We start from the raw sequence: 113,703 nt of genomic DNA on the forward strand, positions 1-113,703 counted from the left end.
AGAAGCGTGCCAAGGTGGAGCATGTGTTTGCCGGTCTCCGTCACCTGGGCGGCAAGTTCGTGCGCACGATCGGGCAGGCACGGGCCACGGTTGGCATGACGATGATGGCCGCCTGCTACAACATGAAGCGCCTGGCGTCCTTCCTGGACCGGGGAGTGGATGCATTCTTCAAACCCAAAAGCGGCGCCTGCAAGGCACAGGTGCGCCCGCGCACGGCGAACGCATGAGTCGCTGGGGCCGAAAGGCCCCTGAGCACGGGGATCGTCCCCAGGGCAGTTGCTATCGCGCTCCCGAAGCAGGTGAATGTGTGCGGATAGCCTTGATGCTGGGCTCGGATCAGGGGTTGTGAGAGGTTCCCGATGGAGATACAGAGGATGACCGGGACGAGTGAAGTGAAGACGGGGGAGTTCACGGGCGGGACCAGGAGTTACTTCTGCAGGGACGCTATTGCCGCCTGCAGCGTGCCCTGCGCAGAGGGATCCGCCACGATCGGGTCCGGCACCACGCCGCTGCCCTGGATGCTCCGGCCGCCAGGCTGGGCTGCGGAGTGCGCCGAGGCGAAAAGTGCCAGCACGAAGGCACATGCGGAATGGAACGGTGGTGGGGTCATCTGGAATTGGAATGGCATGGCGTCGCGCTGCGCAGGATTATCCCGCGGGTTGGGCCCTGCAGGCCCGCCGCATGGCATGCCGCGCAGCCCCCCCAAAACCGCAGCTTCATCGCGATGCGCCCCGCTTTTCCCAACCGGCCGTGCGGCACCGCATGGTGCAATTGCCTGCAATGAAGCTTGTTGCAGAGCCTGTCCGGAACCAGCGCCAGGCGGCGGATACCGCCCACCGTGCCCGTGCAGGCCGATCGTTCCCATGACCTCTCCCCTCATCGAACGCCTGGCCCGCGACGACCGCCTGGACCGCATCTTCATCGGCGGCCGCTGGCGGCGGCCGGAGGGAACGTCCCGCGCCACCGTCATCGACCCTTCCACGCAGCAGCCGCTCGCGGACATCGCGCTGGGCGATGCCCGGGACGCCGCGGCCGCGATCGCCGCGGCCCGCCACGCCTTCCCGGCCTGGTCCGCGACCACGCCGCTGCAGCGTGCGGATCTGCTGGGCCGGCTGCATGCCCTGGTCCTGGAGCGTGCGGAATCGTTCGCCCAGGCGATCTCGCTCGAAATGGGATCCGCCATCGCCGTGGCGCGCGGCGCGCAGGTGCCGGTCGCCGCGGAGCACTTGCGCGTGGCCCGCGACCTCGCTGCCAGTTATCCCTTCGTCACCCATCGGGACGGCACGGCCATCGTGCGCGAGGCGATCGGCGTCTGCGGCCTGATCACGCCCTGGAACTGGCCGCTCTACCAGATCACCGCCAAGGCCGGACCGGCGCTGGCCGCGGGATGCACCGTGGTGCTCAAGCCCAGCGAGCTGTCCCCGTTCAGCGCGCTGCTCTTCGCCGAGGCGGTGCAGGACGCCGGGATTCCCGCCGGCGTGTTCAACCTCGTGGTCGGCGAAGGCCCGGAGGTGGGGGCCGCGCTGGCGTCGCATCCCGACGTGGACATGGTCTCGATCACCGGCTCCACCCGGGCCGGCGTCCTCGTGGCCCAGGCGGCCGCGCCCACGGTCAAGCGCGTGGCCCAGGAGCTGGGCGGAAAGTCCCCGAACGTCATCCTGCCGGATGCCGATCTTTCGGTGGCCGTGCCGGCCGGCGTGGCGGCGGGCATGCGCAACGTGGGCCAGTCCTGCAGCGCCCCGACGCGCATGATCGTGCCGCGCGACCGGCTGGCGGAAGTCGAGCGCCTCGCGGCCGGGGCCGTGTCGCGCATGGTCGTCGGGGATCCGCGCTCGGAGCGGACCACGCACGGCCCGGTGGCCAACCGGGCCCAGTTCCACCGCGTGCAGGAAATGATCGCCGCCGGGATCGAGGAAGGCGCGCGCCTGGTCTGCGGCGGCCCCGGCCGCCCGGCCGGCCTGGATCGCGGCTTCTACGCGCGCCCGACCATCTTCTCCGACGTGCATCCGCGGATGCGGATCGCGCAGGAGGAAATCTTCGGGCCGGTGCTCGCCATCATTCCCTGCGACACGGTCGATGAAGCCGTGGACATCGCCAACGACACGATCTACGGCCTGGGCGCCCACGTGCAGGGCGCGGATCCTGCGGCGGCGCGGGCGGTCGCTTTGCGCATCCGTGCCGGGCAGGTGCACATCAACAACCCCGCCTGGAGCCCGCACGCCCCCTTCGGCGGCTACAAGCAATCGGGCAACGGGCGCGAATACGGCGTCGAGGGGCTCCAGGAGTACCTGGAAACCAAAGCCATCCTGGGCTGGGCCGGGGAGCCGGACGCATGACCACCGCACCGCTGCCCCGGCGCCCAGCACCGTCCCTGCGTTCCGTCCCGACCGAAAAGCGAGATCCCTCCATGCAACAGCCGCTGCGCCTCATCGAAACGTCGTCCCTCCTGCCCACCAGCGCCGATGCCGTCGTGATCGGTGGCGGGATCATCGGCGTCTTCACCGCGTACTACCTGGCGCGCCGGGGCATGTCGGTCGCCCTGGTCGAGAAAGGCCTGATCGGCGCCGAACAGTCCAGCCGCAACTGGGGCTGGTGCCGGCAGCAGAACCGCGACGCACGGGAGCTGCCCATGGCCACCAAGAGCCTGGAACTCTGGGAGCAGTTCGCCGCCGAGTCCGGGGAGGACACGGGTTTCCGGCGCTGCGGCCTGTTCTACCTGAGCAACGACGAGGCCGAACTCGACCGCTGGGCCCGCTGGGGCGTCTTCGCAAAGTCCGCCGGCGTGGTCACGCACATGCTGGGCTCCGAAGAAGCCACGCGGCGCGGCAGCGCGACGGGCCGGCCCTGGAAAGGCGGCGTGCTCTCCCCCAGCGATGGCACGGCCGATCCCGCCAAGGCCGCGCCGGCCGCCGCCACCGCCTTCATGAAGCTCGGCGGCACCGTGCACCAGAACTGCGCCGCCCGGGGCATCGAGTTGCAGGGCGGGCGTGTCAGCGGCGTGGTCACCGAAGCCGGAACCATCCGGACCCGCACCGCCATCTACGCCGGGGGCGCATGGGCCTCGTCGTTCTGCCGCCAGCTGGGAATCCGTTTCCCCCAGGCGACGGTCCGCCAGTCCATCGTGCGCGTCTCGGCGGTCGCCGAGGCGCTGCCCGACACGCTGCACACGGCGGGCGTCTCCGTCACCCGCCGCAGCGACGGCAGCTATACGCTGGCCATCAGCGGGCGTGGCCGGGTGGACCCGACGCCGCAGCTGCTGCGCTTCGCGCCGCAGTTCATCCCGATGTTCGCCAAGCGCTGGCGCAACGTGTTCCCCGGCGGCCTGGAAGGCATCCGGGGGGGCCATGAAACGCTGGGCCGCTGGCGCCTCGATGCGCCGACGCCCATGGAACGCATGCGTGTGCTCGATCCCAAGGCGGATCCCGCGGCCGTGCGCGAGACCCATCTCCGGGCCGTCGCCCTGCTGCCCGCGCTGCGGGAGGCGGGCATCGCCAATGCCTGGGCCGGCTTTGTGGACAGCACGCCGGACGGCGTGCCGGGCATCGGCGAGGTGCAGGGCATCCCCGGGTTCATCCTGGCCGCCGGGTTCTCCGGCCACGGCTTCGGCATCGGCCCGGGTGCGGGCCACCTGATCGCCGACCTCGCCAGCGGCGACACACCCATCTTCGATCCCCGCCCCTACGACCCCGAACGGTTCAAGAAATCGGCGTGGGGCCAGGTCGCCGATTTCTAGGCGCGGGCAACCCGGCGCGTCAGAAGTCCACCTTCACTCCCACCTTCAGGCTGCGCCCGGGCAGCGGTGCCTTCGGGAACGCCGTGGTCGTCAGGATCGAGGTCGGGCTGTAGGCGAGCTTGTCGGTGATGTTGTCCAGGCGCGCATACCACAGCGCGGTGCTCCGGGTGGCGCCGAACTGCCATTGCGTGCGATAGCCGAGCGATGCGTTCCACAGCGTGTAGGCGCCGGTCGCGCGGGTGCCGTCGTCGGGCACGCGGTCCTGTGCGGCCAGGTAGTCGAAGCCCAGCCCTGCGCGCCAGGGGCCGCTGGCCCACAGCAGCGTGCTGCCCAGGCGCAGGGGCGCAATGCGCGGCAGCGGCTGGCCGGTGTCGCGGTTGGTGGCGCGCACGATATCGCCGCGCAACTGCAGGTCCAGCGTGGAGCCGTCGCCGAGCAGGCGGGACGACGGGGCCACCACGCCGCTCTCGCCCACCAGCCGCACGCTGCCGCTGGCCTCCAGGCCATAGAAGCGTGCGCGCATGCCCTGGTAGCGGTACTCGGGCAGCGCGCCGTCCGTGCCGGCCGGCACCACGTCGCCGTCCTCCGAGCGCAGCAGCCCGGTGGGCGTGAGGCCGATGTAGTTGGAGAACTGGCTCAGGAAGGCCGTGGCGGCGAAGCGGTTGGGGCCGCTCTTCCAGGCCGCGCCCACGTCCACGCTCGTCGCTTTTTCCAGTCCGAGGCCCGGGTCTCCCGTCTCCCAGGCGCCGGTGGCCACGTGCGGGCCGTTGGCGAACAACTCATAGTCCTTCGGCGCGCGCTGGGTGTACGACAGGTTGGACGTGAGCTGCCAGGCGGGCGTGAGGTTGAACAGTGCACCCACGGCGGCGCTGTGCGGATGGAAATCATGCTTGCCGACGGCGAAACGGTCCACGTCCGGGCTGCCGAAGGATTCGACCGTGTCCCGCTCCGCGCGGGCGCCGAAGGTCAGCTTGCCCCAGTCCATGCCCAGTTCCTCGTGCAGGAACAGCGCGGTGCTGTGGCTGCGGCTGCGCGGCGCGAAGGCCTCCTCGCCCTCGGCCGAGAAGCGCGAGGCCTCGGCCTGCAGGCCGATGACGCCCTGCAGCCGGCCGATGGGCGCGTGCTTCGCCTCCACCCGCAGGTCGTTGCCACCGTTGCGGAACGTGGTGCCGGGAGCCCCGCCCTCGTATTCGGTGTGGCGGTAGTCCGTATGGCTGGCCTGCACGCGCACGCTCTGCAGCGGGCCCGCACCGAAGCGCCACAGGCCGTCCAGCGCATAGCGGTTGGAACGCATGCCGATCGTCACGTCGTCCTCGGCCACCGTGCCGTAGTCGCTGCGGTAGGTGCTGGCCGAAAGGCCCAGGTAGCCCTGGTCGAAGAACGCGGTGCCGCCCACGGCGCCCCCGCGGGTATGGCTGGCGGAGTTGCAGATGCGCCGTGCCAGGCCGGGAGAGCCGGTCTTCTCGCAGGCCAGGTCGATGGGCACGCGCACGTCGTCCGTGTTGCGGTCGAACACGTCGGCATGCAGGGCGAAGCGGTCGTTGCCGCCTTCCACCATCGCCGCGCCCGCGCGTTCACCGTTGCCGGTGGCGGCCGAGGCCTCGGCCTTGCCGTCCACGCCGTTCAACGGCTCGCGCGGAATGCGGTTGTCGATGACGTTCACCACACCGCCCACCGCGCTGCCGCCATAGAGCAGCGCGGCCGGGCCGCGCAGCACCTCGATGCGCTCGGTGGTCAGGGCCTCGGTGGGCACGGCATGGTCGAAGCTCAGCGCCGATGCGTCGAGCGTGGCGCCGCTGTTCTGCAGCACGCGGATGCGGTCGCCGTCCAGGCCGCGGATGATGGGCCGGCTGGCGTTGGGACCGAAGTAGGTGCTGCTCACGCCCGGCAGGCCGTCCAGTGTCTGGCCGAGGGTCGATTCGGTGCGCAGGGTGAGGTCGTCGCCGGACAGCTGGGCGGCGGGCACGACCACCGTGTCGGTGCCCAGCGGGTTGCCGGTGACGGTCACCTCGGGCAGGCGTGCCCGGGGCGTGGCGGAGGAGGTGTCTGTATCGGCGGCCGTTTGCGCGCGGGCACCGGAGGCCGCCAGCAGCAGCACGGCACAGGCGAGCGGATGCAGCGCCGCGCGGCCGGAACGGCCCGGGAAGGAAAAAGCGTTGGAAGTCATGGCGGACGACGGAAGAAAGAAGAAGAAGAAGAACACGGCGCAGCGCACGCGGTGCCCGCATGCCAGTGCAGGCATGCAGGCGCCACGGCGGGCGCACAGCGAAACTTGAAAAGGAGGAATGCCGCAGCGCCCTGCCGGGTCGAGCGGCAGGGGCCCGGTCAGGCCGCGCAGGAGTGCGGCGGAGCGCGGGCCAGAAAGGCGCGCTGCGGCCTCGCGCCCACGCCCGGCGCGGGCAGGCCGTCGGGTGCCGGCGCCTCCGCAGGCATCGCTGCCGGCAGCAGGGCTGGCAGCAGGACCGCTCCGAAGAGCGACTGGTCGAGCAGGTGGCAGTCGCTGTCCGCATGGTGCGAGAACAGCGCCTCCAGCAGGCCCGCATCGTGGCCATGCGAAAGCGGGGCGAGGCGGGCACCGCCTGCCACGGCGGCGCCGGCGCCCTGCAGTGCCATGGCCGCCACCGGCCCGTGCACCACCTGGTGCACGCGACCCAGCGCCGGAGCGAGCACCAGGGCCACCGCCAGCCACATCCACAGCGCGAAGGCGCGGGCATGCATTCGCCGGGCGCCCGAAGGGTTGCGGGCGTGCATGCAGCGGCGGATCATGGCGGCGGGCAGGGTCACTTCACGGGCTCGGCGTTGACCATGCGGTAGAACAGGCCGTACTCGTCATTGCCCAGGGTCTTGAATTCGCCCTGCACCACGATGGGCTCCAGCGAGTAGGGAACGCCCACGGAGGCCTTCACCTCCACCATGCTCTCCGGCCCGCCGGGAATGCAGAACGCGCAGGTCAGCGGCACGGAAGTCAGCAGGAAATGGCGCTGCAGCGGGCGCGTGTCCATGGGCACCATGAAGCCCTGCAGGCGCTGCACCTTGCCGTCCAGCGCCTTCTGCTCCGCGTTGAAGACGGGCGCGATGCGGGTCTTCAGGGTCTTCTTGGTGAGGTTCGTCAGCGTGGACCACGGCACCACATCCTCGCGCCGCGGCAAGGGCTTGATGGGGCTCTGCGGGCTGTGGTAGCCGGGCCCCGAGCCGGCCGGAAGTCCGCCGGGGCCGGGAGGGCCGCCGAGCGGGGACGACAGCGCGGGCGCGACCGCCCCCGCGCCACCGGGGGCCGGCGAAGCCCCCTGCGCGGCCAGGGTGCCCGTGCATGCCAGGGCGCAGGCGAGGAGCGGAAGCGGGAATTTCATCGGATACACGGTGTTCGCGGGGAGATCATCGCATGCGGCACCGGACCAGGGTGCCGGCATGCTCAATGCTGGTGCTTCATTCCGCAGAATTTGCCGATGGCCAGACCCTTGCAGGCGGCCTGGAGCTCCTTCACGCACTGGTCGTGGCCCTTGCCCGCTTCCAGGCACTTGGCGGCGGCTTCATGCGCCGCGGCCATGGCGCGGTGGCGCTGGATGTCGGCCTGGATCTCCTTGTCGCCGTGCGCGTGCTCCTTGGCGTCCTGGGCATGGGCGGACAGTGCGCCCATCGCCAGCAGCGGCGCGCAGGCGAAGGCCAGGGCGGCAGATCGGAAAGTGCGGTGCATGGAAGTTCCTTTCGAACAGTGGAAAAAACAAAGGCTGGAAACGGGCCGCCGGCTTTTCAGGGCCGCCCCAGCAGCTCGCCCGCATCGACGCGGTACGCCTGCACGGCCGGCAGCAGGGCAGCCAGCACGGCCAGCGCCGCGGCGAGCGCGGGAACCGCCCACTCCCCGGGCAGCCAGACCCAGCCCGTCACCGGCATGGCATTGCGCGCGGCCAGCAGGCGCCCTACGCCTTCGGCCAGCAGGTGGCCGCAGGCCAGGCCCAGCAGCGACGCGATCAGGGCGAGCCACAGCGCCTCGCAGAGCAGCAGGCCACCCACGCGGGCCGGCGGCGCGCCCAGCATGCGCAGCATGGCGAGGTCGGTACGGCGCTCCCGCACCGCATTCCACAACGCGATGAACACGCTCAGCGCGGCCGCACCCAGCAGCACGCCGCCAAAGGCGCGCAGCACGTCCGCGCCCACCCCCAGCAGGCCCACGAGCCGGGTGATCTCCACCGCGGGCGAAGCGGCCTGCATGGGCGTGCCGCTGTTGATGGCGCGCGGCAGCGTCACCGCCGCCAGGGGACTGCGGTAGCGCACCAGGGCCAGCGTGACCTCGCGCTCCTGGCGCAGCACCTCCAGGTCGTCCGGGTCGTCGGCCTGTGCGGATTCATGCACCTTCCATACCGATTCCGTGGCGGTGAGCACCAGCCGGTCGAGCACGCAGCCGCACGGCTGCAGCACGCCCACCACCGTGTACGGATTGTCGCCATGCGCCTCCCCTCCCGGGGCCAGGCCGTGCGTGCCCACGAAGGACTGGCCCAGCAGTCCGCCGGGCCCGCTGCCGAGGGTCCGTCCGGCATCGCCGGCTGCGCGCCGCATGGCCCCTGCCACGGTGGCGCCCAGCACGGCCTCCATGGGACGGCTCCAAACGCGCCCGGCCGCCCAGGCGGCACCGTAGTGGGCGGGATACTCCGGCGTGGTCCCGACGATGCGGTAGCCGGCAAAGCTGTCGCCCAGGCTGAGCGGAATCGCCTGCGCCACCAGCGGATTGCGCTGCAGCGTCTCGAAATCCTGCAGCGCGATATTGCCGGGCGGCACGTCGATGTGGAAGACGCCCGCCAGGATCAGCTGCAGCGGGCTGCCCTTGGCGCCGACCACCAGATCGATCCCCTGGACGTCGCGCTCGAAGCCCCGGTCCACCTGCTCGGACACCAGCAATACCAGCACCACGGAGGCCAGCCCCAGCGTCAGTAGCAGCAGGTTGAGTGCCGATGCCAGCGGGCGCGACCAAAGGTAGCGCCACGACAGCCGCAGGAGCTCGCCGAATCGGACCATCGCGCTCATGGCCCGGCCTCCACGGCCTGAGCCCGTGGCAGGCGCTCCAGCGACACCATGCCGGCCCGGGGCGCGAGCGCGTCGATCGCGCGGCGGTCGTGCGTGGCAACCACCAGCGTGGCCCCGCAGCCGGCGGCACTGCCTGCCAGCAGCGCCAGCGCAGCGGCGGCGGCCTCGTCATCCAGGCTGGCGGTGGGCTCGTCGGCCAGCAGTACGCGCGGCGACAGCAGCACGGCGCGCGCCAGCGCCACCCGCTGGGCCTGGCCACCGGAGAGCTGGTGCGGATGGCGCCGGGCCAGCGCGCCGAGGTCCAGGCGGTTCAGCACCGCGGCGATCGCCCGGCCGTCCCGGGGCAGTCCGGCCGCGAAAAAGGCCAGCGCGAGGTTTTCGGAGATGGTGAGCGCAGGCGACAGGTGCAGCGCCTGCGGCAGGAAGCCGACGGTACGCGCGCGCCATGCGTCACGCCCCGCCTGGCCGGGCCGGGCCCCTGCGGCCAGATCCCGGTCCGCCACCACCAGCGTGCCGGCCGATGCCGAGCGCAGGCCAGCGGCCAGGGCCAGCCAGGTGGACTTTCCGGAGCCCGAAGGCCCGCGCAACAGCAGACAGCTGCCCTGGGGCAGGTCCACGTCGGGGAAACGCAGGGACGGGCCGCCGGAATGGGCGAATTCCAGCCCGCGCGACCGGATCATCCGCGGGTCTCCCCGGCCCCGGTGCCCGCGCATTCCGCGCACCGGCCGCGCACGGAGACATCCGCGGCCAGCTCGGCGTGGCCGGCTTCCGCCAGGGTCTGGAGCACGCGGCGCATGGCGGCGCGCAGCGGAGCCGCCCCGTCAGGGATGCGGAACTGGCGGTGGCATTCGGCACATTCGAAGCGGACACCCCAGCGCTCCCTGGAACTGCCCGCCAGCGTGTAGCGCGTCACGCGCTGTGCATCCACATGGCGATCGAGCAGCCCGGCCACGGCGAGGCGATCCAGCAGGCGATAGACCGTGACACGGTTGGCCGGCACGCCGCGCCGCTCCAGCGCCGCGACGACCTCCGTGCCCGAGCGCGCCGCCGAAGGGTCGGCCTCCATCAGCGCCAGCACCGCCCGCACGGCCCGTGTGGAGCGCAGGCCCTGCGGCAGCGCACGCTGCGCGGCGGAAGGCGATGGCGCGGACGGGTCCGTGGATGCGGCGGGAATCGGCATGGCGTGCGGCCTATTAATGCAATCGTGTTGCATTATGCATCCAGGCCGCACGCCAGCGGCCGGTGGTGGCTATCCGGGCTTGAGGTAGCGCGCGAACGTCTTGCGGAATTTCTCCACCTTGGGCCCCACGACGAAGGCGCAGTAGCCCTGCTCCGGATGGTTCAGGTAATAGTCCTGGTGGTAGTCCTCGGCCGGCCAGTACGACTCCAGCGGCTGCACTTCGGTGACGACCGGCGCGCCGAACAGCCGGTCCTGCGACATCTGCCGCACCATGGCCTCCGCCAGTTCCTGCTGCGCGGGCGTGGCGGTGTAGATGCCGCTGCGGTACTGCGTGCCCACGTCGTTGCCCTGCCGGTTGAGGGTGGTCGGGTCATGCGTGGCGAAGAAGATTTCCAGGATCTCGCGCAGTCCGATGACTTCGGGGTCGAAGGTCAGCCGCACGACTTCCGCATGGCCCGTCCTGCCCGAGCAGACCTGCTCGTAGGTCGGGTGTGGCACCTGGCCGTTGGCATAGCCGCTCTCGACATCCGTGACGCCGCGCACGCGGTCGAAGACGGCTTCGGTGCACCAGAAGCAGCCACCGCCCAGGGTGATGGTTTCAGAACCCATGGAAAAACCTCGCTGTGAAGAAAACGATACGGTAGGCGGACGGCGGCGCGGCCCCTGTGGGAATTGTCCGCGCGCCCACGTTGACGCCGCCGCGCGCCGCCGCTACATTACTAACCAGTCAGTCATTAATATGACCTCCCGCCCCACGCCCCCTCCTCCACCCTCCGCGCCACCGCCCCGGCGCGCCCGCCGCAAGGATGCGCGGCCGGGCGAGCTGCTCGAGGCAGCGCTCGACCTGTTCGTGGAGCGCGGCTACGCCGCCACCAAGGTGGATGAGGTGGCGGCGAGGGCCGGGGTTTCCAAGGGCACCCTGTTCCTGTACTTCCCGAGCAAGGAAGACCTGTTCAAGGCAGTCGTTCGCCACAACCTGGGCCGGCATTTCGCCGAATGGGACGTGGAGATCGAGCACTACCCCCACAGCACGTCCGAACTGCTGCGCTATGCCTACGATCTCTGGTGGAAGCACATCGGCGCCACCAAGGCCTCGGGCATCGCCAAACTCGTCCTGGGTGAGGCGCACAATTTTCCGGACATCGCGGCTTTCTACCGCGACGAGGTCGTGCTTCCCGGCAATCGCCTCATCCGCCGCATCCTCGAGCGCGGTTTGCAGCGGGGCGAGTTCCGCGAGCTCGATCTCGACTGCGCCGTGCACGTGGTGGCCGCGCCGCTTGTGTTCATGATGATGTGGCGCCATTCGGGCGTCTGCATGCCCGAGTCGGACGGCGTGACGCCGCAGCGCTTCATCGATGCGCAGGTGGACAACCTGCTGGCGGGCTTCTGCGTGCGCCACGGCCGGGTCGCTGCCGTGCCGCAGGCGCAGCAGCCTGCCCACGCGCCTAAAATCGGCGGTTTGTCCTGATCCCGCGCACCGGAGAAATCCCCCATGACCCTTCCCTACAACACGACCGCCGACGCCAGCGATCCCGTGACGCTGTCCCGCTACAACATGATCGAGCAGCAGATCCGCCCGTGGAACGTGCTCGACACCGATGTGCTGGACCTGCTGAACGTCGTGCGCCGCGAGGATTTCGTGCCCCCTGCCTATCGCGGCATGGCGTTCATGGACATGGAGATCCCGCTCAACCCCTCCGCCGAGGAAGCCCAGCGCCTGGGCCAGTGCATGCTGGCCCCGCGCGTGGAAGCCCGCCTGCTGCAGGACCTGCAGGTCAAGCCGACCGACCGCGTGCTGGAGATCGGCTCCGGCTCCGGCTACATGGCCGCCCTGCTCGCTCACCGCGCCGAGCATGTGGTCACGCTGGAGATCGTGCCCGACCTGGTGGAATTCGCCCGCGAGAACCTGCTGAGCGCCGGCATCGCCAACGTGACGGTGCGCCAGGGCGACGGCGCGCGCGACGCCATCCCGGACGGCCCGTTCGACGTCATCGTGCTGAGCGGCTCGGTGCATGAAGTGCCCCAGAACCTGCTCGCCCTGCTGCGCGAAGGCGGCCGCCTGGCTGCCATCACCGGCGACGAGCCCGTGATGCGTGCCACCTTCGTGCGCCGCGCGGGCGACCGCTTCGCCGCCAGCCAGCCGTGGGACACCAACGCCTCGCGCCTGCTGAACTTCCCGGAGCGTCCGCGCTTCATATTCTGAGCGGCGCGAGGGTCCCTTTCTTCTTTCCTGACACAGGACTTCCTTCCATGATCGACCACGTACGTCCCGCCCAGCTCGACGAATGGTTCTCCGTCCAGGCCGGCGGCGGCCGCCCCCTGGTGCTGGACGTGCGCGAGCCCTGGGAGCTGCAGACCGCCGCCGTGCGCGCGGCGGAGGGCGGCGGCTTCGACATCGCCACCATTCCCATGGGCGAGATCCCCGCCCGGCTCGGCGACCTGGATGCGGAGCGTCCCGTCGCCTGCCTGTGCCACCACGGCGTGCGCAGCCTGCGGGTGGCGGCTTTCCTCGAACAGCACGGATTCCAGCAGCTGGCCAACATCTCGGGCGGCATCGACGCCTGGTCGCACGAGCGCGACCCCGGGGTGCCCCGCTACTGACATCGCGGCATCGGCCATGCGCGCCCGCTCTCCAGGAGGCCGGGCGGGATGCCTGCCGCCCGAACGGTCCGACCCCCAAGCTCCATCAGCCAGGAAAGAGACGCCTGTCCGCCATGATCTCCCGACGCACGCAACTGCATTCCCGCCGCGCCGCCGGCGCACTGGCCTTCGTCCTCGCGGCGGCGGCCGGAACCGTTTCCGCGCAGAGCCTGCCGGAGCTCTACGAACTTGCGCAGGGCTACGATGCCCCGCTGCAATCGGCGCTGGCCGATGCGCAGGCCGCGGGCAGCCGCGCGGAGCAGGCACGCGCCGGCCTGCTTCCGAGCGCGGGCCTCTCGGCGGGCACGTCCTATACGCGCACCGACGTGAACCGACCGCCGCTGGATATCGGCACGCCGCAGCAGGCGGCGGGCATCACGGCCTCCCAGCCGCTGTACCGCCCCGCCAACCGCATCGCGTTCGAGCAGGGGCAGCGTGGCGCCGACATCGCCCAGGCCCGGCTCGAAGCCGCGCGCCAGGACCTGGTGGTGCGGCTGGCGCAGGCCTACTTCGACGTGCTGGCGGCCCGGGACACCTTCACCTTCCTGCGCGCCCAGAAAGCGGCGGTCTCGGAGCAGCGGGCCTCGGCGCAGCGCAATTTCGAGGTGGGCAATGCCACCATCACCGACTCGCGCGAGGCCCAGGCCCGCTTCGACCTCGTCGAAGCCCAGGAGATCGCGGCGGACAACGACCTGCGCGTGAAGCAGCTCGCGCTGGAGCAGTTGGTGGGCCGGCCGGGCGTGTCTCCCCTGCCCCTGGCGCAGCCCGTGCAACTGCCCGCCGTGGCGCCGGCCGATGCGGAAGCGTGGGTGCGGACGGCCGACGAGCTGCAGCCGCAACTGCGGCAGGCCACCATCGCGCTGGACGTGGCGCGGCTGGAAACGCGCAAGGCCGAGACCGGCCACCTGCCCACGGTGGACCTGCAGGCGGGCTATAACGTGGTCCGCAACCCCAACGGCACCACCACGCTCCCCCACATCCACTCCACCGCCCGCGCCGCCACGGTCGGCGTGCAGATGACGCTGCCGTTGTTTGCGGGCTTCGCGGTGCAGAACCGCATCCGTGAAACCCTGTCGCTGGAGGACAAGGCCCGCGCGGACCTGGAAAACGCCCGCCGCACGGTGGTGCAGGCCGTGCGCAGTGCCTTCTTCGGCGTGCAGTCCGGCCAGAGCCAGGTCCGCGCACTGGAAGCCGCGGAAGCGTCGAGCCAGAGCGCGCTGGAGGCCAACCGGCTGGGCTACCAGGTGGGCGTGCGGGTGAACATCGATGTGCTCAATGCGCAGAGCCAGCTCTACCAGACCAAGCGCGACCTGGCCCAGGCACGCTACAACGTGCTGCTGGGCACGCTCAAGCTGCGCCAGGCCGCGGGTACGCTGGCACCCGAGGATCTGCGGGCCGTGGACGCGATCACCGCGCATTGACCGCGCCGGGGTTCAGCACCTTTTCCACCGTGGCGCGCGTCTGCGCGCGAGGCTCCAGTTCCTGCAGGAACGGGTCGCCCAGCAGTTCCTCGGCCATGCTGCGGGTGTCCAGTTGCCGGCCGATCATGCGATTGATGAACCGCACCGCCGCATCCTGCCGCTGCGGCGCGAGCGCCCTCAAGGCTGGCGCGAACGGAAAGTCCTCCACGGTCCGCGATCCGGACATGCCGGCCATGCCGAGCTGGTAGTAGGGCGCCTTGAGCAGGCGCACCAGCAGCTGGGCCGCCGCATACACGTCGCTGCGGTGGTCCGCCCGCGCGGCATGCATGTCCATGTAGCCCGCGGTGCCCTGGGCCCTCGGCCCGCCGGGCTCTCCGCCCTGCCCCATGTCCAGCAGCCGGAACATGCCGCACTGCCGGTCGTACATCACGTTGTTGTGGGAGATGTCCTGGTGGACCACGCCTTCGTCGTGGAACCGCGCCAGGGCGATGAGCACGTCCGCGATCATCGTGCGCGCCATCTCCAGGTGCTCCGGCGCAGCGATGTCGCCGTCTTCCAGGGCGTACGGGGCCTCGCCGATCAGCTCGCCGGCCGGCACGCCGTCGATCCGCTCCGACAGGATGCCCAGCCGGCTCCCGATCTGGACGAGCCCGCGCACCTGCATGACCTGGGACGTTCCCCGCAGCGAGATGGCCACCTGGAACTCCTGGTGGATGCGGTCCTTGTGCGCATCGATGGCTTGCCGGAGGGCCTCGCCATCCTGCTGCGCCTGTGCATGCAGCCACGGTGGCAGTCGGTGTTCGGGATCGAGCGAGAGCATGGCCTTGAACACGAAATCCCGGCCATGGTCCTCGCCGCCCTGCATGAAATCCCTCGCCAGCCGAACGGCATACACCTCGCCGGACGCGCCGCTCCCGATGCGCTGCCATGCCGGTACGGCGGCGTCCGGCCCGTCCCAGGCCACATCGAGATCGACCCGTTCGAACCCCTGCCGCACCTCGGCCGCGCCGGGCCTCAGCGCCGCCAGGCGCGCTTCCCAGCCGGGCGGGCTGCCCATGGAATGCACCACGTGCGGGCTCAGGACGCCGGCACCGGAAGAGGCACGCAGTTCCGCCTGTATCCGGCGCTCCCGCCGCAATGCGCGGACGGGGCTCCAGCAGGCACCATCGTGCTCCCGGGCGATCGGCGTGGAGGGGTCCAGCAAGGATGCCAGCGAGGGCGGCTGGCTGCTGCCCGCACCGTGCGAGGGGCTGGCGCGCCCCACGCCGGACCACCCTCCATGATCGAGAGACGATGGCGAGCGCGGGATGACGAACGTGTTGGAGCGGCGCAGGGCATCGAGCGGCGCGAGCCGCGGTGCGCGCTCCGCCGACGGCCCGTCTCCGGACTGCCCGCGCCGGCGCGCCAGCAGCGGTACATGGGCAACGGCCTGCGTGCCGCGGGAACGCGGCGGGCCGGGCGGAGCCGCCTCCGGATTTTCGGGCCCCTCGTCGTCACGGGTCGGACGTGCTGATGGAATGGAGAGCGGAGGCAGGCCTGCCATGGTCGTGGTGGGGGGTCCTGAAGGAGGCCCCGATTGCAGCGATGGCGGCGGTGCCGCGCCCTCCCCCGCCCGAAGCGCCGCACCCGCCGCCGAAGCGGCGCCGTACCGGGCGCGTCACAACTGGTGCGCCACCAGCTTGAAATCCGGATCGTCCGGGTAGGCACGCACCTCGAAGCCCAGCCGGCGCATGAGCTTGAGCATGCTCGGGTTGCCGGCCAGCACCAGCCCCTGGATCTCGGTCAGGCCCTTGTCGCGCGCAGCCTCCATGATGCTCAGCATGAGCCGCGAACCCAATCCGCGGCCGTTGAAATCGTCGGCCACCACCAGCGCGAATTCGCAGCTGGTCTGGTCCGGATTGGTCACGTAGCGCGATACGCCCACGATGCGCTCGGTATTGCGGATCTCGCCGTCCTCGCCCACGCTGCGCTCGCGGTGCACGGCCACCAGGGCCATCTCCCGGTCGTAGTCGATCAGGGTGAAGCGCGCCAGCATGGATGCGGGCAGCTCCGCGATCTGCGATATGTAGCGGAAATACCGGCTTTCCGGCGACAGCTCCTTCACCAGCCGCTGCAGCATCTGCGCGTCGTCGGGCCGCACGGGCCGCACCAGGAACTCGCCCCCGCCGCGCATCGGCCAGAGCTGCTCGTAGCGTGCCGGATACGGCAGGATCGCCAGGTGCCCGTAGCCCTCGCTGCGTCCGGTGGCGCCCTGGGCCGTGTCGCGCACCACGATGCGCGCATCCACCGCGACCACGCCGCCGGCATCCACGATCAGGGGATTGATGTCCATCTCGCGCAGCTGCGGCAGCGCGCACACCATTTCCGATACGCGCAGCAGGGTCTGCTCCAGCGCGTCGCGGTCCACGGCGCTGGCGCCGCGCCATTCGCCCAGCGTCTCGGCCACGCGCGAACGCTCGATGAGCCTGCGCGCCAGGAACTGGTTGAGCGGCGGCAGCTCCATCGCGCGGTCGTCGATCAGCTCGATCATGGTGCCGCCCGCGCCGAAGGTGATGACCGGCCCGAAGGGGTCGTCGGTCACCAGGCCGATGCAGATTTCGCGGCCGCGCCGCGCCCGGGCCATCTTCTGCACCGTCACGCCGTTGATGCGCGCACCGGGCTGCAGGCGGGCCACCCGCTGCACCATGTCGGTATAGGCATCGCGCGCGGCAGTGCCCGAATGGATGTCCAGGGCCACGCCGCCCACGTCCGACTTGTGAGCGATGTCCGGTGAATCAATCTTCAGCGCCACGGGGAAGCCCAGCTGCGTGGCGATCATCATCGCCTCGTGCGCGCTGCGCGCGAGCAGCGTCTTGGTGACCGGTACCTGGAAGGCCGCGAGCAGCGTCTTGGACTCCATTTCGGTCAGCACATGGCGGCGCTCGGCCAGCACGCTTTCGATCATCAGGCGCGCGCCTTCGATGTCGGGCTTGGAGAGTGCCGAGAGCGGCGGCGGCGTCTGCTGCAGCAACTGCTGGTTCTGGTAGAACGAGGCGATGTTGCCGAACGCCCCCACCGCGGCTTCGGGCGTGCGGAAGTTCGGAATGGCGGCGGCGCGCAGCACCTCGCGTGCCGGCCCCACGGTGGCGTCGCCCATCCAGCACGCGAGCAGCGGCTTGCCCATGAGGCGCTTGGCATCGGCCAGCGCCTGGGCGACCTCGGTGGAATCGGTGCCCGGCTTGGGCGAGTGGATGGCCAGCACGCCGTCGATCTGGCGGTCCTTCTCGGCCGCCTCGATGGCGGCGCGGTAGTGCGCCGGTCCGGCCTCCTCCGACAGGTCGATCAGGTCGGCCAGCGAGGCCAGGGGTGGCAGCTGCGGCGCCAGCGCGCGCGCGGCGTCGGGCGACAGGCGTCCCATCTCCAGCAGGATCTCGTTCACCCAGTCGGCGGCGAGCACGCCCGGGCCGCCGCCATTGGTGATCAGGGCCAGGCGCCGGCCCACCGGCCGGTAGCGCGACGCCAGGCACTTGGCCGCGGAGAACAGCTCCACGAACGAGCGCACGCGCACCGCGCCGGCGCGGCGCAGCGCGGCGTCGAACACGTCGTCGCTGCCCACGATGGTGCCGCTGTGGGTCTGGGCCGCCTCGTTGCCGGCGGGCTTGCGGCCCGCCTTGAGCACCACCACCGGTTTGGCATTGGCGGCCGAGCGCAGCGCGCTCATGAAGCGCCGGGCGCTGCCGATGCCTTCCAGATACACCACGATGCTCTGCGTGCGCCCGTCGTTGGCGAGGAAATCCAGCACCTGGGCGATGTCCACGTCGGTGTTCGGGCCCAGCGACACCACCGTGGAAAAGCCCACGGCATTCTTGTGCGCCCAGTCGAGGATCGAGGCCGTCAGCGCGCCCGACTGGCATACCAGCGCCAGCGAGCCCTCGCGCGCCAGCGGTCCGGCCGCGCTCGCATTGAGCTGCAGGTGAGGCCGCTGCAGACCCAGCGAGTTGGGGCCGAGCAGGTGCACGCCCTCGCGGCGCGCGATCTTCTTGAGCTTCAGCGCGCCGTCGGCATCGATGCCGTGGGAAAGCACCAGCGCTGCACGGCAGCCGATGCGGCCGGCGACTTCGAGCGCGGCGGCCGTGTCCTGCGGCGCCAGTGCGATCACGGCCAGGTCGGCGCGCGTCTGCGCCAGGTCGGCCAGCGTGCCGCTGGTATGGATGTCGAGGAACTGCAGCGTGCCCGTGAAGCGCTGCGCGCGCAGCGCCTCGTGAAGGGCGCGCGCTGCGGGGGTGAGGGTCTCGGGTGTGTCCGCGCGCCCCGCCAGCACGGCGATGGAACTGGGCGCGAACAACGGGGTGAGATAGTGCTTGTCGAGCATGGCGGGCAGCGGTCCCGCGGAGAAGGCGCGGGACAAGGAACGGTCTGCCGTCGATTGTGCGCCACAGGAATCGCCGTGCGCTGCGCGGTGTCAGAACGTGTGCACGGGACCGGCGTCACGTTCCCGGGGTAACTCCGGATGGATGTCAAGGCACGGATTCTGCTTAATCGCACGCTACCGCAGAGCGCGCGGGCCATTCCGGTGCACGGTCCGGTGCGAGATGCCGATCAGCTACTCCTTTTTTGAGCCAGACCATGGGTGTGCTTGACTATTCCACATCGGAGGTCGAAGCCGAACGTCGCTTCGACTACTGGAACGACGTTGTCTGCCGGCATTGCGTCTCCGCCGCGAGCAAGATGCTCGGCCAGGGTCCCTTCGATGCCCGGCTGCAGGTGCGCTCGCTGGGGGCTGTGGACGTGAGTTCCATGGCGGCACCGTCCCACCACTGGACCCGTGCCGCCACCCACCTGCGCAGCGGCCCGGACGACGACCTGTGGCTCGCCCTCATGGCCGACGGCGAGGCGGGGATCCGGCAGCACGACCGATGCGCGGTCATGGGCCAGGGCGACATGGTGCTGTACGACGCGGCGCGGCCCTTCGGCTTCACGCTCTCCGCGCGCTCCCTGCACCTGCTGCGCCTGCCGCGCCGGGCCCTGCTGCAGCGCTGCCCGGGGGCCGAGCGGCTCACGGCGCTGGTCATCGACCCCAGCCAGCCCGCGGCCGTCCCGCTGCGCACCATGATCGAGCAGGCGGCCTCCATCGATTTCGACCGCACCCGGGCGCATGCGGGCGCCCAGGTCGGCAGCACCCTGCTGGACCTGGTCGCCGTGGCACTCGAGCTGCAGATGGGCGACGATGCGGTGCGCCCGGGCGAGCACGATCTCCATGGCCGCATCGTGACCTACATCCAGCGCCATTTCGACGATGCGGAACTGTGCCTGGACAGCCTGGCGGCCGCGCATGGCGTGTCGTCGCGCACCGTCACCCGGGCATTCGCGCGCCATGCGCACACGCCCATGGGCCTCGTCTGGCAACTGCGCCTGGAGGCCAGCCAGCGCGCCCTTGCAGAAGGACGCTCCCGCAGCGTCACGCAAGCCGCGTTCGACCATGGCTTTTCCGACGTGTCCCACTTCAGCCGTGCGTTCCGCAAGGCCTTCGGCTGTGCGCCGCACACGCTGATACGCGGCTGACCGGCCGCCACCGCGGCCGGCCACACCGCAGGCCGCTCCTCCTTTTGCCAATACACCCGGCCAGGCCTGAATGACGGGCAGGCGCCGCTGCCGCATGGCGGCATGCCAGGCCCCGTGTCCTTCCCGGACAAACGGTGCGTCCTCGCCAGTCCAGTGCTCCGGCCGCGGCGGACATACCTTAGACACATCGGCGCAGTGCGGAACCCCAGTCTGTCCGTCCGCCGATATCCACGGTAACGCAGCGAGGAGCACACAATTGGCGCACACGGAACTTCACTATCTCGAACTGCTGGAAGTCGGCAGGCAGATCCAGTCGCGAGAGCGTTCGTCGCTGGAGGTCACGCAGGCCATGCTGGAGCGCATCGGCCGCATCGATGCGAAGCTGCACAGCTACGCCACCCTGATGGCGGACCACGCGCTGCGGGATGCGCGGCAGGCCGATGTGGACATCGCAGCCCACCGCGCACGCGGGCCGCTGCACGGCGTGCCGATCGCGGTCAAGGACCTTCTCTGGACGCAGGGGGTCCCATGCGCCCATGGCATGACGATCCACAGGGACTATCGGCCCCGGGAGGACGCCACCGCCGTGCGCCGCCTGCGCGAGGCTGGCGCGGTGCTGCTGGGCAAGCTGCAGCAGACGGAAGGTGCCTTCGCCGACCACCATCCCCAGGTCGTCGCACCGCTGAATCCCTGGGGCGACACGCTGTGGCCGGGTGCTTCATCCAGCGGCTCCGGCGTGGCCACGGCGGCAGGCCTGTGCTTCGCCTCGCTGGGCACGGACACGGGCGGTTCGATTCGCTTCCCGTCGGCCGCGAACGGCGTGACCGGACTGAAGCCGACCTGGGGCCGCGTGAGCCGCCATGGTGCCTTCGAGCTGGCGGCTTCTCTCGACCATATCGGGCCTATCGCGCGCAGCGCGGCCGATGCCGCGGCGGTGCTGCAGGTCATCGCCGGCGCCGACCCGAAGGACCCTACGGCCAGCCAGGAACCCGTGCCCGACTACCTCGCGCAGATGACCCGGGGCCTGACCGGCCTGCGCGTGGGCATCGACCATGCCTGGACGCTGGACCGGGCGGACGGCCCGACGAAGGCTGTGCTGCAGTCGGTGCTGGACCTGATCGAACCGCTGGGAGGCAGCCTGCGCGAGGTGGACTTCCCCGACGCCGAGCAGGCCCTGCAGGACTGGACACCGATGTGCGCCGTGGAAACCGCCGTGGCGCACGAGGCCACCCACCCTGCTCTCGCGGCCGAATACGGTCCGGGCCTGTCGGCGGTGATCGAGATGGGCCGCCAGATCAGCGCGACCGAGTACCAGAAGCTCTGGCTGCGACGCGCCGAATTCCGCGGCCGCGTCAATGCCGTCTTCAAGGATGTGGACCTGCTGCTCATCCCGGCCACGGCGGTGGCCGGCGCCAGCATGGAGCTGATGACACGCTTCGGCACGGATGCCCAGCTCTTCTCCGACATGCTGCGCTACACCTGCCCTTTCGACTCCACGGGCCATCCCACCATCACCCTGCCCGGCGGGCGCACGCCCGGCGGTGCGCCCGTGGCCTTCCAGTTCGTCGCGCCGCACTTCGCCGAAGCGCTGCTGGTGCGCGCCGGCTGGGCCTGCCAGCGCGCCACCGACTGGCACCGGCTGCATCCGGCGCTCTGACACCCGGCGGCGCTCTTTCTTCCCTTGTGTTTCCCGAACCTGCAGGAGATATCCCATGCCCCACGATGCCCATCCCACCGTTGACACCACCACGCCGGCGCAGCGCGCCTTCGCGCTGGAGGCGGCACTGAAGAAGAAGCATCTCATTCCCGAAGGCTACATCGAAGGATTCAAGGATCTGCTGGGCCGCCAGTTCAGCCCCGCCAACGGCGCGCAGGTGGTGGCGCGCGCCTGGACCGATCCGGCCTACCGCGAACTGCTGCTGCGCGACGGCACCGCCGCCTGCGCCGAATACGGCTTCACCGGTCCGCAGGGCGAATACATCGTGGCCATCGAAGACACGCCCACGGTGAAGAACGTCATCGTCTGCAGCCTGTGCTCATGCACCAACTGGCCGGTGCTGGGCCTGCCGCCCGAGTGGTACAAGGGCTTCGAGTACCGCGCCCGCCTGGTCCGGGAGGGGCGCACGGTGCTGCGCGAACTGGGCACCGAGCTGCCCGACAACGTCACGGTGCGCGTCTGGGACACCAGCGCCGAAACGCGCTACCTCGTGCTGCCGATGCGCCCGGCAGGCACCGGGCACATGGACGAAGCGCAACTGCGCCAGCTCGTCACCAAGGACGTGCTCATCGGCGTCGCCCTGCCCCGCGTGGCCTGAGGCCGCACCCCGCTCCCCCGCAAATTCCCCCATCACACCCCCACGCTCCCACGGAGATTCGACATGGACGGCTTTCACGATCTCGGCGGCTTTCAAGGCTTCGGCAAGGTGCCGCACACCATCAACAGCCTGGACTACCAGAAGGTTTTCAAGGAAGACTGGGAACACCTGGGCTACTGCCTGCTGTTTCTCGGCGCGGCGCACCTGCAGAAGTTCAGCATCGACGAGGTGCGCCATGCCGTCGAGCGCATCGATGTGCGCCAGCACGTCGGCACGCGCTATTACGAGCGCTACGTCATCGCGGTGGCCACGCTGCTCGTGGAAACGGGTGTGCTCACGCAGCAGGAACTGGACGAGGCCCTGGGCTCGCCCTTCAAGCTCGCCAATCCGGCCCACTCCCCAGGCCGCGCGGCGTTGGCCGGGCGCGCCCCGTTCGAGGTCGGCGACCGCGTGGTGGTGCGCGGCGAATACTTCAGCGGCCACATCCGCTGCCCGGCCTACGTGCGGGGCAAGCAAGGCGTGGTCCTGCACCGCACCACGGAAAAATGGCCATTCCCCGACGCCATCGGCCACGGCGACGCCACCGCCGAGCACCAGCCCACCTACCATGTGCAATTCAGCGCCCGCGACCTCTGGGGCAGCGCTGCCGACGACGGGCTGGTGGTGGTGGATCTGTTCGAGAGCTATCTCGACAAGGTGCCTGCCGACGGCACGGCTGCGGCCCCTGCGGAGCGCCGTCCGGCAGCGCAGACCGTCGCGGCATGACGGCAGTGCTCCATGCCGCAAGGCCTGGCGAGTTGGCCGGCAGCCCGGCCACGCCGCTGCCGCCCCGGCTGCCCGTCACGGTGCTTTCGGGCTTCCTGGGTGCGGGCAAGACCACGCTCTTGCAGCACATCCTGCGCAACCGCAGCGGGCTGCGCGTGGCCGTCGTCGTCAACGACATGAGCGACGTGAACATCGACGCCGGCGACCTGCGGCGCGATGTGGCCCTGCACCGCGGCAGCGACGAGCTGGTGGAAATGACCAACGGCTGCATCTGCTGCACGCTGCGCGCCGACCTGCTGGCATCGGTGAGCACACTGGCCCGGGAAGGCCGCTTCGATTACCTGCTGATCGAATCCACCGGCATTTCCGAGCCGCTGCCGGTCGCGGAGACCTTCGCCTTCCTGGATACCGGCGGCTTCTGCCTCAGTGAACTGGCGCGGCTCGACACCCTCGCCACCGTGGTGGACGGCAGCCGGTTCCAGGCATGGCTGGCCGCGCCCGACACCGTGCCCACGGCCGGCGGCACGGCCCGGCGCCCGCTCGCCGCCCTGCTCACCGAGCAGGTGGAGTGCGCCAACGTGATCCTGGTCAGCCGCTGCGACCTGATCGGCGAGGCCGGCTTTGCCGAAGTGCGCGCCCTGCTGTCGGCCCTCAACCCCGCAGCGCGCATCGTGCCAATGGTGAACGGCCAGGTGGACCCGCGCGAACTGCTGGACACGGGGCTCTTCGATCTGCCCAGCCTCGCCCGCGCACCGGGCTGGATGCGCCGCATGGACGCGGCCGACCAGGGTGAGCCAGAGTCGGACAGCTTCAGTATTGCGTCCTGGGTGTACCGCGAGCGCGCGCCCTTCCACCCGCAACGCCTGCTGGACTGGCTCGGCCGTCCCTGGCCCCGGGGACGGCTCCTGCGCTGCAAGGGCTACTTCTGGATGGCCAGCCGGCCTGCGGAGACCGGCATGCTGGTGCAGACCGGCGGCGCGTTCCGCTGGGACTACGTCGGCCGCTGGTGGCGATTCGTGCCCCGTGACGCATGGCCGGCTGACGAGCCCCGCCTCGCCGCCGTCCTGCAGCACTGGCAGGAGCCCACGGGCGACTGCCGCCAGGAAATCGTGTTCATCGGCCAGCACCTCGATCACGACGCGCTGCGCCGCGAGCTCGACGCCTGCCTGCTCACCCCTGCCGAAATTGCTGAAGGGCTGGATACCTGGCCCCTGCTGCCCGGCGCTGCGCCCTTCGATGCCCGCGCCGGCCTGGGCGACCGCCCCGGGCCGTGAAAACCCGCCCCCAGAAGGAGTCCTCATATGGAATCAGCGATTCCCCCGCGCCTGCAATGCCCCCGCTCACTCTCTCTCGCGCCGCGTGGCGGACGACTACCAGCCGCCCTTTCCGATGTGGGTGGCACGTCCGCAGCCCGACCTGCAGCAGGTAGTGATGTCCTATTGCGGCATCCAGTACCAGGGCGAAGCGCAGAAGCCGCGCGCCCTCGCCGTGCTGCGCGAATGGGTCGCCGCCTTCGGCGCGGAAGACGGCCCCCCTGCAGCACGACCTGACACACCACGTCGATGCCCAGGGTTACGACAAACCCATCGCCGTCGGCTACTGGCGCGACCCGGCCGCCCACCGGCGCTGGATGCAGGCGCCCGCACAGGTTGACTGGTCCTTCTTCAGGGTCGCCGCCGGGCTTTCCAAACTCCGGCTCTACCATGAGGTGTCGGTCAGCGACGGCCCCAGCCAGCACTTCGAGTACATACAGTGCCACCCGGCCACCGGAATCGCGACGGCCAGCGGGCCAAATGGACTTTCGAGCGACTGCCGCAGGCCTCGGCCCGCCTCGCAGGCCATTTCCACGCGCAGGGCACGCATCTCGGGCCTGCTGCCGCGCACGCCGAACTGCTCGTCACCCTCCTGACGGATCGGCGCGGTCTATCAGCCGCTCTTCACCGCCTTCGGTCCCAAGGCCATCGAGCACCGCGTGCAGATGGCGGCGTCGAAGCTGGTGGTGACCGATGCCGCGCAGCGCCCCAAGATGGACGACGTGGCCGGCGCGCCACCCGTGCTCACCGTGGGCGGGGATTTCCGGCCGATGGCTGGATGCCTGCCCGCCCCACTTCGATCCCGTGCTGCGCAGCGGGGACGACCCGTTCCTGCTGACGTTCACCTCCGGCACCACCGGCCCGGCCAAGCCGCTGGCCGGGCCGCTCAAGGCCGTCCATCGCCTTCGTCGGCTCCATGCGCGAACCTGGCCGATCCGGGCTGGGCCTACGGCCTCTACGACGCGGTGACCGGGCCGCTGGCCGTGGGGCATGCCACCACGTTCTACGAAGGCCCCTTCACCGTGGAAAGCACCTGCCGCATCATCCGCGAGCTGGGGGCCAGCCGGGCACCCTGGCGGTGGACGTGGTGCAGTCGCCGCTCTTCTCTGGTTCGGCGGCTACGAGGGCACGGCGCGCCAGCCGTTCCTGGGTCACTATTACCTGAGCGGCGACACCGTGGAGCTCAATGACGACGGCAGCATCAGCTTCGTCGGCCACGCGGACGACGTGATCACCACCTCGGGCTACCGGGTCGGCCCGTTCGACGTGGAAAGCGCGCTCATCGAGCATCCCGCCGTCATCGAGGCTGCGGTGATCGGCAAACCCGATCCCGAGCGCACGGAACTGATCAAGGCCTTCGTCGTGCTGCATGCCGGCTTCCAGGGCGACGACATCCTGGCCGAAGCCCTGCGCCAGCATGTGCGCAAGCGGCTGTCCGCCCACGCCTACCCGCGGGAGATCGCCTTCGTCCGCGAACTGCCCAAGACACCCAGCGGAAAGATCCAGCGCTTCCTGCTGCGGCGGCAGGAGGTGGCGCAGGCACAACCCGGCTGAGCGGCCAGGCGATGGGCCCGATGGTGTCCATCGCCGTTTCCCTCTTCAGAAAACGTGCAGCAGCCGCAGGTTGATGCGCGCGTTTTCCTTGAAGCCGTTGCTCACCCTCAGGTCGCGGCCCAGGGTCACCATCAGTTGCATGGCGGGCTGGATGAAGTGACTGGCCCCGATGCTCACCTTGCGCTGGCGGACCTCGTCGTCGTTGGCCACGCCATCCACCCGCGTGGCGCCGCCCTAGGTCTGCGAGATGCCCACGAAGGCGTTGGTACCGGGCGTGAACTGGTATCTCAGATAAACCTGGCCCTGGTCGATCCGGTCCTGCTTCAGCGTGCGGCCTGTGGGACCGGAGTCGTCGTTCCTGCCATGGAACATCGAATCGAAGGTCAGATCGATGTGCCAGTGCGGGGTCAGCCCTTTCACGAAGCCGACCTGCAGGTCGAACTTCCAGCGGTTCTCGCCCAGGTTCAGCGCGCGATTGCGGTCGTAGCTGCCGGTGGGCAGATACAGGTAAGGTGAGATGCCCAGATAGGTGCTGAACTCCGGATCGTTCACCAGCCAGGCCGGCGCCGCCAGGATCACGTCGCCCACGCCGCTGGTGCGCCCCAGCGCGGCGGTGTCCCGCCCGGCATCCAGCCGGCCGAAGGGCAGCAGTACCTGCGGCGCCACGGTCAGGCCGCCCACGCTCATGTAGCGCACCAGGCGCAGGATGCCCACGTCCGAGGTCAGCCGTGCATCGATCGGCACCTGTTGGCCCTGCGCGTAGAGCCGGTCCCGCTGGGAGTGCTGGTAATAGAGAAGGCCTGCGGTCGTGCCCGCAGGTGCCGGCACATAGTCACCCGGATCGACGTCGATAGCCCACGCGGAAAGCGGCAGCAGCGCCATGGCCAGCGAGCCACCGGCCTGGTGCAGAAGTGAACGGGTTGCAGTCATGGAAGAACGGCTCCTATCGAGGAAGGTTGGCGTGCCCGCGGTGGGGCGGAAGGCGGCGGACGCACAGAGGGTGTCTGCCGCTCCAGGCCACGATAGAAATTCGGAAGCTTCCGGGCTGTGCTGGCATGGACGCACCGATGTGTCCGGTGGGACAAGGCCTGCAAATGCCCTCAGGGTGATGGGGCCGCGGCGTACGGCAGCGCAGCGGCATACCGCAGCTGCAACCGGCAGGCGTCAGTGCCCCTGCAGTTGCTGCACCACGGCCGCGGCAGTGGCCCGCGCGGCGCCCCGGTGCGCCTGGGTGAAAGCCAGTGCACGGTCCTGGGTGGCGGAGAGCGCGCCCGCGTCGTGCACCAGGGCCCTGGCGGCCGCAACGCCTTCGGCCATGTCGGCCACGCGCAGCGCGGCGCCCGCCTCGCAGGCCAGCCGCGCCGCCTCGGCGAAGTTGAAGGTGTGGGGGCCGGCGACCACGGGGCATCCGCAGGCCGCGGCCTCGATCAGGTTCTGCCCGCCCAGCGGCGCGAAGCTGCCTCCCAGCAGCGCCGCGTGCGCCAGGCCGTAATAGAGCGCCATCTCGCCCAGCGAATCGCCCAGCCACACGTCGGCGGCGCCAGGCGTGCCGGCCCAGCCGCTGCGGCTGGAGACGGTGAGACCGGCCGCCTCGATGCGCTGGCGCACCTCGGCCACGCGCTGCGGATGGCGCGGCACCACCAGCCACTGCACGCCGGCATTGGCCATGCTTTCGGTGGTGGACTGCGAGGCATGCAAGGCGTCCAGCCACATCGCTTCCTCGCCCTCGCGGCTGCTGGCCAGCAATACCACGGGGCGCGGATGGGCGTCACGCCATGCCCTGCCCTGTGCCAGCTGCGCCGCATCGGGCACCACGTCGAATTTCAGGTTGCCGAAGACGCCCTCCACCCGGGCGCCGGCCACGCGCAGGCGTTCGGCATCGGCCCCGGTCTGCGCCCAGACCGCCGACAGGCCTGCATAGGCCGGCCGTGCCAGCCAGGCCCAGCGGCGAGCGCCGGCCAGCGACTTCTCGTTGAGACGGGCATTGGCCAGCACCAGCGGAATGCCGTGCTGCCGGCAGCCCGCCACCAGATTGGGCCAGATCTCGGTTTCCATGAGCACGCCGATCGCGGGCCGGAAATGCTCCAGGAAGCGGCCGACGGCTCCGGGCGTGTCCCACGGCTGCCAGACCTGCAAGTCACCGGGCTGCAGCAGCCCGGCCCCTTCTGCACGCCCTGTGGCAGTGCCGTGGGTCAACAGCAGGCGCATGCCGGGCAATGGGGTGCGTAACTCTTTCAGCAGGATGGCCGCTGCACGGGTTTCACCCAGCGATACGGCATGGATCCAGACCAGCGGCCCGGCTGGCGAATCGCTCCTCGCTGCCGCGGCCTGGCCATAGCGCCCGAAGCGCTCCTCCACCGCATGACCGTAGCCCGGCTCGGCCACGGCGCGGCGTCGGAGCTTGCGCAGCAGCAAGGGCCGCGCGCACCACATGAGCGCGGAATAAACGGCGCGGGAGAAGCTCACGGCGCCACGCGGCACGTGGATGCGGTCCAGCCCGCCTTGGCGCGTTCCGCAATGACGAGCCAGTCTCCCGTCCCGGGAGCTTCGGCCATGCGCTGGCCTCCGGGTGCCCAGAATGCGCTGCGGCCCACGCAGTCGTAGCCTCCGGTCGGTGCGCCGTGGTTCGCCAGCAGTACCGCCATGCCGCAGCGCTGCGCGTGGCCCTGGGCGCATGTCGTGTCGTGCGCATGGCCGCCGCTGGAGATCACCATCCCCGCGGCATACAGCGCCGCCCCTGCGCGGGCAGCCGCCTCCGCATGCGATGCATGGGAGATGTCGGCGCACACCGCCATGGCCACCGGCAGGCCCTCGAAGGGGTGTACCTGCGCCTCTTCGGTGCCTGGCTCGGCGTGCACTTCCTCCCCGGGATGCAGGTGGCGCTTGCGGTAGATGTGCGTGCTGCCGTCCGGCCGGAAGATGAAGGCGCCGATCCCCGGGCGCCCCGTGCCGCCCAGGGGTGGCGCTGCAGCGCCCACCACCAGGGCCGTGCCGTGGCGGTACGCGGCCTCGCGCAGGGGCGCGAACAGCGCACCCCCGGGATGCGCGGCCCAGCCTGCGAGGCCCGGCAGGTCGTAGCCGGTGAGCGAGAGCTCGGGAAAGACCAGCAGCCGAACGCCTTCCGCGGCCGCGGCCTCGGCGAAGCGCAGGTGGTTGCCGATATTCGCTTCCGGCCCGCCGGGCAGCGACGAAACCTGGGCCGCAGCGACGCGCATCGCCGCGCTCCTCAATGCGCGGCCGCGCCCGGTGCGGCGCCGGGCTTCACGCGCTGCAGCAGCTCCAGCATGGCGGCTTCGATGCGATGCAGGGCCTCGGACGTGTGCCCCTCGAAGCGCAGCACCAGCACCGGCGTGGTGTTGCTTGCACGGATCAGGCCGAAGCCGTCCGGCCAGTCCACCCGCAACCCGTCGATGGTGCTGATGCGTGCGGTTTCGGGGAACGCGCCCTGCGCCAGCGCCTGCAGCTCGGCCGTCAGGCGGTGGGGCTCGCCCTCTTCGCAGGCCACGTTCAGCTCGGGCGTGGAATGGCTCGTGGGCAAGTCGTTGAGCACCGCGCTCGGGTCGGCATGGCGGCTCAGGATCTCGAGCAGGCGGCAGCCGGCGTAGGTGCCGTCGTCGAAGCCGAACCAGCGCTCCTTGAAGAAGATGTGGCCGCTCATCTCGCCACCCAGCGGGGAGTCGAGTTCCTTCATGCGGGCCTTGATGAGCGAGTGGCCGGTCTTGTACATCACCGCCTGCCCGCCCACGGCTTCGATGGCAGGCGCCAGGCGCTGGGTGCACTTCACGTCGAACAGGATGGGAGCGCCTGGCACGCGCGAGAGCACGTCGCGCGCGAACAGCATCATCTGGCGGTCGGGGAAGATGTTCTGCCCGTCCTTGGTGACGATGCCCAGCCGGTCGCCATCGCCGTCGAACGCCAGGCCCAGTTCGGCGTCGCTCTCCTGCAGTGCGCGGATCAGGTCGCGCAGGTTCTCGGGCTTGCTGGGGTCCGGATGGTGGTTGGGAAAGCTGCCGTCCACCTGGGAGAACAGCTCGATCACCTCGCAGCCCAGCGCACGGAAGATGCCGGGAGCGGAGGCGCCCGCGATGCCGTTGCCGCTGTCCACCACGATCTTGATGGGGCGCTCGAGCTTCACGTCGGACGTGATGCGCTGCGCGTAGGCGGCCAGCACGTCGGCCTGCCGCACCGATCCCCCGGGCTGCAGCTGCCAGCTTTCCTCTTCCATCGTACGGCGCAGGCCCTGGATCTCCTCCCCGTAGATGGCGCGGCCGGCCAGCACCATCTTGAAGCCGTTGTAGTCCTTGGGATTGTGGCTGCCCGTCACCTGGATGCCGCTCTGGCACAGGGTGTGGGCCGCGAAGTACAGCATCGGCGTGGTGACGGCGCCGACGTCGATCACTTCGATGCCGGCATCCACCAGTCCTTCGATCAGCGCGCGGGACAATGCCGGACCGGACAGCCGCCCGTCCCGGCCCACCGCCACGGTGGCCTGGCCTTCGCGGCGGGCCGCCGTGCCGAACGCGCGGCCCAGGGCGCGCGCGACATCTTCGGTCAGGGTGGTCGGCACGACGCCGCGGATATCGTAGGCCTTGAAAATGGCGGAATGAAGCTGCACGGGAAGGTTCCTTTGCTGGCAGGCCCGCGACGCGGCCGCGGCGCGGCAGGGGTTGGGCCGGTGGAGCGGATGCGGCGTGCCCCGGGTACCGGAGGCGCGCCATCTGCGGATTCGCGGGCGATTGTAGGCGTCGCGCACGCCCCCCGCAGGCAGGCCACGCGTAGGCGGAGGCCGCATCTTGGCGCCTGCCGGCCCGGGCCGCAGGCACGCCATGCACAGGTCCGGAAACGGCCAGCGCCGTACCGTCCGGCGCCTATGATGGCCTGCATGGAATCGCCCGACGCCCCCAAAGCCCCGCCCAACGCCGACGCGCTGGACGACGGCCGCTACCTGGCCCTCGCCGCGCGCGACGCGCGTTTCGACGGACGGTTCTTTACCGGGGTGACTTCCACGGGCATCTACTGCCGGCCCGTCTGCGCGGTCCGCACGCCGCGCCGCGAGAACTGCCGCTTCTTCGCGCTGGCAGCCCAGGCGGAAAACGCCGGCTTCCGGCCCTGCCTGCGCTGCCGGCCCGAACTTGCGCCGCGCGTTCCGGCCTGGTCCGTGCAGGACGCACGCAGCATCCTGGTGCGCGAAGCCCTGCGCTTTCTGGATGCGGAAGGGGCCTGGGACGCTGCCGTGGCAGGAAGCGGCGCCAGCGCTCCCATCCAGTGCCTGGCGGCACGCCTGGGCGTGAGCGACCGGCACCTGCGCCGCGTGTTCGAGGCGGCCCTCGGCATCTCGCCGCTGCAATATCTGCAGACGCGCCGGCTGCTGACGGCCAAGCAACTGCTCACCGACACCGACCTGCCCGTGACCCAGGTCGCGCTGGCCAGCGGCTTCGGCAGCGTCCGGCGCTTCAATGCTGCCTTTTCCGGGCACTACCGGCTGCAACCCACGGCGCTGCGCCGCACGGGCAGCCAGGCCGCCGCGGGCCCGGCCTCCGGAGCGGTGCGCCTGGCCTACCGGCCGCCGCTGGACATCGCGGCCCTGCTGGGCTTTTTCGCGCAGCGCCGCATCCACGGCATGGAAGCCGTGGATGCGGCCGCGGGCCTGGAACTGCGCCGCACGGCCAGGCTGCCGGACGCCGAAGGGCGCGAGTGCGTCGGCTGGCTGGCGGCACGGTTCGACAGCGGCATGGCAGGCGCGCGGAGCGGGGCGCCGAAACCGCATGTGGTCCTGAGCATATCGAGCAGCCTTCTTCCTGCCCTGCCGGGAGTCATCGCCAGGGCGCGCGGTATGCTGGACCTGGATGCGGACCCCGAGGCAATCAACGCGGTGCTGCACGGCGATTTTCCGCACGGCGACGGATTGCGCGTTCCGGGCACCTGGGACGGCTTCGAGCTGGCCGTGCGCGCCGTGCTCGGCCAGCAGGTCACGGTCGCAGCAGCCCGCACGCTGGCACAGCGCGTGGTGGAACGCTGGGGCGATCCCATCGCCACCCCCTGGCCGGATCTCTGCCGGCTGTTTCCGGCGCCTTCGGTGCTGGCGGGCTGCGACGGCGATGCGCTGGGCCGGCTCGGCATCGTGCGCCAGCGCCAATCGGCCATTCTGGCGCTGTCCCATGCGGTGGCGGAAGGCCGCCTCGCGCTGCACGCCGCGGCCGATGTGGAGGCCACCATCGCGGCGCTGCGCGCATTGCCCGGCATCGGCGACTGGACGGCGCAGTACATCGCCATGCGCGCGCTGCGGTGGCCCGACGCCTTTCCCGCAGGCGACGTCGCGCTGCACAAGGCGCTGGCAGTACAGAACGCCCCCCGGCCAGCGAAGGCCGCCGAAGAAGCCTCTCAGGCATGGCGCCCCTGGCGCAGCTACGCCGTGGTGCGTGCCTGGGCCGGAGCGGGCATGCCGGAGCCGGACGGGTCCCGCTCGCCGCCCCCCTAGCCATCCGCAGTGCGCCAGCCTGCCTCCACCCACGCTTCCGATCCCTCTCTTTCACCGACAGAGTCCCGCCATGCCGTTCGCACCCTCTTCCCAGTCCGCCCTCGTCCAGATGCGCATCTCCAGCCCGCTCGGAGACATGCGCCTTGCTGCCTCGCCCGGGGGCCTTGCGGGAATCTGGTTCGAAGGACAGCGCCACCAGCCCACCGACCACCTCGACGGCCCCGGGGCCTGGCCGCACGACCCAGCCCATCCCGTCCTGGTCGCGGCGGCCTCGCAACTGCGCGAATACCTGGAAGGACGGCGCAGCCGGTTCGACCTCCCGCTCGATCTCTCGGCCGGTACTGCCTTCCAGCGCGATGTCTGGCAGGCACTGGTGGAAATACCGCACGGCGCCGTCACCAGCTATGCGGGCCTGGCGCGCGCCCTGGGCCGTCCGCTGGCAATGCGGGCCGTGGGCGCGGCGGTCGGGCGCAATCCGGTCAGCGTGATCGTGCCGTGCCACCGGGTGCTCGGGTCGGACGGCACCCTCACCGGGTACGCCGGCGGCCTGCCGCGCAAAACCGCCCTGCTGCGGCTGGAAGGTGCGCTGCCGGACCACCTGCGCACCCTGCCCCTCTGGCAGGAATGCGACGCCACGGCCTGCAGCACCCAGGGCCTGCGCACCGGGGTGGCTGCGTGAACGCGGCAACCGGCGTGCTGCCCGCCCGCCGCTGGCTCGGCGAATTCCTGCTGCTTTCCGCGCTCTGGGGCGCCTCCTTCCTGTTCATGCGCCTGGGCGCGGCCGAATTCGGCCCGCTGCCCACGGCGGGACTGCGCGTGGCGCTGGCCTCCCTGTTCCTCTGGCCCATCCTGCTGCACCAGGGCCAGTGGCCTGCGCTGCGCCGCCACTGGAAGCCCATCCTGCTGGGCGGCGTCATCAACTCCGCCATCCCTTTCGCGCTCTATGCCTGGGCCGTGCTGCACATCACCACGGGACTGTCGTCCATCCTGAATGCCACCGTGCCGCTGTTCGGCGCGCTGGTGGCCTGGCTGTGGCTCGGCGACCGCATCGGCCGGCTGCGATGGGCCGGGCTGGCGATCGGTTTCGCGGGCGTGGCGCTGCTCGCCTGGCGCGCGCCCGCATCGATCGGCTTCAAGTCGGGCCACGCCATCTGGGCGGTCGGCGCCTGCCTGCTGGCCACCACCTGCTATGCCGTGGGTGCCAGCTACGCCCGGCGGCACCTGACCGGGCTGCCGCCGCTGGCCACGGCCACGGGCAGCCAGCTGGGCGCCGCCCTCGCGCTCGCCCTGCCCGCGCTGGGGTCCTGGCCGGCCCGGGCCCCAGGCCCCGGGGCCTGGGCCGCGGTCATCGCGATCGCCGTGCTGTGCACGGGCATTGCCTACATCCTGTACTTCCGGCTCATCGCGCACGCCGGGCCGAGCCGGGCGCTCGCCGTGACCTTCCTCGCCCCCGTGTTCGCGGTGGCCTACGGCGCCCTGTTCCTGGGCGAAACGGTTACACCGTGGATGATCGGCTGCGGCGCGGTCATCGTGTGCGGGACCATGCTCTCCACCGGACTGGTGCGCCCCCGCGGACGTTGACCGGGAGGCCGCGGCGCACCGCTCCGGTGCAACGCGACAATTTGTGAAATCGCGGCAGCAATTGCCGCCTGGATCACATCGCGAGCGCCTAAACTCGGCCACATGCCCGACATTGCCCGCCAAGCCCGAGCACTCCCGGCCCCCCGGTCCGGGAGGCCGGGCATGGCACGGGGGGCACTCCATGGCGGGTGAGGCGGGCCTCTCCTTCTGGCTCCACCTGGCACTGGTGGGCCTGCTGGCCGCCGTGCCCCCCCGCTTCCTGGCGGAACCGTCCACCCGGCGCATCCTGCCCGTACTCGCAGGCCTGGTCGCGGGCGCGGCCTCATGCGGGCCGCTGGCCACCGCCGCCTGGATCGACGCGGTACCCACGGCCGTCGCAGCACTGTGTTTCGGCCTGCAGGCCGGGGCCGTCAGTGCCCTGGTGGCGGCCCTGGGAGGCGCCGTGCTGCTGCCCGCGGCCACCCCGCAGGCGGCCGGCATGCTCGCATCGGCCTGCCTGCTGGGCCTCGCGTGGCGCCAGGCGCAGGGCCGCCTCCCATCCCGGCTGGCCTGGCTGGATCTCGTCGGGCTGGGGCTCATGCTTTCCGCCGCGGCACGCGCATGGAACGGCCACGCGCCCTGGGCGGCGTTCGCGGGTGTGCTGCTCCTGGGCGGAGGGGCGAAACTGGCGCTCGGTCGCGCGAACGCGGCCAACACCCTCGGGCGCCGCCAGGCCGACCTGAATGCGATGCTCGACGCCAGCGGCGGAGGCCGCTGGGAGTGGTTCGTCCAGCAGCGGCGGCTGGTCTGCCATGGCCCGGTCTACGAAACGCTCGGCATAGAAACCGGGGGCGAGGGCTGCCCCACGCAGCACTGGACCGCACTGCGCCATCCCGACGACACCGAACGGCTCGCGGCGCACCTGCAGCACATGGTGGACGGGCTCGAGACCACCTTCAGCGCGGAATACCGCATGCGCGACACCGAAGGCCGCTGGCGCTGGATCATCTCCCGCGGCCAGGTGTGCGAGCGCGACGCCCATGGCAAGGTGCTGCGCATGGCAGGCATCCACCTGGATGCGACGGCCCTGCGGCAGGTGCAGGACGCCGTCCGGGTCTCCGAGGGCCAGCACTCCGTCGTCTACCAGATGCTGCCGGATCCAGCCTGCGTCACCCGCCTGGAAGACGGTCGCTGCATCGACGTGAATCCGGCCTTCTCCGCGCTGTTCGGCGTCTCCCGCGCCGCCGCCGTCGGCCGCACGTCCATGGACCTGGGGCTCTGGCCATCGGAGAGCGCGCGGGCAGACATGCTGGCCATCCTGCGCCGGGAAGGCCGCGTGCAGAGGATGCCGATCCAGGTGCAGGGCGCGGGCGCGAAGGTCGTGCCGGGCCTGTTCTCGGCCAGCCGGGTCACCATCGGCGACGAAGACTGCCTGGTTTCGGTCTTCCAGGACCTGTCCGCCATCCAGCGCGCGCACGACCAGCTGGCAGCCGCCCACGGACTGCTGATGCAGGCCGGCCGCATGGCGGCCCTGGGCGTCTGGGAACACCGGCACGGCCAGGGGCTGGTGTACTGGTCGGACGTGTGTTTCGACATCCACGGCCTGCCACGCGGCGGCCCGCTGCCGGGGCCGGTCGAATACCTGCGCGACTTCGTCGTCGCGCCGTTCCGCAACACCCTGGCCGACCTGTTCCGGCGAGGCCGCCAGCATGGCGTGGGGTGGTCCTGCGAGGTGCAGATCCTGCGGGCCGACGACGGCCGCGCCGTCTGGGTGCGCGTCCATGCCGAACCGGTGCTCGAGGGCAGGGCCGTCACCGGCGTGCGGGGGGTGATGCAGGACATCGACGAATGGAAGCGCGCGGCCGAGCGCCTGAGCCAGTCGGAAGACCGCTTCATGCGCATCTTCGAGCTGATGCCCTATCCCGTGCTCATGTCTCGGCGTGCGGACGGCGCCTACCTCATGGTCAACGACGCCTGGGAGCGCCTGACGGGCATTTCGCGCGACCAGGCGCTGGGCCGCACCGCCGTGGAACTGGGCCTGTTCTCGGCCGGGGAGCGCCGGCAGCTGCTCGACACCATGAGCGGCCGCACGGTCCACAACGCGCTCGAAATCACGATCCACACGCGCTCGGGCGGCGACCGCACCCTGCTGCAGTCCATGCACGCCGCCGAGCTCGACGGAACACCCGTCTGGCTGGTCTCCGCGCACGACATCACCGAGCGCAAGCGCAACGAAGACCTCATCCGCGACCGCGAGGCACTCCTGTCGCTCACCCTGTCGGCCGCCTCGCTCGGACTGTGGGACTGGAACATCTCCACCGGCATGGTCACGGGCGACGCGCGATGGCGGGAACTGCAGGGCATGGCGGACACCGCCGATCATCCGGCAGTCGAGGGCGTGCACTGGACCAGCGGCATGGCGCCCGCCGACATCGAGAACGTCACCGATGCCCTGGAGCGGCATGTCGCGCTTCCGGACACCCACTTCGATGCCACCTGGCAGGTCGCAACCGGCCCGTCCGCCCTTGCAGGCGCGCTCCCGGGCCGTTGGGTGCGCAACCTGGGCAAGATCGTGGGCTACGACGAACGGGGCCGCCCGGGGCGCATGCTCGGCGTCTCCATCGACGTGACCAGCCAGCGCGTGCAGGAAGACATGCTCCAGCAACTGGCCCACTTCGACGCGCTCACGGGCCTGCCCAACCGCGTGCAGCTCGCCCGCCGCCTGGAACAGACCATGGCCCAGGCACGGACCGGCGGATGGCAGCTGGGCGTGGCCTACCTGGACCTCGACCGGTTCAAGCCGGTGAACGACCGCCTCGGCCACAGCGCGGGCGACCGGCTCCTGGTGATCGTGGCGGGCCGGCTCACCCGGGCACTGCGTCCGGTGGATTGCGTGGCGCGGCTGGGCGGGGATGAATTCGTGCTGCTGATGCCCGAACTGCAGTCGCGCGCCGATGCCGAGCAGCTCCTGCGCCGCCTCATGGAGAACCTCGCCGCCCCCTACACGCTGGGCACCGAGCGCGTCACTGTCACGGCCAGCGTGGGCTACACGCTTTATCCGGAGGACGCATCCGATGCCGACACGCTGCTGCGCCATGCCGACCATGCGATGTACGGCGCCAAGCAGGGCGGGCGCAACCGCGTGCAGCCGTTCGACGCGGCGCAGGAGCGCGCCCGGCAGACGCTGCGCGAGCAGGCCGAGCGCATGCGCGAAGCCTTGGCCCGGGGGCAGTTCATGCTCTACCTGCAACCCAAGGTGGACATGCGCTCGGGCACCGTCGTCGGCGCGGAAGCCCTGGCCCGCTGGAAGCATCCCGACCAGGGCATTCTGCCGCCGGGCGCCTTCCTGCACCTCATCGAAGGCGCGGAACTCGAAGCGGCCTTCGGCGAGTGGGTGGTGGACTCGGCCCTGGACCTGATCGAGCGGCTGCGCGCCGACGGCCTGGAACTGCCGGTGAGCGTGAACATCTCGGCGCGCCACCTGCAGCAGGCCGGATTCGCGCACTGGCTCGCGGGCCGCATGGCCCAGCGGCCCGGCATACCGCACCGACTGCTCGACCTGGAAATCACCGAAAGCGCGGCGCTCTACGACATGGACCACGTGGCGCCGCAGCTGACGCAGCTGCGCGAACTCGGCACCACCGTGTCCCTCGACGACTTCGGCACCGGCTATTCGTCGCTGTCCTACCTGCGCCGGCTGCCCATGGACACGCTCAAGCTCGACCGCAGCTTCGTGCACGGCATGATGAGCGACCGGGGCGATTACGCCATCGTGCAGGGCGTGATCGGGCTTGCGCGTTCCTTCGGTTACTCCATAGTGGCCGAGGGCGTGGAAACGGAAGCCCAGGGCCTGGCCCTCATGCGCCTGGGCTGCAACCTGGCCCAGGGGTACTGCATCTCCCGGCCCATGGCACCCGAGGCGTTTCCCGAATGGGTGGCGCAGTGGCGTGCCCCCGAAACCTGGCGCCCGCCCGCGGTGGTGTGACGCTGCCCTTCGGTCGCCTCCACAACGAATTCATCGCCGCACGCACCAACCACCGCGGCGACGAATGGGGCGGCAGCTACGCCCACCGCATGCGTTTTCCGGTCGAGATCGTGCGCCGCACCCGCGAGCGGATCGGCCGGAACTTCATCATCATCTACCGGCTTTCCATGCTGGACTTGGTCGAGGGCGGCTCCACGCTGGAAGAAGTCATCGAACCGGCGAAGGCTGTCGAGGCGGCAGGCGCGACGATCCTCAACACCGGCATCGGCTGGCACGAGTCCTGCCTGGACCACCCATTCGGCGGCAAGATCACCTCCTGCCTGCTCAATCCCCGCACCTGCCACGAAACCGAACTGGTGATCGAGCCCGCCCGCACGCGCAAGCGCATCGCCGTGGTCGGGGCCGGCCCCGCGGGTCTCGTCTTCTCGGTCACGGCCGCGCAGCGCGGCCACGACGTGACCCTGTTCGATGCGGGCGCAGAGATCGGCGGCGTGGGGCATCCCAAGGTCCTCAATTACCTGGATGTGCTGAGCGATGGCAAGCCCGTGGGGCAGCGCCTGGCGGCCTTCGGCGCGGGCGGCATCGGCTTCGACGTCAGCGAATTCATGACGCACGCCGGAGAGAGCGGCTCGGTTTCCCCCGCCAGGTTCTACGAGGAATGGGGCATCGACACCACCTATGCGCAGCCGGGCGGCCTGGGCCGCCCCCAGGTCGGGCCAGCCGCGCGCCGGGTGCACCTGTTGCAGCGCAAGTCCACCAAGGTCGGCGACCAGCTCGGCAAGACCACCGGCTGGATCCACCGGACCTCCCTGAAGGCCCGCCGCGTCGCCATGACGTCCGGAGTGTCCTATGACCGCATCGACGATGCGGGCCTGCACAGCACGCAACTGCCGAAGCCACCGTTGGGCAAGATCCTGCGCGCACAACTGCGCACCGCCGGATGAGCCGCGGGGCGGTGCATGCCCCTGCCGCCCTATGCCGTCCCAGCCAGCAGGTCCCGCACCTGCTGCAACGCCGAGGGATCTTCCATGGTGGTGAGATCCCCGGGGTCGCGCTGCTCGGCCACGGCCTGCAGCGCCCGGCGCAGCAGCTTGCCGCTGCGCGTCTTGGGCAACAGCGCCACGAAATGCACGCGCGACGGCCGGGCCACCGCGCCGAGTCGCTGGTCCACGATCTGCATCACATCCCCTTCCAGCCGCCGCCGGTCCGCGGCGTCGGCCACGGCCGCCGGATCGCGCGCCACCGCGAAGGCCATCGCCACCTGGCCCTTGAGCGCATCGGCCACGCCCACCACCGCCACTTCCGACACCTGCGGGTGCGCGGCGATCGCCTCCTCGATCTCCCGCGTGCCCAGCCGGTGCCCCGCGACGTTGATCACGTCATCCGTGCGCCCCAGGATGAAGTAGTAGCCGTCCCGGTCGCGGATGCCCCAGTCGAACGTGCTGTACACCAGGGGCCCGGGAATGCTTTTCCAGTACGTCTGCACGAAGCGCTCGTCGTCGCGCCACACGGTCTGCATGCAGCCCGGAGGCAGCGGCCCCTCGATGGCGAGCACGCCCTTGCGGTCCGGCTCCATGAGTTCCTCGCCCGTGGCCTGGTCGATCAGCTTCACGTCGTAGCCGTACATGGCCTTGCCCGGGCTGCCCGCGCGGGACGGCTGCGGCTCCACCCCGTTGGCCAGCGTGAGGATCGGCCAGCCGGTCTCCGTCTGCCAGTAGTTGTCCACGATGGGCACGCCCAGCGCGTCTCCGATCCACTGCGCCGTGGGAGCATCCAGCGGCTCGCCCGCCAGCCACAGCGCCTTCAGGCTCGACAGGTCGTAGCACCGCAGCCACTCCGGATCCTGCTTCTTCAACACGCGCACTGCCGTGGGCGCCGAGAACATGTGCGTCACGCGGTGCCGCTCGACGATGTGCCACCAGACGCCCGCGTCCGGACGGATCGGCAGGCCCTCGTACATCACCGTCGCCATGCCCGCGATGAGCGGTCCATAGACGATGTAGCTGTGCCCCACCACCCAACCGATGTCGCTGGTGGCGAAGAACACGCCCGGGGCCTGCGCGCCACCGGAATCCTGCACTCCGGCATCGAAGATGTGCCTCATGCTGGCCGCCAGGGCAACTGCATATCCACCGGTATCCCGCTGCACGCCCTTGGGTCGCCCAGTGGTGCCGCTGGTGTAGAGCGTATAGCTCGGATGTGTCGCATCCAGCCACTCGCAGTCCACCCGGGCATCCAGGTGCCGCGTCCGCAGTTCCTCCCAGTGGTGGTCCCGGCCGGGCTGCAGTTCCATGGGCGCCAGACGCCGGTCCACGAGGAGCACCGAGCGCGGCTGGTGCTTCGAGAGCCGCAGCGCTTCGTCCAGCAGGGGCTTGTAGGGCACCACCTTGCCCCCGCGCGAGCCCGCATCCGCGCTGACGATGGCCACCGGTTCAGCATCGTCGATCCGCGAAGCCAGGGCACCCGACGCAAAGCCGCCGAACACCACCGAATGCAGCGCCCCGATGCGGGCGCAGGCCAGCATGGCGAACGCGGCCTCGGCCACCATCGGCATGTAAATCAGCACCCGGTCCCCCGCCTGCACTCCCAGCGACCGCAGGGCGGCCGCCATGCGCTGCACTTCCGCGTGCAATTCGGCGAAGCTGTAGACGCGCTCGGAATCGGTCTCGGACGAGATCGCGATCAGCGCCGCCTGGCTGCCGCGCTGCGCGAGGTGCCGGTCCACCGCGTTGTGACAGAGATTGGTGGTGCCGCCCTCGAACCAGCGCGCGAACGGCGGCCGGTCGTAGTTGCAGATGCGCCGGGGCGGCACCTGCCAGTCGATCAGGCGGGCCTGCTCGGCCCAGAAAGCGTCACGCTCCTGCAGGGAGCGGCGGTGGAAATCAGCATAGCGGCCCATGGGTGTCTCCTGCTTGTCGTTATGGCCCGCGCATGTTCACACGCAGGCTCGGCAGACAGCATCATTCACCCCGCGCTTGCGGCAGGCTGACAGCTGCGCTATTTCACGAGGGCCAGCACTTCCTTGAATGCCGGGTGCTCGCAGCCCCGCAGCCATTCGAACGCCGCCATTTCCGTGGTGACCAGTTCCGCCCCCGCCCCCGCCAGCCGGTCGAAGGCGGCATCGCGGTTGCGCTCGGTGCGCGATCCGCACGCATCTGTTACCACCCAGACCTCGAACTCATCCTCGAGCAGGTCCAGCGCCGTCTGCAGCAGGCACACATGCGCCTCGCAGCCAGCAATCACGATGCTGCCGCGCACATCCGCGGCGGCCTGCGGCTGGGCGGGCTTCTGCAGGTGGCGCGGCAGGCTGCGGGCATTGCCGCCCTGCTGCGCCCGCGCTGGCGGACGCAGCCATTCGCCCAGGCCTTCCTCTGCTGCGCTGAACTGCATCTTGGCCAGCGTCCTGCGGCAGAGCGCCCGCAGCGCGGCATCGTTCTGCCCCAGCCGGGAAGGATTCTGCTCGGTGCCCCAAACGGGCACGTCGAGCGCACGGGCCGCCTGCGCGAGCAGCCGCGCGTTGGCCAGCACGGACGGGCCGTCGGAGATGGCAGGCATCAGGCGTTCCTGGTAGTCCACCAGCACGAGTTGGGATTCGAGGGCATCAAGCAGCATCGGTTGAAAAGGCAAGCCATGAACAAGGAAAGGCGCATTGTCGCAACATGGCGGCCTGCCCGGAAAGGCGCTCCCTCAGGAGCCGGAAGGGCGCAACCGCAGCAGCCGGCCCTGCGGACTGTCCGTCAGCACATAGAGCCAGCCATCGGGTCCCTGGCGCACATCGCGGATCCGCTGGCCCAGGCCCGCGAGCAGGAACTCGTCCCGCACCACCCGGCCGTCCTTGAATTCCAGGCGGTGGAGGCGCGCGAACTTCAACGAACCGATGAACAAGCTCCCTTTCCAGGCCGGTCCATAGCGGTCGCTGGTCAGGAACGCCATCCCCGAAGGAGCGATCGACGGCACCCAGTAATGCAGCGGTGGCTCCATGCCCGCTTTCTGCGTCAGGCCCTCACCGATCTTTCCACCGCCATAGTTCTCGCCGAAGGTCACCACGGGCCAGCCATAGTTGCGGCCGGCCTGCGGCACGTTGATTTCGTCGCCGCCCTGCGGACCGTGCTCATGCATCCACAGCCTGCCGTCGGGCCCGATCACTGCGCCCTGGGAATTGCGGTGCCCCCAGCTCCAGATCTCCGGAAGCCCGCCGGGCCGCCCGGCGAACGGATTGCCGGGTGCGGGCGTACCGTCGGGCAGCATATGCACGACCTTGCCCAGGTGGTTGTCCAGCTTCTGTGCATCGTCCTTGCGTTCAAAGCGCTCACCCAGCGTAAGGAAGACCGACCCGTCTCCCGCCTGGGCGATGCGGCATCCGAAGTGCAGGCGGCTCGCCACATTGGGCTGCTGGCGGAAGATGATGCGCACATCCTGCAGCGCCTTTTCGCCCGGAGGCAGCACCGCGCTGGCCAGGGCCGTGCCGTTGAGATCACCGGCCCGCCCGTCCGGCTCGGAAAAGCAGAAGAAGATGCGCCGGTTGCGCTCGAACTGCGCGTCCGTCGCGACATCGAGCAACCCGCCCTGGCCACCCACCGCCATCGGAGGCAGGCCCGGCAGGGGAGCGCTCTTTTCCCCCTTGGCCCCTACCACCCGCAACCGGCCGACCCGTTCCGTCAGGAGGAAACGGCCATCGGGAAGAAATGCCAGCCCCCAGGGATTGGACAGCCCATCCGTGATGTCATCAACTGTGACAGACACGGAGGATTCCACTGGCCGGACCGGCGGCGGGCCTGTTTCCTCGGCTGCGGCACCCCCTGGCAATATCGCCATGACCGGCAAAAGCACTGCCAACCGCAGCGAAATCCCGGCAAATTCACTGATCTTGAATGGATCCAAGGCGCTTCCCCATGTCGGATGAAATGCCGCTCCTGCCCTCACGTGTTACCGGGTAACGTGCCGGCGGAGTGCATTTGACGATAGCCCCAAGCCATGAATAAGACTTGCGGCTACATTTTTTGCAATTAAAACAAGGCGAACGCGTGGTACTCTCGCGCCCCATGTCACGTTGGATTTGCCTTTTGTTACTGGTTTGCGCCACCGCCCATGCCGCTCCCCACAACAACGCAGCCACCTCGGCCCCTGACGACCTGGATCGATTCCTGATCGACAGGCACCAGGTGCTCAATCAGCTGCGGGAAGTGCGGGCCAGTGTCCAGGACCGCACCGGCGAGCTGATCTCCACCGCCATGGGTTTCCTCGGCGTCCCCTACCGCCGCGGAGGCAACACTGCCGACAGCGGCTTCGATTGCAGCGGTTTCATCCGCGCGATCTACGGCCAGACCGTGGGCCTCGCCCTTCCCCGCCGAGCCAACGAGCAAGCCGCAGCCACCGAGACCATCGACAAGAAGGACCTCCAGCCCGGAGACCTCGTCTTCTTCAACACCATGCGCCGTGCCTACAGCCATGTGGGTCTCTACCTGGGCGATGGCAAATTCATCCACTCGCCCCGCAGCGGCGCCGAAGTCCGCGTGGAAGACATGAGCGCATCGTATTGGCAGCGCCGTTTCAATGGTGCCCGCCGTGTGCTCAGTGAAGATCAGGCCTCCACGCCCACCGCCTCTGCGCAGAATCCGCTGAACTGACAGATTTACCAGGCCCGGCCATGCCGGGCTTTCTGTTTTCGTCCTCCAGCAGGCCATCCGCGCATTCCCTTTGGCCTGCTCAAGGCAGCGGTTTGCCGACAATCCGCGGTTCGGGCTCCTTGTTGGGGCCCGGCTGCGGTTTTGCGGACCTCACACCCGGTGGATGCAGCAGGGCCTTTGCCGCGTCCATCTCTTCCCGGTACCGTTTTCGCGCTTCGCTCTCGCAAGCGGAGCGGGACGCTGCATCGCCGCTGCGGCACTCCGCGATCGACAGTTTCAGCCCTCCGCCCGCTTCGCGCACCGCAGACTGATAGCGTTGCCCGGCGGTCGTGTCCGGCGTTGCCCCCCTTGCCAGGGACGCATCCTCGCCGCCTGCACCGGCAGCCTGTGCACCCATCGGCAGCATGAGACATGCCGACAGCCAGACCAGGAACAGTAACCGGGAAAATAAGCGTCCACCAAGCATTCCTTGCATCCTTTGCGGGGCTTGCACAGGTCCAAACGATAGGCCGGCTGCCACCCCAACACCACCGGAAGCCCGCCCGTCGCGATGTGGGAGCGCTCCGACATATGGCAGCGCCACAGCTCCGACATATGGCAGCGCCACAGGATTGGTCGCGGTACGGGCGGCACTGCCGCTATGCGCCTTGTCCGACACGACGGTACGGCGGGGCCGGGTAGATTTTTGAAATGCAAGGCACGCAACACCGCGTACCGGCTATCCATTCCTCCACCCTCTTCCATCTGAAAGCGACCGCAGCCATGTTTTCCCTGCTCGGTACCCTTCTCATCGGCCTCATCGTGGGCCTTCTCGCCCGTGCCATCAAACCTGGGGACGACAAGCTCGGCTGGATCATGACGTCCCTGCTCGGGGTGGCCGGATCCTTCCTCGCCACCTATGTAGGTGTCGCGATGGGCTGGTACCAGCAGGGGGAGGCCGCGGGGTGGATCGCATCCATCGTCGGCGCCATCGTGCTGCTGGTCCTCTACGGCATGATCCGCAGCAAATCCTGAACCCGGACACTGCACCACAAGGCGATGGCCGGTTCTCCTTTCTCATCCCCCCGGGACGCCGGGCATACTGCCGGCTCCGTGCCGGCACCGGATGCCGTGAGCCTGGCCAGCGGCCATCCAGCGCTGGAATCGGCGGTGCGGCGCAGCCGCAAGCTCCTCCACCGCCGCGCCCTCATGGCTGCCGCAGCCGGCGTCGTCCCCGTACCGGGACTGGACTGGGCCGTGGACGCGGCCCTGCTCACCCGGCTCATCCCGGAAATCAATGCCGAGTTCGGTCTCACGCCCGAACAGATCGACCGCCTCACCCCGCACAAGCGCGAGCAGGTGCAGAAGGCGGTGGGCATGGTGGGCTCCGCGCTGATCGGCCGCATCGTCACGCGGGAACTGGTCATGCGCGCCCTGCGCCTCATCGGCGTGCGCCTGACGGCCCAGCAGGCAGCCAAGTTCGTTCCGCTGGCGGGCCAGGCCGTATCCGCCGCCCTGGGCTACGCCACGCTGCGCTACCTGGGTGAGTTGCATCTGCGTGACTGTGTGCAAGTGGCCAAGGCGGCCGGGCTGCTCCTGCCCGTCTCCGGCAAGGATTGGCCGCCGGTGCCCTGAAATCGCTCCGAGGCCGCCCCCCCCGGATGCGCCCGGCGACCGGACACGGCGGCACAATGCCGCCATGCCCCGTCCTTCCGGCGCGCCGCTGCCTCCCTCCCCACCCTCCGGCGAGCCGGACGACGCTGCCGTGCAGGCCTGGGTGGACGCGCTGGGCCCATCGATCGGCGCGGAAGCCCTGGCGGGCCTTCCGCCCCTGACGGACATCCAGGCGCGCCGCGCCATGGAACGGCTGCGGGACGCGCGCGAAGCACCGCGAGATTCGGCAGTACCGGAAGCCTCCCCGGCGCACGAAGCCTCCACGGGCGAGTCCACCCCCTGTCCTTCTGCCTCCAGCGCGTCCGGCTTCCAGCCCAGGCTCACCCTGCGCACGCTCGGCCGGGGCGACGGCCTGCTGGGCATGCGGGCGCACGGCGGCATCGGCCCCCGCGGTGGCCAGGTGACGCTGGCCTGGGTGGACTGGACCTACCGGCTGCAGGATGGATCCCTCTGGACGGTACCGGCACCGGTCAGCATCCTCAACACGCGTCCGCCTGCGCGCGTGGCGGTTCCAGCTGCCGCGCAGGGGTGGCTGTACCGCGATGTGCCTGCCGAGGCCGACGCCATGGATGCCCTGCGCGACACCGGTCTCGTGCCCGTACCCGCCGATCGGCTGCAGTGGCGCGGGCCGGATGACGCGCTGGGCCTCGTGGGCAGTGCGCTGGCGGAACAGACGCCAGGACCGGGTGGTGCCGCCGTAGCCTTCATCCCTCCGGGACCGGCGTGGACGCTCCCCCAGGAGGCCGTCTTCGGCGACTTCTGGGCCGAAGCGGTGCCGCGCCTGCGAGCGTCCGGCTGGTCGGTGGTGGTGGCCCCCGGGTTCGCCCACGAGAGCACGCCCATACTGCGCTGGCGGCTCATCCTGGACCGTGCCACGGGCGAGGTGCTTGGCCGGGAGGCCGACACCGTGGCACCGCGTGCCCGGCCCGTGCAGAAGCTGCGGCTGCCGGAGCGCGAGGGGGCCTGGCTGCTGAGCCTGGGCGTGGACATCGACGGAGAGAGCCTGGATCTCGCGCCCATGCTGGCCGATCTGCTGCGCCGTGATCCCCGGTGGCTGGATGCCCGCGCACTGTCGGCCATCGATGACCACTCCACGATCCAGCTGCGCGCCCCCGGCGGCCGCCGCATCGATGCGCCTGCGGCACCGCTCAAGGCCATCGTGGGGGCCATGGTGGACCTGCTCACCGATCCGGCGCTGCACCAGCGGCGTCCAGGCGATCCGTTCCGGATGGGTGCCTGGGAAGCACGCCGCATCGAGGCGCTGCGCGCGGCCCTGGACCAGACCGGCCGGGTAGCCCGCAGGCAGGCGCACACCGTGCATGACCTCGGTTGGCAGTTGATGGGCGATGCAGGCCTCGCACAGTTGGCCCGGCGGCTGCGCGAAGAGGGCGCGCCGCGTCCCGTGCCGGTGCCGCAGGGCCTGGCCCTCACCCTTCGGCCTTACCAGCGCGAAGGGCTGGACTGGCTGCAGTACCTGCGCGCCCAGGGCCTGGGCGGAATCCTCGCGGACGAGATGGGCCTGGGCAAGACCGCGCAGGCACTGGCGCATATGCTCGCAGAAAAGGAGGCGGGCCGGCTGCAGCGGCCGGCCCTGGTGGTGGTCCCGACCTCGCTGCTCTTCAACTGGCAGGCCGAGGCCGCGCGCATGGCGCCGGGCCTGCGCGTGCTGGCGCTGCACGGCCCCGAACGGGGCCGCGACTTTCCACGTGCGGCCGCCAGCGACCTCGTACTCACCACTTATCCCCTGCTCTGGCGGGATGCCGATGCGCTCGCGGCGCAGCCGTGGCACCTGCTCATCCTCGACGAGGCGCAAATGGCCAAGAATGCAGGCAGCCGTGGAGCGCGCGTGCTGCGCCGGCTGCGCGCGGACCATCTGCTGTGCCTGACCGGAACGCCGCTGGAGAACCACCTGGGCGAGCTCTGGACGCATTTCGATTTCCTGATGCCCGGATTTCTCGGCAATGCGCGCAGCTTCGCGCAGCGCTGGCGCAAGCCCATCGAGGACAACGGCGAAACCCTGCGCGCCCAGCTGCTGGCCCAGCGTGTGCGGCCCTTCATCCTGCGCCGACGCAAGGACGACGTGGCCCCGGAGCTGCCGCCACGCACCACCATCACCGAGCGCGTGGCACTCCAGGGCCGGCAGCGCGAACTGTACGAGGCGGTGCGCACCGGTGCGGACAAGCAGGTCCGGCGCGTCCTGGAGCGCCAGGGCTTCGAAGGCGGGCTCATCACCATCCTGGATGCGCTGCTCAAGCTGCGGCAGGTCTGCTGCGATCCGCGCCTGGTGAAAGGGGTGCCCATGGCTCCCGGCATCGAAAGCGCCAAGCTCGACCGGCTGGCCGAGTTGCTGCCGCCGCTGGTCGCCGCAGGACGGCGGGTGCTGGTGTTCTCGCAATTCACGGGCATGCTCGATCTGGCAGGCGAGCGGCTGGACGCGCTGCGCCTGCCCTGGCTGGCGCTCACGGGAGCCACCGCGCCGCGCCATCGCGCCGCTGTCGTGCACCGCTTCCAGGATCCGTCGGCCGAAGGTTCTGCGCCCATCCTGCTGGCCAGCCTGAAGGCCGGCGGCACCGGCCTGAACCTCACGGCCGCCGATACGGTGGTGCATCTCGACCCCTGGTGGAACCCTGCGGTGATGGAGCAGGCCACGGCCCGTGCCCACCGCATCGGCCAGGACAAACCGGTCTTCATCCACCATCTCGTGGTGGAAGGCAGCATCGAGGAACGCATGCTGGAGCTGCAGGCGCGCAAGCAGGCGCTGTCGGACGGCGTGCTGGGGCACGACACCGCCGGCGCACCGAAGTTCGGCGAAGACGACCTTCAGGCCCTGCTCGCTCCCCTGTCGGAGCCAGTGCGCAACCCCCTGGCCATTCCGGACGAGGGGCAGGCGCGCTGGGGCGGCACGGGCCGGCGGCGCCCGTCTTCGGACACCCCGGCTGCGTGACGGCACAATCGGGCCATGACCGTGCATGCCCCTGCTCCCGACGACGGCGCCCGGCCCGGTGCGTCCCGTTACTGGCTCATGAAGTCCGAGCCGGATGAATGCTCGATCGACGATGCGCTGGCGGCGCCGGGCGCCAAGGTGCCCTGGACCGGCGTGCGCAATTACCAGGCGCGCAATTTCATGCGCGATGCGATGCGGGTGGGCGACGGGGTGTTGTTCTACCACTCCAGCTGCCCCGAGCCGGGCATCGCCGGCATCGCCCGCGTGGCCTCGGCTACGCGGCCCGATCCGACGCAATTCGATCCAGCGTCGCCCTACTACGACCCCAAATCCACGCCCGCCCAGCCCCGATGGCTGCTGCTGGACGTGCAGGCACTGCGCAAAACCCGCCTGGTCGGCCTGGCCGAACTGCGGGAGCACCCGGCGCTGGCGGGCATGCGCGTGCTGCAGCGCGGCAATCGCCTGTCGATCACCCCGGTCGAGCCCGCGGAATGGGAAGAGATCGTCCAGCACCTGCTGGCAGTGGGGTGAACGGCGTCAGAACCGGAAATCCAGCGTCTTCGGCTCCTTGCCTACCATGACCGTCTGGCGCTTCTGCTTGTCGCCGGAAGTGGCCTCCACCTCGTAGTTGCCCGCCGGCAGGTCCAGCAGGCAGACCGGCCCGGTGGCGCTGAACGAGAGCGCTCCGGCATCCCCCCAGCCCTGCGGCACCAGTTTCACCTGCACGTCCGCCAGGTAGTCGCCACCACCCGCCGCGAACAGCAGCGACAGGGGATGATCCTTCATCGCGGCACGCATGGCCGTGGATTCGTCCAGGCCGATGCCTCCACAGGTATAGCGCAAGGCACCCTGGGTCTTCTTTTCCGGCAGGGGCGCCGAGGCAGCCGCAGGCTGCTTCGCAGTCTGCTGGGCCAGGGCGGGCCCGGATGCCGAACACGCCAGCACCACGGCAGCCAGGGTGAAGCGGGAGCAGCGACGGGAAGGAATGGGATGACGGAGCGACAGGAATCGCACGACGGTTCTCCTTGGAAGCAAAACGCCCATCCTGCAACGTCGTGGCCCTGCCCGCCTGTCGGCATGGAGAGCAGGCCCATGTCGGCCGCTGCCCATGGCAGCCGAAATGCAGCGTCGGCGGATCAGGTACCCGCTGCCGCAGGGGCGACCGACGCACCCTGGATGCCATGCCGCTTCAGTGCCTCTGCCACGAGGCCCCGGGCCTTCATGTGCTCCACGAAATCCCGCAGGCACTGCACCGCCGCTTCCGGACGGTCCCCGGGCAGGCCCATGGCCTGCTGGATCACCATGAAGCGGCCCGGCAGCAGGCGCAGCCCGGGTTGGCGCTGCGCGTCGGCCTCCAGTTGCTGCCGCACGCCGGCGGCCACGTCGAGCGACTGCGCCAGGAAGGTTTCCACCACCGCCTGGGAGTTCGCCGCGCGCACGATCCGGGCGGCCTTCAGTTCGCGTGTCAGGAAAAGGTCGTAGGCACTGCCCTGCCCGACAGTGACCGTCGTTCCGGCCTGGTCCACCTGCGCGTTGTCGTGGATGGGCGAGTCGTGCCGCACCAGGTACGCGCCTTCGATCAGCACATAGGGCGCCGTGAAGGCGATACCCTCCCCGCGCAGTGGATCCACCGCGAAGAAACCGATATCCGCCTGGCCCTGCCTGACAGCCTGGACGGACTCGGCTGCCTTGTCGAAGACCAGCCATTCGGGCTCCACGCCCAGTTGCCGGGCGAATGCACGGGCGAGATCCACGGACACTCCGTCCGGCTCCCCGTCGGCCTTCCGGTGGGCCAGCAGGGGATTGCCCAGGTTGATGGAAGCGCGGAGCCGGCCTGCCGGCGCCAGGGCGGCAGCGAGGTCGGGTGAAAAGGATCGCGACATGGGCAGGATCTCCTGGAAGGTTGGGCGGCGGGCGAGGCAGTGCACCGCCGCCGCCATTGTGCGCGGGCTGAACGGTGCCGTTACCGGCACGCCCGGGTGGCCGGGTTACGCCGCCCGGCCTCCTGCATGAGCGAGGCGGTACTGGCCAGCGTCGCTCCCATGTGCTCGAAACCGTCGGGGTTGTTCACCGAAACGCGGGAGGTGAAGTCCTGGTTGTACGTGGTGATGAGCAGGCCCTTGTCGGCCCGGATCGAGCCCCACAGGTCCGTGCGAAGCTCGAAGCCATAGCCCCGCTGCAAGCCCGTGCCCTGGTGCATCAGGAATCCACGATAACCTCTTGGCCTATGCGCGGCAGGTAGATGCTCCCGTAGGTCTGCCCCGCCCAGCCCTGCGACACCCGGATCCAGCAGCTGGACTGCTCGTCGAACTTGCCCTGCCGGTCCCAGTGGAACTGCACTTTCACGCGCCCGTACTGGTCCGGCCAGATATCCTCGCCCGGCGGGCCCACCACCACCGCGGTCTGCGGCCCCGTTGTCCTCGGCCTGGGCGTCACCCGCGCCGGCGTGTACGGCAGGCTCGTGGGTTGCGCGTGCAGCGTGAACCGCTGGAACGAGCCCTCTTCCTTCACGGTGCCCTTACCCCCCGGGTTCACCGCGCTCATCCGCGGGTTCTCCTGGAAGTGGTACTGCAGGTCGGTGATCAGGTAGGGCTGGTTCTGGTCTCCGCGCGAATAGTTCTCCAGCGTGAAGAGGTAGCCCGTCGCCAGGGACCGGTAGCGCGATTCCCCGCGCACCGTGCTGCGCCCGCTCAGGTTCTCCTGCAGCCGCACCCGGGCATACGCCTCGCCGTCGCCGAACTTCGTGTAGCCCCCGGGCCACTCGTAAGTCTCGTACGCGTCGTGGCTGTGCCCTGGCGGCATCTGCCGCATGTTCGCCAGGTCGGCCTTGGGCTTCTTGAAGTCGTAGTCGTCGTTGTAGAAGCGGCCCGAGTGGATTTCCTCGTGCAGTTCCCAGGCGTGGATGTTCTCGCGGTTCGCCACCGCGGATTTCTCGGGCGGATAGAACGGGATGGTCGACGCGCCGGGCAGTGGCTGGTGCGAGGCCACGATGTCGTCGGCCAGCGTGAGCGTGTGCCGGCCCGCCGCATGCTGGTGGTAGTAATAGATGCCCTCGTGCTCCATCGGATATCCGTAAGCGCCGAGCACCTCCTCGAGGATGTCGGGCACGCTCTTGTTCTGGAATATCCGGAAATCGCCCTTGCGCGAGGCCAGCCAGATCCAGGGCTGCAAACGCAGGCGATAGGCATAGAAGCGGTGGTCCTGTCCCTGCATGCCGAAGCGCGTCACGATTCCGTCGAGGTATTGCCGGCCGCCGCCTTCGGTCTCGACCACCACGGTCGCGCTCTTGCCCAGCAATGCCTTGGGGTCGATGCTTTTGTCTTCGCTCAGCAGGTCGATGTCGAGGCTGAAAACCTGGCTCAGTTCCTCCCGGCCCTTGAGCTCCCGGAAATTCAGCGCATCGCCCAACGGCGTTTGAATGGTGACTAGACGTAGTCAATTTGATAAAAATCACTGCACAGCAATGCAAAGTGGATTATTTTTGCGAGAACTGACAAGCAGCCGCATATGGCCATGGCCCCGCCGTCCGTGCAGACGCCGATGACCTATCAGGAAATGCCGCAGGGACAGTGCCCCGCCGGGGCAGGACTGCTGCGGCAGGTGTTGGGACCCGCGTCCCGGGCTCAATTGCCCTGCAGGAGGGCGAGCAATCCGGCCTCGTCCAGCACCGGCACACCCAACTCCTGGGCCCTGGCCAGCTTGCTGCCCGCCTCTTCGCCGGCCACGACGTAGTGCGTCTTCTTGCTGACGGAGCCCGCGACCTTGGCGCCAGCGGCCTCGAGCCGCTCCTTGGCATCCTCGCGGCTCAAGGTGGGCAGCGTGCCGGTGAGAACGAAGGTTTTCCCGGCCAGCGGCAAGGTGGCGCGCTCGGCGGGTGGACCTTCCTGCCAGGTGACCCCGCAAGCCCGCAACTGCTCGAGCACCTCGCGGTTGTGCGGCTGCGCGAAGAACGTGCGGATGGCCTGCGCGACAATGGGACCGACGTCGTTCACCTCGAGCAGTTGTTCCACGGTGGCGCCGATGATGGCGTCCAGGCTGCCGAAATGGCGCGCGAGGTCCTTGGCCGTGGCTTCCCCCACGTGCCGGATGCCCAGGCCGAACAGGAAGCGCGGCAGCGTGGTGTGCTTGGACTTCTCCAGGGCCGCCAGCACGTTCTGCGCCGATTTATCCGCCATGCGGTCCAGGCTGCTGAGCGCCATCAGGCCCAGCCGGTACAGGTCGGGCAGGGTGCGGATGACCTGGCCTTCCACCAACTGGTCCACCAGCTTTTCACCCAGGCCTTCGATGTCCATGGCGCGTCGCTGGGCGAAGTGGAGCAGCGCCTCCTTGCGCTGGGCCGGGCAGAAAAGACCCCCGGTGCAGCGGTGATTGGCTTCGCCTTTTTCCCGGACGACGGCGCTGCCGCAGATAGGGCAATGGCGCGGCATGCGGAAGTTGGGAACGTAGGGTGACCGTGGAGCGGCGCGCGCCGCATCGGCGTCCGGCGCCGTGCCATCGGCCCCGGAAGCGGCGTCCAGCAATGCATCGGAGCCCTGCAGCGCGTCCGCCACGGGCAGCAGCGCCGCCGGCACCGTACCCACCACTTCGGGGATCACGTCGCCCGCGCGGCGCACGATGACCCGGTCGCCCACCCGCACGCCCTTCTTGCGGATCTCGAACAGGTTGTGCAGCGTGGCGTTGGTAACGGTGACTCCGCCCACGAAGACGGGGGCCAGCCGCGCCACGGGCGTGAGCTTGCCGGTGCGGCCGACCTGCACATCGATGCCTTCCACGCGGGTGACCATCTCCTGCGCCGGGTACTTGTGCGCCACGGCCCACCGCGGCTCGCGGGTCACGAAACCCAGTTGCCGCTGCAGCGACAGGCTGTTGACCTTGTACACCACCCCGTCGATGTCGTAGGGCAGCCGGTCGCGGCTCTCGCCCACTTCCCGGTGGAAAGCCACGAGTTCGGCGGCACCCTGCGCGGTCCGCACCTGCGCAGCGACCGGGAAACCCCAGGCTTTGAGCTGCTGCAGCATGTCGAAATGGGCCGCGAAGTCGGGTCCGCCTTCCGCTGCCGGGGTGATGTCGCCCAGGCCGTAGGCGAAGAAACTCAGGGGCCGCTGCGCGGCAATGCCCGAGTCGAGCTGGCGCACCGCGCCGGCCGCTGCATTGCGCGGGTTGACGAAGGTCTTGCCCCCGGCCTCGCGCTGGCGCTCGTTGAGGCTGTCGAAATCCGCCCGGCGCATGTACACCTCGCCCCGCACCTCCAGCACCGGCGGAACACCCTGGCGGCGGCCAGTGGGCAGCGTGAGCGGGATCTGGCGGATGGTGCGGATGTTGTGGGTCACGTCCTCGCCGACTTCGCCGTCGCCGCGCGTGGCGGCCTGCACCAGGCGGCCATTTTCATAGCGCAGGCTCATCGCCAGGCCGTCGAACTTGGGCTCGGCGACGTATTCGACCGGTGGCGCATCGGGCGCGAGCTTGAGCTCCCTGCGGACGCGGGCGTCGAACGTCTCGGCACCGCTGGCCTCGGTGTCGGTCTCGGTGCGGATGCTGAGCATCGGCACCTTGTGGCGGACGGGCGTCAGCCCTTCCATCACCGCGCCGATCACCCGCTGCGTGGGCGAGTCGGGCGTGACGAGTTCGGGGTGAGCCGCCTCCAGTGCCTGCAGCGCCTGGAAGACGCGGTCGTATTCGGCATCCGGCACGGAGGGCGCATCCAGCACGTAGTACTGGTGGGCCCATTGGTGCAGTTGCGCACGCAGCGCGGCGATGCGGCGGCCTGGATCCTCGGCGGTGTCCTGGGCAGGTGCGGAAAACAGGTCGGAATGTTCGGCCATGGCGATCGTCTTTCGGGAAAGGGGCACGGCGGGCCGCCGCCGGGCCGCCGTGCGATGTTCAGCTGAACAGCCGCCGTGCCAGCACTGAACCGGCCGACAGCTCGCGGCTGTCGAGCTTGTCGTAGAGCAGTTCCAGGTCCGCGGCGATCGGGTCCATGGTCATGGCGGGCAGCGGCGTGCCGTTCTGGTCGCACAGCACGCCGTCCATGGCCTGGCCCAGGGACGCAGCCACCTCCCGCAGCCGGGCGAAAGGCTGCTCGCTGCGGTGGACCTGCGCCACATCCAGGCTGAGCGTGATGTCGCGGATGGCCGACTGCTCGGGATCTTCCGAGAGGGCGGCCTGGGTGTCGTAGGACAGCGTGAGCACCGGCGGAAGGCCCTGCCCGCCCGCTGGCAGCACCAGGCGGCCGGGCATGGCGCCGGGCGTAAAGCCCTGGCGCAGCGCATTCTGCTGCACGTAGCCCGGGCTCCATGCCGCATGGCGGGCGCGCAGGCAGAAGGCCAGTTGCGCATCATGGTCGCTGGCGAACTGGTCGAGCTCGCGGGCACGGCCGACCTCGTGCAGCATGTCGGGAAAATCGGGCGTGGCGTTGATCGCGTCCGCGAAGCCCTGGGCCTTGAGCACGAATTCGGAGAACTCGATCTCGTTGAGGGCTCCCACGCGGTTGGCGAGCTGCACGCCCGCCTGGAACTGGGTGTAGCGCTGGCCCGGCACGGGCGTTTCCCACTGCTGCGCCGCTTCGTTGAAGCCTTCGATGGCGAACGGCTTGCTGCCGGCCCGGCGGGTGGTCGGCAGGGCCGCCAGGGCCGCATCGCCGGAGACGAGCTGTTCGGGAATGATGGGGGCGATGGCGTCGATCAGCGGGTCGAGCCCGCCCCTCCGCTCGGCGGGAGGCAGGGGCATCTGCAGCGAATCCTGCCAGTCCACGGCATGGCCGCCCTGCCCGGCTTCGACGGCGGATGCGGCCATCGGTGCGCCCGCGGGCAGGCCACCCGCCGGGCCGGCAGGCAGGTCGAAGCCGGGTTCCTGGCGCACGAGCGGATCGGCGCCGCCGGCCTCGGGCCCTTCCTGGGGACTGGCCCGCTTGGGCGCATTGCGGTGGGTGGTCCACGCGTTATAGGCGACGACGATGGCCAATACCACGCCACCTGCGATGATGAGGCCGAGTTGGAAATTGCTCATGGTGTGAGTGAAACGATGTAACGCGGTGGCCGACTGCCCTGCTTCATGCGGATTTGCTGTAGGACATCAGGCCTCGGCCATCGACAGCGCAGACTCCATGTCCACGGCGACGATGCGCGAGACCCCCTGCTCCTGCATCGTCACGCCGATGAGTTGCTCGGCCATTTCCATGGCGATCTTGTTGTGGCTGATGAAAAGGAATTGCGTGCCGCGGCTCATGCTCGCGACGAGTTTGGCATAGCGCTCGGTGTTCGCGTCGTCCAGCGGCGCGTCCACTTCGTCCAGCAGGCAGAACGGCGCCGGGTTGAGCTGGAAGATGGCGAAGACCAGCGCGATGGCCGTCAGCGCCTTCTCGCCACCGGACAGCAGGTGGATGGTCTGGTTCTTCTTGCCTGGAGGCTGCGCCATCACCTGCACGCCGGAGTCGAGGATTTCGTCGCCGGTCATGATGAGGCGCGCCTGCCCGCCGCCGAACAGCTCGGGGAACATGCGGCCGAAATGGTCGTTCACGGTCTCGAAGGTGCCGGAGAGCAGCGTGCGCGTCTCGGCGTCGATCTTGCGGATCGCGTCCTCGAGCGTGTTCATGGCCAGGGTCAGGTCCTCGGTCTGCGCGTCGAGGAAGGTCTTGCGCTCCCGGGCCAGCTGCAGCTCGTCCAGCGCGGCGAGGTTGACCGCGCCCAGGGCCGCGATCTCGCGGTGGAGCCGGTCGATCTCGGATTGCAGGCCCGCGGCCCGCACGCCGCCCTCTTCGATGGAGCGTGCCACGGCGTCCAGGTCGGCCTGCGCATCCGCGAGCAGGCTCGTGTACTGCTCCAGGCCCAGCCGCGCGGCCTGTTCCTTGAGCTGGAAGTCGGTGATCCGCTGGCGCAGCGGATCGAGCGCGCGCTCCAGCTGCAGCCGCCGCTCGTCGCTCGCGCGCAGGCGGGCCGTGAGATCGTCGTACTCGCTGCGCTGCACGGCCAGTGCCTTCTCGCGATCCATCTTCAGTTCCAGCGCCTGCTGCAGGCCGCCTTGCGCCGCCGCCGCGGACAGGCGGCCCATTTCGTCCTGGGCGCGCTGGCGCTCGTCCTCCAGGGAGGCGACCTGCGTGCGCGCGGTGTCGATGGTGCGCGCCAGTTCGGCCCGCCGCGCTTCCAGGCTGCGGCGGGAGAACGTCGCTTCCTGCGCCTGCCTCTCGAGGCTGCGCTGCTGCTCGCGGCACTCGTTCAGGCGCCGTTCGGCCTCCATCACCCGGTCGCCCACCTGGGCGTGGTGCTCCTGGCTGTCGGCGAGCTGCATGTCCAGCTCCTCGAAACGCGCCTCGGAGGCCACCGACCGCTCCTGGAGGTCGGCCAGCTGGGCCTCGACCTCGGCCAGATCGGCACCGATCTGTTCGCTCCGCGAGCGGGCCTGTTCCGCCAGCTGGTTCAGGCGCAGGCTCTCGACCTGCAGCTCATGGCGCCGGCCCTGGGCCTCGCTGGCTTCCCGCCGCGCCGCCACCAGCCGTTGCGAGGCATCCGCATAGGCCGCTTCGGCGCGGACCAGCGCGGTGCGCGATTCCTCATGAATCAGCGCCTGGGCACGTAGCTCCTTTTCGAGGTGCTCGATTTCCTGCGCGCGCGCAAGCAGGCCCGACTGCTCCGAATCCTGTGCATAGAAGCTCACGCCGTGCGCACTGACCGCATGCCCGCCGGGGACGTAGATCGCCTCGCCCGGCCGCAACTGCGTGCGGCGGTCCAGCGCCTCGTCCAGCGTGGCGGCCGTCTGGCAGCCCTGCAGCCAGTCCTCCAGCACGGCGCGCAGGCCGGCTTCCGGCACCCGCAGCAGATCGGCCAGGCGTGGCGCCGCCGACGCCGTGCCGGACGGCGCCGCGGCGGACGGCGCGCTGTAGAAGGCCAGTCGCGCGGGAGGCGCGTCCTGCCCTCCGGAGCCCAGGAACCCGCGGACGGTATCCAGGCGCCCGACCTCCAGCGCGCCCAGGCGCTCGCGCAGCGCGGCCTCCAGCGCGTTCTCCCAGCCGGGCTCGATGTGCAGCCGGCTCCACAAACCCTGCAGTCCCTCCAGCCCGTGCCGGGCCAGCCACGGCTTGAGCTTGCCGTCCGTGCGGACCTTTTCCTGCAGGGCCTTGAGTGCCTCCAGCCGTGCCGAGAGGTCGGCCTGCCGGGCGCCTTCGGCGTTCGCAGCCTGCTGGCGCTGGCGGCGTTCTTCGTCGAGCCGGGGAACGCTGTCCTGCAATTCGGCCTGCCGCGCTTCCGCCATTTCGGCGGCTTCCTCGGCTTCCTGCAATTGCCCGTTCAGATTGGCCAGCCGCGCTTCATCGGGCGCCGCCAGCGCATTGCGGTCGGCACGCAGGCGCTCATGCCGCGACTCCGCCTGGCGCCGCTGTTCCTGCAGGCTGCGCTGCTCGGCGGCCAGCACCTGGATCTGTTGCTGCACCTGCACCACCGATGCGCGCTGCGCCTCGGAGCGTTGCTGCGCCTGGCGCAGCGCCTCCTCCAGGTCGGGCATCTGCATCGCCTGTTCCTCGACCTGGGCAGCGAGCATTTCCGCGCGCTCCTCCGCGTCCACGCCGGCACCGGCGAGGTTTTCCATCTCGGCCTCGGCATCCTCCTTGCGGGCCGACCACTGCGCGATCTGCTCGGCCAGTTGGGCCAGCCGCTGTTCCACTCGCTGGCGCCCTTCCACCACGTAGCGGATCTCCGCCTCCAGTTTGCCGACCTCCGCGGTCGCCTCGTAGAGCCGGCCCTGCGACTGGTTGACCTGGTCGCCGGCGGCATAGTGCGCCTGGCGGATCGTCTCCAGATCCGCCTCCACATGGCGCAGGTCGGCCATGCGGGATTCCAGGTCGTTCACGGCCTGCAGGCCTTCCGTGCGGACGCGGGTCTGCTCGGCTTCCGCGTCGGCACGCTTGAGGAACCAGAGCTGGTGCTGCCGCAGCGTCACGTCCGACTGCAGCGCGTTGTAGCGTGCCGCCACCTCTGCCTGCTTTTCGAGGCGCTCCAGGTTCGCGTTCAGCTCGCGCAGGATATCTTCCACACGCGTGAGATTCTCGCGGGTGTCGGCCAGGCGGTTCTCGGTTTCGCGGCGGCGCTCCTTGTACTTGGAGACGCCTGCCGCCTCCTCCAGGAAAAGCCGCAACTCTTCCGGCCGCGATTCGATGATGCGGCTGATCGTTCCCTGCCCGATGATGGCGTACGCGCGAGGGCCCAGGCCGGTACCCAGGAACACGTCCTGCACGTCGCGGCGTCGCACGGGCTGGTTGTTGATGAAATAGCTGCTGTTGCCCTCGCGCGTGAGCACCCGCTTGACGGCTATCTCGGCATACTGATTCCATTGCCCGCCGGCCCGGTGGTCTGCATTGTCGAAAACCAGCTCCACGCTCGAGCGGCTTGCGGGCTTGCGGTGCGTGGTTCCGTTGAAGATCACGTCCTGCATCGATTCGCCGCGCAGCTCGCTCGCCTTGGACTCCCCGAGCACCCAGCGCACCGCATCCATGATGTTGGACTTGCCGCAGCCGTTCGGCCCCACCACGCCCACGAGCTGCCCCGGCAGCACGAAGTGCGTGGGTTCGGCGAACGACTTGAAGCCGGCGAGTTTGATCGAGTTGAGGCGCACGGATGGGACGGCAGGCGTAGGTGCAGCGTGGCGAAGGGCAGCAAGGCAGTGCCCGGAGCGGACGGACGGCGAAGCCTCCCATGCCTGCAGGGCAGCGCCGGATGATACCGTGGCCCACCGGCATGCCAGCCGTTCGCCGGCTTAGCGCGTGCCACCGACGCTTCGCCCGCGGGAGGCCGGTGCCCGGCGTGCCGAGCCAGGCTGGCAGGGCCGCTGGCACGCCTCCGCACGGGCTCCCCGTGCGGAGGGGCGCACCCTGCGCGCGCTGTTCACCACCAGCGCGGGTGGCGCCCGAAGCGTCCGCCGCCACGAGGGCGGGCCTGCTCAGGCCGCGCCGCGGGGCGCGAAGGCGATGATGGCCATGCCTGCGAGGGTCACGGCAGCGCCGGCAAGATCCCAGCGGTCGGGCCGGATGCCGTCCACTGCCCAGAGCCAGCCCAGCGCCACCGCCACGTACACCCCTCCATAGGCCGCGTACACGCGTCCGGCAGCCGCAGGATGCAGGGTGAGCAGCCAGGCGAACAGTGCCAGGCAGGCCGCGCCCGGCACCAGGAGCCACGCACTGCGGCCCTGGCGCAGCCACAGCCACGGCAGGTAGCACCCCGCGATTTCCGCCAGCGCCGTCACGGCATAAAGCATGAGCGTCCTGAATTCGGCCATGCGCGCCGCCTCAGTCCGGCGCCGCAGGCGCATCCTGCCGCGGGAACGAAAGAACCAATTGTTCGAATGCGTCCGCGTTCACGGGGCGGCTCAACAGATACCCCTGCCAGGCATGGCAATGGTTGCGCTCCAGGAAAGCGCGCTGCGCCTCCGTCTCGACGCCCTCGGCAATGACCCGCAGGCCCAGGCTGGTCCCCAGGGCCACGATGGTCCGGGCGATGGACGCATCGTTCGGATCCGTGAGCACATCGCGCACGAAGCTCTGGTCGATCTTGAGCTCGTCGAGCGGCAGGCGCTTGAGGTAGGCCAGCGATGAATAGCCGGTACCGAAATCGTCCAGGGAGAACCCCACGCCATAGGCCCGCAACTGCTGCATCTTCTGGATGGTGTCCTCCAGGTCCTGCTGCAGCAGGCTTTCGGTCATCTCGAGCTTCAGGCGCCGCCCTTCCGCGCCCGTGCCCGCCAGCGCCGCGAGCACCTGGCCGACGAAGCCGCCCTGGTGGAACTGCCGCGCGCTCACGTTCACAGACAGGCTGATGGGGGCCAGCACCGGGTGGCGCGACCATTGGGCCAGCCGCTCGCACGCGGCGCGCAGCACCCACTCCCCCAGGGGAAGGATGAGTCCGGTTTCCTCCGCCAGGGGAATGAACTCGCCGGGCGAAACGAATCCACGCGCCGGATGCCGCCACCGCAGCAAGGCTTCGGCCCCCACGATGCGGCCGTAGTGCACCTGGGCCTGGTAGAACAGCTCGAATTCGCCACGGCCCAGGCCTTCCCGCAGGTCGGTTTCCAGGGCTGCGCGCGCAGCCACCGAGGCCTGCATCTGCGGGTCGTAGAACCGCAGCGCATTGCGGCCACTGGCCTTGGCCTGGTACATGGCGAGGTCCGTGCGCTGCAGCAGCTCGTCCACTGTCTCCCGCGCGCCCTGGAACACGGTCACGCCCATGCTCAATGTCGTGTGGTGGGATTCGCCCTCCAGCGTGAACGGATGGCGCATCGCCGCCAGGATCTTCTGCCCCATCTCCTCCGCCCTGGCCGCGGCACCCTGCGGGCTCTGGCCGAGGTCTTCCAGCACCACCACGAACTCGTCTCCCCCGTGCCGCGCCACCGTGTCCTCGTTCTGCACGCAGCCGCGCAGGCGCTGGGCGACCTGGCGCAGGAGCATGTCGCCCCGCTCGTGACCCTGGGTCTCGTTGAGGGTCTTGAAATTGTCCAGATCCAGCATGAGCACCGCACCGCACCGCCCGCGACGCACGCTGGCGGCCAGCGCCTGCTGGAGCCGGTCCACCAGCAGCCGCCGGTTGGGAAGCTGGGTCAGGGGATCGTAGTAGGCCAGATAGTGGATCTCCTCCTCCGCAGCCTTGTGCTGACTCAGGTCCACCATCGTGATGAGGCAGGCACCGTCCAGCAGCACCCCGGCCATGTCCACCGTGCGCACGGAACCATCCCCGCAGGTGATGGCGTATTCGCGCGACGGGAGGATACCGTCGCCGGCCCGTGCGGCGTTGCAGGCGGCATCCCAGTCCGCCATGGCCTGCTCACGGCGCGCCGTGTCCGGCAGCACCGTCTGCCACCACTCGCGCACCGTGGAAGGTGCCGCATCGGTGTGGCGGCAGATCAGCTCGAAGCGTTCGTTGCGGAAGCTCAGCGCTCCATCCCGCGCGACGAGGCACACCCCGACCGGCAAACGGTAGAGGATCTGCCGCAGCCGCGCTTCGCTGTCGCGCTGCGCCGCCTCCATGCGCTTGCGGTCGCTGATGTCCTGCACCACGGCGATATGCTGGGCAGGCCGCCTGCGGTCCTGGCGCATCGGCGCGATGCGCAGTTCCGCCCACACCATCTGGCCATCCTTGCGGCGATAGCGCTTCTCGTAACGGTATTCCTGCTGAGCGCCTGCAGCGATGCGGTCGATCACCGCCTCGCTCTCGGCCTGGTCGTCCTGGTGGGTCACGTCGCGTACCGTGAGCTCCAGCAACTCCTGCGGCGCATAGCCCAGGATCTCGCAGAAACGTGTATTAGCGCGCACGAAGCGCCGGCTTGCGGTGTCCACCTGCGCGACCCCCACCGCGGCCTGGTCGAAAAGCGTCTGGAAAGGGTCCTTCCGCGCAGCCCTGCGCCAGTGCCAGGAGACGGCCAGGAGGAGGAGGAGCAAGGTCGCCATCGCGCCACCCGCTGCGGCCAGCCAGGGCACCGCCCGCTCGGCAGGAGACAGGAAACTGTCCTCGGACACGAAAGTGAGCTTCCAGCGCCGGTCGTAGATCTGCAGCTCGCGCTCGTAGCGATGGGTGCCGGAGGCCGTGGCGGGCAGTTCCAGCATCGTCCTCGCGCCTGCAGGCGGGGCGCCCCGCACGGAGCCGACATCCTGCACCCCCAGAGCCAGCCCCGTGAGGCGCCCCTCGTCGCGCAGCGCGCTGACGAGGTCATAAAAACGTATCGCGGCAGCCACGGAACCGACGTAGCGCAGGCCGCCTCCTGCGCCGTCGGTGAACACCGGCAGGCGCAGGCTGAATGCGGCCCGGTGTTCTGGGGCCTGGAGCATGTCGTAGGGGGCGGACGCGATGGCGCTGCCGCTGTCGCGGCTGTAGCGCACGGACTCCATGGTGGCCGGTATGGCCCCCATGTCCAGCCCCACGACCCCCTTGTTGCCCGAACGCGGCCACACGTAGTCCGCGATGTAGTAGTCCGGGCGATCGCCTTCCGGGCGGATGGAGAACTGCGGCATGCCGTCTGCGGCCAGGGAGGCATCGGCCCGCACCGACGCCTCGAACGCGGCCCTGTCGGCATGTAGCACGTAGCGTGTGAACGCCAGATTGACGATACCCGCGTACTGGGGCCAGAGCCGGAGTTCGCGCAGCGCGTTGTCGAACTCTGCACGGGTCAGGCGGGGGTTGGCAACGAAGAGCCCGCGTACTCCCGTGAGCAGTCCGAGGTAACGCCCGACATGGGTCTCGAGTGCGGTGGTGGCCTCGGACGCATTGCGCTGGAAACGCTCCTGGGCGATGCTGTCCGCGGCCGTGCGCTGCCACTGCCACAGGCCGGCCCCCACGCCCAGGGCCAGCAGCGCCGCGGGAATGCCCAGCCACGGGAACCGTGAAGGCAGGCGCAAAGCGAGGGGCAGAGGCATGGGCGGCAGGAAACGGAACACGCGTGGAACGCGTGGATGCGGCACAGCGGAAAGGGATGAAACATCTGAGGATAGCTTCATCGGAACGCCGTTTTTGAAAGCTGGGGCCGTTTGGGCTTTTTTGTGACAATCACGTATGCCACCTTCATAGCTTTCACGAGCACCCATCGTCCTGCCGGGATGCTGCGGATGGACGCAGCCCGGTCACAGTCCAGCGACCGACATGCCCATCAAGACCAGCAGGGCCGCCGCGAGCGCCGGAGGCATCACCCAGGCGCCGAACTTCAGGAACTGCACCGCACTCACCTCGATACCTTCGCGCCGCAGTGCTGCCAGCCACAGCAGGGTCGCGAGCGAGCCGGTGATGGAGAGATTGGGGCCGAGATCGATACCGATGAGCGCCGCGGCGCGCAGCGGTTCCGCGGCATGGGCAGCTTCCAGGGCGGCGCCGGCCAGCAGGCCGGCAGGCAGGTTGTTCACCAGATTGGCGCCGAAGCCCAGCAGCGCCCCCAGTGCAGGGCCCGCGGCCAGCGGCGCGGCCGCTGCGGCCTCGGCCAGCATGCGGGCCAGGTGCCCCACCACCCCGGTCACTTCCAGGGCCTGCACGAAGACGAACAGCCCGGCCACCAGCGGCAGCACGCCCCAGGACACCGATTTCAGCGCCGGCCCCACCTGGTGGCCGCAGCCCGCGCGCAGCAGGGCCAGCGTGAGCAGCGCCGCTCCCAGCGTCGGCGCGCCCAATGGAATGCGCCACCAGGCGCAGCCCACGAGCACCACGGCCGATACCGCCAGGCCTGCAGCCGCGAGGCGGCCGCCAGTGCCCAGCGGACGGGCGGGCACCTCGGCGGCCACGGGCCGGTTGATGTCCTGCCGGACGCGCCACTTCAGCACCCAGTATGTGGAGCCGATCGCCGCCACGGACGGCACGCCGAACAGTGCCAACCAATGGGACAGCGACGGCATCTGCCCCCCGCCCCAGAGAACCAGGTTGGCCGGATTGGAGATCGGCAGGAGAAAACTGGCCGCATTCGCCACGAAGGCGCAGATCAGCAGGTACGGCAGCGGAGCGGCCCCCACGGCCCGCGCCACGGCGATCACCGCCGGTGTGAGCACGACGGCCGTGGCATCGTTGGACAGTGTCGCCGTCACGAGCGTTCCCACACCGAAAACCCATGCGAAGAGGCGCTCGCCGGAGCCCCGCGCCCGGCGCGCCGCCTCGACGGCCAGCCAGTCGAACACCCCTTCGCGGCGCGCCATTTCCGACAGCAGCATCATGCCGGCCAGGAACAGATACACGTCGTGTCCGCGCAGCACGCCTTTCCACGCATCCGCCCAGGGCAGGAGCCCGGAGACGGCGAGCACCAGGGCACCGCCCACGGCCCACAAGGCCTCGGGAATGCGCGCGGGCCGCAGGATGACGGCAGCGGTGGCGATGGCGACCACGCCCCACGTCCACCCGGGATGGGCCATTGTCAGCATGGAAAGCGTTTCCTTGGTGTGCGCGGCCGCGGGACCGGCCTGCGGCGCGCTGTTGTTGTACGGTTCTCTCGCAGAGGCGATGCCGCCTGCCGGACGCGGATTCTAGGGAACGCGGCCGTGGCCACGGCCGGGAATGGCCCTCGCTGTCCAGAACGCGACATTCGCCTACATGGCACCGATTGACCCCTTACGCACGCGTGGCGCGCTGCCCACCTACCATTGCGGCCTGTTGAGGAGTGAGCCTGCCCGTGTTCCAGTACTTCGAAAACCGTCTCCCCCCCTACCCCTCCACCGAACCCACCCTTCCACCCAAGGGATTCATGGTTTTCGTGTGGGCCTGCACGCAAGGCCTGCGCGGCAACGTGATGGCGATGGCAGGGCTGTCCGCGGCCATCGCCGTCTATGAAGCGTTCCTTTTCTCGGTCCTGGGGCATCTGGTGGACTGGTTGTCCGAAACGGCACCTGCCGACCTTTGGTCGGGGCACCGGGAGGCACTCTGGCTGATCGCCGGCCTGATGGTGGCCAGCATCGGGCTGGTGGTCCTGCAGACGAGCGTGAAGCACCAGGTGCTCGCCATCAACTTCCCGCTGCGTTTGCGCTGGAACTTCCACCGCCTGATGCTCGGGCAGAGCATGTCGTTCTACGCGGACGAGTTCGCCGGCCGCATCACGACGAAGATCATGCAGACGGCACTGGCCGTGCGCGACATGATCTTCACGACCACCGATGTGGTGATCGGCATGGGCGTCTATCTGGTCACCATCCTGGCGCTGGCCGCCGGCTTCGATGCCCGGCTGCTGGTGCCCTTCGTGCTGTGGATGCTGTGCTATGCCGCTGCCTGCTGGTACTTCGTGCCGCGGCTCGGCAAGGTGGGCAAGGCACAGGCCGATGCCCGCTCCGTGATGACCGGCCGCATCACCGATGCGTACACCAACATCGCCACCGTCAAGCTGTTCTCCCACACCCGGCGCGAGGCGGAATTCGCCCGCGCCGCGATGGATGCATTCAAGCAGACGGGCTACGCGCAGATGCGCCTCGTCAGCACCTTCGAGATCGTCAACCACGTGCTGGTGGTGGCCATGATCCTGGGGGCCTGCGGCACGGCGCTGTGGCTCTGGTCGCTGGGCCAGGTGGGCGCAGGCGCGGTGGCGGCGGTCACGGCGATGGCGCTGCGCGTATCGGGCCACGCGCACTGGGTCATGTGGGAGGTGACCACGCTGTTCGAGAGCGTGGGCACCATCCAGGATGGCATCAACACCCTGACCCGCCCCCGTACCGTGGTGGACGCGCCCGACGCCCGGCCGCTGGCGGTGACGCGCGGCGAGGTGACGTTCGACGGCGTGACTTTCGGATACCAGCCGGGCCGCCCGGTGATCGACGACCTGCACCTGACCATCCGGCCCGGCGAGCGCATCGGCCTGATCGGGCGCTCCGGCGCGGGCAAGTCCACGCTGGTGAACCTGCTGCTGCGCTTCCATGACGTGCAGGCCGGCCGTGTGCTGATCGATGGCCAGGACATCGCCCACGTGACCCAGGACAGCCTCCGCCAGTCCATCGGCATGGTCACGCAGGACACCTCCCTGCTGCATCGCTCGATGCGGGACAACATCCTCTACGGGCGTCCGGATGCCACGGACGCCCAGATGCACGAAGCTGCCGAGCGCGCGGAAGCCGCCGCGTTCATCGACCAGCTCACCGACCTGCAGGGCCGCAGCGGCTACGAGGCCCAGGTGGGTGAGCGCGGCGTGAAGCTGTCGGGCGGCCAGCGCCAGCGCGTGGCCATCGCCCGGGTCATGCTCAAGGATGCGCCCATCCTGCTGCTGGACGAAGCCACGAGTGCGCTGGACTCGGAAGTGGAAGCCGCCATCCAGCAGAGCCTGGACACCCTGATGCGCGGCAAGACCGTCATCGCGATCGCCCACCGGCTGTCCACCATCGCGGCGCTGGACCGGCTCATCGTGCTGGACGCGGGCCGCATCGCCGAGCAGGGCACACATGCGGAACTGCTCGCCCAGGGCGGCGTGTATGCCCGGCTGTGGGCGCACCAGAGCGGCGGATTCCTGGGAGAGCCGCAGGACCACGGCGACTGACAACGGGGTGCGGGCGCGTGCCGCGCCATGGCAGGACGGCGCGCCGCTCAGGCGAGGCGCAACGGCCTCGCGGGATTGCCGCCCACCGTGGCCCCGGCCGCCACGTCGCGCGTGACGACACTGCCCGCGCCGATCACGGCACCATCGCCCACCGTGACGCCCGGCAGCAGGATCGCTCCGCCCCCGATCCAGACGTCGCGGCCGATGCGCACCGGCCGGCCCGATTCGAGCCCGGTGGCGCGGGTGGCCGCATCGCGCGGGTGGTCTGCCGCGTAAATTTGCACACCGGGCCCGATCTGCGCCCCGTCGCCGATGCGCACCTCCACGACGTCGAGAATCACGCAGTCGAAATTCAGGAACACGCCTGCGCCCAGGTGGATGTTGAAGCCGTAGTCGCAATGGAACGGCGGGCGCACCGCGGCCCCTCCGCCGATGGAACCCAGGCCCTCCGCGAGCAGCCGGTGCCGCCCGCGTGCATCGAGGCCCGCGTGGAGCGCCATGTCGTTGTACCGGGCCATCCAGCGGCACGCGGCAGCCATGTCGGCCTGCAGTTCGGGATCACCGGCATGGTAGAGCTCGCCGGCCAGCATTTTCTGTTTTTCGGTTGCCATGGCGCATTCTTGCCGGTGCCACGGCCCCTCCCTGTCGGAAATCAACCTGACCGCGGGCAGCCATGCCGAGGCCTCGCATGCCGCGGAGGCTGACCATAGGGGTCAGGTCACCAGGTCGGCCACGGCCTTGGCCATCGACTTGATCGCCTTGGCCAGGGCTTCCATGCTCTTGATGGTGAATTCGTTGAGCGCGGCCTGCATCTGCGCTCGCACGGATGCTTCGGTGAGCGCGTTCTGGTTCGCCATCTGCTGCTCCTGTGCCGTGATGGCCTTGCGTGCGGGTCCGTCTGCACGGTGCGGTGCATCTTCGCCGTCTTCCGGGTGATCGTCCCCATGTCCGAAATGCGGAGAGGACGGTGTCGGCGCGGTGTGAGGCATGGCGAACTCCGGACCGCCGGCATGCGGCAGGCCGCCCTCTGCCGCTGGAGGCATGTGCTCGTCCGCATGCCCATGGGATTCGTAGCTGGACGGTCGGGGGGTTTCGGGCGTCTCGCCAGCCCCGCCATGCGTTGGCGACCCTGCATGCAGCGTCGGTACCGTTGCGGGAAGATTTTGCCCCGGCGATAAAGCCGTTGCGCTTTCGGAGGTCTTCTCCTCACCAGCGGTCGTTGCCACTGCAGGCGTATCTGCCGGGTTTTCCGACGTGCGCTGCCGCTTGAACGGCGAACTGCCACCCAGGCTCGAAGGACTTGCGCGCAGCTGGCTGCGCGGCGGCAGTGCCTCGAGCCCGGCGCTGGATGCGGTGCGCTTGCGCGCAGTCAAACCCACCGGAGTTTCAGGGCCCTTGCGCGATTCGGGCCGCGGCTGCAGCGATGCGTCATCTGGAGCCTGAGACAACGGTGGGCGCAGGGCCGACAACGGGGACGAAAGAGCGCCGGTGGGTGGGTTCATGGGATGGAAGCAGTGAGTCTAGATTGCTCACCAGTGTGCGGGGCCCGAAGCATCGGGGCACGGCCGCAACGAAGCCGCACCCATGCGCGCGAAGGAAGGCGACCGCCTGCCGCGGCTGCGTCGATCCCCTCCTACGCCCGCGAGCGCTTCCGGCCTGCCGTCCCCGCCCTCGCCCGCCTCAACAATCCCTCACATCCAATCTCTCCACAACACACACGGAAGGGCAAAACCATGTCGATCTCCCTCATTCTGCTCATCATCCTGATCCTCATCCTGGTCGGCGTGCTGCCGACATGGGGCCACAGCCGCTCCTGGGGCTATGGGCCGAGCGGTGGCGTGGGACTGGTCGTGGTGATCCTCCTCATCCTGCTGCTGATGGGGCGCATCTGACGGCCTGAACGCCCGCGAGTCTCCCCTGTGAGGCTGGTATGGAAATGAAAAAGGTCCGGTGCGCTGCCCGGGCCTTCTTTTTTTGGCCCAAAGAAAAAAGGCCCAGCTTCTTTCAAAGCTGGGCCTCTCACATCAATGGTCGGCGTGGCGGGATTCGAACTCGCGACCCCTTGCACCCCATGCAAGTGCGCTACCAGGCTGCGCTACACGCCGACAAGACTTAGATTATAGGGGTAAAAATTCAGTGCCCGAACAAAAGTGCACGAATTTCCAATAATTCTTTGCGCACACCTTCCAGGGACAGGCGGCCATGCTCTTCCCCGGCACCTGCAATGCCCGCCGCAGCGGACGCTGCGATCTCTTCGCCTTCTCCCGCAATGTCCACTTCCTGCAGGCGGTTCCGGGCGCCACTGATCGTGAAGCCCTGGTCGTACAGCAACTCCCGTATGCGCCGGATCATCAGCACTTCATGGTGCTGGTAGTACCTGCGGTTGCCCCTGCGCTTCATCGGACGCAGTTGCGTGAACTCCTGTTCCCAGTAGCGCAGCACGTGGGGCTTGACCCCGCACAGCTCTGCAACTTCGCCGATGGTGAAGTACCTTTTCGCGGGGATGGAAGGAAGCGGCGTGCCCATGGGAGTGCGCAGGAAGGAAAAGCGGACGGCGGGAAGGGTACTTGAGGGTCGGGGAATGCGCTACCGCATCCGTCAGGCGGCGGACGACTCACCGTTCTGGATCTGCTCCTTCAGCTTGGTGCTGGCATGGAACGTGACCACGCGGCGCGCCTGGATCGGAATGGCTTCTCCCGTGCGGGGATTGCGCCCCGGACGAGGTGCCTTCGTGCGGATCTGGAAATTCCCGAAGCCGGAAATTTTCACGTCCTGCCCGTCCACCAGCCGCTGCGCGATCAGGTCGAAGAACGCGTCGATCATGTCCTTCGACTCGCGCTTGTTCAACCCGATCTGGTCGAACAGCAGCTCGGCAAGCTGTGCCTTGGTCAGCGCTGGCGTCTCCAGGCTCTCGACGGCCAGTTCCATGATGTCCGCGCCCTTGGAAGTGTTGGTCAAAGTCATCACCGCAGTCGCGCCCCCAGTTGCTGCTCCAGTTGCCGCAGCACGGCCTGCAGCGATTCGTCGATCTCCGCGTCGGTGAGTGCCGTCACGCCGTCGCCCAGGGCCAGCCGCACCGCGAAGCTCTTCTCCCCGGGAGCGAAGCCCGCCACGGTCTCGCCGTCCTTGCCGCGCTTGGGCCGGAACACGTCGAAGAGCACCGCCGAGCGCAAGCGCGTGGCAGGCAGCGCGCTACCGATCACGCGCATGGCGTCGGCATGGGTCGTCTGCTCGGACACGACAATGGCGATGTCGCGCTCCACGGCCTGCTGCTTGCCCACCGCAGCGAACCGCGGGACGTCGCGTGCCAGCACCGCGTCCAGTTCGAGCTCGAACAGCACCGGGGCCTGTGCGAAGTCCCATTGCTGGCGCCATTTGGGATGCAGCTCGCCAATGAAGCCGATGCTGCGCCCGTCCAGCAGTACGCGCGCGCAACGCCCCGGGTGCATCGCCGGATGCCCGGCAGGCTCGAACACGGCCTTGCGCGGGGCGAGCAGCGCTTCCACATCGCCCTTCACGTCGAAGAAGTCCACCGTATCGTCCTTGCGGCTCCATTGCAGCATCTCCGCCGCCCCATAAGCCGCTCCTGCGACCCGCATGGGCTGGCGGAAGCCTTCGACCGTGGTGTCGGAACCGGCAACGTCCGCATCGCGCAGGAAGACCCGGCCCAGCTCGAACACGCGCACCCGCGGAGCCTTGCGGTCGAGATTGAATTTCAGCACCTGCAGCAGCGATCCCAACAGCGACGAGCGCATGACGTTCATCTGGCTGGCGATGGGATTCAGCAGGCGGATGGGATCCGCGTTGCCCGCAAGCTCGCGCTCCCACTGCTCTTCCACGAAGCTGAAATTGATGGTTTCCTGGTACCCGAGGGCCGCCAGTTCCCGGCGCACCGCGAATGCGCTGCGGCGGTCTTCGCGCCGCAGCTTGGGCGTGATCGGGGCGAGGGGCGGCGTCTCAGGCAGCTGGCCGTAGCCCACGATGCGCACCACTTCCTCGATCAGGTCTTCCTCGATCGCGATGTCGAAACGGTAGGACGGCGGCGTGACCGTGAGCTGGTCGTTGCCCTCCTCCGGCTGCAATCCGAGCTTGCGCAGGGCATCGGCGCACTGCGCCAGCGTGAGCGGCATGCCGATCACCTTGGCGGCACGCTCGACCCGCAGCGTCACCGGCCGTGCCTGCGGCAGGTTCGGCGCCTGGTCGTCGATCGGGCCGCACACGGTCTCTGGCGTGCCGCAGATCTCCAGCACCAGTTGTGTGATGCGCTCGATATGCTCCACTGTCAGCCGGGGATCCACGCCGCGTTCGAAACGGTGGCCGGCATCGGTGGAGAAATTGAAGCGGCGCGACCGGCCCGCCACCGCCTTGGGCCACCAGAAGGCCGCCTCGATGTAGATGTGGCGCGTGCCGTCGGACACCGCGGTGGCGTCCCCGCCCATGATGCCGGCCAGCGATTCCACTTGCCGCTCATCGGCGATCACGCCGACCTGGCCATCGACTTCGACCGTGGCACCATTGAGCAGCGTCAGCGACTCGCCTTCGCGGCCCCAGCGCACGTCCAGCCCGCCATGGATCTTCTCCAGGTCGAAGATGTGCGAAGGCCGGCCCAGCTCGAACATCACATAGTTGGAGATGTCCACCAGCGGCGATACGCCGCGCTGGCCGCAGCGTGCGAGACGGTCCAGCATCCAGCGGGGCGTGGAGGCCATCGCATTGATGTGGCGCACCACGCGGCCGGAGAAACGGCCGCACAGGTCGGGCGCTTCGATCTTCACGGGCAGCACGTCGGTGGTGCCCGCCGGCGCAGCGGTGAACACGGGATCGCGCAGCGGCGCGCCCGTCAGCGCCGAGACCTCGCGCGCAACGCCGTACACGCTCAAGGCGTGGGCCAGGTTGGGCGTGAGCTTGAGCGTGAACAGTGTGTCGTCGAGCGCGAGGTGCTGGCGGATATCCTGCCCGACCGGCGCATCCGCCGGCAACTCGAACAGCCCTTCGTGGTCTTCCGAGAGCTTGAGCTCGCGCGCGGAACAGAGCATGCCCTGGCTTTCCACACCGCGGAGCTTGCCCACCTTGATGGCGAAGGGCTTGCCGTCCTCGCCCGGAGGCAGTTCGGCGCCCACCGTGGCGCACGGTACCTTGATGCCTACGCGCGCGTTGGCCGCGCCGCAGACGATGTTCAGCAGCGCGGGCTGGCCGACATCGACCTGGCACACCCGCAGCCGGTCGGCGTTGGGATGCTGCACCGCCCCCTTGATCTCGCCCACCACCACGCCGTGGAACGGTGGTGCGACAGGGGAGAGCTCCTCCACCTCCAGGCCCGCCATGGTGAGGGTTTCGGCCAGCTCTGCCGTGGACAGGGGCGGGTTGCAGAATTCGCGCAGCCAGGATTCAGAAAATTGCATAGTCGGTACAAAAGGAACGGCCGGCGCCGCAGAGGCAGGGCCCGCGCGGCGGAGTCGAAAAAGGGTCGGCGCTTATTGGAACTGCGAGAGGAAGCGGATATCTCCGTCGAAGAACAGGCGCAGGTCGTTCACGCCATAGCGGAGCATCGTCAACCGGTCGGGGCCCATGCCGAACGCGAAGCCGATGTACTTCTCGGGATCGAGTCCCATGTTGCGCACCACGTTGGGATGCACCTGCCCGGAACCCGCCACTTCCAGCCAGCGTCCCGCCAGCGGACCGTCCTGGAACTGGATGTCGATTTCGGCACTCGGCTCGGTGAACGGGAAGAAGCTCGGCCGGAACCGCAACACCAGGTCGTCGCTTTCGAAAAAGGTGCGGCAGAAGCCGGTGAACACGACCTTCAGGTCCTTGAAGCTGACGTTCTCGCCGATCCAGAGGCCTTCGCACTGGTGGAACATCGGGGAGTGCGTGGCGTCGCTATCCACCCGGTAGGTGCGGCCCGGCGCGATCACGCGAATCTCGGGCATGGGCTGGCCGGCGTCCAGCAGTGCCCGGTACTTCTTCACATGCTGGACGGCATGGCGGATCTGCATCGGGCTGGTGTGCGTGCGCAGCAGCAGCGGAGCGGACGCCGTGCCGCCTTCCACATAAAAGGTGTCGTGCATCGAGCGCGCCGGATGGTCCTCCGGCGTGTTCAATGCCGTGAAATTGAACCAGTCGGATTCGATTTCCGGACCATCCGCCACATCGAAGCCCATGGATCCGAAGATGCCCTCGATGCGCTCCAGGGTGAGCGAGACAGGGTGCAGGCCGCCCTGCCCCCGCTGGCGGCCTGGCAGCGTCACGTCGAGCGCCTCGGCCTGCAGCTGTGCCTGCAGTTCGGCATCGGCCAGGGCCTGGCGGCGCTCGTTGAGGGCCTGCTCGATGGCCTGCTTGGCCACGTTCACCGCGGCACCCCGGGACTTCTTCTCCTCGACAGGCAGTTGGGCCAGGCCCTTGAGGAGTTCGGTCACCCGCCCGGCCTTGCCCAGGAACTGGGCCTTGGCATTTTCCAGGTCGGTGGGCGTGGCCGCGTCCGCGAACATCCTGCGGGCAGCATCTACCAGGGAATCCAGCTCGTTCATACCAACTCTTTGTCGTCTTGGAGAAATAAACAAGGGCTAGCGCCTTTTCAAGCCCTAGCCCTTGCTGTTGTTGCGCAGGCAGCTACCCGGAGAGGATAGCTGCCGATCGTGAGATCAAGCGGCGGCCAGCTTGGCCTTGACTTGTTCCACGATGCTGCCGAAGGCAGCCTTGTCGTGCACCGCGAGGTCGGCCAGCATCTTGCGGTCGATCTCGATGGCAGCCTTCTTCAGGCCGTTCGTGAACTGGCTGTAGGTCAGGCCCAGTTCGCGGGAAGCGGCATTGATACGGGCGATCCACAGTTGGCGGAACACGCGCTTCTTGGTACGGCGGTCACGGTAGGCGTATTGGCCCGCCTTCATCACCGCCTGCTTGGCGATGCGGAAGACATTGCCGCGGCGGCCGCGGAAACCCTTGGAGAGGGCCAGGACTTTCTTGTGACGGGCGCGTGCCGTTACACCACGTTTGACGCGAGGCATGTGTGTACTCCTTGTTCGTCTGAATCAGAGGCCGGCAAAGGGCAGCATCTGTGCCATGTGACCCATGTTGGTCTCATGGACGGACACGGCACCACGCAGGTGACGCTTGTTCTTGGTGGTCTTCTTGGTCAGGATGTGACGCTTGAAGGCTTGACCGCGCTTGACGGTGCCACCGGGACGAACGCGGAAACGCTTTTTCGCGCTGCTCTTGGTCTTCATTTTGGGCATTTCAATGCTCCTTTTTGTCGTGCTCGCGAGGCGTTTGCAGACCCATCCGCAAACTTGCAGGCCCCGAGCCACTTCTTTTGCGGCATCCAGCGGGATGCCGCGGCCGGGTGAAACACCCTGGCCATGCCCCGGAAGCACTCGCGTGCTCCCGGGAACATTCCTTCAAAACAGGCCCACCGATCAGGTGGACGCTGCGGCCCCTTCCGCTGCCGGCTTGGCGGCAGGCTTGCGCTTGCCGGGGGCGATCATCATGATCATCTGCCGCCCTTCGAGCTTCGGGAACTGCTCGATCAGGATGGTGTCGCCCAGATCGTCGCGGATGCGGTTGAGCAGGGCCAGACCGATTTCCTGGTGGGTGATTTCCCGACCGCGGAAACGCAGCGTGATCTTGCACTTGTCGCCTTCGGCGAGGAAGCGGCGGATGTTGCGCAGCTTGATGTTGTAGTCGCCATCGTCCGTGCCCGGACGGAATTTGACTTCCTTGATTTCGATGACCGTCTGCTTGGCCTTGGCCTCGGCCGCGCGCTTCTGCTCTTGGTACTTGAACTTTCCATAGTCCACAAGGCGGCACACGGGAGGGTTGGCAGTAGCGGCAATCTCCACCAGGTCCACATCCAGCTCGCCCGCCATGCGGAGGGCTTCCATGAGGCTGACCACCCCGAGCGGCTCATTCTCCGGCCCGGAGAGGCGTACCTCGGGAGCCATGATTTCACGGTTCAGGCGGTGCTTGCGCTCCTCGCGCTGGCGACGGTCACGAAATTCAGTAGCGATGGCTGTATTCCTTCAATCAACAAGCCACGAAAAATGTGGCGATACACCGCAGCACGGCGGGATCTCTGCGGCGTACCCGACAATCCATCAGACCTTGTTGGCGATGTCCTGCCCGATCAGGGAAATGAAGGCCTCCAGCGGCATCACCCCCAGATCACGGTTACCCCGCGCCCGCACGGCAACGGCTCCAGCCGCCTTCTCCTTGTCGCCCACGACGAGGATATAGGGCAGCTTTTGCAACGAATGCTCTCGTATTTTATACGTAATCTTTTCGTTGCGCAGATCCAGTTCCACCCTAAGGCCTTGATTCGGCAGCGCTTTTTGGAGCTTTGCGGCAATTTCGCGACAGTAGTCGTCCTGCGCGCCGGTAATGTTGAGCACCGCCACCTGCACCGGGGCCAGCCAGACGGGCAGTGCGCCCGCATGCTGCTCGATCAGGATGCCGATGAAACGCTCGAGGCTGCCGACGATGGCGCGGTGCAGCACGATGGGACGATGGCGCTGGCCATCCTCGCCCACGTATTCCGCCCCCAGGCGCTCCGGCATGGACGGGTCCACCTGGATGGTGCCGCACTGCCAGTGGCGGCCGATCGCGTCGCGCAGCGTGTACTCGAGCTTCGGACCGTAGAACGCGCCGTCGCCCACCGCGATCTGGTAGTCGCAGCCCGAGGCCTTCAGGCTCTCGATGAGGGCATTCTCGGCCTTGTCCCAGCTCTCTTCGGAGCCGATGCGCTTTTCCGGGCGCGTCGCCACCTTGTAGATGATGTCGGTGAAGCCGAAATCCTTGTACACCTTCTGCAGCAGGGCCGTGAAGTTGATGCACTCCTGCTGGATCTGGTCTTCGGTACAGAAGATGTGCCCGTCGTCCTGCGTGAAGGCGCGCACGCGCATGATGCCGTGCAGGCCGCCCGTGGGTTCGTTGCGATGGCACTGGCCGAACTCGCCGTACCGCAGCGGCAGGTCGCGGTAGCTCTTCACGCCCTGGTTGAAGATCAGGATGTGGCCGGGGCAGTTCATCGGCTTGAGGGCATAGTCGTGCTTCTCGCTCTCCGTGGTGAACATGTTCTCGCGGTACTTGTCCCAGTGGCCCGTCTTCTCCCAGAGGTGCTTGTCGAGGATCTGGGGCCCCTTGACTTCCTGGTAGCCGTTGTCGCGATAGACCTGGCGCATGTACTGCTCCACGCCCTGCCAGATCGTCCAGCCCTTCGGGTGCCAGAAAACCGTGCCGGGAGAGTGCTCGTCGATGTGGAACAGGTCGAGCTCGCGGCCGAGGCGGCGGTGGTCGCGCTTTTCCGCTTCCTCGATGCGCTTGATGTACGCCTCCAGGTCTTTCTTGTCCGCCCAGGCGGTGCCGTAGATGCGCTGCAGCTGCTCGTTCTTGGCATCGCCGCGCCAGTAGGCGCCGGAGACGCGCGTGAGCTTGAACACCTTCAGGAAGCGCGTGTTCGGCACGTGCGGGCCGCGGCACATGTCCACGTATTCCTGGTGGTAATACAGGCCCATGGCCTTCTCGTCGGGCATGTCCTCCACGAGGCGCAGCTTGTATTCCTCGCCGCGCTCGCGGAAGACCTGGATCACTTCGTCGCGGGGCGTCATCTTCTTGACGACGTCGTAGTCCTGCGCGATGAGCTCCTTCATGCGCTGCTCGATCGCCGCGAGGTCTTCGGGCGTGAAGGGGCGCTCATAGGCGATGTCGTAGTAGAAGCCTTCCTCGATCACCGGGCCGATCACCATCTTCGCCGTCGGGTAGAGCTGCTTGACGGCGTGTCCCACCAGGTGGGCGCAGGAGTGGCGGATGATTTCCACGCCCTCCTGGTCGCGCGGAGTGATGATCTGTAGGCGCGCATCGTGGTCGATCACGTCGCTGGCGTCCACCAGGCGGCCATCGACCTTTCCGGCCACGGTCATTTTGGCGAGCCCCGGCCCGATGGACTGGGCCACTTCGGCGACGGAGACAGGGCCGGCGTATTCGCGTTGGGAGTTGTCGGGAAGCGTGATCCGGATCATGTGCTGGAGCCTTGGTTCGACGGGAGGATGGCGCGAGAAAAGAGAAGGCGAAAAAAAACGCGGAACGATGTCCGCGCTTTTTCGGGGGTGCAGGCAACAGTGAGTGACGTGCAGGCGCGAACATGCAGCCTAGCGGCTGCTGGAGGAGGTCTCCGTAGTTCGCGGTGTCATAACCGTCATGCCTTTCTCGCCCTTGCAAATGGTTGATGCAGGCATTCTAACCCGTGCCCGCAGGCAGGCCGCAAGGGCCCGCCCGCGGCAGCTGGTCAATGGAACTGCTCTTCTTCGGTGGAGCCGGTCAGCGCGGTCACGCTGGACTTTCCGCCCTGGATCACGGTGGTCACCTCGTCGAAGTAGCCCGTGCCCACCTCCTGCTGGTGCGACACGAAGGTGTAGCCGCGCTCGCGGGCCGCGAATTCGGGCTCCTGCACCTTTTCCACATAGGCGGACATGCCGCGCTTCACGTAGTCCTGCGCCAGATCGAACATGTTGAACCACATGCTGTGGATGCCGGCCAGCGTGATGAACTGGTACTTGTAGCCCATGGCGCCCAGTTCGCGCTGGAACTTGGCGATGGTCGCGTCGTCGAGGTTCTTCTTCCAGTTGAACGACGGCGAGCAGTTGTATGCGAGCAGCTTGCCGGGGTGCCTGGCGTGCACGGCCTCGGCGAACTTGCGGGCAAATTCCAGGTCCGGCGTGCCGGTTTCACACCAGACGAGGTCGGCATAGTCTGCATAGGCCACTGCGCGGCTGATGGCCTGGTCGATGCCCTTGCGGGTCTTGTAGAAGCCTTCGGCCGTGCGCTCACCCGTCAGGAAGGGCTTGTCGTTCTCGTCGTAGTCGCTGGTGATGAGGTCAGCGGCTTCGGCATCGGTCCGGGCAATGACCAGGGTGGGCACGCCGTACACGTCGGCGGCCATGCGCGCAGCGATGAGCTTCTGCACCGCCTCTTGCGTGGGCACCAGCACCTTGCCGCCCATGTGGCCGCACTTCTTGACCGAAGCGAGCTGGTCTTCGAAGTGCACGCCGGCGGCACCTGCACGGATCATGGCCTTCATCAGCTCATAGGCGTTCAGCACGCCGCCGAAGCCGGCCTCGGCATCGGCCACGATCGGGGCGTGGTAGTCGATGAAGCCCGCATCTCCGGGATTCACGCCCTTGGCCCACTGGATCTCGTCGGCCCGGGTGAAGCTGTTGTTGATGCGCTCCACGACCTTGGGCACGGAATCCACGGGGTACAGGGACTGGTCGGGATACATCGCGGCGTACTCGTTGTTGTCGGCCGCCACCTGCCAGCCGGACAGGTAGATCGCCTTGATGCCGGCCTTGACCTGCTGCATGGCCTGGCCGCCGGTCAGCGCGCCGAGGCAGTTCACATAGGGCTCGTTGTGGACGAGGTTCCAGAGCTTTTCCGCGCCGCGGCGCGCCAGCGTGTGCTCGACCTGGAAGGAGCCGCGGAGCCGCACGACATCGGCGGCGCTGTAGCCGCGCTTGATCCCCTTCCAGCGGGGGTTCTGGGCCCAGTCTTTTTCCAGGGCGGCGATTTGCTGTTCACGGCTCAGTTGCTCATTGAAGGTTTGGGGCATGGTCATCTCCAGGAAGTGGGGTGAAAACGCAAATGGCGGTGTGTGCCGTCCTTGGAGACAACTTTAGGTCTTGTAGAAGACCTACGCAAGCTCTTATGTCTTATATAAGACATAAAATTTTACCTTGAAAATCAATGACTTATCAGATAAGTTTCGCATCAAGAAATGCATTTTCTCGTATTGAGAAATTATGCGGCACCGCAGCATTTCGACTTTTCACAATGCGGCATGGGCATTTCACGGGCGAAATTTCAGCGCGCAGCCATCCAGTCGCCGTGCAGAAGCCGCGGCGCGCCGCGCAGAAAAGCCGGCGAAATCTCGTACACCAGGCAGGTCAGCTGTGCCCCGCCCTCCTTCAGGCGCACCACCACGTCCCGCTTGACGTATTCGCCGGACGGATCCGGCCAGACTTCCTCGATCCGGTCCAGGCAGCGCTCCAGGGCGGGGGTGATCGCATAGACCTCGCCCAGCACGGGCACGCGCCCGTCCCCTTCCGATGCGGGGCCGGTCAGCGCGATACCCGGGTAGGCGCCGAGGTCGTAGAGAACGCCGGGAACCGCCGCAGTGCCGACGGGGACGGGTGGCGGATCGAGCCGGGTGATGTCGTTGCTCCCTCCGCGGCGCAGGGTGCCATAGACGAACACGTGGCGCGCGGAATCGGCGTGCGGCGGCTGAGGCATGATGCGTGGTCCTAGAAATCAGCGTCGGCCCTGCAGTCTATCGATCCGGGCCGCGATCGCCGCATGCCCAGCCGCCCAGTCGCCTACTTTTGCCTTGCCCTCAGCATGACCCTGGTGGGCAGTTACGTCGCACTCTCCAAGCCCTTGTCCCAGGCGCTGCCGATTTTCCTGCTGGCATGGATGCGGTTCGGGATCGGTGGCCTGGGCATGGTGTCATGGCTGCGCAAGCCGGCCAACGAGCCTCCCATGTCCCCGCAGGTGCGCCGCCTGCTGTTCCTGGAATCGTTCCTGGGCAATTTCCTGTTCACACTGTGCATGATTTCCGGCGTCGGGCTGACCAGCGCGGTCACCGCGGGGGTCACCATGGCAGGCATTCCGGCGGCGGTGGCGGTGATGAGCTGGTTCTTCCTGAAGGAACGGGTGCCGCGCCGCACCTGGGCCGCCGTGGCCCTCGCCGTGCTGGGCATCGCGCTGTTTTCCCTGGCCCAGCCGGGGGGTGGTGCGCATGCGGAGACCGCCGCGCAGGGCGGCGGCCCACCCCGCCACCTCGCCTGGCTCGGGCAGTTGCTGTTGATCGGCGCCGTGATCTGCGAGGCCGCCTACTCGGTGATCGGCAAGAAGCTCACGGGCACGCTGGGCCCGCGCCGCATCACGGCGCTGATCAATCTGTGGGGATTCCTGCTCGCTACGCCGATGGGGCTGTATGCGGCGCTGCAGTTCGATTTCTCGTCGCTGAGGCCCGGTATGTGGCTGCTGCTGGTGTTCTATGCGCTGGCCGCCAGCGTGTGGACCGTCTGGCTGTGGATGACCGGCCTGAAGGTCGTGCCCGCCGCGCAGGGAGGTGTCTTCACCGTGATGCTGCCCGTGAGCGCTGCGCTGGTCGGCGTGGTGGTGCTGGGCGAACGGTTCACTCCGCTGCAACTCGTGGCTTTCGGGATCGCGGTGGCGAGTGTGGTGCTGGCCACCCTGCCCGGACACCGCAGGTTGCCGGCGGCCGGAGGGCAGGCGCCACCGCAGGCATGAATTCGGGCCCGGCGGTGCGGGTTCAGCGGCCGGTGACCTTGCGGATGGGCGGCTTGATGCTGTCGCGCCGGGCAGGCAGGACCGGCGCATTCTCGCGCGGTGCGTTGAGCACGATGCAGGTGGAGGTTTCTGCCAGCAGGCAGAACGCGGTCACGACGGCGTCGAGATGGCTGACATCGATGACCGCGATCTCCAGGATCCAGCTGTCGTCGCCCGTGACGTTGTAGGCATTGACCACTTCGGGTGTCTGCTCGATGAGCCGCACGACACGCGCGTATTCCGCGCGCCCCACGCGGATGATGGCGCGGATGCCGTAGCCCAGGGCGGCATAGTCCACCCTGGCGCCATAGCCCCGGATGATGCCGGCAGCCTCGAGCTTGCGCACCCGCTCGGTGACGGCAGGCTGGCTGAGGTGGACCTGCCGCCCCAGTTCGGCCATGGTGATGCGGCCGTCCTGCTGCAGGGCCGCGAGAATGCGCGCGTCGTAGCCGTCGATATCGGTCTTTTCGGTCATCCAGGCATTTGGCCATGAAAATGCTGGAGAAGCAGCCTATCAACCTTGGAATTACCCTGTCGTCCGGATGGTGGCCTTCATAGGATATGGGGCATGTCCACGACCTCCGCTCCATCCTTGTCCCCCCTGTCGCGCATGCCCGCGGGCATCGTGCTGGCCCTGCTGTGCTGCTATGTGGTCTGGGGTTCCACCTACCTGGCGATCCGCGTGGCGCTAAAGAGCTTCCCGCCGTTTTTCCAGATGGGTTCGCGGTTCCTGGCGGCGGGTGCGCTGCTGGCGACATTCATGGCATGGCGGGGCCGCAGGGCCGGGGTCACCGCCCTGCTCCCCACGGCGCGGCAATGGCGCAATGCTTTCATCGTGGGCACGCTGATGCTCGGGGCCGGAATGGGCCTCATCGCCACGGCCAGCATGCACGTGGGCTCCGGACTGATCGCTACGTGCGTTGCCTCCGTGCCGCTGATGGTCACCGGCTGGGGGCTGTTCTGGGGCCGCCGCCCCGGTGCATGGGAACTGGCCGGAGTGTGCATCGGCGCGCTGGGCGTGGCACTGCTGATGCGCGGGGAAAGCTTTTCCGCGGCCCCGGCCAGCATCGTCTGCGCACTGGTGTCCACGGCCTGCTGGTCGCTCGGTTCGGTGCTCTCCACCACGCGCCTGCCGCTGGCGCCCGGGCCGATGGGGTTCGCCAGCGAGATGCTGTGCGGCGGGGCAGTGCTCATGGCGGTTTCCTGCGCCCTGGGCGAGCGCCCCGCCTGGCCCCCGGGCGCCGCAGCGCTCGCCGCGTGGGGGTATCTGGTGGTGTTCGGTTCCCTTGTCGCCTTCAGCGCCTATCTCCACCTGCTGGCCCATGCCAGCCCGGCGCTGGCTTCGAGCTATGCCTTCGTGAACCCCGCTGTGGCGCTGGCCCTGGGCAGCGCGGCGGCCGGCGAAGCGATTTCCGCCCGCGAGGGATGGGCCTGCGCGGTGATCCTGCTCGCCGTGGGCATGATCCTGCTGGGCCAGCGCCGTGCACGGAACCGGTAGCCAACGGGCAGACAGGCCGCCGAGCCGAAAGGACGTGCCACAGGCCTTGATTTTCCGCACCTCGAAACGCACGCGGCGTCGGACGGCCGGGTCGCAACAACTGGAGGCAAAAAAACGCGTGCTTCCCTTGGAAAGGCGTTTTTTTGCCATTAGCATTCGCCCAACCAGTAAACAGCAGGTTTTCGCTGGTCACCGCTATTTCACTCCCAACAAGGAAAAACCAACATGGCAACTGCAAAAAAAGCCCCGGCTGCCGACAAGGCCGCGGCGCCTGCCAAGAAGCGCACCCCCAATGCCGCCTTCATGAAGGCCCTGACGCCGAGCCCGGCGCTCGCGGCCGTGGTCGGCTCGGATCCGCTGCCCCGCACGGAGATCATCAGCAAGCTGTGGGTCTACATCAAGGCCAACAACCTGCAGGACGCCGCCAACAAGCGCATGATCAATGCCGACGCGAAGCTGAAGGAAGTGTTCGGCAAGCCGCAGGTCTCCATGTTCGAGATGGCCGGCCTGATCGGCAAGCACGTGAAGTGACGTGCAGCGGTCCCGCACGGGGCTGCAGGCGGCCGGCTTACGATCGCACTCCATGAAAAAGCCGGCACTGCCGGCTTTTTCTTTGCCTGAACGGCGGAGCACCCTTGCCGGCCGCGCAATGCCATCGTCTGGCGCCGGTCTTTATCGCGAATGATTCGCGTCTGGCCTATCATTCGCGCTCTTCCGGGACCTTCGTCCACCCACCATCACGAGAGAGAGAACCACTGCATGCGCACCCGCATCCTGAGCTTCATCGCATCCGCCAGCCTGCTGTCCATCGCCGGCACGGCGTTCGCCCAGGAACAGGTCGTGAACCTGTACTCGGCACGCCACTACGCCACGGACGAGGCGCTCTACAGCGGGTTCACGCAGGCCACCGGCATCAAGATCAACCGCGTGGATGCGGATGACGCAGGGATCATGGCGCGCCTGAAGGCCGAAGGCTCCGCATCCCCGGCCGACGTGATCCTTCTGGTGGATGCGGCGCGCCTGTACCGCGGCGAGACGGACGGCCTCTTCCTGCCGATTAGGTCCAAGGCCCTGGAAGACGCCATTCCCGCGAACCTGCGTGCACGTCCGGCAGCGGATGGCGGCATCGCCTGGTTCGGCCTGTCCACCCGCGCACGCGTCATCGTCTACAACAAGGCGAAGGTGAACAAGGACGACGTGGATACCTACGAAGAGCTGGGGGATCCGAAGAACAAGGGCAGGATCTGCATCCGCTCGGGCTCGCACCCCTACAACCTGAGCCTGTTCGGCGCTGTGACGGAGCACCTGGGCGAACAGAAGGCCGAAGCCTGGCTCAAGGGCGTGGTCGCCAACCTCGCGCGCCCCCCGAAGGGTGGCGATACCGACCAGATCCGCGCCGTGGCGGCGGGCGAATGCGACATCGCCGTCACCAACAGCTACTACCTGGCCCGCATCATGCGGTCGGACAAGCCCGAGGACCAGGACGTGGCCAGCAAGGTGGCGGTGGTGTTCCCCAACCAGCAGTCGTGGGGCACGCACATGAACATCGCGGGCGGCGCCGTGGCGCGGTATTCGAAGAACCAGGCCAACGCGGTCAAATTCCTCGAGTACCTGGCGAGCCCCACGGCCCAGAACTACTTCGCGAACGGCAACAACGAATGGCCTGCGACCAAGGGTGTGGTTTCGGAGAATCCCGCGCTGCGCGCCATGACCGGCGGCCAGCCGTTCAAGAGCGAAACGATCCCGATCAGCGCCGTGGGCGAGCACATGCCCAAGGTGCAGCAGATGCTGGACCGGGTGGGATTCAAGTAAGCCACGCCTGCTCCGCCTTCTGCGAAAGCCCGGCACTGCCGGGCTTTCGCGCATATGGCGCGGCCGTTTCCTGATTCATAATTGACGTTTACGTCAACGTCAAACCACCAAGGAGACAGTTCCATGGAGATCCAGGGCAAGGTATTCATCGTCACGGGCGGCGCGTCGGGCCTGGGCGAAGGCACGGCACGCATGCTCGCCGCCTCGGGCGGGCGCGTGGTCATCGCGGACATGCAGGCGGACAAGGGTGAAGCCGTGGCACGCGATATCGGCGGCACGCTCGTGCGCTGCGACGTGACGAGCGAGGCCGACGGCCAGGCAGTGGTGGCGCAGGCCGTGGCGCAGGGCAAGCTGATGGGACTGGTCAACTGCGCCGGCATCGCCCCCGCCGAGAAGACGGTTGGCAAGAACGGCGCCCATGGACTGGCGCTGTTTGCCAAAACGGTGACAGTGAACCTGATCGGCAGCTTCAACATGATCCGCCTCGCGGCCGAGGCCATGTCCCGCAACGAACCCGAGTCCACCGGCGAGCGCGGCGTGCTGATTTCCACGGCCAGCGTCGCCGCGTATGACGGCCAGATCGGCCAGGCGGCCTATTCCGCCTCGAAGGGCGGCATCGTGGGGATGACGCTGCCCATCGCGCGCGACCTGGCGCGCAACGGCATCCGCAACATGACGATCGCGCCCGGCATCTTCGGCACGCCGATGCTGTTCAGCATGCCGCAGGAGGTGCAGGACGCGCTGGCGGCGGGTGTGCCCTTCCCCAGCCGCCTCGGCACGCCGGAAGACTATGCCCGGCTGGCCCGCCACATCTTCGAGAACGACATGCTCAACGGCGAGGTGATCCGGCTGGACGGCGCCATCCGGCTCGCTCCGCGCTGAAGGGGTTGCGCGCCGCCTGGCCGCGGTACCCCGTTGCCCATGCTCCGGCCCCCGCCAGGGCACGACACGTTGCGGGTGTCAGGCCGATGCGCGCAACTGCTCGCGCAGGCGCTGGCCGATGTCGGGGCGCTCCAGGAACGGGTCCGGCGGGTTGCTCACTCCGACGATGCTTTCCATGCGGCTTTGCACGTTGCCGAGGGCCTGGGGGTGGCTGAAGAGGTAGAAGCGGTTGGCGGAGATGCCGTCGAACACCATCTGGGCCACCTCGGCGGCGGTGACCTTGCCGCTGCCCACGGCCTTGTCGGTCATGGCCTGGCCGATGAGCTGGCTGCGCGTGGGCGGTGTGGCCGGCGCATCCGGTCGGTTGCGCTCGCTGCGGCCGATGCCGGTGGGCACGAAGTACGGGCAGAGCACGCTGGCGCCGATCTGGTCCGTTACCAGAGCCAAATCCTGGTACAGGGTTTCGGTGAGGCTCACCACGGCGTGCTTGCTCACGTTGTAGATGCCCATGTTCGGGGGCGTGAGCAGGCCGGCCATGCTGGCGGTGTTGACGATGTGGCCGCGCCAGGATGAATCCTGCCGCGCGGCATCGAGCATCATGGGGGTGAAGAGGCGCACGCCGTGCACCACGCCCATGAGGTTCACGCCGAGCACCCAGTTCCAGTCGGCGACGGTGCTCTCCCAGACCAGGCCACCGGCACCCACGCCGGCATTGTTGAAGACGAAATGCGGTGCGCCGAAGCGTTCCCGGACATCGGACGCAAGGCGCTCCATCTGCGCGGCGTCGGAGACGTCCACCCGCCTGGCCAGCACATCGGCACCGGCGGCCCGGACCTCGGCCTCGGCCTGGTCCAGCGCGTCCTGCTGCACATCCACCAGCACGAGGCGCATGCCGCGCCGCGCGCCGATGCGGGCGCATTCGAGCCCGAATCCCGATCCCGCGCCGGTGAGCACGGCGGTCTTGCCCTGGAAATCTTCGATCATGGTGCGTTTGTCTCCGTGGAAGTGAGCGTGTAGCCGATGCGCGGGAAATGCACGTGGAGCAGGCCCGCGCGCGGGTCGGTGCGCGCCAGCGTGTAGCGCGTGCGGGTGGCGGCGACGAGGCGGCCTTCGGTCGGTTCGGTGCCGAAGCTATCGGCGGCGATCGACACATGCGCGCCCAGCGGTATGCCGTGCTCGTCCTGGAAGACGTCGTCCACGAGCGGCAGCGGCTCGGCACCGGCGGCCACCGCGATGGCATCCTGGGCGCTGAATTTCTCCATGCGGCCATGGCCGATGGCGGCGATGCGGTCCATCCACTCCAGCACGGCGGGGGTGGCCTTGAAGATCCCGGCCATCACCGGGACGCATTGCCGGGTGAACCACAGCGGGTGGTAGGCCGCGAAATCGGCCACGCAGGGTTCTGCGCCGAAGAGATAGTCGTGCTCCTCGACCATGTGGGCGATGCGCCGCAGGTAGGAGCGGTAGGCGGCCGTGGCGTCCTGCGGGCGCAGGCGGTTCATGCCGGCGCTCATGGCCTTGCGGTCGGCGCCGAAGGCCTGGGCGGCCGTGGGCGGCAGGTTGGCGAACAGCTCCGCCGCCCCCCGCGGCTGGAGGTTGTAGGCCATGGCGGCCCAGAACAGGGTCGTATCCGACCATTGCGCGAACACGCGGGACACGCCCTTGAGGGCCAGGGGGTACAGCACCGGCTCGGGCTGCAGGTGTTCCAGAACGTCGCAGATGAGGGCAGTATCACAGTAGATGTCGGCGCCGACCTGCAGGAACGGCGTGCGGCGGTATCCGCCCGTGAGCGCCACCACGTCGGGCTTGGGCGCGATGCTCGGAACGATCACCGACTTCCAGGCCAGTTGCTTGAAGCCGAGCGCGAGCCGGATCTTTTCCGAGAACGGCGACGAGGGATAGTGGTGCAGGATGGGTTCGGGCAGGGACGGGGCCATGGCTTCTCCTGGTGGGTTTCCGGGCAGGTGCAGGTTACGCCGGAGCGGAGGCCGGCGTCCACAGCATCTCGATGTGGGGAATGCCGTCCTCCAGGTACTCGGGCGAGGCCGCGGCGAAGCCGGCTTCGCCGTAGAAGCGCTGCAGGTGGGCCTGGGCGCTGATGCGCACCGCCCTGCCCGGCCATGCGGCCGCGCAGCGCGCGAGGCCTTCCCGCACGAGCAGGCGGCCGGCCCCCGTGCCGCGGGCTTCGGGCGCGGTGACCACGCGGCCGATGGCCGGCTCGGCGTACTTCAGGCCGGGATCGACTGCGCGCAGGTAGGCCAGCAGGCGCCCTGCCCCGTCGCGCCCGAGCAGATGCCAGGCACTTTTGTCGTACTCGTCGGGATCCTGGTACGGCCCCTGCTCCAGGATGAACACGCGGCAGCGCAGGGCGAGCGCGTCGTGCAGCGCATGCACGCCCAGATCGTCGAAGCGGGACCAGTGCCAGAGCAGGGACGCGGCCATCAGACCAGCTTGACCAGCTGCTTGCCGAAGTTCCTGCCCTTGAGCAGGCCCAGGAAGGCTTCCGGCGCGGCGGCGATGCCCTGCGCGACCGTCTCGCGCGGACGCAGCTTGCCGGAGCCGACGAGCCCGCCCAGCTCCTTGAGGGCCTCGGGCCAGATCTCCATGTGCTCGCTGACGATGAAGCCCTGGACCTTCATGCGGTTGATGAGGATGAGGGCGGGGTTCTGCAGCGGCAGGGGCTGGCCGTCGTAGCCGGCGATCAGGCCGCACACGGCCACGCGCGCGAAGGCATTGGCGCGCAGCAGCACGGCGTCGAGGATGTAGCCCCCGACATTCTCGAAGTAGCCGTCGATGCCCTGCGGGCAGGCCTCCTTCAGGGCCTTGGACATGCTCCTGAGGTCGCCGTGCTCGCGGTGGTCGATGCAGGCGTCGAAGCCCAGTTCCTCGGTCACGTAGCGGCACTTGTCCGGGCCGCCGGCGATGCCCACCACGCGGCAGCCGCGCGCCTTGGCGAGGGCGCCGAAGGCGCTGCCCACCGCGCCCGATGCCGCGCTGACCACCATGGTCTCGCCGGCCTGGGGTTCGATGATCTTCACGAGGCCGTACCAGGCGGTCACGCCGGGCATGCCCACCGCGCCGAGGTAGTGCGATAGCGGCACGTGGGTGGTGTCCACCTTGCGCAGCATGCCGGGCGCGTTGCCGTCCACCACGCCCCACTCCTGCCAGCCGCCCATCCCGACGACCTTGTCGCCGACGGAGAACCTGGGGTGGCGGCTCTCCGCCACTTCGCCGACGGTGCCGCCGATCATGACTTCGCCCAGGGGCTGGGACGCGGCATAGCTCTTGCTGTCGTTCATGCGGCCGCGCATGTACGGATCCAGGCTCAGGTAATGGTGGCGCACGAGCACCTGGCCGTCCTGCAGCGCGGGCGTATCGGTGGCGACGAGCTTGAAGTTGCCGGTGGTGGCCTCGCCCTGCGGGCGGTTGTCCAGGAGGATCTGCTGGTTGCGTGGCATGGGGGTATCTCCTTTTTTTCGGTGAACGGATGGACGTGGAAAACGGATCAGTCGGTGGGGACCGATGCCGCGGGCTGCGCGGGCCGTTTCATGTACTTGAAGGTGCCGGTGGCATGGCTGCACAGGCGGCCCTCGGCGTCGTAGATGCTGGCTTCCGTGAACGCGAGCGCGGTGGTGCGGTGCAGGAGCCGGCCGCGCGCCACCAGCGGTCCGCGGGCCGCCTGCATGAAGCTGGTCTTCATCTCGATGGTGACCACGCCGATGTCGGGCGGCACGTCGCTGCGGGCCGCCGTGGCCATGGCGACATCCATGAGGGTCATGGTGGCGCCGCCATGGGTGACGCCGAAGGAATTCAGGTGGTCCGGCTGCGCGGTGTAGTGCAGTTCGGATTCTCCACCCTGCATGTGGTGCAGGGTGAAGCCGAGGTGGCTGACAAAGGGGATTTCGGCGCCGAAGCTCAACACGGGGAACACTCCATCAGGATCAGGGGAAGCCGCCAGCATAGCGAACGCCGCCGGCGCGACGAAGCCGGCGCGGTGCGCTGTGCGCGGTGCGGCCTCAGCCCCCGGTCACCACGCTGACGCCGCCATCGACGGCCACCCACTGGCCGGTGATGTGCTTGCCGGCGTCCGAGGCGTAGAGCAGGCACAGGCCCTTGAGGTCTTCCTCGTCGCCCAGGCGGCGCAGCGGCGCGTGCTCGGCCATCTTCTGCTCTCCCAGGGTCTCGATGAGCACCGAAGCCATCCTGGTCTTGAAGAAGCCCGGGCAGATGGCGTTCACGTTGATGCCGTGCACGCCCCACTCCGCCGCCAGCGCGCGCGTGAAATTGATCACTGCGCCCTTGGAGGTGTTGTAGGCGATGGTCTTCATCTGGATGGGGTTGCCGCCCAGCCCGGCGATGGAAGCCACGTTGATGATGCGGCCGCTGCGGCGCGGGATCATGCTGTGCTTGGCGATGGCCTGCGACAGAAGGAAGTAGCCGCGCACGTTGAGGTTCATGACCTTGTCCCACGCCGCGGTGGGATGGTCCTCGGCGGGAGCGCCCCAGCTGGCGCCCGCGTTGTTCACGAGGATGTCGATGTCGCCCATGCGCTGCAGCGTTTCCTGCGCGAGCCGCTGGATGTCGGCCTCCTGCCCGCAGTCGGCGGCGACCCACCGCGCATCGATGCCGGCGGCCTGCAGCGTGGCAGCAGATTCCTCGAGGTCGGCGGCCTTGCGCGATGTCAGCATGATCCTGGCGCCCGCCTCGCCCAGCGCCTGGGCCAGTTGCAGCCCGAGGCCGCGCGAGCCGCCGGTGACGAGGGCGGTCTTGCCGGAAAGATCGAAAAGTTGCTGGACCGTGCGGGTCATGGATTGGTCTCCTTATGGGTGTCCGGGATGGGATCTGCGGGCATTGTGGGGGGCCGGAACGCGGCGGCTTGTCGCCTGCGTGATCGGATCAGAACGCGTCCTCGGGCATCTCGGAGCAGGTCATGTCGCGGGTGCGGACGACGCTCAGCCAGGCGCCGATCTTCGGCAGTTCATAGCGGAAGAAATAGCGCATGGCGCCCAGCCGGCCGGCATCGTCGGCCGCCAGGGATGGTGCAGACGCCGCATCGCGGGCAAGCACGGCGACCGCGATGTCCAGCCATATCCACGCCAGCACCATGTGCCCGGCCGCCTGCATGTAGGGCACGGCATTGGCCAGCGCCTCGGCCGGTTCTCCAGTGGCCCAGGCCGCCTTGGTGGCCGCGCCGACTTCGGCCAGTGCGCGGGCCAGCTCATTGGCATGCGCCGCGAGTTCGGGCCGCTCCATGGCGCACTGGATGGTGGCGTTCACGCGCCCCGCGAGCAGCTGCAGGCCGCGGCCGCCCTCCATGACCACCTTGCGGCCCAGCAGGTCCATCGCCTGGATGCCGTGGGTACCTTCGTGGATCATGTTGAGGCGGTTGTCGCGCCAGTACTGCTCCACCGGGAAATCGCGCGTGTAGCCGTAGCCACCGTGGATCTGGATGGCCAGGGAGTTGGCCTCCAGGCACCATTCGCTGGGCCAGCTCTTGGCGATGGGCGTGAGCACTTCCAGCAGCAGCCGCGCCTCGTCGGCGGCTTCGGGGGTGCCGGTGTGCTGCTCGTCCACGAGGCGCGCGCAGTAGAGGTTGAGGGCCAGGGCGCCTTCGCCGTAGCTCTTCTGCGCCAGCAGCATGCGGCGGATGTCGGCATGCTCGATGAGGCGCACGGGCGGCGCCGAGGCGTCCTTGCCGGCCTTGCCGTCACCCCCTGCCGAGCGCGGCACGATCGGCCGTCCCTGGGTGCGGTCCTTGGCATATTGCAGGCTCGCGCGGTAGCCGGCCAGGCCGAGCATGGTGGCGGCCATGCCGATGCCGATGCGTGCCTCGTTCATCATGTGGAACATGCACTTCAGGCCGTCCCCCGGCCCGCCCACCCGATAGCCGATGGCGCCCGCGCCGCGGCCGTCCAGACCGCCCGGCCCCTGCCCCGCCCGCACGGGGTACGTGCCCTCTCCGAAATTGAGCAGCGTGTTGGTGGTGCCGCGCCAGCCGAGCTTGTGATTGAGGCCTGCCAGGGCCACGTCGTTGCGCTCGCCGGTGACTTGCCCGGAGCGGTCCACCAGGTGCTTGGGTACGATGAAGAGCGAGATGCCTTTCACGCCGGGCACCGGGCGGCCGTCCGGCCCGGGGATCTTGGCCAGCACGAGGTGGACGATGTTCTCGGTCATCTCGTGGTCGCCGGAGGAAATCCACATCTTGTTGCCGGCAAGGCGGTAGCGCGGGCCGAGCGGGTCGGACTCGGAATCGTCCCCGTCGGGCACGGCGCGCGTGGCGATGTCGGAGAGCGAGGAGCCTGCCTGGGGCTCGGAGAGGCACATGGTGCCGGACCAGCGGCCATTGAATTCGTTGAACGCGAAGACTTCGCGCTGCGCCTCGGTGCCGTGCACCATGAGCAGGTTGGCGTTGCCGACGGTGAGCAGGTTGGAGCCGATGCTGATCGACGCTTCCGCGAAGAAGCTGTTGGCCGCGGATTCCAGGGTGTAGGGCAGCTGCATGCCGCCGATGGCGTAGTCCTGGGCGGCGCTCAGCATGCCGGATTCGGCGTAGGCCTTGCGGGCCTCGTTCGTGGCGCGGGGCAGCACGACGCGCCCGCCTTCCACGCGCGGCTCTTCGGTGTCCACGAGGCGGTTGAACGGGGCGTATTTCTCGCGGGCGATGCGCTCGCAGGTATCCAGCACGGCATCGAAGGTTTCACGCGAATGGTCGGCGAATCGCTCCCGCTGCGTGAGCGCGGCGGCATCGAGCCAGTCGTGGAGCAGGAAGTCGAGGGTGGAACGCAATGGCATGGACGCATTTCCGCAGGAGACAGCCGTGCCCGCACTAGGGGCGATGGCCGGAACAACGAAGGTGGGCGCGCCCCACCGGACCCGCCGGTGCGGCGCTCGGGACGGTGGGTCAGCCGCCGGGTGCGGGGGGCAGCGTGGCGATGGTGCCCTGCGCCGCGGCGCAGAGCTTCTCCACTCCGTCCGCGACCGCATAGACCTCGCACCGGCACACGGCCTGCGTCCGTCCGCAATGCAGCGTCTCCGCCCGGGCAACCAGCGACTCGCCGCGGGCGGGGCGCAGGTAGTTGACCTTGAGCTCGGAAGTGACCACCGGCCCCCGCAGCGCCGCGCCGCCCGCGTAGGTAAGCGCGTTGTCGGCCAGGTAGCTCACCACGCCGCCGTGCACGAAGCCGTGCTGCTGCAGCAGCTGCGGCGTGACGGGCAGGCGCAACTCGCAGCGCGACGGAGAGAAGGCTGTCAGTTCGGCACCCAGCAGCTGGCTGAAAGGCTGCCGGGCCAGCACATCGCGGCCGTAGGCGAGCCATTCGGCATCGCTGCGCGGCATGGCCGCCGCCTCTTCCGGGCTCCTGGACATGGCGCGCTCAGAACACTTCGAACACGCCGGCAGCACCCATGCCGCCGCCGATGCACATCGTGACGCAGACGCGCTTGGCACCGCGGCGGCGGCCCTCGATGAGCGCATGGCCCGTGAGGCGCTGGCCGCTCACGCCATAGGGATGGCCCAGGGCGATCGCGCCGCCGTTCACGTTCAGGCGGTCGGCCGGGATGCCGAGTTTGTCGCGGCAATACAGCACCTGCACGGCGAAGGCCTCGTTCAGCTCCCACAGGTCGATGTCCTGCACCGTCAGGCCCAGCTTCTTGAGCACCTTGGGCACCGCGAACACCGGGCCGATGCCCATCTCGTCGGGTTCGCAGCCTGCCACGGCGAAGCCGAGGAAGCGGCCCAGGGGCTTGAGGCCCTTGCGGCTCGCGTAGTCTTCGCTCGTGATGACGCAGGCTCCGGCGCCGTCGGAGAACTGGCTCGCGTTGCCGGCCGAAATCACGCCACCGGGCAGCGCGGGCTTGATGCCGGCGATGCCTTCCTTGGTGGTGCCTTCGCGCGTGCCCTCGTCCTTGGCGACCGTGACCTGCTTCGTGATCAGGCCCAGGGTCTTGTCGGCCACGCCCGCCGTGACGGTGATGGGAGCGATCTCGTCGTCGAACTTGCCGGCGGCCTGCGCGGCGCAGGCCTTCTGCTGGCTGGCTGCGCCGTATTCATCCATCGCGTCGCGATCGATGTGGTAGCGCTTGGCGACCTGTTCGGCGGTCTCCAGCATGCTCCAGTAGATCTCGGGCTTGGCCTTGGCGAGTTCGATGTCGCGCAGCATGTGCAGGTTCATCTCCTGCTGCACGCACGAGATGCTCTCGACGCCGCCGGCGACGAACACTTCGGCCTCGCCCGCGATGACGCGCTGCGCGGCCATCGCGATGGTCTGCAGGCCCGAGGAGCAGAAGCGGTTGACGGTCATGCCCGAGGTGGTGACAGGCAGGCCGGCGCGCAACGCGATCTGGCGCGCGATGTTGGCGCCCGTCGCACCCTCGGGATTGGCGCAGCCCATGATGACGTCATCGACTTCGGCGCCATCGATGCCCGCGCGCTGGACGGCGTGCTGCACGGCATGGCCGCCGAGCGTGGCGCCGTGGGTCATGTTGAAGGAGCCCTTCCAGCTCTTGGCGAGCGGCGTGCGGGCGGTGGAAACGATCACTGCGGAGGTCATGTGCGGATTCCCTGGTTCTTGGCAAACATGCGGACGGCGCGGGTCAGGCGAAGGCCTTGCCCTCGGCGGCGAGGCGCGACAGCAGCGGCGCGGGCTCCCACGCAGCGGCGTCGTCCAGCGGGTTCTGCGCGAAGCGCTGCATCGACTGCGCGACGTTGAAGAGGCCCACTTCGCTCGCGTAGTGCATCGGGCCGCCGCGGTGAATGGGGAAGCCGTAGCCCGTGAGGTACACCATGTCGATGTCTCCGGACTTGCTCGCGATACCCTCTTCCAGGATCTTCGCGCCCTCGTTCACCAGGGCATAGACCAGGCGCTGCACGATCTCCTCGTCGCTGATCTTGCGCGGGGCGATGCCGAGTTCCTTGCGGTGGTCCTCGATCATCTGGTTCACCAGGTCGCTCGGGACGGCATCGCGCTTGCCCGGCTTGTAGTCGTACCAGCCGGCGCCCGTCTTCTGGCCGTAGCGGCCCAGCTCGCAGAGCTTGTCGGCCGTGCGGCTGTACTTCATGTCCGGGCGCTCGACGGCGCGGCGCTTGCGGATCGCCCAGCCGATGTCGTTGCCGGCGAGGTCGCCCATGCGGAACGGGCCCATGGCGAAGCCGAACTTCTCGATGGCCTTGTCCACCTGCTGGGGCGTGGCGCCTTCATCGAGCAGGAAGCCGGCCTGCTGGCTGTAGCGCTCGATCATGCGGTTGCCGATGAAGCCGTCGCAGACGCCGGAGACCACGGCTGTCTTCTTGATCTTCTTGGCGAGCGCCATCACGGTGGCGAGCACGTCCTTGGCGGTTTCCTTGCCGCGCACCACCTCCAGCAGCTTCATCACGTTGGCGGGGCTGAAGAAGTGCATGCCCACCACGTCCTGCGGACGCTTCGTGAAGGCGGCGATCTGGTCCACGTCGAGCGTGGAGGTGTTGGAAGCGAGGATGGCGCCGGGCCTGGCGACCTCGTCGAGCTTCTTGAACACGGTTTCCTTGACGCCCATCTCTTCGAACACCGCCTCGATGACGAGATCGACGTCCTTCAGGTCGTCATAGCTCAGCGTGGAGGTGAGCAGAGCCATGCGCTGCTCGTACTTGTCCTGCTTGAGCTTGCCCTTGGCGACCTGCGCCTCGTAGTTCTTGCGGATGGTGGCGAGGCCACGGTCCAGCGCTTCCTGCTTGGTCTCCAGGATGGTGACGGGAATGCCGGCGTTCAGGAAGTTCATGCTGATGCCGCCGCCCATGGTGCCGGCACCGATCACGCCCACCTTGCGGATCTCGCGCCTGGGGGTGTCCGACGGCACGTCGGGGATCTTGCTCGCGGCGCGCTCGGCCAGGAACAGGTGGCGCAGCGCGCGCGATTCGGGCGTCCACATCAGGTTGACGAACAGCTCGCGCTCGTACGCCAGGCCGTCATCGAACTTGCGCTTGGTGGCGGCTTCCACGGCGTCCACGCACTTGAGCGGCGCAGGGAAGTTCTTCGCCATGCCCTTGACCATGTTGCGGGCGAACTGGAAGTAGGCATCGCCCTGCGGGTGCTTGGCGGGCAGGTTGCGCACCAGCGGCAGCGGGCGCGCGTCGGCCACGCTGCGCGCGAAGGCCAGGGCCTCTTCGGCGAGCGATTCGGCCGAGGCGGCCATCTTGTCGAAAAGCTTCTGGCCGGGCATGCCGCCGATCAGCTCGCTCTTCACGGGCTCGCCGCTCACGATCATGTTGAGCGCGGCTTCCACGCCGACGACGCGCGGCAGGCGCTGGGTGCCGCCCGCGCCGGGCAGCAGGCCCAGCTTCACTTCGGGCAGCGCCATGCTGCAGCCGGGGGCGGCGATGCGGTAGTGGCAGCCCAGGGCCAGCTCCAGGCCGCCGCCCATGCACACGGTGTGGATGGCGGCCACGACCGGCTTGGCCGAGCCTTCCACCGCGCGGATCACCGAGTGCAGGTTGGGCTCCTGCATGGCCTTGTCCGTGCCGAATTCCTTGATGTCCGCGCCGCCGGAGAACGCGCCGCCGGCCCCCGTGACGACGATGGCCTTCACGGCCGCATCGGCATTCGCGCGGGCCAGCCCGTCGGTGATGCCCTTGCGCGTGGCATGGCCCAGCCCGTTCACGGGCGGATTGGCCAGGGTGATCACGGCTACATCGCCGTGGACTTGGTATTCAGCGGTCATTGCTTGTCCCTTGGTTGGTCTGGAAAAGAACGGTCGTGCTTTTTGATTCTAGAGAGTCCGGGCGAGGATGCCAGCCAGGGTTGTCCCGGCTGGGACAGAAATGGGCATCGCATCGTGCACTGTGCCAGGGCGTCGCGCGCGCCGTGGTGGCGCAAAGCCGACGAACCACACGCCGTTACAGCAGGACCCCGGAGCGGCCGCTAAGGTGGCGGGCGCTCCAATTCCCCATCCTATGCGAAAGGTTTCCATGGTTGCTTCGCCCCGTCGTCGCCCGGCGCCCGCGTCCCCCCAAACACCTGCGGACACGCCGCCAGAGCGGCCCTCTTCCAGCCTGCCCCGCCGCACGCTGCTGCAAGGCGGCGTCGGTGTTGCCTGGGCCGCGGCCGCGCCCTGGATGGCGGCGCACGCCGCCGGCGCCACCCTGCCCTTCGCGGGCATGAACCTGTCGGGCCTGGGATCGAACAGTTTCGTTGAGAACGCCGCCATCGGCACCCACTACCGCGACATCACCGAACAGCACATCGCAGCAGCCGGCGATTGCCCGCTGTTCCGGCTGCCCACCACTGCGCAACGCTTCAGCACCGGCCAGGGTCTGCCGTTGAACGAGGCCTATTTCCAGCAGGTGCGCACCGTGCTCGACCGCCTCGCCGCCCGGGGCAAGCAGGCCATCGTGGAGCTGCACGATTACCTGCGCCTGCCCACCCGCGTGGCGGCGCTGCAGGGCTACCGCATCCAGGCCGGCCAGCTCGTGGGGCCCGATGGCCGCGCGGTGGCCGATCCCGCGGCCGATACCGTGTGGCAGGGCAGCTACCGCAAGGGCGACTTCGACTACCTCGCGTATTTCGACGGGCGCGACCAGTTGCTCAAGCTCTACGAATACCGCGTGATCGGAACGCGCGGCTGCAAGCTCTACACGGAAGACGGCCTGCCGGACCTCTGGTCGCGCATCGTGCAGCGCCTGCGCGACCATCCTGCGGTCTTCGGCTGGGGTCTCATGAACGAGCCCCATACCGGCAAGGAGAAGAACGCGGACGGCACACCCTTCGACATGCGCGCCCACTGGCTGCGCATCGCCACGCGCGCGGCCGCGCGCATCTTCGACTTCGACCGCCGGCACTTCGTTTTCATCTGCGGCAACGAGTACGCCTCAGCGCGCCTATGGCCCAAGGTCTCCGACGGGCTCTCGGCCATCCCCGATCCCCACGGCCTCATCGTCTACGAGGCGCACAACTACCTCGACAGCGGCGGCAAAGGCGGCGGCGCCTGGCTCAACCCGAAGGAGCGCGTGGCGCCCGACACTGGGGAGAAGATGGTGACGCCCTTCGTCGAGTGGCTCAAGGACAACGGCAAGCGCGGCTTCCTCGGCGAGCACGGCTACCCCGAAGGCAACGCCAGCGCCGAGATCGCCACCCGCCGCATGCTGCAGCTCCTGCAGCGCAACAACGTGCCCAGCACGCAGTGGTGTTTCGGCCCGGGCTGGCCCGCCGGCGATCCGCTCGGCATGAGCTACGATTTGGACGCGAACACCGTCGCGGTCAAGGGCAACATCGCGGCCGTCAAGCCCTTCTTCACCGTGCGCCTCGCCACGTACCAGGCGCCGCTGCTCTAGCCGCAGGCTCCAGGCTCCCGGGGCTGGCGCACTGCCAGCCAGGTACGCAGTGGCGCTGGCGCCAGTTCCATGGGCGCGGCTATGTGTTAGCCCTGGCCATCGTCGCAACCCATGCGCAGCAGCGCGTCTCCGGTGGATGCGTCTTCGATGCCTTCGGCCATCACGCGCAATCCCAGTTGGCGCCCTTGCTTCACGACTATCTCGGCAATCCGCGCGCATTGCGCGCCGGTGGGTTGGCGCACAAAGCTGCGGTCGGTCTTCAATGAGGAGATTCATCGATCTGCTGCTACATGCCCTGCGCCAAACATTCCGTCACTGACAGCTTTCGCGTCGGGGCGGCACCGCATGAAGCCATGGGATCTTTTTCGGAGTTCGATACGGCTTTTCGCGCCACCGCCCTTCGATTTTCATTGATGAACCAATGCTTGCGACTGTCTGTCCTCAACTGAAAAATACTCTCCATGCTTAATAGCTCCATTAAATCGGCCAGCAGCAACTCCACGCGTTCCCAGGCGCTTCAGGAAACGCAACGCCATACAAAACAACCCACCGCCGGTTCGTCGGGACCATCGGCCAAACTGGCTCATCCCGAACTCCAAGGAATGCTCGCGGCCAAGCGCACTGCACAAACGCCGAGGCAAGCGCGAGCCGACAGCCCGTCAGCTCAGAGCGCACGGCTCACCCAGGCTTTCAACGCACAACGCCATAGCATCGCCGAACAAGCCGGTCCGTCCAACGACCGTCACCTGACTGCACTCGATAAACTGCAGGCGCGCGGCTTCATGCCGGCTGTTGGAGGGATAGAGATTCCGCTCACGCCCCACTCTCTCCCGGGCGGAGGCAAGCGGGTCCGAGCAATTGGCGCGTCTTCATCGACCCAGGTCAGCGTCGTCCCTGGTCGCGACGTCGCCCAGCAGCTTCGACAGTCCATAGAAGACGCGCGACTGTTGATTCAAACTGCGACTGAAGATCTTGCAAACGCCGAAGAAGAAGGCAATCCGATTGAAATAGCAACCAACCAGCGAATACTCGCCGAAGCACGTTCTGACCTACAAACTTACAACCAACTATATGCGGCATATAGAGAAGAAAACCGTCGAAGAAACGGTTGAATTCCAATAGGGTGCCTCTCCAAATCTCTGCATTCGGAGGTCCGTGCGGCGTCACCGTTGATTCACAAGGACGGTGGGTTGGTGGATTCGGGGTTTTGAAAGGCTCCCAATAGACACGATGTCAGTGCTCGGGCTTTCTCACTGTTGGTCTACACAAGCATGCGCCCCAGCGCCGTAACTCATTGATTTATAAAGGCGCTGGGTGGTCCATATTGGGGTTTGAGAGGTTCCCGCAAGCATCGCATCGGGATTTGAGTCGCGATGCGGTCCGACGGCGAACCTCCACAACAGCCGCGGAAACGGAAAACCACCGCATCGCTGGAAATTTTGGAAATCGCTGCGTGATGACTGCGGTGCGTGCTGTCGTGGCAAATCCCCGAAAACGGACCGGCAGCCGCTCTGCGGCATTGCAAGGCGGCTATACCTCCAGCCACTCCTTGCGCACCGCCGTGTTTTCTCGCAGTCCTTCGGGCGTGCCGTCGAACACGATGCTGCCGTGGCCCATCACGAGCGCACGGTCGGAGATCCGCATGGCGATGGTGAGCTTCTGCTCGATGAGGAGGACGGACACCCCGCGCTCGCGGATCTTCGTGAGGTACTCGCCCACCAGCTCGACGATCTTCGGCGCCAGGCCCTCGGTGGGCTCGTCGATGATGATGAGGTCCGGATCACCCATGAGCGTGCGGCAAAGGGTGAGCATCTGCTGCTCGCCCCCCGACATCACGCCCGCCTCGGTGTGCTGTCGCTCCTTGAGACGCGGGAACATCGCGTACATGTCGTCGAAGCCCCAGCGGCTGCCCTTGCCGCGGCCCTTCTGGCCCAGCAGCAGGTTCTGGTGCACGGTCAGGTTGGGAAACACATCGCGGCTCTCGGGCACGTAGCCCAGGCCCAGATGCGCGATCTCATAGGGCTTGCGGCCCGTGAGCCCCCGCCCTTTCCACTCCAGCGTGCCCTCCCAGTGCACCAGGCCCATGATGGCCTTGGCGGTGGTGGAGCGGCCCGAGCCGTTGCGTCCCAGCAGGGCCACGATCTCGCCGGGCGCCACGTCGAAGCCCACGCCGTGCAGCACGTGGCTCTTGCCATAGTAGGCGTGCAGATTGTCGATGTGCAGCATGTCAGTGGCCCTCCGCCTGCTCTGCAGCGATCACCGACCCCAGGTAGGCTTCCTGCACGCGCGGGTTGGCGCGCACGGCTTCCGGCGTGTCGAAAGCGATCACCTCCCCGTACACCACCACCGCGATGCGGTCGGCCAGGCCGAAGACCACGCCCATGTCGTGCTCCACGGTCAGCAGCGTGCGCCCCTGCGTGACTTCGCGGATCAGCTGGATGAAGCGAGCGGTTTCGCTCTTGCTCATGCCGGCCGTGGGTTCGTCCAGCAGGATGACGCTGGCGCCGCCGGCGATGGTGATGCCGATCTCCAGCGCACGCTGCTCCGCGTAGGTAAGGTTCATGGCCAGGATGTCGCGCTTGGATTCCAGGTGGATCTGCCCCAGCAGCTCCTCCGCCCGGGCGTTCGCGTCGTGGAGCCGCGAGAGGAAGCGCCAGAAGCTGTAGCGGTAGCCCAGGCTCCAGAGCACGCCGCAGCGCAGGTTCTCGAACACGCTCAGCTTCGGGAAGATGTTGGTGATCTGGAAGCTGCGCGACAAGCCCATGCGGTTGATCTCGTACGGGGCCCTGCCGTCGATGCGCTGCCCGTTGAGCAGCACCTCGCCGCTCGAAGGCCCGAAGCGCCCGCTGATCAGGTTGAACAACGTGGACTTGCCCGCGCCGTTCGGACCGATGATGGCCACGCGCTCGCCGGCCCGCACCGACAGGTTGGCGCCACGGATGATCTCCGTCTTGCCGAATCGCTTGCGCAGGTCGCGCAGCTCCAGCGCCGGTGTCCCGGAAGTGTCGTGGGTGGCCGTCATGCGCGCCCTCCCCGGCCGGAGAGGCCCGACTGCAGGTCGCGCTCGATGCCTTCCTGGGTGGCCCCCCAGGCCCGGGCGAAACGCCTGCGGCATGCCTCGAACAGGCCCAGACCCACGGCGAACACGAGGCCCGCGCCGATCCAGGTCGCGGTACTGCGGGCGTCCAGCGTCATACCCAGGAATCCGATCTGCGGCCCGAGCGCCGCGTTGAGCTGCAGGTGGTAGGTCATCTCGATCATCGCGGCGGCGCCCCCAACCGCAACGAGCGCGGAGCAGGCCAGCGCGAGGTAGCCCGGCAGCAGTGGCTTCAGCCGTCCGTGGCGCGCCACGCGCAGGTTCATCATGATCAGGCTCGCGATGCCGCCGGGGGCATACATCACCATGAAGAGGAACACCAGGCCCAGGTAGAGCAGCCAGGCCTTGGACAGCTCCGACAGCAGCACCGACGCGAAGACCAGCAGCACCGCGCCGATGATGGGCCCGAAGAAGAACGTGGCGCCGCCGAGGAAGGTGAACAGCAGGTAGGAGCCCGAGCGCATCACGCTCACGCTGTCCGCCGCGGTGACGATCTCGAAATTGATCGCCGCCAGCGCGCCGCCGATGCCGGCGAAGAAGCCCGAGATGATGAAGGCGTAGTAGCGCACGCGCTGGGTGTTGTAGCCGATGAACTCCACGCGCTCCGGGTTGTCGCGCACGGCATTCAGCATGCGGCCCAGCGGCGTGCCCGTGAAGGCGAACATCAGTGCGGTGCAGACGAAGCAGTAGGCGGCGATCAGGTAGTACACCTGGATGGCCGGACCGAACGTGATGCCGAAGAAACCCTTGCCATACACGCGGTCGGTCGTGATGCCGCCCTCGCCGCCGAACACCTCGGGGAACATCAGCGCCATCGAGGCCACCAGCTCGCCGATGCCGAGCGTGATCATCGCGAAGGTGGTGCCGGATTTCTTGGTCGTGACGAAGCCCAGCAGCACCGCGAAGAACATGCCGGCCAGGCCGCCCACCAGCGGGATGAGCACCAGCGGGATGGGCAGCGCGCCCTTGGCCGCCCAGTTCATGGCGTGCACGGCCATGAAGGAGCCCAGGCCGGTATAGACGGCATGCCCGAAGCTCAGCATGCCGCCCTGCCCCAGCAGGATGTTGTAGGACAGGCAGATGATGATGAGGTAGCCGATCTGCGCGAGCATGGTGAGCGCCAGGCTGCTGGTGAACACCTTGGGCGCCACGATGAGCGCGAGCGCGAACAGGCCCCAGACCACGGCGCGGACGATGTCGAGCGGCCGGAAACGGTAGACGCCGGAAGATGGATGCATGGCCATGGTGTCAGTCCTCCCGCGTTCCGAGCAAGCCCTTCGGGCGGAAGATCAGGATCAGCACGAGGAACAGGTACGGCAGGATCGGCGCGACCTGCGAAATGGTGAGCTTGAGCACGGGGTAGCCGAAGGTCTGGTCCGTCACCGCCATGCCGATGGAGCGCAGCGCGCTCGCCAGCGAGTAGTCGAGCGCCACGGCGAACGTCTGCACCAGCCCGATGATGAGCGAGGCGAGGAAGGCGCCGGCGAGCGATCCCATGCCGCCCACTACCACCACGACGAAGATGATCGAGCCGACCGACGCCGCCATGGCCGGTTCGGTGACGTAGGTATTGCCGCCGATCACGCCCGCCAGACCGGCCAGGGCACAACCACCGCCGAACACCAGCATGAAAACGCGCGGCACGTTGTGGCCGAGCGCCTCCACCATCTCCGGCTGCTTGAGCGCGGCCTGGATGACAAGGCCGATGCGCGTGCGGGTGAGCACCAGCCAGACGGAAACGAGCATCAGCATCGCCACCAGCATCACGAACGACCGCGACTTCGGGAACTGCGTGCCGTAGAGCGAGAAGAGCGGCCCCTGCAACTGCGGCGGCAGGCCGTAGGGCACCGTGGAGCGGCCCCAGACGAGCTGCACGAGCTCCAGGATCAGGTAGGAAAGCCCGAAGGTCACGAGCAGCTCCGGCACGTGGCCGAACTTGTGCACGCGCCGCAGCGCATAGCGCTCGAAGGCCGCGCCCAGGGCGCCCACCGCCAGCGGCGCGATGAAGAGCGCGGGCCAGAAGCCCACCACGCCCGAGATCGAATAGGCGAAGTAGGCGCCGAGCATGTAGAAGCTGGTGTGCGCGAAATTGAGCACGCCCATCATGCTGAAGATCAGCGTCAGCCCGGAGCTCAGCATGAACAGCAGGAGCCCGTAGCTCACGCCGTTGAGCAGGGAGATGACGAAAAACTCGAGGTTCATCGGGATCAGGCCGCGAGGCGCTGCGGGAAAGCGAAAGGGGAGGAAAAGGCCGGAGACCGGGCCCGGGATGGCGTTCTTCCGGGCCCGTCCGATGCGAAGTCCGCGCGGCGCGGCCGGGCGGTCAGGAAGGCCGCTTCATCTGGCACGAGGTGGGCGTGCTCGCCACGTAGGGCTCGTAGTACTTCACGGGCACGAAGGTGTAGCCCGTATTCTCGGCGTCGTAGGGGTACTTTCCGCCCGCCTTCTCCCACTTGGAGACGAAGAGGCCCTGCTGCAGCTGGTGGTCGGACTTGCGCATCTCCACCTCTCCGTTGAAGCTGTTGAACTTCATGCCCTCGAGCACCTGCGCCACCTTCACGGGATCGGTGCTCCTGGCCTTGACGAAGCCGGCATCCAGCATCGCGAAGGCATGGTAGACGGCCCCCGTGTACATGTCGTCGTTGAACTTCTTCTTGTAGTCGGCCACCACCCGGCCGATGTCGCCGGGCAGGTTCAGGTGGTTGTACGAGACCATGTACACGCGCCCCGCGGCGGCCGCACCCATGGCGGTGGGCGATCCGGTCACGCCGCCGTAGTAGGTATAGAAGCTGACGCTGTTCAGGCCCGCGTCGTTGGCCGCCTTGATCAGCAGCGCGAGGTCGGAGCCCCAGTTGCCGGTGATGACCGTATCGGCGCCCGATTGCTTGATCTTCGCGATGTAGGGCGCGAAGTCGCGCACCTGTGCCAGGGGATGCAGGTCGTCGCCCACGATCTGCACGTCGGGCCGCTTGCGGGCCAGGTTCTCCTTGGCGTACTTGGAGACCTGCTGGCCGTGCGCGTAGTTCTGGTTGATCAGATAGACCTTCTTGATGTCGGGCTGGTCCTTCATGAAGGTGGTCATGGCCTCCATCTTCATCGACGTGTCGGCATCGAGGCGGAAGTGCCAGTAGCTGCATTTGCTGTTCGTGAGGTCCGGATCGACCGCGGCGTAGTTGAGGTAGAGCACCTCCTTGCCGGGGTTGCGCGCGTTGTGCTTTTCCAGCGCGTCCATGATGGCAAGCGCGGGGCCCGAGCCATTGCCCTGCACCACGTAGCGCGCGCCCTGGTCCATCGCGGAGCGCAACGCGCTCGTGGTTTCCTGCGGGCTGAGCTTGTTGTCGATGCCGATGACCTCGAACTTCACGCCCGAGGCGTTCTTCCTGCTGAACTCGTCGGCCAGGAACTGGAAGCTCTTGAGCTGGTTGGTCCCCACCGCTGCCATGAGACCCGAGAGCGGATCGAGCCATGCGATCTTGACGGTTTCGCCCTTCTGGGCAAAGGCACCGCCTGCGGTCGCCAACATTGCAGATACAGCCACCAGCTTGATAGCAAATCTCATCGCCTGTCTCCTTGCGTATTGGGGGTCACCGAACACGCCGCAGCGTACAGGCGAGGTCCGCCGAGGTGTTCAGGGATTCACCCTAGCGCCTATCCCGCAGGCGACTCGCGGCGGGCGGCCACACGGGCCGCACGCCGTCGCGCGCTGCTCAGAGGCCGGGAAGGCGGTAGTCCTGCAACTTGTCGCGCAGCTTCGCCTTGAGCATCTTGCCGGTCGCGCCGATGGGGATCGCGTCGAGGAACACGACGTCGTCCGGTATCTGCCATTTCGCAGTCTTGCCCTCGTAGAAAGCCAGCAGTTCCTCGCACGTGAGTTCCGTTCCCGGGCGCCGCACCACGGCCACGATGGGCCGCTCATCCCACTTCGGATGCGGCATGCCCACGCAGGCCGCCATCGCCACGGCCGGATGCGCCATGGCGATGTTCTCGATGTCGATGGAGCTGATCCACTCCCCACCGGACTTGATCACGTCCTTGCTGCGGTCCGTGATCTGCATGTAGCCGTCCGGGTCGATGGTGGCCACGTCGCCCGTCGGGAACCAGCCGCGTCCCTGCGCGTCGGGCACCAGCGGGCTCTCCTCCGAGCGGTAGTAGCGGTCCACGATCCAGGGCCCCTTCACCAGCAGGTCGCCGTAGGTCCTGCCGTCCCAGGGCAGCTCGCGCCCTTCACCATCGACGATCTTCATGTCCACGCCGAAGATGGCGCGGCCCTGCTTGAGCAGGATCTTCATGCGCTCCTGCTCCGGCAGGTCCAGGTGCTTGTTCTTGAGCGAGCAGAGCGTGCCCAGGGGGCTCATCTCGGTCATGCCCCAGGCGTGCAGCACACGCACGCCATAGTCGTTCTGGAAGGCTTCGATCATCGCCGGCGGGCAGGCGGAGCCGCCGATCACCGTGCGCCGGAGCTTGCCGAAACGGCCCCCGATCGATTTCACGTGCTGCAACAGCATCTGCCAGACGGTCGGCACGCCGGCGGCGAAGGTCACGCCCTCGGCGTCCATGAGTTCATAGACGGACTTGCCATCCAGCGCGGGGCCGGGGAAGACCAGCTTGCACCCGGTGAGCGGTGCCGAATACGGAATGCCCCAGGCATTGACGTGGAACATGGGCACCACGGCGAGCGCCGAATCGCTAGCCGACAGGCCCATGACGTCGGGCAACGCCGCCGCATACGCATGCAGGACCGAGGACCGGTGGCTGTAGAGCACGCCCTTGGGGTGGCCCGTGGTGCCGCTGGTGTAGCAGAGGCTGGATGCCGAATTCTCGTCGAACACCGGCCAGGCGTACTCGCTGGAGGCCGCGCCGATCCAGCTTTCGTAGCTCGTGAGCTGCGGAATGCCCGTGCCCTCCGGCAGCCGGTCGGCATCGCAGAGCGCCACCCAGCGCCGGACCGTCGGGCATTTCGCATGCACCGCCTGCACGATGGGCAGGAACGTGAGATCGAAGCACAGCACCTCGTCCTCGGCGTGGTTCACGATCCAGGCGACCTGGTCGGGATGCAGACGCGGATTGATCGTGTGCAGCACACGGCCTGAACCGCTCACCCCGTAATACATCTCCAGGTGGCGGTAGCCGTTCCATGCCAGGCTGGCGACGCGGGCGCTGGGGAAGAGGCCCTCCCCGTCCAGCGTGTTGGCGAGCTGGCGCGCCCGGGCGGCCATGTCCCGGTAGGTGTAGCGGTGGATGTCGCCCTCCACTCGCCGCGAGACGATCTGCGCATCGCCGTGGTGGCGTTCCGCAAACTCGACGAGCGTCGAAATCAGCAGGGGTTGGCTCTGCATCAGGCCCAGCATGGTGTCTCCTTCTATTCCCGTGGATATGGTGATCGTCGAATCCTAACCCTGCGGTACGGTGCGGCGCCCCCAGGGCAACCCCGCGCCCGGCAGCCCCTGTCGCCAGGTTGACAGGCGATGCACAGGTAGGCGTCCGCCGCGCAAGCCCCTGTGGCCCGCCCAGGCAAAGGCCGTGGGAGACAATGGCGGCAATGACGACCTCCGCCCCCTCCGCCCCGACGGCCGAGGCCCGCTCGGGCCTGGCCTGGCGGGACGGCTTCGCCGCCCTGGGGCCCGGCTTCTTCACCGAACTGGTCCCGACGCCCCTGCCCGATCCCCGCTGGGTGGCGGGCAGCGAGTCCACGGCCCGGCTCATCGGGCTGGAACCGGACTGGCTGGGCAGCGATGCGGCGGTCCAGGTGCTGTCGGGCAACGCGCTGCTGCGTGGCATGCGGCCGCTGGCAAGTGTGTACAGCGGCCACCAGTTCGGCGTCTGGGCCGGCCAGCTGGGCGACGGCCGAGCGATCCTTCTCGGCGAGACCGAAACCGGCTACGAGGTGCAGCTCAAGGGCAGCGGACGCACCCCGTATTCGCGCATGGGCGACGGCCGCGCCGTGCTGCGGTCGTCCATCCGGGAGTTCCTCTGCAGCGAGGCCATGCATGAGCTCGGCATCCCGACCACGCGCGCGCTGGCCCTGACGGCCTCGCCCGCACCCGTGGAGCGCGAGGAAATCGAGACGGCTGCCGTCGTGACGCGCGTCGCGCCCAGCTTCGTGCGGTTCGGCCACTTCGAGCACTTCGCGGCGCGCGACCAGGAGCCCGAGCTGCGTGCCCTGGCGGACTACGTGATCGATCGCTACTACCCCGGCTGCCGCGATGCCGGCGAAGCGCCCGGCGGCAATCCCTATGCCGCGCTCCTGCAGGCCGTGGGTGGCCGGACCGCCGCGCTGCTGGCGCAGTGGCAGGCCGTGGGCTTCTGCCACGGGGTGATGAACACCGACAACATGAGCATCCTGGGGCTCACCATCGACTACGGGCCTTTCCAGTTCCTCGATGCCTTCGTGCCAGGGCACATCTGCAACCACAGCGACAGCCACGGCCGCTACGCCTTCAACCGCCAGCCCCAGATCGCCTACTGGAACCTCTTCTGCCTCGGCCAGGCGCTGATGCCGCTGATCGAGGACACCGAGCTCGCCCAGGCCGCGCTGGAGCCCTACCGCACGGCCTTTCCGGCGGAGTACATGGGCCGCATGCGCGCCAAGCTCGGCCTGGCGTCGGCCGCCGAAGGGGACGCCGCGCTGGTGGACGACCTGCTCGGGCTGCTGGCCGCGGACGCCGTGGACTACACCATCTTCTGGCACCGGCTCTCGCTGGCGGTGGCCGGCGACGGTTTCGCGCCGGTGCGCGACCTGTTCATCGACCGGGCAGGATGGGACGACTGGACGGCGCGCTACCGCCAGCGGCTGCAGAGCGAGACCCCGCAGGACGCGGCCGGCCTCATGCAGCGCAGCAACCCACGCTTCGTGCTGCGCAACCACCTGGGCGAGCTGGCCATCCGGGCGGCCAAGACGGGGGATTTCGCGCCCCTGCACGCGCTCCAGGCCGTGCTGGCCCGGCCTTTCGACGAACATCCCGCGCATGCCGAGTGGGCGGGATTCCCGCCCGACTGGGCCTCTTCCATCGAAATCAGCTGTTCATCATGACCTACCCGATCCAGAAGACCGATGCCGAATGGCAGGCGCTGCTGCAGGACAAGGGAGCCGAACCCGTGGCCTGGCAGGTCACGCGGCATGCGGCCACCGAGCGCCCCTACACCGGAAAGTACGAAGCCCACTGGGACGACGGCAGCTACCACTGCGTCTGCTGCGGCGCCAAGCTGTTCGACTCGGACACCAAGTTCGACGCCGGCTGCGGCTGGCCCAGCTTCTCCCTGGCGGTGCCCGGCGCCATCCGCGAAATCGTGGACCGCAGCCACGGCATGGTCCGCACCGAGACGGTGTGTGCACAATGCGGGGCCCACCTCGGCCATGTGTTCGAGGACGGGCCCGCGCCCACCGGCCTGCGCTACTGCATGAACTCCGCCTCGCTGGACTTCGAGCCGGACGGCGCGTGATGCAGCGACGGTGCGCGGCACACGCATGACGAGCCCGGCAACCGCCCTGCCCCATCTATGAAACTGCTGATCGACTTCTTCCCCATCATCCTGTTCTTCGTGGCCTTCAAGGTCTGGGGCATCTACACGGCCACGGCCGTGGCGATCGCCGCCACCGTGGTCCAGATCGCCTACCTTCGCATACGGCACGGCCGGATCGAACCGATGCAGTGGGTCAGCCTGGGCGTGATCGTGGTGTTCGGCGGCGCGACGCTGCTCTCCCACAGCGACACCTTCATCAAGTGGAAGCCCACCGTCCTCTACTGGCTCATGGGGGGCGCGCTGCTGGTCGGCCAGTTGTTCTTCCGCAAGAACCTCATCCGCACGCTCATGGGCGGGCAGATGGAACTGCCCGAAGCCGCATGGCGCGCCATGAACTGGAGCTGGACCGCATTCTTTGCCGCGATGGGCGCCATCAACCTGTGGGTGGCGCACGCCTTCAGCACCGACACCTGGGTGAACTTCAAGCTTTTCGGCGGCATCGGGCTGATGGCCGTCTTCGTGATAGGCCAGGCCTTCTATCTGAGCCGCTACATGAAGGAGCCGCAGGAGGACGCCGGCACCGCGCCGGAGGATGCGAAGCCATGAGCGGCAGCCCCATCACCGCGCAGGCCATGGAGCGCAAGCTGCGCGAAACCCTGGCACCCAGCCGCCTCGAAGTGCTCGACGAGAGCGCAGCCCACGCGGGCCATGCCGGGGCCAACGGCACCGGCGCCGGGACGCATTTCCGGGTACGCATCTCGTCACCTTTGTTTACGGAACGCAGCCGCGTGGCACGGCACCGCCTTGTGTATGATGCGCTGCAGGAGTTCATTGACCAGGGTGCGCACGCCATCGCGATTGAAGTTCTCTGATCGTCTTGATTCCCACGTCCAGGGCCACCATGGCGCACTCCGTGCAGCCTGCCCTTTCCTTTTTGTGGATTTCCCAATGAAGAAAAAGCTCTTGTCCGGCCTTGTGGCCGCTGCCGTGCTGGGCACGTCCGCCCTGCCCGCCATCGCGCAGAACGTTGCCGTCGTGAATGGCAAGGCCGTGCCCAAGGAACGCGTCGAAGTCCTGAAGCAGCAGGTCGAACGCTCCGGCCGGCCCATCACCCCCGAGATCGAAGGCCAGATCAAGGAAGAAGTGATTGCCCGCGAGATCTTCCTGCAGGAAGCGCAGAAGCGGGGCCTGGAAGGCTCGCAGAACGTGAAGGACCAGATGGAACTGGCCCGCCAGACCATCCTGATCCGCGAGCTGTTCGCCGACTACCAGAAGGCCAACCCCGTCACCGACGCCGATATCCAGGCCGAGTACGACAAGTTCGTCGCCGCCAACACCGGCAAGGAATACAAGGCCAGCCACATCCTGGTGGAAACCGAAGACCAGGCCAAGGCCATCATCGCGTCCATCAAGAAGGGCGCGAAGTTCGAGGACATCGCCAAGAAGCAGTCCAAGGATCCCGGATCCGGCGCCCGTGGCGGCGACCTCGACTGGGCTTCCCCGAACAGCTACGTGGCTGAATTCACCCAGGCCCTCGTGAAGCTCGACAAGGGCAAGATGACGCAGACCCCGGTCAAGACGCAGTTTGGCTGGCACGTCATCCGCCTGGACGACGTCCGCGAAGCCAAGCTGCCCAAGCTGGACGAAGTCAAGCCGCAGATCGCCCAGCAGCTGCAGCAGCAGAAGCTGGCCAAGTTCCAGGAAGATCTGCGCGCCAAGGCCAAGGTCGAGTGATCGGCGCAGGCCGGCAACGCCGCATCGCGGCGTGCCGCCCCCACTGGTCTCCATAGAAAAACGCGGCCATGGCCGCGTTTTTCTATGGGTGGCCCACCGGCTCGGGGACCAAGGCACCGCTAACGGCCCAGCAGCCACCCCGTGGCCAGCAACATGCCGATGAGCACCGGCTGGTGCAGCATGTAATAGCTCAGGCTCCAGCGCCCCAGCACCGCCAGGGCGCGCACATTCCGGTGAACAGGCATCGCCAGCCAGCCGGGGCGGCGGCGCAGCGCCCACAGCCCGGCGGCCAGCCCCCACCACATCACGCCGAGCCACGGCAGCAAGGGCACGTAGTCCTCGGTGAAGGGTTTGCGGGATACCAGGCCCAGCCAGTTCAACGCATTGCTGTTGAACCAGGGCGCCCAGTCTGCCGCCGGCCCGGCCAGCAGCCACCCGGCAGCCCAGGGCGCAGCCATGGCCAGGGCACCGGCCGGCCACAGCCAGCCGTCCCATCCCGCCGTGCAACGGGCCACCACGAGCATCACGGCCATTCCGTGCAGCACGCCGAAATGGATGTAGCTGCGCGGGAACATGAGCCAGGACCCGGCGCTCACCAGCAGTGCGCAGGCGGCGATCCGCACCCAGCGCCGGCCGAACCGGCGCCAGCCCACGCCCTGCTGCCAGGCCAGAGCCTGTCCCAGTCCCGCGCAGAAGAGGAACAAGCTGACGATGGCCGTCCGCTGCATCGTCCATGCCGGGTCGCCCCGGAAATCCTGCGGCCAGTAGCCGAAGTGGCTGAGATCGAAGCAGAAGTGGAAGACGGTCATCCAGACCATGGCGATGCCACGCAGCGCATCCACGGCGCCGGCGCGTGCGTGGCTCTCAGGGGTCTGCGGCAGTGGTGAGATACGGGTGCGGGAGGGACGTGCCATGCCTGGAGCTGCGGGTGGATCAACACACCGCCATCCCGGGATGGCGGCCCCGCGATGTTAAGGCGGCCGCGGGCCGGCTACCCGGCCATGCGCCGGGTTGGCGCGGTCCGCTTCAGAAGGTCCGCTCGATGGCATTGACCAGGAGAGCCGCCAGGCGGTCGCTGGCGGCCTGCGTGCGGTGGATGTTGTCGATCACGTCGCCCACACCGCGGTAGTCCTCCCCCCAGCCCGCGTGCGAAACCCCCAGCTGCTCGGCCACCCGATGGGTCACCTGGTTCAGCTCGTTGCGGCGCTGCACGCGCTCGGGCGTGAAAAGATCGGCCACCGGCACGTCCACGATACCCGTCAGGATGGGCGTGCGCCATTCCGAATGAACGACCCGCAGGGCATCGCGCAGGTCGGCCTCGTACTGCTCGACGCTGCGCATTTCAAGGGCATCGTTGAGCCCGAGGCCGATCACGATGATCTGTCCCCTCCGCCGGATGGCGTTGAACGGGGGCTGCGGCCCGAGCGGATAGGCGTCCGCCGGTGCGCCCGGGTAGGGCTCCTTGTAGCCAAGGATGAGATCCTGCATCAGCAGGCCGATGGCGGAGCGGTCTTCCACGACCCAGCCGGGCCGCAGGGACATCATGGTTCGGGGAACGGCCATGCTGATGCCAGGGCCGCGCATGAGGCTGTCGCCAAAAATTTCTATGGACATGTTGGATGTGGTGCCCGCCAGGCCGCCTTGGCCAAACGGCTCGGCGGCATCGCTTCTGCATGGAGCGGGCGGAGGAAAGGAACAAACCCGGCATCATGGTCCGGACGCAACGCATGCATGTATCACGACGTAGCACCCAAGTCCCGTGGATCCACGGCCCCGGCACGCCCTGGAACGCCGGGTGGGCCGAAGGCAGAAAGACAAAAGGGGCCAGGCCTTGTGGACCTGACCCCTTGATAGCAATGGTCGGAGCGGCGGGATTCGAACTCGCGACCCTCTGCTCCCAAAGCAGATGCGCTACCAGGCTGCGCTACGCTCCGACAACTGGCATTCTAACCCGCCGCGGAGCCTCTTGCGGGCTGGCAGGCTGATTCCAGCACATTATTTGCGGGGCTGGTGACGATGCGGCCCGCAGCGCCCTCAGCGGGAGCCGGACGAAGGGCCGGGGCCGCGACCGGGCAGGTGGCGGAACGTGATGCGGCCCTTGGTGAGGTCGTAGGGCGACATTTCCAGGGACACCTTGTCACCGGCCAGGATACGGATATGGTGCTTGCGCATCTTGCCGCCGGTGTAGGCAATCAACTGATGCCCGTTGTCCAGCGTGACGCGAAACCGCGAATCCGGCAGCACTTCCGTCACGGAGCCCTGCATTTCGATGAGTTCTTCTTTAGCCATGGTTCAACTAGAAATTAAAAATCCGGACCGGTACGACAGCAGGTTCCGGGCATGCATAACAGACGGGAAATCCAGCGCGGGCTGCCGGGGCCGGCGATGCAAACGCAAGCGCTTCGTTACGTCCAGGCCTGGCATGCAATGCCAGAATGAACGCCGCGCTGCTGAGCATGAAAGCGGCCAGTGCCGCCGACCCTCTTTTCTCTTCTTGCTCTTCTCGGCGCGCAGGGCATGCGCGGGCCGGTGCAAAACCTGTCAATTGTACCTTGCAGCGCGCCGGCTCCCGCGTGGCGTTGCCAAAACGCGCCGGCAGCGGCACGACAGAAGTGCAACCGGGCCGGGAATCCGCCATCCCCAGCCACGCTCCATAAGTGGGGTGCGTGGCAGGACATAAAAGGGCCGGCCTGTCCCTCTCACCACCGCACTGCCGGGCAGCGCGCCCACGCGATGCCAGGCCCATGCCGCAACCCGAGCGCTCCCGCGGACGACCCTGGCATTCGCGGCCGGCGGACAGGCCCTAGAATGGCCGGCCCTTTCGCCGCAGGAGCCTCCGTGCCAGATCGCCTCGCCGTTCTTCCGCAATACCTGCTGCCCAAGCGGGCCCTCACCTCGCTGGCCGGCCGCTTCGCCTCGGCGCGCGCGGGCACCCGCACCACGGCCGCCATCCGCCGTTTCGTGGCCCGCTACCGTGTGGACATGTCCGAGGCCGAGAACCCGGACATCGCCAGCTACGCCACCTTCAACGATTTCTTCACGCGCGCGCTGCGCCCGGGCGCACGGCCCATCGCGGACGCGCCTGCCGTCTGTCCTGTGGACGGCGCGGTGAGCCAGTTCGGCCGCATCGACAGGGATCAGATCTTCCAGGCCAAGGGCCACCGCTACTCGACCACGGCGCTGCTGGGTGGCGATGCGCAGGAGGCCGCCCGTTTCGCGGACGGCAGCTTCGCCACCATCTACCTGAGCCCGCGGGACTACCACCGCATCCACATGCCCTGCGACGGCCGGCTGCGCCGCATGGTCTATGTGCCCGGCGCCCTGTTTTCGGTGAACCCGCTCACCGCCCGGGGCGTTCCCGGTTTGTTCGCGCGCAACGAGCGGGTGGTCTGCCTGTTCGACACGCCGCTGGGCTCCATGGCGCTCGTGCTGGTGGGCGCCACCATCGTGGGCAGCATGGCCACGGTCTGGCATGGCACGGTCAATCCGCCGCGCACCGCGGGCCTGCGCCAGTGGACCTATGAAGACGGCCCGGAGGTGCTGCTGCGCAAAGGGGAGGAAATGGGCCGGTTCATGCTCGGCTCGACGGTGGTGCTGCTTTTCGAGCCCGGGGCACTGCATTTTGTCGACACCTGGGAGCCCGCACGCGCCGTGCGGCTGGGCGAACCCATGGGCCTGCACCCTGCCGCCTGAGCACGGCGGGCCGCCAAGTCATGCCGGTCCGGGCAGGCGGCAGGTAGCGAACACGCTGGGCTGCAGCACCAGCTTCTCGGGGGCCACCGGCGCATCGTGCCCGACGAGATGGACGCACAGGTCGTGGCGGCGGATGGTGATGTGGCTGACGGTTTCCAGGCGTTCACCGAACCGCACCCGGGTTCCTGGATGGAAGACCGGCATGTGGAAGAACTCGCCCCATCCCTGCGGCCGTTCCGCAGGGACGACGGGAGAAGCCAGGGAAGCAGTCGGCGCGACATCCATGGGACACATGCTAGCGCGCTCTTGAGGCAACGGCGCACAAATTGCAACAATTTCCGTGGCGCTGTCGGGCCTTTTCCGCCCAGCAAGAGGCACCGCCGGCCCGTGGGCGCCACGCGTCATGGAACGGTCACGCGATGGCCCTAGAGTGCGCCGCTGCGGTCTCCTGGGAGCCCGCTTCTGTCTGGAGCCTCCAGACGGCTCCGTTGGCCCGCTTTCCTCCCATACCATGACGATTTCTCTCTCCCGCCGTCCCCTGATCCTGGCGCTTGCCGCTGCTTTCGCGCTCTCCGCCTGCGGGGGCGGCGGCTCCGGCATCAGCGCCGTTCCCGCGCCCCCGCAAGGGCTGGGCAAGACGGACACCGCTCCCGTCCCCGATGAAACGGCTGTTCCGCCCTTCGTGGACAACGCTGCGACGAACCAGCGTGGCGATGCGCGCTACGCCACGCTCGATACCAATGCCGGCGTGCGGGTGCTGTCGGGCTTCCTCTCGGTCTGGAAACCGTCCACGCTGCTGGTGGACGCGGGCGCGGGCGCCGCCGCGAACGGTGCCTTCCCGGCCGTCGCCCCTTCCACGTGGAGCGGCATCCCCGGCGATGTGACCGACGGGACGGTGCTCAATGCCCAGGTGCATGCGCGCAACATCCAGTATGTGGTCGATGCCACGGGCCGCCGCACGCCGGCACAGGAACTCCTGGCGTACCTGGACGACCGCCGCGGCAAGGCCTACAGCGTGAGCGACGGCATGGGGCCCCTGACGGCCGCGTGGCGCGCCGCCGCGCAGCAGACGACCACCATCACCGCGATCCCGGCCGATGCGACCACCGTGGTCTACAACGACGGCGGCAACAACACGGGCGTGGGCGGCAGCGCCAATGCCGCCTTCGGCACGGCGGTGGATTTCGTCGGCGAGAACGGCTCCACGGAGCCAGCGAAGCGCTTCTACAAGTACGCGCGGCCCTGGCGTTGGAGCAGCGCCGTGCAGGTACTGCCCGCCCTCCTCCCGGCGCGCAGCACCACGCCGGCCACCGACGGCGGCTTCACCAGCGGCCACACGGCCGAGGCGGTGCGCAGTTCCATCGCCATGGCCTACCTGGTGCCGGAGCGCTTCCAGGAAATGGTCGCGCGCGGCCTGGAACTGGGCGAGAGCCGCATCCTGGCCGGCATGCACTCCCCTCTGGATGTGATCAGCGGCCGCATGCACGGCCAGGCCGTGGCCACGGCGAGCATCGCGACCGGCGCGAACGCGGTACGCAAGGCAGCGGCCTTCCAGCAGGCCCGCAGCACGCTGATGGCCGCTGCCGGCGCCAAAACGCCTGCCGAACTGTGGCAGTTCGCCCATTCGCAGCCTGCCGGCACGGACCGGTTCGCGGACTATGCGACGAACCGCTCCGAGTACTTGCGGCGCATGACCTTCGGCTTCCCGCAGACCGGCGACGCTTCCCGTCCCGCCGTGGTGCCCAAGGGCTCGGAACTGCTGCTGGAAACCCGCCTGCCCTACCTGGACGCCACGCAGCGCCGCGTGGTGCTCAAGACCACGGCCGTGCCGTCGGGCTACCCCGTCATGGACGATGCGGAAGGCTGGGGCCGCCTGAACCTGTTCGCCGCTGCCGACGGCTACGGCCGCTTCGACGGCGACGTGGCGGTGACCATGGACGCGGCCCAGAGCGGCTTCAGCGCGCTCGACACATGGCGCAACGACATCGCCGGAGCCGGCAAGCTGACGAAGCTCGGCAGCGGCACGCTGGTGCTCGCCGGCAACAACAGCTTCACGGGGGGCATCGAACTGGCGGCCGGGACCCTGCAGGCGGGCAGCGGCTCGGCGCTGGGCAATGGCGCGGTGTACGTGGGCGGCGGTACGCTGCGTACCACGACCTCCGGCGAAGTGACGGTGAACGGCTCCTACACCCAGCGTCCGGGCAGCA

General features: G+C 68.6%; 99 protein-coding genes, 2 tRNA genes and 4 pseudogenes (1 of these 105 only partly in view). 40 read left to right on the forward strand and 65 right to left on the reverse strand.

All coding sequences use genetic code 11. The features are described from left to right. Positions 1-227: pseudogene (locus tag BLR05_RS07040) on the forward strand (IS5/IS1182 family transposase); the annotation flags it as partial. Positions 228-427: 200 nt separating this feature from the next. On the opposite strand, the gene BLR05_RS07045 reads toward BLR05_RS07040, so the two are convergent. Further along, the gene (locus tag BLR05_RS07045) at positions 428-628 is read right to left on the reverse strand and encodes a hypothetical protein (RefSeq protein ID WP_143015871.1); all 201 of its coding nucleotides are present in this window, start codon (positions 626-628) and stop codon (positions 428-430) included. A 235-nt stretch (positions 629-863) separates the two neighbouring features. On the opposite strand from BLR05_RS07045, the gene BLR05_RS07050 reads away from it, so the two are divergent. After that, positions 864-2,336: an aldehyde dehydrogenase family protein gene (locus tag BLR05_RS07050; protein WP_092833178.1), complete on the forward strand. Its 1,473-nt coding sequence runs from the start codon at positions 864-866 to the stop codon at positions 2,334-2,336. Between the two features lie 71 nt (positions 2,337-2,407). Beyond that, positions 2,408-3,733 (forward strand): NAD(P)/FAD-dependent oxidoreductase, encoded by a 1,326-nt coding sequence (locus BLR05_RS07055; RefSeq protein ID WP_092833180.1) that lies wholly within the window; start codon positions 2,408-2,410, stop codon positions 3,731-3,733. A gap of 19 nt (positions 3,734-3,752) precedes the next feature. On the opposite strand, the gene BLR05_RS07060 is transcribed toward BLR05_RS07055, so the two are convergent. The 8 genes from BLR05_RS07060 to msrA all read right to left on the reverse strand — a co-directional run bounded on the left by BLR05_RS07060 (position 3,753) and on the right by msrA (position 10,541). Beyond that, positions 3,753-5,900, reverse strand: a complete 2,148-nt coding sequence (locus BLR05_RS07060; RefSeq protein ID WP_092833421.1) for a TonB-dependent receptor — start codon at positions 5,898-5,900, stop codon at positions 3,753-3,755. A gap of 158 nt (positions 5,901-6,058) precedes the next feature. Next, complete coding sequence (locus BLR05_RS07065; protein WP_225979328.1) at positions 6,059-6,517, reverse strand: hypothetical protein; 459 nt, start codon at positions 6,515-6,517, stop codon at positions 6,059-6,061. Further along, on the reverse strand, positions 6,514-7,083 hold the full coding sequence (locus BLR05_RS07070; protein ID WP_092833425.1) for a DUF3299 domain-containing protein: 570 nt from the start codon (positions 7,081-7,083) through the stop codon (positions 6,514-6,516). Before BLR05_RS07070 ends, BLR05_RS07065 begins: the two co-directional genes overlap by 4 nt. A gap of 62 nt (positions 7,084-7,145) precedes the next feature. Then, positions 7,146-7,427, reverse strand: coding sequence for a hypothetical protein (locus BLR05_RS07075; RefSeq protein ID WP_092833182.1), 282 nt, complete (start codon positions 7,425-7,427; stop codon positions 7,146-7,148). 56 nt (positions 7,428-7,483) lie between these two features. Next, a complete protein-coding gene (locus BLR05_RS07080) occupies positions 7,484-8,752 on the reverse strand; it encodes an ABC transporter permease (RefSeq protein WP_092833184.1) in 1,269 nt (422 codons plus the stop codon). Continuing rightward, positions 8,749-9,432 carry an ATP-binding cassette domain-containing protein gene (locus tag BLR05_RS07085; RefSeq protein ID WP_092833186.1) on the reverse strand — a complete coding sequence of 228 codons (684 nt, stop codon included), beginning with the start codon at positions 9,430-9,432 and terminating at the stop codon, positions 8,749-8,751. Before BLR05_RS07085 ends, BLR05_RS07080 begins: the two co-directional genes overlap by 4 nt. Continuing rightward, on the reverse strand, positions 9,429-9,932 hold the full coding sequence (locus tag BLR05_RS07090; RefSeq protein ID WP_092833188.1) for a transcriptional repressor: 504 nt from the start codon (positions 9,930-9,932) through the stop codon (positions 9,429-9,431). Before BLR05_RS07090 ends, BLR05_RS07085 begins: the two co-directional genes overlap by 4 nt. Positions 9,933-10,001: 69 nt before the next feature. Continuing rightward, a complete protein-coding gene (gene msrA, locus BLR05_RS07095) occupies positions 10,002-10,541 on the reverse strand; it encodes a peptide-methionine (S)-S-oxide reductase MsrA (RefSeq protein ID WP_092833190.1) in 540 nt (179 codons plus the stop codon). Positions 10,542-10,671: 130 nt separating this feature from the next. Here msrA and BLR05_RS07100 point away from each other — a divergent pair, with 130 nt between their 5' ends. The 4 genes from BLR05_RS07100 to BLR05_RS07115 all read left to right on the forward strand — a co-directional run bounded on the left by BLR05_RS07100 (position 10,672) and on the right by BLR05_RS07115 (position 13,993). Next, entirely contained in the window at positions 10,672-11,400 is a 729-nt protein-coding gene (locus tag BLR05_RS07100) for a TetR/AcrR family transcriptional regulator (protein ID WP_092833192.1), read from the forward strand. Positions 11,401-11,424: 24 nt separating this feature from the next. Then, on the forward strand, positions 11,425-12,135 hold the full coding sequence (locus BLR05_RS07105; protein ID WP_092833194.1) for a protein-L-isoaspartate O-methyltransferase family protein: 711 nt from the start codon (positions 11,425-11,427) through the stop codon (positions 12,133-12,135). A gap of 47 nt (positions 12,136-12,182) precedes the next feature. Beyond that, positions 12,183-12,533 carry a rhodanese-like domain-containing protein gene (locus BLR05_RS07110; RefSeq protein ID WP_092833196.1) on the forward strand — a complete coding sequence of 117 codons (351 nt, stop codon included), beginning with the start codon at positions 12,183-12,185 and terminating at the stop codon, positions 12,531-12,533. A 113-nt stretch (positions 12,534-12,646) separates the two neighbouring features. Next, positions 12,647-13,993, forward strand: a complete 1,347-nt coding sequence (locus BLR05_RS07115) for a TolC family outer membrane protein (protein WP_092833198.1) — start codon at positions 12,647-12,649, stop codon at positions 13,991-13,993. Here BLR05_RS07115 and xopAU read toward each other — a convergent pair. After that, on the reverse strand, positions 13,980-15,536 hold the full coding sequence (xopAU, locus tag BLR05_RS07120) for a XopAU family type III secretion system effector serine/threonine kinase (protein ID WP_244160059.1): 1,557 nt from the start codon (positions 15,534-15,536) through the stop codon (positions 13,980-13,982). The genes BLR05_RS07115 and xopAU overlap by 14 nt on opposite strands. Positions 15,537-15,650: 114 nt before the next feature. Then, on the reverse strand, positions 15,651-18,344 hold the full coding sequence (locus tag BLR05_RS07125) for a bifunctional acetate--CoA ligase family protein/GNAT family N-acetyltransferase (protein ID WP_092833429.1): 2,694 nt from the start codon (positions 18,342-18,344) through the stop codon (positions 15,651-15,653). 254 nt (positions 18,345-18,598) lie between these two features. Here BLR05_RS07125 and BLR05_RS07130 point away from each other — a divergent pair, with 254 nt between their 5' ends. The 7 genes and pseudogenes from BLR05_RS07130 to BLR05_RS27735 all read left to right on the forward strand — a co-directional run. Next, positions 18,599-19,534 (forward strand): AraC family transcriptional regulator, encoded by a 936-nt coding sequence (locus BLR05_RS07130; RefSeq protein WP_092833200.1) that lies wholly within the window; start codon positions 18,599-18,601, stop codon positions 19,532-19,534. Between the two features lie 256 nt (positions 19,535-19,790). Then, the gene (locus tag BLR05_RS07135) at positions 19,791-21,191 is read left to right on the forward strand and encodes an amidase (protein WP_092833202.1); all 1,401 of its coding nucleotides are present in this window, start codon (positions 19,791-19,793) and stop codon (positions 21,189-21,191) included. A 55-nt stretch (positions 21,192-21,246) separates the two neighbouring features. Beyond that, positions 21,247-21,849, forward strand: coding sequence for a nitrile hydratase subunit alpha (nthA, locus tag BLR05_RS07140; protein WP_092833204.1), 603 nt, complete (start codon positions 21,247-21,249; stop codon positions 21,847-21,849). Between the two features lie 63 nt (positions 21,850-21,912). Further along, positions 21,913-22,614: a nitrile hydratase subunit beta gene (gene nthB, locus BLR05_RS07145; RefSeq protein WP_092833206.1), complete on the forward strand. Its 702-nt coding sequence runs from the start codon at positions 21,913-21,915 to the stop codon at positions 22,612-22,614. Beyond that, positions 22,611-23,888 (forward strand): GTP-binding protein, encoded by a 1,278-nt coding sequence (locus tag BLR05_RS07150; RefSeq protein WP_092833208.1) that lies wholly within the window; start codon positions 22,611-22,613, stop codon positions 23,886-23,888. The genes nthB and BLR05_RS07150 overlap by 4 nt, the downstream gene beginning before the upstream one ends. A 356-nt stretch (positions 23,889-24,244) precedes the next feature. Then, positions 24,245-24,523 (forward strand): phenylacetaldoxime dehydratase family protein, encoded by a 279-nt coding sequence (locus BLR05_RS27060; RefSeq protein WP_225979326.1) that lies wholly within the window; start codon positions 24,245-24,247, stop codon positions 24,521-24,523. Beyond that, a pseudogene (locus tag BLR05_RS27735) lies at positions 24,524-25,481 on the forward strand (AMP-binding enzyme); the annotation flags it as partial. It abuts the gene before it with no gap. A 45-nt stretch (positions 25,482-25,526) separates the two neighbouring features. Here the strand turns inward: BLR05_RS27735 and BLR05_RS27075 are convergent. From BLR05_RS27075 to BLR05_RS07180, 5 genes are all read right to left on the reverse strand, one after another. Continuing rightward, on the reverse strand, positions 25,527-25,691 hold the full coding sequence (locus tag BLR05_RS27075; protein WP_225979323.1) for a hypothetical protein: 165 nt from the start codon (positions 25,689-25,691) through the stop codon (positions 25,527-25,529). Between the two features lie 24 nt (positions 25,692-25,715). Beyond that, positions 25,716-26,411 carry a transporter gene (locus BLR05_RS07165; protein WP_225979322.1) on the reverse strand — a complete coding sequence of 232 codons (696 nt, stop codon included), beginning with the start codon at positions 26,409-26,411 and terminating at the stop codon, positions 25,716-25,718. Between the two features lie 234 nt (positions 26,412-26,645). Continuing rightward, positions 26,646-27,914, reverse strand: a complete 1,269-nt coding sequence (locus tag BLR05_RS07170) for a 3-deoxy-D-manno-octulosonic acid transferase (protein ID WP_092833431.1) — start codon at positions 27,912-27,914, stop codon at positions 26,646-26,648. Between the two features lie 29 nt (positions 27,915-27,943). Then, positions 27,944-28,696 carry a carbon-nitrogen hydrolase family protein gene (locus BLR05_RS07175; protein ID WP_092833210.1) on the reverse strand — a complete coding sequence of 251 codons (753 nt, stop codon included), beginning with the start codon at positions 28,694-28,696 and terminating at the stop codon, positions 27,944-27,946. 11 nt (positions 28,697-28,707) lie between these two features. After that, a complete protein-coding gene (locus tag BLR05_RS07180; protein ID WP_092833212.1) occupies positions 28,708-30,096 on the reverse strand; it encodes a phosphomannomutase/phosphoglucomutase in 1,389 nt (462 codons plus the stop codon). A 255-nt stretch (positions 30,097-30,351) separates the two neighbouring features. Between BLR05_RS07180 and BLR05_RS07185 the strand changes: the two genes are divergently transcribed. The 5 genes and pseudogenes from BLR05_RS07185 to BLR05_RS07205 all read left to right on the forward strand — a co-directional run. Next, positions 30,352-31,959 (forward strand): DNA-3-methyladenine glycosylase 2 family protein, encoded by a 1,608-nt coding sequence (locus BLR05_RS07185; protein ID WP_092833214.1) that lies wholly within the window; start codon positions 30,352-30,354, stop codon positions 31,957-31,959. Positions 31,960-32,029: 70 nt separating this feature from the next. Next, complete coding sequence (locus BLR05_RS07190) at positions 32,030-32,638, forward strand: methylated-DNA--[protein]-cysteine S-methyltransferase (protein WP_092833216.1); 609 nt, start codon at positions 32,030-32,032, stop codon at positions 32,636-32,638. Beyond that, positions 32,635-33,540 (forward strand): DMT family transporter, encoded by a 906-nt coding sequence (locus BLR05_RS07195; RefSeq protein ID WP_092833218.1) that lies wholly within the window; start codon positions 32,635-32,637, stop codon positions 33,538-33,540. The genes BLR05_RS07190 and BLR05_RS07195 overlap by 4 nt, the downstream gene beginning before the upstream one ends. Before the next feature lie 181 nt (positions 33,541-33,721). Beyond that, positions 33,722-37,504 (forward strand): EAL domain-containing protein, encoded by a 3,783-nt coding sequence (locus BLR05_RS07200; protein ID WP_092833220.1) that lies wholly within the window; start codon positions 33,722-33,724, stop codon positions 37,502-37,504. A gap of 11 nt (positions 37,505-37,515) precedes the next feature. Beyond that, positions 37,516-38,280 (forward strand): annotated as a pseudogene (locus BLR05_RS07205) (oxidoreductase); the annotation flags it as partial. 197 nt (positions 38,281-38,477) lie between these two features. Here the strand turns inward: BLR05_RS07205 and BLR05_RS07210 are convergent. The 3 genes from BLR05_RS07210 to BLR05_RS07220 form a co-directional block, all read right to left on the reverse strand. Then, positions 38,478-40,403: a propionate--CoA ligase gene (locus BLR05_RS07210; RefSeq protein ID WP_092833222.1), complete on the reverse strand. Its 1,926-nt coding sequence runs from the start codon at positions 40,401-40,403 to the stop codon at positions 38,478-38,480. 98 nt (positions 40,404-40,501) lie between these two features. Then, positions 40,502-41,116 (reverse strand): isochorismatase family protein, encoded by a 615-nt coding sequence (locus BLR05_RS07215; RefSeq protein ID WP_092833223.1) that lies wholly within the window; start codon positions 41,114-41,116, stop codon positions 40,502-40,504. A 75-nt stretch (positions 41,117-41,191) separates the two neighbouring features. After that, positions 41,192-42,319 (reverse strand): PQQ-dependent sugar dehydrogenase, encoded by a 1,128-nt coding sequence (locus BLR05_RS07220; protein WP_092833225.1) that lies wholly within the window; start codon positions 42,317-42,319, stop codon positions 41,192-41,194. A 227-nt stretch (positions 42,320-42,546) separates the two neighbouring features. Here BLR05_RS07220 and BLR05_RS07225 point away from each other — a divergent pair, with 227 nt between their 5' ends. Next, complete coding sequence (locus tag BLR05_RS07225) at positions 42,547-43,131, forward strand: C40 family peptidase (RefSeq protein ID WP_092833227.1); 585 nt, start codon at positions 42,547-42,549, stop codon at positions 43,129-43,131. 79 nt (positions 43,132-43,210) lie between these two features. Here the strand turns inward: BLR05_RS07225 and BLR05_RS25770 are convergent, their stop codons facing one another. After that, positions 43,211-43,597: a hypothetical protein gene (locus BLR05_RS25770; protein WP_143015872.1), complete on the reverse strand. Its 387-nt coding sequence runs from the start codon at positions 43,595-43,597 to the stop codon at positions 43,211-43,213. Between the two features lie 296 nt (positions 43,598-43,893). On the opposite strand from BLR05_RS25770, the gene BLR05_RS07230 reads away from it, so the two are divergent. From BLR05_RS07230 to BLR05_RS07245, 4 genes are all read left to right on the forward strand, one after another. After that, positions 43,894-44,145, forward strand: coding sequence for a GlsB/YeaQ/YmgE family stress response membrane protein (locus BLR05_RS07230; protein WP_092833229.1), 252 nt, complete (start codon positions 43,894-43,896; stop codon positions 44,143-44,145). A gap of 102 nt (positions 44,146-44,247) precedes the next feature. Continuing rightward, on the forward strand, positions 44,248-44,745 hold the full coding sequence (locus BLR05_RS07235; RefSeq protein ID WP_092833433.1) for a hypothetical protein: 498 nt from the start codon (positions 44,248-44,250) through the stop codon (positions 44,743-44,745). 64 nt (positions 44,746-44,809) lie between these two features. Next, positions 44,810-47,728, forward strand: a complete 2,919-nt coding sequence (locus BLR05_RS07240; protein WP_092833231.1) for a DEAD/DEAH box helicase — start codon at positions 44,810-44,812, stop codon at positions 47,726-47,728. Positions 47,729-47,743: 15 nt separating this feature from the next. Next, entirely contained in the window at positions 47,744-48,259 is a 516-nt protein-coding gene (locus BLR05_RS07245) for an EVE domain-containing protein (RefSeq protein WP_092833233.1), read from the forward strand. 6 nt (positions 48,260-48,265) lie between these two features. Here BLR05_RS07245 and BLR05_RS07250 read toward each other — a convergent pair whose 3' ends face one another. The 9 genes and pseudogenes from BLR05_RS07250 to BLR05_RS07290 form a co-directional block, all read right to left on the reverse strand. Next, positions 48,266-48,742, reverse strand: a complete 477-nt coding sequence (locus BLR05_RS07250; protein ID WP_092833235.1) for a hypothetical protein — start codon at positions 48,740-48,742, stop codon at positions 48,266-48,268. Between the two features lie 122 nt (positions 48,743-48,864). Beyond that, a complete protein-coding gene (locus tag BLR05_RS07255; protein WP_092833435.1) occupies positions 48,865-49,611 on the reverse strand; it encodes an ABC transporter substrate-binding protein in 747 nt (248 codons plus the stop codon). Between the two features lie 110 nt (positions 49,612-49,721). Then, positions 49,722-51,148 (reverse strand): annotated as a pseudogene (locus BLR05_RS07260) (type VI secretion system Vgr family protein); the annotation flags it as partial. 203 nt (positions 51,149-51,351) lie between these two features. Beyond that, complete coding sequence (gene ligA, locus BLR05_RS07265) at positions 51,352-53,550, reverse strand: NAD-dependent DNA ligase LigA (protein ID WP_092833237.1); 2,199 nt, start codon at positions 53,548-53,550, stop codon at positions 51,352-51,354. Positions 53,551-53,608: 58 nt separating this feature from the next. Continuing rightward, on the reverse strand, positions 53,609-54,733 hold the full coding sequence (locus tag BLR05_RS07270; protein ID WP_092833239.1) for a cell division protein FtsZ: 1,125 nt from the start codon (positions 54,731-54,733) through the stop codon (positions 53,609-53,611). A 66-nt stretch (positions 54,734-54,799) separates the two neighbouring features. Then, complete coding sequence (gene smc, locus BLR05_RS07275) at positions 54,800-58,327, reverse strand: chromosome segregation protein SMC (RefSeq protein ID WP_092833241.1); 3,528 nt, start codon at positions 58,325-58,327, stop codon at positions 54,800-54,802. Between the two features lie 324 nt (positions 58,328-58,651). Next, complete coding sequence (locus BLR05_RS07280; RefSeq protein WP_092833439.1) at positions 58,652-58,987, reverse strand: YnfA family protein; 336 nt, start codon at positions 58,985-58,987, stop codon at positions 58,652-58,654. A 10-nt stretch (positions 58,988-58,997) separates the two neighbouring features. Continuing rightward, entirely contained in the window at positions 58,998-62,111 is a 3,114-nt protein-coding gene (locus BLR05_RS07285) for a bifunctional diguanylate cyclase/phosphodiesterase (RefSeq protein WP_092833437.1), read from the reverse strand. Positions 62,112-62,315: 204 nt separating this feature from the next. Then, positions 62,316-63,590 (reverse strand): SLC13 family permease, encoded by a 1,275-nt coding sequence (locus BLR05_RS07290; protein ID WP_092833243.1) that lies wholly within the window; start codon positions 63,588-63,590, stop codon positions 62,316-62,318. A 248-nt stretch (positions 63,591-63,838) separates the two neighbouring features. On the opposite strand from BLR05_RS07290, the gene BLR05_RS07295 reads away from it, so the two are divergent. Beyond that, positions 63,839-65,680: an ABC transporter ATP-binding protein gene (locus BLR05_RS07295; RefSeq protein ID WP_092833441.1), complete on the forward strand. Its 1,842-nt coding sequence runs from the start codon at positions 63,839-63,841 to the stop codon at positions 65,678-65,680. A gap of 47 nt (positions 65,681-65,727) precedes the next feature. Here the strand turns inward: BLR05_RS07295 and BLR05_RS07300 are convergent, their stop codons facing one another. Then, positions 65,728-66,291, reverse strand: coding sequence for a sugar O-acetyltransferase (locus tag BLR05_RS07300; RefSeq protein WP_092833245.1), 564 nt, complete (start codon positions 66,289-66,291; stop codon positions 65,728-65,730). 102 nt (positions 66,292-66,393) lie between these two features. Next, positions 66,394-67,149, reverse strand: a complete 756-nt coding sequence (locus BLR05_RS27080) for a hypothetical protein (protein WP_244160061.1) — start codon at positions 67,147-67,149, stop codon at positions 66,394-66,396. 264 nt (positions 67,150-67,413) lie between these two features. On the opposite strand from BLR05_RS27080, the gene BLR05_RS07310 reads away from it, so the two are divergent. After that, complete coding sequence (locus tag BLR05_RS07310; protein ID WP_082360482.1) at positions 67,414-67,572, forward strand: DUF3309 family protein; 159 nt, start codon at positions 67,414-67,416, stop codon at positions 67,570-67,572. Positions 67,573-67,708: 136 nt separating this feature from the next. On the opposite strand, the gene BLR05_RS07315 is transcribed toward BLR05_RS07310, so the two are convergent. From BLR05_RS07315 to BLR05_RS07365, 11 genes are all read right to left on the reverse strand, one after another. Then, positions 67,709-67,785: transfer RNA gene (locus tag BLR05_RS07315), tRNA-Pro, on the reverse strand. 28 nt (positions 67,786-67,813) lie between these two features. After that, positions 67,814-68,206: a MerR family transcriptional regulator gene (locus tag BLR05_RS07320; RefSeq protein WP_092833249.1), complete on the reverse strand. Its 393-nt coding sequence runs from the start codon at positions 68,204-68,206 to the stop codon at positions 67,814-67,816. Between the two features lie 72 nt (positions 68,207-68,278). Next, positions 68,279-68,644 (reverse strand): integration host factor subunit alpha, encoded by a 366-nt coding sequence (locus BLR05_RS07325; protein WP_377778495.1) that lies wholly within the window; start codon positions 68,642-68,644, stop codon positions 68,279-68,281. Next, positions 68,644-71,082, reverse strand: coding sequence for a phenylalanine--tRNA ligase subunit beta (gene pheT, locus BLR05_RS07330; RefSeq protein WP_092833251.1), 2,439 nt, complete (start codon positions 71,080-71,082; stop codon positions 68,644-68,646). The genes BLR05_RS07325 and pheT overlap by 1 nt, the downstream gene beginning before the upstream one ends. 72 nt (positions 71,083-71,154) lie before the next feature. Continuing rightward, positions 71,155-72,207, reverse strand: coding sequence for a phenylalanine--tRNA ligase subunit alpha (gene pheS, locus BLR05_RS07335; protein WP_092833253.1), 1,053 nt, complete (start codon positions 72,205-72,207; stop codon positions 71,155-71,157). A 114-nt stretch (positions 72,208-72,321) separates the two neighbouring features. After that, positions 72,322-72,684, reverse strand: coding sequence for a 50S ribosomal protein L20 (gene rplT / locus BLR05_RS07340; RefSeq protein ID WP_011795945.1), 363 nt, complete (start codon positions 72,682-72,684; stop codon positions 72,322-72,324). Between the two features lie 24 nt (positions 72,685-72,708). Further along, positions 72,709-72,912, reverse strand: coding sequence for a 50S ribosomal protein L35 (gene rpmI / locus BLR05_RS07345; protein ID WP_011795946.1), 204 nt, complete (start codon positions 72,910-72,912; stop codon positions 72,709-72,711). 180 nt (positions 72,913-73,092) lie between these two features. Continuing rightward, entirely contained in the window at positions 73,093-73,683 is a 591-nt protein-coding gene (infC, locus tag BLR05_RS07350; RefSeq protein WP_092833255.1) for a translation initiation factor IF-3, read from the reverse strand. Between the two features lie 87 nt (positions 73,684-73,770). Beyond that, positions 73,771-75,690, reverse strand: a complete 1,920-nt coding sequence (gene thrS / locus BLR05_RS07355) for a threonine--tRNA ligase (protein WP_092833257.1) — start codon at positions 75,688-75,690, stop codon at positions 73,771-73,773. 266 nt (positions 75,691-75,956) lie between these two features. Beyond that, a complete protein-coding gene (gene aceA, locus BLR05_RS07360; protein ID WP_092833445.1) occupies positions 75,957-77,276 on the reverse strand; it encodes an isocitrate lyase in 1,320 nt (439 codons plus the stop codon). A 251-nt stretch (positions 77,277-77,527) separates the two neighbouring features. Further along, positions 77,528-77,956 carry a gamma-glutamylcyclotransferase family protein gene (locus tag BLR05_RS07365; protein ID WP_092833259.1) on the reverse strand — a complete coding sequence of 143 codons (429 nt, stop codon included), beginning with the start codon at positions 77,954-77,956 and terminating at the stop codon, positions 77,528-77,530. Positions 77,957-78,019: 63 nt separating this feature from the next. On the opposite strand from BLR05_RS07365, the gene BLR05_RS07370 reads away from it, so the two are divergent. Beyond that, positions 78,020-78,979: a DMT family transporter gene (locus BLR05_RS07370; protein ID WP_092833261.1), complete on the forward strand. Its 960-nt coding sequence runs from the start codon at positions 78,020-78,022 to the stop codon at positions 78,977-78,979. Between the two features lie 22 nt (positions 78,980-79,001). Here the strand turns inward: BLR05_RS07370 and BLR05_RS07375 are convergent, their stop codons facing one another. Next, positions 79,002-79,493 (reverse strand): Lrp/AsnC family transcriptional regulator, encoded by a 492-nt coding sequence (locus BLR05_RS07375; protein WP_092833263.1) that lies wholly within the window; start codon positions 79,491-79,493, stop codon positions 79,002-79,004. A gap of 93 nt (positions 79,494-79,586) precedes the next feature. Between BLR05_RS07375 and yedA the strand changes: the two genes are divergently transcribed. From yedA to BLR05_RS07395, 4 genes are all read left to right on the forward strand, one after another. Continuing rightward, positions 79,587-80,516 carry a drug/metabolite exporter YedA gene (gene yedA, locus BLR05_RS07380; RefSeq protein ID WP_092833265.1) on the forward strand — a complete coding sequence of 310 codons (930 nt, stop codon included), beginning with the start codon at positions 79,587-79,589 and terminating at the stop codon, positions 80,514-80,516. A gap of 225 nt (positions 80,517-80,741) precedes the next feature. After that, a complete protein-coding gene (locus tag BLR05_RS07385) occupies positions 80,742-81,047 on the forward strand; it encodes an SWIB/MDM2 domain-containing protein (RefSeq protein WP_092833267.1) in 306 nt (101 codons plus the stop codon). Between the two features lie 228 nt (positions 81,048-81,275). Then, complete coding sequence (locus BLR05_RS07390) at positions 81,276-82,328, forward strand: extracellular solute-binding protein (protein WP_092833269.1); 1,053 nt, start codon at positions 81,276-81,278, stop codon at positions 82,326-82,328. 123 nt (positions 82,329-82,451) lie between these two features. Then, positions 82,452-83,210 carry a 3-hydroxyacyl-CoA dehydrogenase gene (locus BLR05_RS07395; protein ID WP_092833271.1) on the forward strand — a complete coding sequence of 253 codons (759 nt, stop codon included), beginning with the start codon at positions 82,452-82,454 and terminating at the stop codon, positions 83,208-83,210. A gap of 78 nt (positions 83,211-83,288) precedes the next feature. Here BLR05_RS07395 and BLR05_RS07400 read toward each other — a convergent pair whose 3' ends face one another. From BLR05_RS07400 to BLR05_RS07445, 10 genes are all read right to left on the reverse strand, one after another. Next, positions 83,289-84,194 (reverse strand): SDR family oxidoreductase, encoded by a 906-nt coding sequence (locus BLR05_RS07400; RefSeq protein ID WP_092833273.1) that lies wholly within the window; start codon positions 84,192-84,194, stop codon positions 83,289-83,291. After that, positions 84,191-85,147: a glutathione S-transferase family protein gene (locus BLR05_RS07405; RefSeq protein ID WP_192883914.1), complete on the reverse strand. Its 957-nt coding sequence runs from the start codon at positions 85,145-85,147 to the stop codon at positions 84,191-84,193. Before BLR05_RS07405 ends, BLR05_RS07400 begins: the two co-directional genes overlap by 4 nt. A gap of 34 nt (positions 85,148-85,181) precedes the next feature. Beyond that, positions 85,182-85,652 carry a GNAT family N-acetyltransferase gene (locus BLR05_RS07410; RefSeq protein ID WP_092833275.1) on the reverse strand — a complete coding sequence of 157 codons (471 nt, stop codon included), beginning with the start codon at positions 85,650-85,652 and terminating at the stop codon, positions 85,182-85,184. Continuing rightward, positions 85,652-86,668 (reverse strand): NADP-dependent oxidoreductase, encoded by a 1,017-nt coding sequence (locus tag BLR05_RS07415; protein ID WP_092833277.1) that lies wholly within the window; start codon positions 86,666-86,668, stop codon positions 85,652-85,654. Before BLR05_RS07415 ends, BLR05_RS07410 begins: the two co-directional genes overlap by 1 nt. Before the next feature lie 47 nt (positions 86,669-86,715). Continuing rightward, positions 86,716-87,132, reverse strand: a complete 417-nt coding sequence (locus BLR05_RS07420) for a PaaI family thioesterase (RefSeq protein ID WP_092833449.1) — start codon at positions 87,130-87,132, stop codon at positions 86,716-86,718. 94 nt (positions 87,133-87,226) lie between these two features. Beyond that, the gene (locus BLR05_RS07425; protein ID WP_092833279.1) at positions 87,227-88,018 is read right to left on the reverse strand and encodes an SDR family oxidoreductase; all 792 of its coding nucleotides are present in this window, start codon (positions 88,016-88,018) and stop codon (positions 87,227-87,229) included. Positions 88,019-88,106: 88 nt separating this feature from the next. Then, positions 88,107-90,002: an acyl-CoA dehydrogenase gene (locus BLR05_RS07430; RefSeq protein ID WP_092833281.1), complete on the reverse strand. Its 1,896-nt coding sequence runs from the start codon at positions 90,000-90,002 to the stop codon at positions 88,107-88,109. A 109-nt stretch (positions 90,003-90,111) separates the two neighbouring features. Further along, complete coding sequence (locus tag BLR05_RS07435) at positions 90,112-90,576, reverse strand: PaaI family thioesterase (RefSeq protein ID WP_225979319.1); 465 nt, start codon at positions 90,574-90,576, stop codon at positions 90,112-90,114. A gap of 7 nt (positions 90,577-90,583) precedes the next feature. After that, positions 90,584-91,759, reverse strand: coding sequence for an acetyl-CoA C-acyltransferase (locus BLR05_RS07440; RefSeq protein WP_092833285.1), 1,176 nt, complete (start codon positions 91,757-91,759; stop codon positions 90,584-90,586). A 43-nt stretch (positions 91,760-91,802) separates the two neighbouring features. Beyond that, positions 91,803-93,902, reverse strand: coding sequence for a 3-hydroxyacyl-CoA dehydrogenase NAD-binding domain-containing protein (locus BLR05_RS07445; RefSeq protein WP_092833287.1), 2,100 nt, complete (start codon positions 93,900-93,902; stop codon positions 91,803-91,805). Between the two features lie 394 nt (positions 93,903-94,296). On the opposite strand from BLR05_RS07445, the gene BLR05_RS07450 reads away from it, so the two are divergent. Next, positions 94,297-95,511, forward strand: a complete 1,215-nt coding sequence (locus tag BLR05_RS07450) for a glycoside hydrolase family 5 protein (RefSeq protein WP_225979317.1) — start codon at positions 94,297-94,299, stop codon at positions 95,509-95,511. An 86-nt stretch (positions 95,512-95,597) separates the two neighbouring features. Here BLR05_RS07450 and BLR05_RS07455 read toward each other — a convergent pair whose 3' ends face one another. Continuing rightward, the gene (locus tag BLR05_RS07455) at positions 95,598-95,774 is read right to left on the reverse strand and encodes an EAL domain-containing protein (protein WP_225979315.1); all 177 of its coding nucleotides are present in this window, start codon (positions 95,772-95,774) and stop codon (positions 95,598-95,600) included. Positions 95,775-95,972: 198 nt separating this feature from the next. Here BLR05_RS07455 and xopO point away from each other — a divergent pair, with 198 nt between their 5' ends. Continuing rightward, a complete protein-coding gene (gene xopO, locus BLR05_RS26755; RefSeq protein WP_208605987.1) occupies positions 95,973-96,623 on the forward strand; it encodes a XopO/AvrRps4 family type III secretion system effector in 651 nt (216 codons plus the stop codon). A 418-nt stretch (positions 96,624-97,041) separates the two neighbouring features. On the opposite strand, the gene BLR05_RS07465 is transcribed toward xopO, so the two are convergent. The 6 genes from BLR05_RS07465 to BLR05_RS07490 all read right to left on the reverse strand — a co-directional run bounded on the left by BLR05_RS07465 (position 97,042) and on the right by BLR05_RS07490 (position 103,956). Then, complete coding sequence (locus tag BLR05_RS07465; RefSeq protein ID WP_092833291.1) at positions 97,042-97,737, reverse strand: ABC transporter ATP-binding protein; 696 nt, start codon at positions 97,735-97,737, stop codon at positions 97,042-97,044. Between the two features lies 1 nt (position 97,738). Beyond that, complete coding sequence (locus tag BLR05_RS07470; RefSeq protein ID WP_092833293.1) at positions 97,739-98,533, reverse strand: ABC transporter ATP-binding protein; 795 nt, start codon at positions 98,531-98,533, stop codon at positions 97,739-97,741. Then, positions 98,530-99,852 carry a branched-chain amino acid ABC transporter permease gene (locus tag BLR05_RS07475; RefSeq protein WP_092833295.1) on the reverse strand — a complete coding sequence of 441 codons (1,323 nt, stop codon included), beginning with the start codon at positions 99,850-99,852 and terminating at the stop codon, positions 98,530-98,532. Before BLR05_RS07475 ends, BLR05_RS07470 begins: the two co-directional genes overlap by 4 nt. Positions 99,853-99,856: 4 nt before the next feature. Further along, positions 99,857-100,810: a branched-chain amino acid ABC transporter permease gene (locus BLR05_RS07480; RefSeq protein WP_092833297.1), complete on the reverse strand. Its 954-nt coding sequence runs from the start codon at positions 100,808-100,810 to the stop codon at positions 99,857-99,859. Between the two features lie 121 nt (positions 100,811-100,931). Continuing rightward, the gene (locus BLR05_RS07485; RefSeq protein ID WP_092833299.1) at positions 100,932-102,167 is read right to left on the reverse strand and encodes a branched-chain amino acid ABC transporter substrate-binding protein; all 1,236 of its coding nucleotides are present in this window, start codon (positions 102,165-102,167) and stop codon (positions 100,932-100,934) included. A 148-nt stretch (positions 102,168-102,315) separates the two neighbouring features. Further along, positions 102,316-103,956, reverse strand: coding sequence for a 3-(methylthio)propionyl-CoA ligase (locus BLR05_RS07490; protein ID WP_092833301.1), 1,641 nt, complete (start codon positions 103,954-103,956; stop codon positions 102,316-102,318). Between the two features lie 191 nt (positions 103,957-104,147). On the opposite strand from BLR05_RS07490, the gene BLR05_RS07495 reads away from it, so the two are divergent. From BLR05_RS07495 to BLR05_RS07515, 5 genes are all read left to right on the forward strand, one after another. After that, complete coding sequence (locus tag BLR05_RS07495; protein WP_092833303.1) at positions 104,148-105,638, forward strand: protein adenylyltransferase SelO; 1,491 nt, start codon at positions 104,148-104,150, stop codon at positions 105,636-105,638. Beyond that, positions 105,635-106,048 (forward strand): peptide-methionine (R)-S-oxide reductase MsrB, encoded by a 414-nt coding sequence (gene msrB, locus BLR05_RS07500; RefSeq protein WP_092833305.1) that lies wholly within the window; start codon positions 105,635-105,637, stop codon positions 106,046-106,048. The genes BLR05_RS07495 and msrB overlap by 4 nt, the downstream gene beginning before the upstream one ends. Before the next feature lie 57 nt (positions 106,049-106,105). Further along, entirely contained in the window at positions 106,106-106,675 is a 570-nt protein-coding gene (locus BLR05_RS07505) for a septation protein A (RefSeq protein ID WP_092833307.1), read from the forward strand. After that, the gene (locus tag BLR05_RS07510; protein ID WP_092833309.1) at positions 106,672-106,941 is read left to right on the forward strand and encodes a BolA family protein; all 270 of its coding nucleotides are present in this window, start codon (positions 106,672-106,674) and stop codon (positions 106,939-106,941) included. Before BLR05_RS07505 ends, BLR05_RS07510 begins: the two co-directional genes overlap by 4 nt. A 76-nt stretch (positions 106,942-107,017) precedes the next feature. Continuing rightward, on the forward strand, positions 107,018-107,803 hold the full coding sequence (locus BLR05_RS07515; protein WP_092833311.1) for a foldase protein PrsA: 786 nt from the start codon (positions 107,018-107,020) through the stop codon (positions 107,801-107,803). Between the two features lie 119 nt (positions 107,804-107,922). On the opposite strand, the gene BLR05_RS07520 is transcribed toward BLR05_RS07515, so the two are convergent. The 4 genes from BLR05_RS07520 to infA all read right to left on the reverse strand — a co-directional run bounded on the left by BLR05_RS07520 (position 107,923) and on the right by infA (position 110,092). Beyond that, entirely contained in the window at positions 107,923-108,717 is a 795-nt protein-coding gene (locus tag BLR05_RS07520) for a heparan-alpha-glucosaminide N-acetyltransferase (RefSeq protein ID WP_092833313.1), read from the reverse strand. A 112-nt stretch (positions 108,718-108,829) separates the two neighbouring features. Then, a complete protein-coding gene (locus tag BLR05_RS07525; protein WP_092833315.1) occupies positions 108,830-109,417 on the reverse strand; it encodes a GDSL-type esterase/lipase family protein in 588 nt (195 codons plus the stop codon). Between the two features lie 243 nt (positions 109,418-109,660). Continuing rightward, positions 109,661-109,737, reverse strand: a tRNA-Pro gene (locus BLR05_RS07530). 100 nt (positions 109,738-109,837) lie between these two features. After that, the gene (gene infA, locus BLR05_RS07535; RefSeq protein ID WP_013594762.1) at positions 109,838-110,092 is read right to left on the reverse strand and encodes a translation initiation factor IF-1; all 255 of its coding nucleotides are present in this window, start codon (positions 110,090-110,092) and stop codon (positions 109,838-109,840) included. Positions 110,093-110,641: 549 nt separating this feature from the next. Here infA and asd point away from each other — a divergent pair. Further along, entirely contained in the window at positions 110,642-111,496 is an 855-nt protein-coding gene (gene asd, locus BLR05_RS07540; protein ID WP_092833455.1) for an archaetidylserine decarboxylase, read from the forward strand. A gap of 18 nt (positions 111,497-111,514) precedes the next feature. On the opposite strand, the gene BLR05_RS07545 is transcribed toward asd, so the two are convergent. Further along, positions 111,515-111,781, reverse strand: coding sequence for a hypothetical protein (locus BLR05_RS07545; RefSeq protein WP_092833317.1), 267 nt, complete (start codon positions 111,779-111,781; stop codon positions 111,515-111,517). A 226-nt stretch (positions 111,782-112,007) separates the two neighbouring features. On the opposite strand from BLR05_RS07545, the gene BLR05_RS07550 reads away from it, so the two are divergent. Beyond that, positions 112,008-113,703, forward strand: the 5' portion of a protein-coding gene (locus tag BLR05_RS07550) for a phosphatase PAP2 family protein (protein WP_092833319.1). It continues 251 nt past the right edge of the window; only the first 1,696 of its 1,947 coding nucleotides appear in the window; it begins with the start codon at positions 112,008-112,010; its stop codon lies beyond the right edge, outside the window.

Origin of the sequence: Paracidovorax cattleyae (genome assembly GCF_900104515.1) — a bacterium.
Taxonomy (GTDB): domain Bacteria; phylum Pseudomonadota; class Gammaproteobacteria; order Burkholderiales; family Burkholderiaceae_C; genus Paracidovorax; species Paracidovorax cattleyae.

Coding starts and splice junctions, on each gene's coding strand:
- yedA (WP_092833265.1), top strand. CDS start 79,587: ATGTCCACGACCTCCGCTCCATCCTTGTCCCCCCTGTCGCGCATGCCC.
- BLR05_RS07480 (WP_092833297.1), bottom strand. CDS start 100,810: ATGAACCTCGAGTTTTTCGTCATCTCCCTGCTCAACGGCGTGAGCTAC.
- BLR05_RS07505 (WP_092833307.1), top strand. CDS start 106,106: ATGAAACTGCTGATCGACTTCTTCCCCATCATCCTGTTCTTCGTGGCC.
- BLR05_RS07290 (WP_092833243.1), bottom strand. CDS start 63,590: ATGCTGACAATGGCCCATCCCGGGTGGACGTGGGGCGTGGTCGCCATC.
- BLR05_RS07475 (WP_092833295.1), bottom strand. CDS start 99,852: ATGGCCATGCATCCATCTTCCGGCGTCTACCGTTTCCGGCCGCTCGAC.
- BLR05_RS07525 (WP_092833315.1), bottom strand. CDS start 109,417: ATGTCCATAGAAATTTTTGGCGACAGCCTCATGCGCGGCCCTGGCATC.
- BLR05_RS07255 (WP_092833435.1), bottom strand. CDS start 49,611: ATGTCGCGATCCTTTTCACCCGACCTCGCTGCCGCCCTGGCGCCGGCA.
- ligA (WP_092833237.1), bottom strand. CDS start 53,550: ATGGCCGAACATTCCGACCTGTTTTCCGCACCTGCCCAGGACACCGCC.
- BLR05_RS07085 (WP_092833186.1), bottom strand. CDS start 9,432: ATGATCCGGTCGCGCGGGCTGGAATTCGCCCATTCCGGCGGCCCGTCC.
- pheT (WP_092833251.1), bottom strand. CDS start 71,082: ATGCAATTTTCTGAATCCTGGCTGCGCGAATTCTGCAACCCGCCCCTG.
- BLR05_RS25770 (WP_143015872.1), bottom strand. CDS start 43,597: ATGCTTGGTGGACGCTTATTTTCCCGGTTACTGTTCCTGGTCTGGCTG.
- BLR05_RS07385 (WP_092833267.1), top strand. CDS start 80,742: ATGGCAACTGCAAAAAAAGCCCCGGCTGCCGACAAGGCCGCGGCGCCT.
- msrA (WP_092833190.1), bottom strand. CDS start 10,541: ATGGGTTCTGAAACCATCACCCTGGGCGGTGGCTGCTTCTGGTGCACC.
- pheS (WP_092833253.1), bottom strand. CDS start 72,207: ATGAACGAGCTGGATTCCCTGGTAGATGCTGCCCGCAGGATGTTCGCG.
- BLR05_RS07190 (WP_092833216.1), top strand. CDS start 32,030: ATGCCGTTCGCACCCTCTTCCCAGTCCGCCCTCGTCCAGATGCGCATC.
- BLR05_RS07365 (WP_092833259.1), bottom strand. CDS start 77,956: ATGCCTCAGCCGCCGCACGCCGATTCCGCGCGCCACGTGTTCGTCTAT.
- BLR05_RS07110 (WP_092833196.1), top strand. CDS start 12,183: ATGATCGACCACGTACGTCCCGCCCAGCTCGACGAATGGTTCTCCGTC.
- BLR05_RS07125 (WP_092833429.1), bottom strand. CDS start 18,344: ATGCTCGACAAGCACTATCTCACCCCGTTGTTCGCGCCCAGTTCCATC.
- BLR05_RS07520 (WP_092833313.1), bottom strand. CDS start 108,717: ATGGCACGTCCCTCCCGCACCCGTATCTCACCACTGCCGCAGACCCCT.
- BLR05_RS07165 (WP_225979322.1), bottom strand. CDS start 26,411: ATGACTGCAACCCGTTCACTTCTGCACCAGGCCGGTGGCTCGCTGGCC.
- nthA (WP_092833204.1), top strand. CDS start 21,247: ATGCCCCACGATGCCCATCCCACCGTTGACACCACCACGCCGGCGCAG.
- aceA (WP_092833445.1), bottom strand. CDS start 77,276: ATGCCCCAAACCTTCAATGAGCAACTGAGCCGTGAACAGCAAATCGCC.
- BLR05_RS07220 (WP_092833225.1), bottom strand. CDS start 42,319: ATGGCGATATTGCCAGGGGGTGCCGCAGCCGAGGAAACAGGCCCGCCG.
- rpmI (WP_011795946.1), bottom strand. CDS start 72,912: ATGCCCAAAATGAAGACCAAGAGCAGCGCGAAAAAGCGTTTCCGCGTT.
- BLR05_RS07325 (WP_377778495.1), bottom strand. CDS start 68,644: ATGACTTTGACCAACACTTCCAAGGGCGCGGACATCATGGAACTGGCC.
- BLR05_RS07405 (WP_192883914.1), bottom strand. CDS start 85,147: ATGGCCCCGTCCCTGCCCGAACCCATCCTGCACCACTATCCCTCGTCG.
- BLR05_RS07435 (WP_225979319.1), bottom strand. CDS start 90,576: ATGTCCAGGAGCCCGGAAGAGGCGGCGGCCATGCCGCGCAGCGATGCC.
- BLR05_RS07285 (WP_092833437.1), bottom strand. CDS start 62,111: ATGCCTCTGCCCCTCGCTTTGCGCCTGCCTTCACGGTTCCCGTGGCTG.
- BLR05_RS07100 (WP_092833192.1), top strand. CDS start 10,672: ATGACCTCCCGCCCCACGCCCCCTCCTCCACCCTCCGCGCCACCGCCC.
- BLR05_RS07450 (WP_225979317.1), top strand. CDS start 94,297: ATGGCGGCGCACGCCGCCGGCGCCACCCTGCCCTTCGCGGGCATGAAC.
- xopO (WP_208605987.1), top strand. CDS start 95,973: ATGCTTAATAGCTCCATTAAATCGGCCAGCAGCAACTCCACGCGTTCC.
- BLR05_RS07060 (WP_092833421.1), bottom strand. CDS start 5,900: ATGACTTCCAACGCTTTTTCCTTCCCGGGCCGTTCCGGCCGCGCGGCG.
- BLR05_RS07080 (WP_092833184.1), bottom strand. CDS start 8,752: ATGAGCGCGATGGTCCGATTCGGCGAGCTCCTGCGGCTGTCGTGGCGC.
- BLR05_RS07075 (WP_092833182.1), bottom strand. CDS start 7,427: ATGCACCGCACTTTCCGATCTGCCGCCCTGGCCTTCGCCTGCGCGCCG.
- nthB (WP_092833206.1), top strand. CDS start 21,913: ATGGACGGCTTTCACGATCTCGGCGGCTTTCAAGGCTTCGGCAAGGTG.
- BLR05_RS07545 (WP_092833317.1), bottom strand. CDS start 111,781: ATGGATGTCGCGCCGACTGCTTCCCTGGCTTCTCCCGTCGTCCCTGCG.
- BLR05_RS07430 (WP_092833281.1), bottom strand. CDS start 90,002: ATGCCATTGCGTTCCACCCTCGACTTCCTGCTCCACGACTGGCTCGAT.
- msrB (WP_092833305.1), top strand. CDS start 105,635: ATGACCTACCCGATCCAGAAGACCGATGCCGAATGGCAGGCGCTGCTG.
- BLR05_RS07150 (WP_092833208.1), top strand. CDS start 22,611: ATGACGGCAGTGCTCCATGCCGCAAGGCCTGGCGAGTTGGCCGGCAGC.
- thrS (WP_092833257.1), bottom strand. CDS start 75,690: ATGATCCGGATCACGCTTCCCGACAACTCCCAACGCGAATACGCCGGC.
- BLR05_RS07115 (WP_092833198.1), top strand. CDS start 12,647: ATGATCTCCCGACGCACGCAACTGCATTCCCGCCGCGCCGCCGGCGCA.
- BLR05_RS07445 (WP_092833287.1), bottom strand. CDS start 93,902: ATGACCGCTGAATACCAAGTCCACGGCGATGTAGCCGTGATCACCCTG.
- BLR05_RS07390 (WP_092833269.1), top strand. CDS start 81,276: ATGCGCACCCGCATCCTGAGCTTCATCGCATCCGCCAGCCTGCTGTCC.
- BLR05_RS07045 (WP_143015871.1), bottom strand. CDS start 628: ATGCCATTCCAATTCCAGATGACCCCACCACCGTTCCATTCCGCATGT.
- BLR05_RS07510 (WP_092833309.1), top strand. CDS start 106,672: ATGAGCGGCAGCCCCATCACCGCGCAGGCCATGGAGCGCAAGCTGCGC.
- BLR05_RS07050 (WP_092833178.1), top strand. CDS start 864: ATGACCTCTCCCCTCATCGAACGCCTGGCCCGCGACGACCGCCTGGAC.
- BLR05_RS07225 (WP_092833227.1), top strand. CDS start 42,547: ATGTCACGTTGGATTTGCCTTTTGTTACTGGTTTGCGCCACCGCCCAT.
- BLR05_RS07270 (WP_092833239.1), bottom strand. CDS start 54,733: ATGAGCAATTTCCAACTCGGCCTCATCATCGCAGGTGGCGTGGTATTG.
- BLR05_RS07185 (WP_092833214.1), top strand. CDS start 30,352: ATGATGGCCTGCATGGAATCGCCCGACGCCCCCAAAGCCCCGCCCAAC.
- BLR05_RS07410 (WP_092833275.1), bottom strand. CDS start 85,652: ATGGCCGCGTCCCTGCTCTGGCACTGGTCCCGCTTCGACGATCTGGGC.
- BLR05_RS07370 (WP_092833261.1), top strand. CDS start 78,020: ATGCCCAGCCGCCCAGTCGCCTACTTTTGCCTTGCCCTCAGCATGACC.
- BLR05_RS07240 (WP_092833231.1), top strand. CDS start 44,810: ATGCCCCGTCCTTCCGGCGCGCCGCTGCCTCCCTCCCCACCCTCCGGC.
- BLR05_RS07070 (WP_092833425.1), bottom strand. CDS start 7,083: ATGAAATTCCCGCTTCCGCTCCTCGCCTGCGCCCTGGCATGCACGGGC.
- BLR05_RS07105 (WP_092833194.1), top strand. CDS start 11,425: ATGACCCTTCCCTACAACACGACCGCCGACGCCAGCGATCCCGTGACG.
- BLR05_RS07130 (WP_092833200.1), top strand. CDS start 18,599: ATGGGTGTGCTTGACTATTCCACATCGGAGGTCGAAGCCGAACGTCGC.
- BLR05_RS07495 (WP_092833303.1), top strand. CDS start 104,148: ATGACGACCTCCGCCCCCTCCGCCCCGACGGCCGAGGCCCGCTCGGGC.
- BLR05_RS07280 (WP_092833439.1), bottom strand. CDS start 58,987: ATGGCCGAATTCAGGACGCTCATGCTTTATGCCGTGACGGCGCTGGCG.
- BLR05_RS07440 (WP_092833285.1), bottom strand. CDS start 91,759: ATGACCTCCGCAGTGATCGTTTCCACCGCCCGCACGCCGCTCGCCAAG.
- BLR05_RS07310 (WP_082360482.1), top strand. CDS start 67,414: ATGTCGATCTCCCTCATTCTGCTCATCATCCTGATCCTCATCCTGGTC.
- BLR05_RS07415 (WP_092833277.1), bottom strand. CDS start 86,668: ATGCCACGCAACCAGCAGATCCTCCTGGACAACCGCCCGCAGGGCGAG.
- BLR05_RS07425 (WP_092833279.1), bottom strand. CDS start 88,018: ATGACCCGCACGGTCCAGCAACTTTTCGATCTTTCCGGCAAGACCGCC.
- BLR05_RS07320 (WP_092833249.1), bottom strand. CDS start 68,206: ATGGGCACGCCGCTTCCTTCCATCCCCGCGAAAAGGTACTTCACCATC.
- BLR05_RS07465 (WP_092833291.1), bottom strand. CDS start 97,737: ATGCTGCACATCGACAATCTGCACGCCTACTATGGCAAGAGCCACGTG.
- BLR05_RS07395 (WP_092833271.1), top strand. CDS start 82,452: ATGGAGATCCAGGGCAAGGTATTCATCGTCACGGGCGGCGCGTCGGGC.
- BLR05_RS07230 (WP_092833229.1), top strand. CDS start 43,894: ATGTTTTCCCTGCTCGGTACCCTTCTCATCGGCCTCATCGTGGGCCTT.
- BLR05_RS07170 (WP_092833431.1), bottom strand. CDS start 27,914: ATGTGGTGCGCGCGGCCCTTGCTGCTGCGCAAGCTCCGACGCCGCGCC.
- BLR05_RS07090 (WP_092833188.1), bottom strand. CDS start 9,932: ATGCCGATTCCCGCCGCATCCACGGACCCGTCCGCGCCATCGCCTTCC.
- BLR05_RS07300 (WP_092833245.1), bottom strand. CDS start 66,291: ATGGCAACCGAAAAACAGAAAATGCTGGCCGGCGAGCTCTACCATGCC.
- BLR05_RS07245 (WP_092833233.1), top strand. CDS start 47,744: ATGACCGTGCATGCCCCTGCTCCCGACGACGGCGCCCGGCCCGGTGCG.
- BLR05_RS07215 (WP_092833223.1), bottom strand. CDS start 41,116: ATGCTGCTTGATGCCCTCGAATCCCAACTCGTGCTGGTGGACTACCAG.
- BLR05_RS27060 (WP_225979326.1), top strand. CDS start 24,245: ATGCAGGCGCCCGCACAGGTTGACTGGTCCTTCTTCAGGGTCGCCGCC.
- BLR05_RS07400 (WP_092833273.1), bottom strand. CDS start 84,194: ATGATCGAAGATTTCCAGGGCAAGACCGCCGTGCTCACCGGCGCGGGA.
- BLR05_RS07200 (WP_092833220.1), top strand. CDS start 33,722: ATGGCGGGTGAGGCGGGCCTCTCCTTCTGGCTCCACCTGGCACTGGTG.
- BLR05_RS07375 (WP_092833263.1), bottom strand. CDS start 79,493: ATGACCGAAAAGACCGATATCGACGGCTACGACGCGCGCATTCTCGCG.
- rplT (WP_011795945.1), bottom strand. CDS start 72,684: ATGCCTCGCGTCAAACGTGGTGTAACGGCACGCGCCCGTCACAAGAAA.
- infA (WP_013594762.1), bottom strand. CDS start 110,092: ATGGCTAAAGAAGAACTCATCGAAATGCAGGGCTCCGTGACGGAAGTG.
- BLR05_RS07055 (WP_092833180.1), top strand. CDS start 2,408: ATGCAACAGCCGCTGCGCCTCATCGAAACGTCGTCCCTCCTGCCCACC.
- BLR05_RS07210 (WP_092833222.1), bottom strand. CDS start 40,403: ATGGGCCGCTATGCTGATTTCCACCGCCGCTCCCTGCAGGAGCGTGAC.
- BLR05_RS07470 (WP_092833293.1), bottom strand. CDS start 98,533: ATGACGGCCACCCACGACACTTCCGGGACACCGGCGCTGGAGCTGCGC.
- BLR05_RS07175 (WP_092833210.1), bottom strand. CDS start 28,696: ATGCGCGTCGCTGCGGCCCAGGTTTCGTCGCTGCCCGGCGGGCCGGAA.
- BLR05_RS07490 (WP_092833301.1), bottom strand. CDS start 103,956: ATGCTGGGCCTGATGCAGAGCCAACCCCTGCTGATTTCGACGCTCGTC.
- BLR05_RS07515 (WP_092833311.1), top strand. CDS start 107,018: ATGAAGAAAAAGCTCTTGTCCGGCCTTGTGGCCGCTGCCGTGCTGGGC.
- BLR05_RS07485 (WP_092833299.1), bottom strand. CDS start 102,167: ATGAGATTTGCTATCAAGCTGGTGGCTGTATCTGCAATGTTGGCGACC.
- xopAU (WP_244160059.1), bottom strand. CDS start 15,536: ATGGCAGGCCTGCCTCCGCTCTCCATTCCATCAGCACGTCCGACCCGT.